The sequence below is a fragment of the Eggerthella sinensis genome (assembly GCF_003339815.1).
Taxonomy (GTDB): domain Bacteria; phylum Actinomycetota; class Coriobacteriia; order Coriobacteriales; family Eggerthellaceae; genus Eggerthella; species Eggerthella sinensis.
Genome location: NZ_PPTT01000008.1, coordinates 1 through 115343, shown reverse-complemented (window position 1 = coordinate 115343; position 115343 = coordinate 1). Strand labels below are relative to the sequence as shown.

General features: G+C 66.3%; 96 protein-coding genes and 2 riboswitches (1 of these 98 running past the window's edge). Of the genes, 68 read left to right on the top strand and 28 right to left on the bottom strand.

The features are described 5' to 3' along the window. Nucleotides 1-863: the 5' portion of a tRNA preQ1(34) S-adenosylmethionine ribosyltransferase-isomerase QueA gene (queA, locus tag C1876_RS06450; RefSeq protein WP_114545894.1), read on the bottom strand. The gene continues 223 nt to the left of window position 1, outside the view; the window shows 863 of its 1086 coding nt (coding positions 1-863); its start codon is at nt 861-863; its stop codon lies beyond the left edge, outside the window. Nucleotides 864-1023: 160 nt separating this feature from the next. Here queA and C1876_RS06445 point away from each other — a divergent pair, with 160 nt between their 5' ends. Genes C1876_RS06445 through C1876_RS06430 form a run of 4 tightly spaced genes read left to right on the top strand, consistent with a single transcriptional unit; the run spans nt 1024 to nt 6846 of the window. Further along, nucleotides 1024-2367: an MFS transporter gene (locus C1876_RS06445; RefSeq protein WP_114545893.1), complete on the top strand. Its 1344-nt coding sequence runs from the start codon at nt 1024-1026 to the stop codon at nt 2365-2367. A gap of 2 nt (nt 2368-2369) precedes the next feature. Further along, on the top strand, nt 2370-4274 hold the full coding sequence (locus C1876_RS06440; protein ID WP_114545892.1) for a glycoside hydrolase family 2 protein: 1905 nt from the start codon (nt 2370-2372) through the stop codon (nt 4272-4274). After that, the gene (locus C1876_RS06435) at nt 4271-5521 is read left to right on the top strand and encodes a galactokinase (protein ID WP_114545891.1); all 1251 of its coding nucleotides are present in this window, start codon (nt 4271-4273) and stop codon (nt 5519-5521) included. The genes C1876_RS06440 and C1876_RS06435 overlap by 4 nt, the downstream gene beginning before the upstream one ends. Continuing rightward, the gene (locus C1876_RS06430; RefSeq protein WP_114545890.1) at nt 5521-6846 is read left to right on the top strand and encodes a UDP-glucose--hexose-1-phosphate uridylyltransferase; all 1326 of its coding nucleotides are present in this window, start codon (nt 5521-5523) and stop codon (nt 6844-6846) included. The genes C1876_RS06435 and C1876_RS06430 overlap by 1 nt, the downstream gene beginning before the upstream one ends. 268 nt (nt 6847-7114) lie before the next feature. Here the strand turns inward: C1876_RS06430 and C1876_RS06425 are convergent, their stop codons facing one another. Then, nucleotides 7115-7837, bottom strand: coding sequence for an epoxyqueuosine reductase QueH (locus C1876_RS06425; RefSeq protein WP_114545889.1), 723 nt, complete (start codon nt 7835-7837; stop codon nt 7115-7117). 80 nt (nt 7838-7917) lie between these two features. On the opposite strand from C1876_RS06425, the gene C1876_RS06420 reads away from it, so the two are divergent. From C1876_RS06420 to secD, 3 genes are all read left to right on the top strand, one after another. Beyond that, nucleotides 7918-8724, top strand: a complete 807-nt coding sequence (locus tag C1876_RS06420; RefSeq protein WP_114545888.1) for an HAD family hydrolase — start codon at nt 7918-7920, stop codon at nt 8722-8724. 1 nt (nt 8725) lies between these two features. Continuing rightward, nucleotides 8726-9871: a tRNA guanosine(34) transglycosylase Tgt gene (gene tgt / locus C1876_RS06415; RefSeq protein WP_114545887.1), complete on the top strand. Its 1146-nt coding sequence runs from the start codon at nt 8726-8728 to the stop codon at nt 9869-9871. Nucleotides 9872-10049: 178 nt separating this feature from the next. Then, a complete protein-coding gene (gene secD / locus C1876_RS06410) occupies nt 10050-12764 on the top strand; it encodes a protein translocase subunit SecD (RefSeq protein WP_114545886.1) in 2715 nt (904 codons plus the stop codon). 180 nt (nt 12765-12944) lie between these two features. On the opposite strand, the gene C1876_RS06405 is transcribed toward secD, so the two are convergent. Together C1876_RS06405 and C1876_RS06400 are read right to left on the bottom strand one after the other, a co-directional pair. Then, nucleotides 12945-14066, bottom strand: a complete 1122-nt coding sequence (locus C1876_RS06405) for a putative endonuclease domain-containing protein (RefSeq protein ID WP_114545885.1) — start codon at nt 14064-14066, stop codon at nt 12945-12947. A gap of 279 nt (nt 14067-14345) precedes the next feature. Further along, complete coding sequence (locus C1876_RS06400; protein ID WP_114545884.1) at nt 14346-15956, bottom strand: FAD-binding protein; 1611 nt, start codon at nt 15954-15956, stop codon at nt 14346-14348. A gap of 237 nt (nt 15957-16193) precedes the next feature. On the opposite strand from C1876_RS06400, the gene C1876_RS06395 reads away from it, so the two are divergent. Next, a complete protein-coding gene (locus C1876_RS06395; protein ID WP_227113523.1) occupies nt 16194-17687 on the top strand; it encodes a helix-turn-helix transcriptional regulator in 1494 nt (497 codons plus the stop codon). A gap of 1 nt (nt 17688) precedes the next feature. On the opposite strand, the gene C1876_RS06390 is transcribed toward C1876_RS06395, so the two are convergent. Together C1876_RS06390 and C1876_RS06385 are read right to left on the bottom strand one after the other, a co-directional pair. Beyond that, the gene (locus C1876_RS06390; RefSeq protein ID WP_114545882.1) at nt 17689-19170 is read right to left on the bottom strand and encodes a YfcC family protein; all 1482 of its coding nucleotides are present in this window, start codon (nt 19168-19170) and stop codon (nt 17689-17691) included. Continuing rightward, nucleotides 19163-20380 (bottom strand): M20 metallopeptidase family protein, encoded by a 1218-nt coding sequence (locus tag C1876_RS06385; protein WP_114545881.1) that lies wholly within the window; start codon nt 20378-20380, stop codon nt 19163-19165. Before C1876_RS06385 ends, C1876_RS06390 begins: the two co-directional genes overlap by 8 nt. Before the next feature lie 172 nt (nt 20381-20552). Here C1876_RS06385 and C1876_RS06380 point away from each other — a divergent pair, with 172 nt between their 5' ends. Further along, nucleotides 20553-22097, top strand: coding sequence for a LuxR family transcriptional regulator (locus tag C1876_RS06380; protein ID WP_114545880.1), 1545 nt, complete (start codon nt 20553-20555; stop codon nt 22095-22097). A 92-nt stretch (nt 22098-22189) separates the two neighbouring features. Next, nucleotides 22190-22510 carry a DUF1292 domain-containing protein gene (locus C1876_RS06375; protein ID WP_114545879.1) on the top strand — a complete coding sequence of 107 codons (321 nt, stop codon included), beginning with the start codon at nt 22190-22192 and terminating at the stop codon, nt 22508-22510. 13 nt (nt 22511-22523) lie between these two features. Here the strand turns inward: C1876_RS06375 and C1876_RS06370 are convergent, their stop codons facing one another. Beyond that, the gene (locus tag C1876_RS06370; RefSeq protein WP_114545911.1) at nt 22524-22718 is read right to left on the bottom strand and encodes a hypothetical protein; all 195 of its coding nucleotides are present in this window, start codon (nt 22716-22718) and stop codon (nt 22524-22526) included. A 135-nt stretch (nt 22719-22853) separates the two neighbouring features. On the opposite strand from C1876_RS06370, the gene C1876_RS06365 reads away from it, so the two are divergent. After that, nucleotides 22854-23072, top strand: a complete 219-nt coding sequence (locus C1876_RS06365) for a helix-turn-helix domain-containing protein (RefSeq protein ID WP_114545878.1) — start codon at nt 22854-22856, stop codon at nt 23070-23072. A gap of 9 nt (nt 23073-23081) precedes the next feature. On the opposite strand, the gene C1876_RS06360 is transcribed toward C1876_RS06365, so the two are convergent. The 5 genes from C1876_RS06360 to C1876_RS06340 are packed head-to-tail and all read right to left on the bottom strand — an operon-like array spanning nt 23082 to nt 26868. Then, nucleotides 23082-23495 carry a pyridoxamine 5'-phosphate oxidase family protein gene (locus C1876_RS06360; protein ID WP_114545877.1) on the bottom strand — a complete coding sequence of 138 codons (414 nt, stop codon included), beginning with the start codon at nt 23493-23495 and terminating at the stop codon, nt 23082-23084. A 39-nt stretch (nt 23496-23534) separates the two neighbouring features. Beyond that, complete coding sequence (locus C1876_RS06355) at nt 23535-24329, bottom strand: energy-coupling factor transporter transmembrane component T family protein (RefSeq protein ID WP_114545876.1); 795 nt, start codon at nt 24327-24329, stop codon at nt 23535-23537. Further along, a complete protein-coding gene (locus C1876_RS06350; protein WP_244910063.1) occupies nt 24322-25461 on the bottom strand; it encodes an energy-coupling factor transporter ATPase in 1140 nt (379 codons plus the stop codon). The genes C1876_RS06355 and C1876_RS06350 overlap by 8 nt, the downstream gene beginning before the upstream one ends. Further along, entirely contained in the window at nt 25437-26258 is an 822-nt protein-coding gene (locus tag C1876_RS06345; protein ID WP_114545875.1) for an energy-coupling factor transporter ATPase, read from the bottom strand. The genes C1876_RS06350 and C1876_RS06345 overlap by 25 nt, the downstream gene beginning before the upstream one ends. Nucleotides 26259-26262: 4 nt before the next feature. Continuing rightward, nucleotides 26263-26868, bottom strand: a complete 606-nt coding sequence (locus C1876_RS06340; RefSeq protein ID WP_114545874.1) for an ECF transporter S component — start codon at nt 26866-26868, stop codon at nt 26263-26265. 136 nt (nt 26869-27004) lie between these two features. After that, a riboswitch (FMN riboswitch) is annotated at nt 27005-27176 on the bottom strand. Between the two features lie 120 nt (nt 27177-27296). On the opposite strand from C1876_RS06340, the gene C1876_RS06335 reads away from it, so the two are divergent. Continuing rightward, nucleotides 27297-27794: an L-2-amino-thiazoline-4-carboxylic acid hydrolase gene (locus C1876_RS06335; protein WP_114545873.1), complete on the top strand. Its 498-nt coding sequence runs from the start codon at nt 27297-27299 to the stop codon at nt 27792-27794. 26 nt (nt 27795-27820) lie between these two features. Here the strand turns inward: C1876_RS06335 and C1876_RS06330 are convergent, their stop codons facing one another. Together C1876_RS06330 and C1876_RS06325 are read right to left on the bottom strand one after the other, a co-directional pair. Then, nucleotides 27821-28141 (bottom strand): helix-turn-helix transcriptional regulator, encoded by a 321-nt coding sequence (locus tag C1876_RS06330; protein WP_158544634.1) that lies wholly within the window; start codon nt 28139-28141, stop codon nt 27821-27823. A 1-nt stretch (nt 28142) separates the two neighbouring features. After that, complete coding sequence (locus C1876_RS06325) at nt 28143-28586, bottom strand: hypothetical protein (protein WP_148044541.1); 444 nt, start codon at nt 28584-28586, stop codon at nt 28143-28145. 97 nt (nt 28587-28683) lie between these two features. Here C1876_RS06325 and C1876_RS06320 point away from each other — a divergent pair, with 97 nt between their 5' ends. Both C1876_RS06320 and C1876_RS06315 read left to right on the top strand, forming a co-directional pair. Next, entirely contained in the window at nt 28684-28971 is a 288-nt protein-coding gene (locus C1876_RS06320; RefSeq protein ID WP_114545870.1) for a helix-turn-helix domain-containing protein, read from the top strand. 70 nt (nt 28972-29041) lie between these two features. After that, nucleotides 29042-30490, top strand: a complete 1449-nt coding sequence (locus C1876_RS06315; RefSeq protein ID WP_114545869.1) for an alanine/glycine:cation symporter family protein — start codon at nt 29042-29044, stop codon at nt 30488-30490. Between the two features lie 47 nt (nt 30491-30537). Here C1876_RS06315 and C1876_RS06310 read toward each other — a convergent pair whose 3' ends face one another. From C1876_RS06310 to C1876_RS06295, 4 genes are all read right to left on the bottom strand, one after another. Beyond that, complete coding sequence (locus C1876_RS06310) at nt 30538-31230, bottom strand: hypothetical protein (RefSeq protein ID WP_114545868.1); 693 nt, start codon at nt 31228-31230, stop codon at nt 30538-30540. Between the two features lie 22 nt (nt 31231-31252). Beyond that, nucleotides 31253-31774: a cytochrome c3 family protein gene (locus C1876_RS06305; RefSeq protein WP_114545867.1), complete on the bottom strand. Its 522-nt coding sequence runs from the start codon at nt 31772-31774 to the stop codon at nt 31253-31255. 63 nt (nt 31775-31837) lie between these two features. After that, nucleotides 31838-34132, bottom strand: a complete 2295-nt coding sequence (locus C1876_RS06300) for a molybdopterin-containing oxidoreductase family protein (RefSeq protein WP_114545866.1) — start codon at nt 34130-34132, stop codon at nt 31838-31840. 15 nt (nt 34133-34147) lie between these two features. After that, entirely contained in the window at nt 34148-34942 is a 795-nt protein-coding gene (locus C1876_RS06295; protein ID WP_114545865.1) for a 4Fe-4S dicluster domain-containing protein, read from the bottom strand. Nucleotides 34943-35180: 238 nt separating this feature from the next. Here C1876_RS06295 and C1876_RS06290 point away from each other — a divergent pair, with 238 nt between their 5' ends. After that, the gene (locus tag C1876_RS06290; protein ID WP_114545864.1) at nt 35181-36662 is read left to right on the top strand and encodes a helix-turn-helix transcriptional regulator; all 1482 of its coding nucleotides are present in this window, start codon (nt 35181-35183) and stop codon (nt 36660-36662) included. On the opposite strand, the gene C1876_RS06285 is transcribed toward C1876_RS06290, so the two are convergent. After that, a complete protein-coding gene (locus C1876_RS06285; RefSeq protein ID WP_114545863.1) occupies nt 36663-37370 on the bottom strand; it encodes a response regulator transcription factor in 708 nt (235 codons plus the stop codon). It lies immediately after the preceding gene. Beyond that, nucleotides 37345-39039 (bottom strand): ATP-binding protein, encoded by a 1695-nt coding sequence (locus tag C1876_RS06280; protein WP_114545862.1) that lies wholly within the window; start codon nt 39037-39039, stop codon nt 37345-37347. Before C1876_RS06280 ends, C1876_RS06285 begins: the two co-directional genes overlap by 26 nt. Before the next feature lie 232 nt (nt 39040-39271). On the opposite strand from C1876_RS06280, the gene C1876_RS06275 reads away from it, so the two are divergent. From C1876_RS06275 to C1876_RS06240, 8 genes are all read left to right on the top strand, one after another. Continuing rightward, nucleotides 39272-41629: a molybdopterin-containing oxidoreductase family protein gene (locus C1876_RS06275; RefSeq protein WP_114545861.1), complete on the top strand. Its 2358-nt coding sequence runs from the start codon at nt 39272-39274 to the stop codon at nt 41627-41629. A 3-nt stretch (nt 41630-41632) separates the two neighbouring features. Beyond that, nucleotides 41633-42226 carry a 4Fe-4S dicluster domain-containing protein gene (locus C1876_RS06270; RefSeq protein ID WP_114545860.1) on the top strand — a complete coding sequence of 198 codons (594 nt, stop codon included), beginning with the start codon at nt 41633-41635 and terminating at the stop codon, nt 42224-42226. A 254-nt stretch (nt 42227-42480) separates the two neighbouring features. Further along, entirely contained in the window at nt 42481-44277 is a 1797-nt protein-coding gene (locus C1876_RS06265) for a molybdopterin-dependent oxidoreductase (RefSeq protein WP_114545859.1), read from the top strand. A gap of 3 nt (nt 44278-44280) precedes the next feature. Then, the gene (locus C1876_RS06260) at nt 44281-45360 is read left to right on the top strand and encodes a molybdopterin-dependent oxidoreductase (protein ID WP_114545858.1); all 1080 of its coding nucleotides are present in this window, start codon (nt 44281-44283) and stop codon (nt 45358-45360) included. A 132-nt stretch (nt 45361-45492) separates the two neighbouring features. Continuing rightward, on the top strand, nt 45493-46968 hold the full coding sequence (locus C1876_RS06255; protein WP_114545857.1) for a helix-turn-helix transcriptional regulator: 1476 nt from the start codon (nt 45493-45495) through the stop codon (nt 46966-46968). 195 nt (nt 46969-47163) lie between these two features. Continuing rightward, complete coding sequence (locus tag C1876_RS06250; RefSeq protein WP_114545856.1) at nt 47164-48579, top strand: alanine/glycine:cation symporter family protein; 1416 nt, start codon at nt 47164-47166, stop codon at nt 48577-48579. A 115-nt stretch (nt 48580-48694) separates the two neighbouring features. Next, nucleotides 48695-49999, top strand: a complete 1305-nt coding sequence (locus tag C1876_RS06245; protein WP_244910062.1) for an aminoacetone oxidase family FAD-binding enzyme — start codon at nt 48695-48697, stop codon at nt 49997-49999. Further along, on the top strand, nt 49992-51737 hold the full coding sequence (locus C1876_RS06240; RefSeq protein ID WP_114545854.1) for an NAD(P)/FAD-dependent oxidoreductase: 1746 nt from the start codon (nt 49992-49994) through the stop codon (nt 51735-51737). Before C1876_RS06245 ends, C1876_RS06240 begins: the two co-directional genes overlap by 8 nt. Here the strand turns inward: C1876_RS06240 and C1876_RS06235 are convergent. Both C1876_RS06235 and C1876_RS06230 read right to left on the bottom strand, forming a co-directional pair. Beyond that, a complete protein-coding gene (locus tag C1876_RS06235) occupies nt 51734-52252 on the bottom strand; it encodes a cob(I)yrinic acid a,c-diamide adenosyltransferase (RefSeq protein ID WP_114545853.1) in 519 nt (172 codons plus the stop codon). The two genes, C1876_RS06240 and C1876_RS06235, sit on opposite strands and share 4 nt — an antisense overlap. Before the next feature lie 2 nt (nt 52253-52254). Next, complete coding sequence (locus C1876_RS06230) at nt 52255-52653, bottom strand: MGMT family protein (RefSeq protein WP_114545910.1); 399 nt, start codon at nt 52651-52653, stop codon at nt 52255-52257. A 313-nt stretch (nt 52654-52966) separates the two neighbouring features. On the opposite strand from C1876_RS06230, the gene C1876_RS06225 reads away from it, so the two are divergent. The 14 genes from C1876_RS06225 to C1876_RS06165 all read left to right on the top strand — a co-directional run bounded on the left by C1876_RS06225 (nt 52967) and on the right by C1876_RS06165 (nt 69004). Then, nucleotides 52967-53236, top strand: a complete 270-nt coding sequence (locus C1876_RS06225) for a hypothetical protein (RefSeq protein ID WP_114545852.1) — start codon at nt 52967-52969, stop codon at nt 53234-53236. 2 nt (nt 53237-53238) lie between these two features. Continuing rightward, the gene (locus C1876_RS06220; protein ID WP_114545851.1) at nt 53239-53502 is read left to right on the top strand and encodes a ribbon-helix-helix domain-containing protein; all 264 of its coding nucleotides are present in this window, start codon (nt 53239-53241) and stop codon (nt 53500-53502) included. 96 nt (nt 53503-53598) lie between these two features. After that, nucleotides 53599-55089 carry an efflux RND transporter periplasmic adaptor subunit gene (locus tag C1876_RS06215; protein ID WP_114545850.1) on the top strand — a complete coding sequence of 497 codons (1491 nt, stop codon included), beginning with the start codon at nt 53599-53601 and terminating at the stop codon, nt 55087-55089. Nucleotides 55090-55093: 4 nt separating this feature from the next. Further along, nucleotides 55094-55798, top strand: a complete 705-nt coding sequence (locus C1876_RS06210; RefSeq protein ID WP_114545909.1) for an ABC transporter ATP-binding protein — start codon at nt 55094-55096, stop codon at nt 55796-55798. Beyond that, a complete protein-coding gene (locus C1876_RS06205) occupies nt 55795-56985 on the top strand; it encodes an ABC transporter permease (protein ID WP_114545849.1) in 1191 nt (396 codons plus the stop codon). The genes C1876_RS06210 and C1876_RS06205 overlap by 4 nt, the downstream gene beginning before the upstream one ends. Nucleotides 56986-57282: 297 nt before the next feature. Further along, the gene (locus C1876_RS06200) at nt 57283-62352 is read left to right on the top strand and encodes an InlB B-repeat-containing protein (protein ID WP_114545848.1); all 5070 of its coding nucleotides are present in this window, start codon (nt 57283-57285) and stop codon (nt 62350-62352) included. A gap of 2 nt (nt 62353-62354) precedes the next feature. Continuing rightward, on the top strand, nt 62355-63206 hold the full coding sequence (locus C1876_RS06195; RefSeq protein ID WP_114545847.1) for a DUF4430 domain-containing protein: 852 nt from the start codon (nt 62355-62357) through the stop codon (nt 63204-63206). Between the two features lie 33 nt (nt 63207-63239). Further along, nucleotides 63240-63368: a hypothetical protein gene (locus C1876_RS18115; protein WP_264465102.1), complete on the top strand. Its 129-nt coding sequence runs from the start codon at nt 63240-63242 to the stop codon at nt 63366-63368. A 13-nt stretch (nt 63369-63381) separates the two neighbouring features. Next, nucleotides 63382-64251 (top strand): energy-coupling factor transporter transmembrane component T family protein, encoded by an 870-nt coding sequence (locus C1876_RS06190; protein ID WP_114545846.1) that lies wholly within the window; start codon nt 63382-63384, stop codon nt 64249-64251. Beyond that, nucleotides 64239-65705, top strand: a complete 1467-nt coding sequence (locus tag C1876_RS06185) for an ABC transporter ATP-binding protein (RefSeq protein WP_114545845.1) — start codon at nt 64239-64241, stop codon at nt 65703-65705. The genes C1876_RS06190 and C1876_RS06185 overlap by 13 nt, the downstream gene beginning before the upstream one ends. Further along, nucleotides 65702-66433, top strand: a complete 732-nt coding sequence (locus C1876_RS06180; protein WP_244910061.1) for an ECF transporter S component — start codon at nt 65702-65704, stop codon at nt 66431-66433. The genes C1876_RS06185 and C1876_RS06180 overlap by 4 nt, the downstream gene beginning before the upstream one ends. Before the next feature lie 176 nt (nt 66434-66609). Then, complete coding sequence (locus C1876_RS06175; protein ID WP_211309515.1) at nt 66610-67152, top strand: FmdE family protein; 543 nt, start codon at nt 66610-66612, stop codon at nt 67150-67152. Next, the gene (locus C1876_RS06170) at nt 67152-68204 is read left to right on the top strand and encodes a FecCD family ABC transporter permease (RefSeq protein ID WP_244910060.1); all 1053 of its coding nucleotides are present in this window, start codon (nt 67152-67154) and stop codon (nt 68202-68204) included. The genes C1876_RS06175 and C1876_RS06170 overlap by 1 nt, the downstream gene beginning before the upstream one ends. Beyond that, complete coding sequence (locus tag C1876_RS06165) at nt 68201-69004, top strand: ABC transporter ATP-binding protein (protein WP_114545844.1); 804 nt, start codon at nt 68201-68203, stop codon at nt 69002-69004. Before C1876_RS06170 ends, C1876_RS06165 begins: the two co-directional genes overlap by 4 nt. 70 nt (nt 69005-69074) lie before the next feature. Here the strand turns inward: C1876_RS06165 and C1876_RS06160 are convergent, their stop codons facing one another. Further along, entirely contained in the window at nt 69075-70229 is a 1155-nt protein-coding gene (locus tag C1876_RS06160; protein WP_244910059.1) for an ABC transporter substrate-binding protein, read from the bottom strand. Nucleotides 70230-70466: 237 nt separating this feature from the next. Between C1876_RS06160 and C1876_RS06155 the strand changes: the two genes are divergently transcribed. The 4 genes from C1876_RS06155 (at nt 70467) to rpiB (ending at nt 74510) form a co-directional block, all read left to right on the top strand. Beyond that, nucleotides 70467-71072 carry an L-threonylcarbamoyladenylate synthase gene (locus C1876_RS06155; protein ID WP_114545843.1) on the top strand — a complete coding sequence of 202 codons (606 nt, stop codon included), beginning with the start codon at nt 70467-70469 and terminating at the stop codon, nt 71070-71072. Between the two features lie 452 nt (nt 71073-71524). After that, nucleotides 71525-72499 carry an alpha/beta hydrolase gene (locus tag C1876_RS06150; protein WP_114545842.1) on the top strand — a complete coding sequence of 325 codons (975 nt, stop codon included), beginning with the start codon at nt 71525-71527 and terminating at the stop codon, nt 72497-72499. Then, entirely contained in the window at nt 72481-73968 is a 1488-nt protein-coding gene (gene glpK, locus C1876_RS06145) for a glycerol kinase GlpK (protein ID WP_114545841.1), read from the top strand. The genes C1876_RS06150 and glpK overlap by 19 nt, the downstream gene beginning before the upstream one ends. 104 nt (nt 73969-74072) lie before the next feature. Then, complete coding sequence (rpiB, locus tag C1876_RS06140) at nt 74073-74510, top strand: ribose 5-phosphate isomerase B (RefSeq protein WP_114545840.1); 438 nt, start codon at nt 74073-74075, stop codon at nt 74508-74510. A gap of 61 nt (nt 74511-74571) precedes the next feature. Here the strand turns inward: rpiB and C1876_RS06135 are convergent, their stop codons facing one another. Beyond that, nucleotides 74572-76824 (bottom strand): oxidoreductase, encoded by a 2253-nt coding sequence (locus C1876_RS06135; RefSeq protein ID WP_114545839.1) that lies wholly within the window; start codon nt 76822-76824, stop codon nt 74572-74574. 180 nt (nt 76825-77004) lie between these two features. Between C1876_RS06135 and C1876_RS06130 the strand changes: the two genes are divergently transcribed. The 13 genes from C1876_RS06130 (at nt 77005) to atpC (ending at nt 87669) form a co-directional block, all read left to right on the top strand. Beyond that, nucleotides 77005-77886, top strand: coding sequence for a LysR family transcriptional regulator (locus tag C1876_RS06130; RefSeq protein WP_114545838.1), 882 nt, complete (start codon nt 77005-77007; stop codon nt 77884-77886). 123 nt (nt 77887-78009) lie between these two features. Beyond that, the gene (glyA, locus tag C1876_RS06125) at nt 78010-79266 is read left to right on the top strand and encodes a serine hydroxymethyltransferase (RefSeq protein WP_114545837.1); all 1257 of its coding nucleotides are present in this window, start codon (nt 78010-78012) and stop codon (nt 79264-79266) included. Between the two features lie 12 nt (nt 79267-79278). Then, nucleotides 79279-79920: a uracil phosphoribosyltransferase gene (gene upp / locus C1876_RS06120; protein ID WP_114545836.1), complete on the top strand. Its 642-nt coding sequence runs from the start codon at nt 79279-79281 to the stop codon at nt 79918-79920. A gap of 21 nt (nt 79921-79941) precedes the next feature. Further along, complete coding sequence (locus C1876_RS06115; RefSeq protein WP_211309514.1) at nt 79942-80412, top strand: deoxycytidylate deaminase; 471 nt, start codon at nt 79942-79944, stop codon at nt 80410-80412. A gap of 236 nt (nt 80413-80648) precedes the next feature. Beyond that, on the top strand, nt 80649-80930 hold the full coding sequence (locus tag C1876_RS06110) for a hypothetical protein (protein ID WP_114545834.1): 282 nt from the start codon (nt 80649-80651) through the stop codon (nt 80928-80930). A gap of 19 nt (nt 80931-80949) precedes the next feature. After that, nucleotides 80950-81735: a F0F1 ATP synthase subunit A gene (gene atpB, locus C1876_RS06105; RefSeq protein WP_114545833.1), complete on the top strand. Its 786-nt coding sequence runs from the start codon at nt 80950-80952 to the stop codon at nt 81733-81735. A gap of 121 nt (nt 81736-81856) precedes the next feature. Beyond that, nucleotides 81857-82075 carry an ATP synthase F0 subunit C gene (gene atpE / locus C1876_RS06100; protein ID WP_009304825.1) on the top strand — a complete coding sequence of 73 codons (219 nt, stop codon included), beginning with the start codon at nt 81857-81859 and terminating at the stop codon, nt 82073-82075. 54 nt (nt 82076-82129) lie between these two features. Further along, on the top strand, nt 82130-82750 hold the full coding sequence (atpF, locus tag C1876_RS06095; protein WP_114545832.1) for a F0F1 ATP synthase subunit B: 621 nt from the start codon (nt 82130-82132) through the stop codon (nt 82748-82750). Beyond that, complete coding sequence (atpH, locus tag C1876_RS06090; protein ID WP_114545831.1) at nt 82740-83318, top strand: ATP synthase F1 subunit delta; 579 nt, start codon at nt 82740-82742, stop codon at nt 83316-83318. Before atpF ends, atpH begins: the two co-directional genes overlap by 11 nt. Continuing rightward, nucleotides 83318-84886 (top strand): F0F1 ATP synthase subunit alpha, encoded by a 1569-nt coding sequence (gene atpA / locus C1876_RS06085; RefSeq protein WP_114545830.1) that lies wholly within the window; start codon nt 83318-83320, stop codon nt 84884-84886. Before atpH ends, atpA begins: the two co-directional genes overlap by 1 nt. Before the next feature lie 12 nt (nt 84887-84898). Next, nucleotides 84899-85807 (top strand): ATP synthase F1 subunit gamma, encoded by a 909-nt coding sequence (atpG, locus tag C1876_RS06080; RefSeq protein ID WP_114545829.1) that lies wholly within the window; start codon nt 84899-84901, stop codon nt 85805-85807. Further along, the gene (gene atpD, locus C1876_RS06075; protein ID WP_114545828.1) at nt 85808-87259 is read left to right on the top strand and encodes a F0F1 ATP synthase subunit beta; all 1452 of its coding nucleotides are present in this window, start codon (nt 85808-85810) and stop codon (nt 87257-87259) included. Continuing rightward, on the top strand, nt 87259-87669 hold the full coding sequence (gene atpC / locus C1876_RS06070; RefSeq protein ID WP_114545827.1) for an ATP synthase F1 subunit epsilon: 411 nt from the start codon (nt 87259-87261) through the stop codon (nt 87667-87669). Before atpD ends, atpC begins: the two co-directional genes overlap by 1 nt. A 158-nt stretch (nt 87670-87827) precedes the next feature. On the opposite strand, the gene C1876_RS06065 is transcribed toward atpC, so the two are convergent. Continuing rightward, entirely contained in the window at nt 87828-92984 is a 5157-nt protein-coding gene (locus C1876_RS06065) for a Cna B-type domain-containing protein (protein ID WP_114545826.1), read from the bottom strand. A gap of 143 nt (nt 92985-93127) precedes the next feature. Continuing rightward, a complete protein-coding gene (locus tag C1876_RS06060; protein WP_114545825.1) occupies nt 93128-94312 on the bottom strand; it encodes an aldo/keto reductase in 1185 nt (394 codons plus the stop codon). A gap of 103 nt (nt 94313-94415) precedes the next feature. Here C1876_RS06060 and C1876_RS06055 point away from each other — a divergent pair, with 103 nt between their 5' ends. After that, the gene (locus C1876_RS06055; RefSeq protein WP_114545824.1) at nt 94416-95123 is read left to right on the top strand and encodes a TetR family transcriptional regulator; all 708 of its coding nucleotides are present in this window, start codon (nt 94416-94418) and stop codon (nt 95121-95123) included. On the opposite strand, the gene C1876_RS06050 is transcribed toward C1876_RS06055, so the two are convergent. After that, the gene (locus tag C1876_RS06050; protein WP_114545823.1) at nt 95092-95352 is read right to left on the bottom strand and encodes a hypothetical protein; all 261 of its coding nucleotides are present in this window, start codon (nt 95350-95352) and stop codon (nt 95092-95094) included. The two genes, C1876_RS06055 and C1876_RS06050, sit on opposite strands and share 32 nt — an antisense overlap. Before the next feature lie 145 nt (nt 95353-95497). Between C1876_RS06050 and C1876_RS06045 the strand changes: the two genes are divergently transcribed. The 9 genes from C1876_RS06045 to C1876_RS06005 all read left to right on the top strand — a co-directional run bounded on the left by C1876_RS06045 (nt 95498) and on the right by C1876_RS06005 (nt 108099). Beyond that, nucleotides 95498-96004 (top strand): MarR family winged helix-turn-helix transcriptional regulator, encoded by a 507-nt coding sequence (locus C1876_RS06045; protein ID WP_114545822.1) that lies wholly within the window; start codon nt 95498-95500, stop codon nt 96002-96004. Then, complete coding sequence (locus tag C1876_RS06040; RefSeq protein WP_114545821.1) at nt 96001-96636, top strand: GNAT family N-acetyltransferase; 636 nt, start codon at nt 96001-96003, stop codon at nt 96634-96636. The genes C1876_RS06045 and C1876_RS06040 overlap by 4 nt, the downstream gene beginning before the upstream one ends. A gap of 270 nt (nt 96637-96906) precedes the next feature. Beyond that, a complete protein-coding gene (locus C1876_RS06035; RefSeq protein ID WP_211309513.1) occupies nt 96907-97755 on the top strand; it encodes a tyrosine-type recombinase/integrase in 849 nt (282 codons plus the stop codon). A gap of 266 nt (nt 97756-98021) precedes the next feature. Beyond that, a riboswitch (cyclic di-GMP riboswitch) is annotated at nt 98022-98115 on the top strand. A gap of 107 nt (nt 98116-98222) precedes the next feature. Beyond that, the gene (locus C1876_RS06030; RefSeq protein WP_114545819.1) at nt 98223-98903 is read left to right on the top strand and encodes a signal peptidase I; all 681 of its coding nucleotides are present in this window, start codon (nt 98223-98225) and stop codon (nt 98901-98903) included. Nucleotides 98904-99071: 168 nt separating this feature from the next. Then, nucleotides 99072-99632 carry a hypothetical protein gene (locus C1876_RS06025; RefSeq protein WP_114545818.1) on the top strand — a complete coding sequence of 187 codons (561 nt, stop codon included), beginning with the start codon at nt 99072-99074 and terminating at the stop codon, nt 99630-99632. A gap of 119 nt (nt 99633-99751) precedes the next feature. Continuing rightward, entirely contained in the window at nt 99752-101314 is a 1563-nt protein-coding gene (locus C1876_RS06020; RefSeq protein ID WP_148044521.1) for a hypothetical protein, read from the top strand. Between the two features lie 31 nt (nt 101315-101345). Further along, nucleotides 101346-101909: a hypothetical protein gene (locus C1876_RS06015; protein WP_114545816.1), complete on the top strand. Its 564-nt coding sequence runs from the start codon at nt 101346-101348 to the stop codon at nt 101907-101909. Between the two features lie 18 nt (nt 101910-101927). Then, nucleotides 101928-102680: a hypothetical protein gene (locus C1876_RS06010; RefSeq protein WP_148044522.1), complete on the top strand. Its 753-nt coding sequence runs from the start codon at nt 101928-101930 to the stop codon at nt 102678-102680. A gap of 10 nt (nt 102681-102690) precedes the next feature. Beyond that, the gene (locus C1876_RS06005) at nt 102691-108099 is read left to right on the top strand and encodes a beta strand repeat-containing protein (protein ID WP_148044523.1); all 5409 of its coding nucleotides are present in this window, start codon (nt 102691-102693) and stop codon (nt 108097-108099) included. Between the two features lie 24 nt (nt 108100-108123). Here the strand turns inward: C1876_RS06005 and C1876_RS06000 are convergent, their stop codons facing one another. Then, the gene (locus C1876_RS06000) at nt 108124-109110 is read right to left on the bottom strand and encodes an NAD(P)-dependent alcohol dehydrogenase (RefSeq protein ID WP_114545813.1); all 987 of its coding nucleotides are present in this window, start codon (nt 109108-109110) and stop codon (nt 108124-108126) included. Between the two features lie 121 nt (nt 109111-109231). On the opposite strand from C1876_RS06000, the gene C1876_RS05995 reads away from it, so the two are divergent. From C1876_RS05995 to C1876_RS05980, 4 genes are all read left to right on the top strand, one after another. Beyond that, nucleotides 109232-109786: a TetR/AcrR family transcriptional regulator gene (locus C1876_RS05995; protein WP_158544633.1), complete on the top strand. Its 555-nt coding sequence runs from the start codon at nt 109232-109234 to the stop codon at nt 109784-109786. A 134-nt stretch (nt 109787-109920) separates the two neighbouring features. Next, on the top strand, nt 109921-113382 hold the full coding sequence (gene dnaE, locus C1876_RS05990) for a DNA polymerase III subunit alpha (RefSeq protein ID WP_114545811.1): 3462 nt from the start codon (nt 109921-109923) through the stop codon (nt 113380-113382). A 323-nt stretch (nt 113383-113705) separates the two neighbouring features. After that, complete coding sequence (gene truA, locus C1876_RS05985) at nt 113706-114533, top strand: tRNA pseudouridine(38-40) synthase TruA (RefSeq protein WP_319638249.1); 828 nt, start codon at nt 113706-113708, stop codon at nt 114531-114533. A gap of 41 nt (nt 114534-114574) precedes the next feature. Then, nucleotides 114575-115343 (top strand): hypothetical protein (locus C1876_RS05980; protein WP_114545809.1); only part of this gene is annotated, 769 nt, incomplete at its 3' end.

Sequence of the window (115343 nt, the reverse complement as noted above, 5' to 3'; positions counted from 1 at the left end):
GCGCCCGCCTCGGCGTCCCAGGCGCTCTCGAGGCTGCGCACGCTCGTCGTGCCCACGGCGATGACGCGCCCGCCGCGCTCGCGCGTTTCGGCGATGGCGTCGACGGTGCGCTGCGGCACCGTGTAGTACTCGGTGTGGATGGTGTGCTGCTCGGGGTCGTCCTCGTCCACGATGCGGAACGTGTCGAGGCCCACTTCGAGCTCGACGGTTTCCCAGCGCACGCCCGCATCGAGCAGGCGCTCGATGAGCGTGGGCGTGAAGTGCAGCCCCGCGGTGGGCGCGGCGGCCGAGCTCTCGCGGCGTGAGTACACGGTTTGGTACAGCTCCTCGTCGCCGGCGTAGTTCTTGATGTAGGGCGGCAGCGGCGTGTGGCCCACGGCGTGGAGCGCCTCGTCGAGCGAGGGCAGCGACGTGGTGAGGCGCGCAAGGCGCTCGCCCTTCTGCGCGCCGTCTGCCCAGTCCACGATCTCGGCGGACAGCGCTACCGTGCCTTCGGCGTTCGTGAAGTCCACGACGGCGCCGGTGCCCGGCTTCAGGCGCTTGCCGGGGCGCACGAGCACCTCCCACAGCGCGCTCTGGTTCGTGCGCGGCTCGCGGTCGTGGATCTCGCGCAGCAGGAACACCTCGGCGGCTCCGCCCGTGCCGCGCTTCGCGCCGAGGAGGCGCGCCGGCATGACGCGGGTCTCGTTTGCGATGAGCAGGTCGTTCGGGCGCAGGTAGTCGGCGATGTCGCGGAAGATGCGGTCCTCGAGCGCGCCCGTGGCCCGATCCATGACGAGCAGGCGGCAGCCGTCGCGCTCGGCGGCGGGCTCCTGCGCGATGAGTTCGGGGGGCAGGTCGTAGTCGAAGTCGCTCGTCTTCATGGGTGTCCTTTGCTCGGGTGCGCGACGCGGGTGAATCGGAACCTCCCATTATAGGCATTCGCTCCCGGTCGCACCAGGGGGGATGGAGGGGGTGCGCGGCAGGGCGGAATCTAGTAGGATGGCACGAAGAGCGTTTTCCCTCGAGAGATCGGCGGTGCCCATGTCCGAACCTGCTGTTCATCGCGCTTCGTCTGAGTCGCGCCCGCCGCTCACGAAGAGGGCGTGGCTGCTCATCATCTTGCTGTCGTTCGTCGGACAGGTGGCCTGGGCGCTCGAGAACAACTTCTTCAACCTGTTCATCCAAGACGCGTTCAACGCGTCGCTGTCGGACGTGGCGCTCATGGTGTCGGCGTCGGCGCTCACCGCCGCGGCCACCACGCTGCTCGTGGGCGCGTGGTCGGACCGCGTGGGGCGGCGCAAGGTGTTCATCGGCGTGGGCACCATCCTGTGGGGCGCGTCCATCATCGTGTTCGCCTACCTGCAAACCATCTCGTTCGCGCTGGCCAGCTCGACGGCGGCGGCTATGGCGTTCGGCGTGACCCTCACCATCGTGTTCGACTGCGTCATGACGTTCTTCGGCAGCCTGGCGAACGACTCGTGCTTCAATGCGTGGGTGACCGACATCACCACCGACAAGAACCGCGGGAAGGTGGAGGGCGTCAACTCGGCCATGCCGCTTCTGGCCATGCTCGCGGTGTTCGGCGGCGCGATGTTCCTCATGATCGTGCGTCCCGACGGCACGGTGACGTACGACTATCCGCTGTTCTTCATCATCATCGGGTGCGCGGTGATCCTGCTGGGCGTGGTGGTGCTTGCGCTCATGAAGGACTCCGCGCCCGAACGCACCGAGACGGGCGGGTACCTGGCCAGCGTGTTCTACGGGTTCCGGCCGCGCGCCTGGGCCGAGAACCGTCTGCTGTACCTCGTGCTGCTGGCGTACCTCGTGTTCGCGACGGCGCTGCAGGTGTTCATGCCGTACTACGTGCTGTACCTGCGCCTGCCCTACATTCTGGGCGAGAGCTACGTGTTCGTCATGGCGCCGGGCATCATCATCGCGGCCGTCTTCACCATCCTGTACGGCAAGCGGGTCGACCGGCACGGCTTCCTGCGTTCCGTCATCGTGCCGCTCGTCCTGTTCATCGCCGGGTGCGTCACGCTCACGCTGCTCACCGACGTGGCCGGGGTGTTCGCGGGCTCGGTGCTCATGCTGTGCGGGTACCTGGGCGCGGTGGCGTGCTTCGGCGCGGAGGTGCGCAACAACACGCCGGCAGGGTACGTGGGCCTGTTCCAGGGCGTGCGCATTTTCATGGTGGTGCTCATTCCCATGCTCGTTGGGCCGTGGATCGGGTCGTCGTTGAGCGCGTCGTCGGGCATGATGGGCTTCGGTGTGGTGGGCGACGGGTTCACGCCGTCGTCGCTCGTGTTCCTGGGCGGAGCGGTGGTGGCGCTGCTGACGTTCGCCGTGCTGCTGGTTGTCCGCCGCGCCGAGCGGACGAGGAGGTAGCCGTGCTCGATATCAAACGCGTGCTGGCGAGCGCGCCGCGCAAGCCGGAGGACGTCGCGCTGCAACCGTTGTTCACCGTGTGGGGCGAGCGCCTGCTCGCGGGCGAGGAACCGGCGGCGGAGCACCCGCATCCGCAGTTCGCGCGCGCGGCATTCCAGCCGCTCGACGGGTGGTGGGACTACGCCATCGTGCCGCGTGCGTCGAGGGAGGAAGCTGCGAACGCGTGGCGCGCGGCGGCGATGCCGTCGGCGTTCGACGGACGCATCCGCGTGCCGTTCTCGCCGGAGGCGCCGCTGTCGGGGGTGGGGCGGCAGGTGCGGCCCAGCGAGCTGCTGTGGTATCGCCGGTTGTTTTCGGCGGGTGCGGCGACCGAAGCCGGGATCGGCTCGGGTGTTGTCGCGTGCGCCGACGACCGCTGCATCCTGCATTTCGAAGCGGTGGACTACGCGTGCGCCTGCTACGTGAACGGCACGCGCGTGGGCGAGCACGTGGGCGGCTACCTGCCGTTCTCGTTCGACGTGACCGAGGCGCTGCGCGCGGGCGAGAACGAGCTGGCCCTGTGCGTGTTCGACCCGAGCGACGAGGGGGTGCAGCTGCGCGGGAAGCAGAAGCTCGAGCGCGGCGGCATCTGGTACACGGCGCAGAGCGGCATCTGGCAGACGGTGTGGCTCGAGCGGGTGCCCGCGCGGTGCATCGCGTCGATGGAGATCGACGCGCAGGCGGATGCCGGGAGGCTCGTGCTTACGGTGGAGGTGACGGGCGACGTCGACGAGGGCGGATGCGCGGATGCGGCGGCGTTGCCGCTGGCGGTGCGCGTGCTCGACGGGGGCGTCGAAGTGGGGCGCGCCGCGGTTGACGCCGCCGCCGGGACGCATGCCCTGACGGTGGATGTGCCCCGGCCGCACCTGTGGAGCCCCGACGACCCGCATCTGTACGACCTCGAGCTGACGTACGGCCGCGATCGGGTGGAAAGCTACTGCGCGTTTCGCACGGTTTCGATGGAGCGGGACGAGCGCGGCGTGCCGCGGCTGTTTCTCAACCACGAGCCGTGCTTCCTGCGCGGCGTGCTCGATCAGGGGTATTGGCCCGACGGCCTCATGACGGCGCCGTCGGACGAGGCGCTCGTCTTCGACATCGAGACGTGCAAGAATCTCGGTTTCAACCTGCTGCGCAAGCACATCAAGGCGGAGTGCGATCGCTGGTACTACCACTGCGACCGCCTCGGCATGCTCGTGTGGCAGGACATGGTGAGCGGCGGGTCGCCGCTGAGCGCCTGGTATTCCAGCTACAAGCCCACGTTCTTCCGCTCGTCGTGGGGCGGCTACGCCGACGACACGCCGCGGCATTACGGTCATCTTTCGGCCGGGAGCGCGGCGTTTCGCGACGAGTGGACGGATGGGTGCGCCGGCACGGTGGGCTACCTGCGCAACCATCCGTCCATCATCGCGTGGGTGCTGTTCAACGAAGGGTGGGGGCAGTTCGAGGCGCGCACGGCCGTGGAACTCGTGCGCGGGCTTGACCCGACGCGCGCCATCGACGCGGTGAGCGGGTGGTACGATCAGCGCTGCGGCGACTTCCTCAGCGTGCACAACTACTTCCGGCCCCTCGAGGTGTACGACGATGTCGCGCGGCCGCCGCGCGCGTTCGTCATCTCGGAGTTCGGGGGTTTGAGCTACCACCTGCCTGCGCACAGCTCGCTGGCAACGTCGTACGGCTACGGGTCGTTCTCCGATCTTGCGGCGTTTCGGGCGGCGGTGGGCGAGACGCTTGCGCGCGTCGACGCGCTTGAGCGGGAGGGGCTTGCGGGGTTCGTGTACACGCAGCTCTCGGACGTGGAAGAGGAGACGAACGGCCTGGTGACGTACGATCGCCGCGTGTCGAAGCTCGCAGAGGGGAGCCGGCCATGAGGCGCGCGGAAGACGAGACGGTGCGGCGCTTGCGGGCGCTGCATGCGGCGCGGCTCGGGTCGGGGGCTTGCGGCGGCGCGGCTGACGGTGCGGAGCCGGTCGTGCTCGCGTCGGCGCCCGGGCGCGTGGAGCTGGCGGGCAACCATACCGACCATCAGGGCGGGCGCACCATCTCGGCGGCCATCGATCGGCGTGCCTGGGCGCTCGCCGTCCCGAACGGCACCGACGAGCTGCGCGTGGCTATGGAAGGATTCGGCGAAGCGGTCGTGCGCGTGGGGGAGTGGGAGCCGCGCGCGGACGAGCGCGGCACGTCGCAGGCGCTCGTCCGCGGCATGGCGGCGGCGTACGCGCGCTTGGGCGGGGACGTGCGCGGCTGCGACGTGGCGACGTGCTCCGAGGTGCCGGTGGGGTCGGGCCTGTCGTCCTCGGCCGCGTTCGAAGTGCTCATCGGCGCCGTGCTGCGCGGGCTGGACGGCGCGAAGGAAGGTGCGACGCTCGATCCGATGACGTTGGCAATCGACGCCGTGGAGGCCGAGCGCACCTACTTCGGCAAGCCCTGCGGTATGCAGGATCAGCTGGCGAGCGCGCACGGCGGCGCGGTGGCGCTCGATTTTGCGAGCGAGCCGCCGCGCGTGACGCCCGTCGCCTTCGATGCGGCGGCGAGCGGGTACGCGCTGTGCCTCGTCGACTGCCGCTGCGATCACTCCCGCTACGCCGATGAGTACGCAGCGGTGCCGGCGGACATGTTCGCCGTCGCGCGGCACTTCGGCCGCGACCGGCTCGAGGACGTTTCCCCGGACGCCTTCCTGGGGCAGCTCGCCGCCGTGCGCGCCCAGGTGGGCGACCGTGCTGCGCTGCGGGCGCTCCACTACTTCGACGAGACGCGCCGCGTGCGGGCGCAGCAGGCGGCGCTCGAGGCCGGCGACTTCGCGACGTTCCTCGAGGGCGTGCGACAATCGGGCGCATCCTCCGCGCAGGTGCTGCAGAACGTCTCGCCGCACGCCGACGGCACGGGCGCGGAGCAGCCTGCCATGGTGGTTCTCGCGCTGTGCGCGCACCTGCTCGACGCGGATGGGGCGGGGGCGTACCGTATCCACGGCGGGGGATTCGGCGGCAGCGTGCTGGCCATCGTGGCCGACGACGCGGCGCCGGCGTTCATGGCCTCGATGAACCGCCTGCTGGGCTACGATGCCTGCATGACGGTGGGCATCGACGCGCGGGGCGCGTTCGTGGAACGGTTGGCCTGATGGGCGCGCCCCTGCCGCCGCCCGACGAGGCGCGCGTCGCCTTCAGCCGCCTGTACGCGAACGATCCCGAACAGGCGACGAGCTACCTGTACGACCTGGGGCTGTCGAGCGGCTACCTCAAGACGGAGGACGTCGCCCGCACCGTCCGCTGGACGGGCGCGAGCCGCTTCGGCACGCTCGAGTGCACCATCAACCTGGCGAAGCCGGAGAAGGACCCGCGCGCGATTGCCGCTGCGGCGGCGCCCGCGCGGGCGGACGCTCCCACGGGTGTGCGCGTCCCGCAGTGCGACCTCTGTTGGGAGAACGAGGGCTTCCCCGGCACGCCCGAGCATCCCGCCAAGCCTGGCCTGCGCATCGCGGCCATCGAACTCGGCGGCGAGCGATGGGGGCTGCAGTTCTCGCCGTACGCGTACTTCGTCGAGCACTGCATCGCGCTGAGCGAAACGCACCGTCCCATGCGCATCGATGCGGCGTGCTTCGAGCGGCTGCTCGACTTCGCCGACGCGTTCCCTCACTACTTCATCGGATCGAACGCCGATCTGCCCATCGTGGGCGGCTCCATCCTGTCGCACGATCACTTTCAGGGCGGCCGTCACGTATTTCCCCTCATGAAAGCGCCGCTCGCACGGGAGTTCGCGCTGGGCGACGAGCCTGCCGTGCGCTGCGGCATCGTGGCGTGGCCCTCGTCGACGGTGCGGATCGCTTCGAGCGACCGCCGGGCGCTCATGCGAGCGGCGGTGCGTCTTCTCGACGTCTGGCGCGGCTTCGACGACGAGGCGTGCGGCATCGTGTCCGCGACGGAGGGCGTGCCGCACAACACGCTCAACCCCATCGTGCGCAAGGTGGACGGGGTGTTTATCATGGACCTCGTGCTGCGCAACAACCGCACGGACGCGCGCCATCCCTGGGGTATCTTCCATCCCGACGAGGAGCTGCACCATATCAAGAAGGAGAACATCGGCCTCATCGAGATCATGGGCCTCGCCATCCTGCCGCCGCGCCTCGCGGCCGAGCTGCCCGCCGTGCAGCGCGCGCTCGTCGACGCGGCCCACGCGGGTGGCAGCGCCCATCGTCTGGAGAAGCGCCTTCGCGCCGAACCGCTCACGGCACCCCATGCCGCCTGGGCGCTCGACGTGTTCGTCCGCCGCGCCCCAGAGCTCGCCGCGGCCCCGCCGCCACGCGAGACGTCCGCGCCCCTGCTCCACCCCGTCCTGCAAGACGAGGCGACCCGCATCTTCGCCGCCGTCCTCGAAGCAACCGCCGTCTTCAAGCCCACCCAAGCGGGCCGCGACGGGTGGGACAGGTTTGTGGCGATGCTGGGGTAGGGAGGAGAGGGTGTGGTGCCGGCGAGCCTCCCATTGCGCTGGCCCCCTATTGCGCTCGGCGAGCCCCCTATTGTGCCGGCCCTCTCCATTGTGCTTGGTGCCCTCCCCCTATTGCGCCCGATGGGGGACGGGCTGGTCGCAAGTCACTCGTCGGGCGCAAGGATGGGGGGTCCGGGGCCGAAGAGAGGCTCGCAGCACCCGCCCCCCCCATTGCGCCCGACGTGACGCTGTCCGGTTCGCAAGACTCCCATCGGGCGCAATAGGGGGGCTACTGCTCCCTGAGCGCTTTCAGCACGGCTCGCTTTTTTGCTTGCTTGGCGTCGTAGGCGGCCCGCTCGGCGCGGCGGGCGGCTTGCGCGGCTTCGGCGGCGGCGCGCTCTTCGGCGTGGGCGGCCCGCTCCGCTTCGCGGGCGGCGGCGCGCTCGGCCTTACGCTCGGCGCGCTCGGCGGCGGCCTCGGCGTCGGAGAAGCGGCAGCCGCAGTAGTTCTGTCGGTACATGCCCAAGCTCCGGCTGCGGTGAGTGGCCTCGTCGTAGAAGGGGCGATAATCCTCGAACAGCGGGCGCACGCCTGCGGCAGCGGCGGCGCGCTCGAGCTCCTCGCGGATGATGTCGGTGTATTGGTAGGGGCTCACCGACAGCGTGGTCCCCAGCGCGTCGAAGCCCTGCGCGGCCGCCAAGCGCGCGGCTTCTTCGAAGCGCAGACGATAGCAGGCGCGACACCGCGCCGCGTGACGCTCCGGGTCGTGCGCGGCTTCGCCCACGCGCCCCGCGCACGCCTCCCAGGCGGCGGGGTCGTAGGGGCCCTCGATCACGGGCAGCTGCTCGCCGGCGGCCCACGCGCGCAGCGTGGCCAGGCGATGCGCGTATTCGTCGGCAGGCGCGATGTTCGAGTTGAGGTAGGCGATGGTCAGGTCGTGCCCGGCGGCGCGCAGCAGGCGCACGGGCTCGAGCGAGCACGGTCCGCAGCAGGCATGAAGCAGTAATTTCATCGGGTTTTTCACGCTCCTTCGCAACGTGACGTATACTACCATGCTTGCAAGGACAATCATCCGATCAAAGGATCAACGCCATGGCACCTCGCTCGTATCGCGCAATCTTCTTCGACTTGGACGGCACGCTGCTGCCCATGGAGCTCGACGAGTTCCTGGGCTCGTACTTCGAGGCCATCGCGCGGTTCGTGGCGACCCACGGGCTTGACGCCGCCTCGTTCTCGGCCGGCCTCAAGGCGGGCATCGGCGCCATGGCCGCGCATGACGACGGGCGCACGAACTTCGACGCGTTCTGGGAGTCGTTCTTCACCCACGCCGACCGCGATGCGGCGAGGTGGGAGGAGCTGCTCGCCGGGTTCTACGAGCACGATTTCGGCGCCATCGGCGAGGGCTTCGAGCCCAATCCGGCCGCTGCGCGCGCCATCGAGACGCTGGCGTCGAAGGGCTACCCGCTCGTGCTGGCCACCATGCCCATGTTCCCGCGACGCGCCGTGGAATGGCGCCTGACGTGGGCTGGCGTCGATCCGTCCCGCTTCGAGCGCATCACGTCGTTCGAGAACTCCACGTCGGTGAAGCCGAAGCTGGCCTACTACGCCGAGAACGTGGCGGCGTGCGGCCTTGCCGGCGAAGACGTGCTCATGGTGGGCAACAACACGGTGGAAGACCTGGCCATCCAGGGACTGGGCGCCGACGCCTTCCTCGTGACCGACCATCTGCTCGACCCGACCGACGGCTTCGACCTCGATGCGGTGCAGCACGGCACCATGGAGGAATTCGCCGCCTGGGTCGAGACGCTGCCCGCCTGCGCCGATCCGGCGCACGGCATCGACCCCGACGTCATCGAAACCGCGCGCGCCGCCGCGCTGACGAACGGAAGGGAGGCGTAGCATGGCCCTGTTCGACTGCACGCACGAGGCGCAAAGCGGCCACGCCCGCGCGCTGGCCTACGAGACGGCGCACGGCACGTTCCGCACGCCCATGTTCATGCCCGTGGGCACGAGCGCCACGGTCAAGGGCGTTACCGTGGGCCAGCTCAACGACCTGGGCAGCCAGGTGGTGCTGGCGAACACGTACCATCTGTCGCTGCGCCCCGGTGCCGACGTGGTGGCCGAGGCCGGCGGCGTGCACCGCTTCATGAACTACGCCGGCCCCATGCTCACCGATTCGGGCGGCTTCCAGGTGTTCAGCCTGGCCGACACGTTGAAGCTCGATGCCGACGGCCTCACGTTCCGCTCCATCTACGACGGCTCGAAGATCCGTTGGACGCCCGAGAGCAACATGGCCATCCAGGAGCAGCTGGGCGCCGACATCGCCATGCAGCTGGACCAATGCACGCCGTACCCGGCCGAGAGGTCGTTCGTGGCGAACGCGGTGGACCTGTCGGCGAACTGGGCGCGCCGCTGCCTGGCGGCCCATCAGCGCCCCGATCAGACGCTGTTCGGCATCGTGCAGGGCGGCATGGAGCTCGACCTGCGCCTCGAGTCCATCCGTCGCCTGCGCGAGATCGAGGACGAAAGTGTGAGCAACGGCGGGCGTCGCTTCGGCGGCTTCGGCATCGGCGGCTACTCGGTGGGCGAGGATCACGAGGTGATGTTCGAGACGCTGGGTCCCGTGGCCCGCGCGGTGCCCGAGGACCGGCCGCGCTACCTCATGGGCGTGGGCAATCCCACCACGCTCGTGCGCGCGGTCCGCGAAGGCGTGGACATGTTCGACTGCGTGCTGCCCACGCGCACGGCCCGCATGGGCACGGCGTTCAGCTCGACGGGCCGCATGAACATGCGCAACGCCAAGTTCACGCGCGATTTCGGCCCGCTCGATCCCGCATGCACGTGCCCGACCTGCCAAAACCACAGCCGCGCCTACATTCGCCACCTCGTGAAGCAAAACGAGATGCTGGGCGGCATCCTCTTGTCCGTCCACAACCTGCACTACCTGATCGACCTCATGCGCCGCGCCCGCGAGGCCGTGCTGGCCGATGCGTACGAAGAATTCTACGAGGCTTGGATGAACAGCCCGGCGGCGAAGGACTACTAGGCTGCGCCGGTCGTTGATCTCCTGTGTCACCGAATCGTAGGGAATTGCCCTGATCTTTTCGCGTCCCATTCCTTCCCCGTTGTCCTCAGTTGTGGCACAATGGGAAAGTTAATGCGCGGTCGGCCCGTGGCCGGCGCAACGACGCGCACACGAGAAGCTCAACGAGGGAGAACGTCACATGGCGGCAACGCAGAAGCCGAAGAAGAAACCCGCCCGGTCCACCGACCGGCGCAACATCTGGCTGCTCATCATCACGACCTTGCTGATCCTCGGGTCGGTGTTCATGTTCTTGCCGCCGCAGGAGAAGATCAACCAGGGCCTCGACATCCAGGGCGGCCTGTCGGTGGTGCTCACCGCGAAGGGCGCCGACGGGGCTGCCGTGTCCAACGACGACATGGAGAAGAGCCGCGCCATCATCGAGAGCCGCGTGAACGCGCTCGGCGCCTCGGAGGCGGTCGTGCAGGTGCAGGGCACCGATCAAATCCTCGTGCAGATCCCCGGCCTCACGAACACCGAGGACGCGCTTAACACCATCGGCAAAACCGGCAAGCTCGAATTCGCCCGCCTCGACTCGTTCACCGACGAGGACGTGAAGACGAAGATCGAGAACGGCGAAGCGTCGGGCGAGGGCACCGTTACCGACGACCTGGGCGTAGCCACCCTGCCCACGGGCGAGACGCAGCACCTCAAGGTGGAGGAGGGCACGTACACGCCCATCATCACGGGCGCCAACATCACGAACGTATCCATCGGCAAGGCGAAGGAGACATCCGCCGACTACGCCGTGAACCTCGCGCTCGATTCCGACGGCGCTGCCGCATTCTCCGCAGCCTCCAAGGACCTGCTGCCCACGCACGGCAAGATCGTCATCATCCTCGACGGCGAAGTGCAGCAGGCTCCGGCCGTGCAGGACGAGATTTCCAGCAACGTGTCCATCACGGGCGGCTACACGCTCGACGAGGCGAAGGCGCTGCAGACCGTGCTCGAAAGCGGTTCGCTGCCCGTGAGCTTCGAGTACGCGCAGAGCCAGACCGTCGGCCCGACGCTCGGTCAGGACGCGCTCGCTTCCGGCGTGCTCGTGGCGCTCATCGGCCTTGCGGTGGTCATGCTGTACCTGCTGTTCTTCTACCGCGGCCTCGGCCTCATCACCGCGGCGGCCATGATCGTGTTCGCGGTGCTGTACCTGGGCATCCTGGCCACGCTGTCGTCGTTCGGCCTGTTCAGCCTATCGCTTGCCGGCATAGCCGGCATCGTGCTCACCATCGGCATGGCGGCCGACTCGTCCATCCTCACCATGGAGCGCTTCCGCGAGGAAATCCGCATGGGCCGCAGCGTGCGCGCCGCGTCCGTGACGGGCGTGAAGCACGCCATCGTGACGTCGGTGGACGCCGACCTCGTGACGCTCGTGTCGGCGCTGTCGCTGTTCTTCCTCGCAAGCGCTTCCGTCAAGGGCTTCGGCCTGACGCTGGCGCTGGGCATCCTGTGCGACATCGCCATGATGCTGCTGTTCAAGGCGCCGCTCATCCGCCTGCTGGCGCCGAAGGTCATCGCGAAGCACCCGGGCTGCTGGGGCATCAAGGACAGCGTGGCCGCTTCGAAGGACTACCAGGCGCTTGCCGCCGCCGAGGGCACGAGCGTGGCCGCGGCCGAAGCGGGCGAGGCCATCAACCCGGTCGAGTCCGAAGAGGCCGCCGAGCACGCGAGCGGCACCGCGGGCGAGCAGGCCGCAGCCGCTGCACGCAAGCCGCGCGGCAAGTTCATCAAGCACGACATCAACTTCCTCGGCTACCGCCGCGTGTTCTTGGGCGTGGCCGCCGTGCTCGTGTGCGTGTCGCTGGCCATCGTGGGCGTGAAGGGCCTGAACTTCGGTATCGAGTTCGTGGGCGGCACGTCGGTGGCGTTCCACAACACGGGCGACGTGAGCATCGATCAGATGCGCACCGCGTTCAACGACGCGGGCGAGCCGGACGCCGTCGTGCAGACCACCACCGCCGACGGCGACGAGGGCTTCCTCGTGCGCACTACCACGACGAGCGCCGAAGAGGCCACGCAGCGCGCCAACCAGGTGGCCGACGAGCTGGGGCTCAACACCGACAGCTTCGAGGTGACCACCATCGGGCCCGACTGGGGCGCGAGCGTCATCCAGTCGTCGCTCATCGCGTTCCTCGTGTCCATCGTGCTCATCATCATCTACATCGCCATCCGCTTCGAGTACAAGATGGGCGTCACGGCCATCGTGGCGCTGCTGCACGACCTCGTGCTGGTCATGGGCGTGTACGCCATCTTCGGCCGCGAGGTGAACCCGAACACCATCGCCGCGCTGCTCACCATCCTGGGCTACTCGCTGTACGACACGGTGGTCGTGTTCCACCGCATCAACGACAACATGCAGTCGTCCGACGACATCAAGTGCACGTTCATGACGATGGCGAACCACTCCATCAACCAGGTGCTCGTGCGCACCATCAACACGACGCTCACCTCGCTCATCCCCGTGCTCGCCATGCTGCTGTTCGGCGGCGAGACGCTGAAGGACTTCGCGTTCGCGATGGTGATCGGCCTCGTGTGCGGCTCGTACTCGTCCATCGCGGTGGCCTCGCCGCTGTACGCGATGTGGAAGACGCGCGAGCCGCGGTACCAGAAGCTCGTGAAGAAGTTCGGGCCCGAGGTGGGTCGCTTCGAGTTCGGCAACCCGAACGCGATGGCGACGGCCCTGTCCGGCAAGAAGGCCGTGAAGGCGACGGCGACGGCAACCGCCGGTGCGACGACGGCGAGCGCGACGGCGTCTGCGCCTGCGGCGGGCACGCACGAGCAGTCGCACGGCGCGAGCTCGTCGAAGGCGGCGCCGAAGCCCCCGAAGGGCAAGCGCAAGAAGCGTCCCGACAAGAAGTAACCCCCGAGGCCCCGACGATGTCGGGGCCTCGCTCGTTCATATCGCTCGATATATATGATGGAAATGGTCATGGACAAAAATGCACGGTTTCTCTAGTTTTCGGAGCAGATGAACGGTTGTCGGCGCTGCTGTTTCGAAGCTAATTCGGAAAACGCCTGGTCATGATAGTGCATCCCGCGATCATTCTGAGTTCGAAATAGAGAACCTACGCATTTTTGTCCAACTGGCCACCAGATCGCGCTGGGAAATCAGCGATCGAAGAAGCCTTTCGTGGTCCTTCGAGTTCCCCAGGCGTTCACTGCGCAGCCGTACGCCAAGCGCCTGACCGAGCTGCTTGGCGATGTGGTCGAGCCTTCGTCCGTCTACGACGTGCTGGCGCGTTGCGGTTATCGTTGTGATGCCCAGCGAGAGGAGATCGTTGCGTCTGAGGGCATCCTCTGTGATCCTTGCAGATCCGGTATGCTCCTGGTCGCTATCGTACTCGAGGCCGATGTTCGCCTCAGGCCAGTAGAGGTCAACCAGATAGTAGCTTTTTTCCGTCGAGGTTCTCGACGTGCGCGACGCGTCGATGCGGTAGTTCAGGTGAGGAAGCGGGAGGCCATAGCCTCCGAGGCGAGGAGGAAGGCAGAAGGCGATGATGAGCGCCGTTTCCATGGGCGAGCCCGACGCTACGGCGATGAAGCGCAGCGCTTTTCGCGCGGCTCGCGATCCTGGCAGGTAGGGGCCTCGATCGAGGAAGGCCTCTAAAGCGCGTACGGTGGTCGGCGACAGTGTTCTCGCGTAGTGCGCGGTGCCGTCGGGTTGCACCGTGTAGAGCGAGCAGAGCTCGAACCCGAGCTTCACGAGCATAGGGAATGCGAGGCTACGTGCTGCGTGCACGAACGTCAACTCGGGAGACGCAATGAGCATGCCGTTGCCCGCGCGCACGAACGATCCGCTTGGAAGAGGAGTCGTGCAGACATGGCAGACCGCGTTCTCTATAGCCTTGGACGATATCTTGGCCGGCGTGATGACATGAATGGGGCCGGTTGCGAATGCGAGGTCCGTTCCTCTCAACGAGCGGACGGCTGATGCGGTTGGCTTGCTTGCCGCGACTTCGCCAGAATGCGCCGCCCCGAAAGCGAGCGCCTCTCCGTACGTAAGGTTGAGCCGATCGAAGGCGAACATGCTGGCCGTGCGCTCGACCTCGATCGATCCCGCCGGTCGGCGGTGGGCAGGGATGGAGGGTCCGCCGAGCAGGGCGTCGAACCGGCCCGAGCGCCAGCATTCTGCTGCGGTGGTATGCGAGACGAACAAGGTCATGCGGGCATTGTAGCGAGACTGCCCTTTCGATACTGTCGCGAAAGGGCTCTGTTGGTCAGGCGTAATAGAGTGCTTGATTTGCGCTGGAACTGCGCTGGATCCGTGTTCGATCCTCGCGTCTGCCCCCCCCCATTGCGCGGCGAGAGAGCTTCCGTTAATGCGAAAGGCACTGCGCCGCGCAATGGGGGGCAAGAGCGTGACCGAAAGCGCGCCGGGAGGGGAGGGAAGGCGCGCTTTCGGCGGATGCGCCGCAACGGCGCAGGGTGGATGCAGGTGGCGCTACTTGGCGGCCACGGCGCGGCCGACGACGTAGCCTTGGGTGTGGCAGCGTCCGAGGGAGAGGCCGGGCACGGTCATGGGGTAGTCTGGACTGCCGAAGAAGTTCCCGGCGCAGTTGCCGATGGCGTACAGGCCCTCGATGGGCTGGCCGTCGGCGTCGAGAACCTGCATGTCGGCGTTCACGTTCACGCCATGGATGATGGTGGACAGGCCGATGCGGCGATGGATGCCGTAAAACGGCGGCTCGACGATGGGCTTGAGCCATTTCGCCGCTTTGCCCATGTCTTCATCGACGCCCTTTTCGACCAGCTCGTTGTAACGGGCGATCGTTTGCGCGAACGCCTTCACGTCGGATAAGCCCAGCTTCTCGCCCAGTTCTTCGACGGTGTCGGCAGCGTACGTGTTGATGAGGCTCTCGTACACGCCCGTTTTCTCGCCGTCTTCCTCGGGCATGTAGGATTTCATGCCCTCGGGCGGGATGAGCGCGCCCGGCCAGTCGGCGCAGTCGGTCATGTAGTTGCTGTCGAACACCTGCGTGTACCAGCCGGCGTCCTCCTCGCTCTTGAGGAAGTTGCCCATCGTGGCCATCTCCGAGCGCGCTTCGTTGCAGAAGCGCGTGCCGTCGTTTTTCACGCACAGGAACGGCATGTCGGCCATCGAACCGGGACCCGCATCGAAGTCGTGGAGCACTTTCGAGCCGCAGACGTCTTCCATGCGGCCTCCGGCCCACACCATCATCTTCTGGCCGTCGCCGGTCTTGTTCTGCTCCTTGCGATAGATGTTGGCCATCTCAGCCTCGTAGTAGGCCATCATCTCGTCGTCGTTCTCATAGTCGCCTGTGGCCACGATGACGCCCTTGGCGGCGTTGAACTGGATGTAGCCGCCCTCGCCCTCGGCGATGACGCCCGTCACCGCGCCATCGCCATCTTGCACGAGCTGCGCTGCCGGCGTGGAGTAGAAGATCTCGACGCCCTGTTGCTCGGCGTAAGCCGCGATGTCGCGCATGCCGTCGCCGGTGTTGTAGGGCTTCGGGCCGAAGTCGTAGGCGAAGTACGTGATATCGTAGCCGTCGATCTGTTTGATGGCGCTCGTCCATTTGGCGGTGGACTCGACCACCTGCGCGCCCGCCTTCTCGGCGATGTCCCACAGCCACTTCAGTGCCTCGCCGGAGTTGTAGGCCCACAGGCGCACTTGCTCGCGGTCGGAGCGATGGCAGCAGTCCTCGGTGATAAGCGAGACGACGGCCTCGACGCCGGCGGGATCGGTCTCGTCGAGGATGATGGAGTCGCACGTGTTGCCCTGCGAGATGGCCGTCGCCTCCTTCTGCAGCAGCGCCACCTTGGCGCCCGCTTCGAACGCGGCCAGCGCGGCGGGCACGCCTGCAGCTCCTGCGCCTACGATGACAACGTCGAAGTCCTTCGTCTCAGCGATGTCGGTGATGGGCTCGGGCTGTGCGAAGAAGGCGGGCAGCCCGCCCTGCGATCCCGCAGGTGTCGATGTCGTCTGGGCGGCGCCTTGAGGCTGGCAAGCGCTCAGCATGGATGCGCTGGCGGCTCCGAGGGCGGCAACGCCTCCGAATTTGAACAGGTCGCGACGTGAAATAGTGCTCATGATTCCCTCCTCGATCGTCGATTCTCGCACCGCTTTGGGCAGCGGGCTTCCTCACCATAGAAAACGGTCGGATCGCGTGCATCGACCACGGCGAAATTCGATGGTCTAAAAACCGTAACCCCCTCGCATAACCCTTTATTTTTTCTGGATCGGAGAGAAACCGTCTTGAAGGCATCCGTGCACAAAAAACGTTTCGTCTATAATCGCCCCATGGCAAGATGGGGCGAAGGAGAGTTTGTGGGTAGGTTTGACGGGCGAGGGGAAAGCCGGGAGAAGGGCGAGCGGAAGCGCCCGCGGCTGTTCTGCGGCGTGGTTGCGGTTCCGCTGGCGTTTCTGGGGCTGGGCGTGTACCGCGCGTGGATCGAGATCGTGTTCGTGGGCTCGTTTGTGGAATTTCCCGCCATGGCGTTCTCGGGGCGCGACGTGTTCGACCTCACCATGGTGGTGACGGCGGTGGCGTGCACGTTGCTCGCGCGCAGGATAGGCCCCTTCTTCAACAAGCCGCTCGTGTTCGCGGTGTGCGGCGTCGCGCTGACGGCTTCCACCGCGCTCATGTTCGCCTCATGCTGGCTGCCGGGGATCGCGCCTGCCGCGGGGCTTCCCGCCGGCGTGCTGGGAGGCTTCGGCATCGCGCTTCTCATCCTGTTCTGGAGCGAGCTGTACGGGTGCCTGAACCCGCTGCGGGTGGCGCTGTACTATTCCGCCTCCATCGTGGCGGGCGCGCTTCTGCTGTACGTGTACCGAGGGTTCATGCTGCCGTGGCTGTTCGTCATGACGGCGCTGCTGCCGGCGCTCTCGCTCGTGGGCCTGCGCCGCGGGTTCGCGGGCCTTCCCGCTGCGGAGCTGCCGTCCACCTCGTGGACGCGCTTCTCGGTGCCCTGGAAGGCCGTGCTGTTCATGGCCGCGTACGCGTTCGCCTACGGGCTCATGGAGGGCGACCTGTACGCCGGAGCGTTCGGCCCGCATTCCGCGCCCGGGGCGCTTGCGGTGGGTCTGCTCGTGTTTTTGGGCGTGGCCGTGCGCGGCGGGCGGTTCGACTTCGGCATCATCTACCGCGTGGCGCTGCCGCTCATGGTGGTGGCGCTGTTCCTCGTGCCGGCGCTCGGGCACATCCAGGGCACGGCGGCCAGCTTCTGCGTGTCGGCGGGCTACACCGCACAATCCATCCTCATCATGCTCATCATGGCGAACATTTGCTACCGCTACGGCGTGTCGGCCATCTGGCTGTTCGGCATCGAGCGCAGCGTGCGGCAGGTGTCGATGTGGCTCGGCCGCGTCGTGACGGACGGCGCCCAGCGAGCCGACGTGCTGGGCGGCAACGGGGAGATGCTCGTGTCGCTTCTCACGGTGGTCGCCATCGTGGTGGCCACCACGATCCTGTTCTCGGAGCGGGAGCTGTCGAGCCGCTGGGGCGCGAACTTCCTTGCGGGCGGCGTCGACTCGGCGGCGATGATCCGCAAGCAGGAGCTGGCCGATCGCTGCGCTGAGGTGGCGCGCGTGTATAAGCTGTCCACGCGCGAGGAGGAGGTCCTGCTGTTGCTGGCCCAGCGCAAGACGGTGGGCATCATCGAGCGGGAGCTGTTCATCGCGAACGGTACGGCGAAGGCCCATGTGCGGCACATCTACCAGAAGCTCGACATCCACACGCGTCAGGAGCTGTTCGACCTTCTGGGCGTCGAGGCGCGGGACGGCGTGAAAGCCGGGGCCGCCCCGCTCGACGACGCGTTGTAGCCTACAAAATCAGCATGGCGGCGGTCAGCACGATGACGCAGACGATGGCGGTGACCACGATCACCTTCATCACGGCTTTCAGCATGGTGGCGTACTGCACCTTCGCAAGGGCGAGGCCTGCCAGCACGGCGCCGTTCATGGGCGTGATGATGGCCACCAGGCCGTGCGCCGCCACGTAGATCATGACCATGACCTCGGGCGAGAAGCCCAGGCCGTCGGACAGCGGGCCCATGATGGGCATCGCGAGCGTGGCCATGCCCGAGCTCGACGGGATGGCGAACGACAGCACGAAGTAGAACAGGAACGTGGCGGGCGCGAAGATGAAGGCGGGCACGCCGGCCAGGGCGTTTGCGGCGTTCGTGAGGATGAACGTGTCGAGCGCGGTCTCGCTCATGATAACGGCCACGGAGCGGGCGAGCGCGATGACCAGCGCGACGCTCACCATCTCGGCGCAGCCGCCGAGGAACGTGCCCACGATGTCCTTGCCCGACAGGCGCGCGAACAGGCCGATGACGATGGCCATGAGCAAAAACCACGCGGTGGCCTCGTTGAAGTACCACATGCCCAGCGGGGCTCCCGTGAGAAACGCGCTCCATGCGCCGGACGGGTTGTCAACCGAGCCGCCGGCCATGAACAGGTCGATGCCGAAGTTCTGCCACGGCACGAAGCCGACGATCATGATGACGAACGTGAGCGCGAACAGCACGAGCACGATCTTCTGCTTGCCCGACAGCACGGCTGAGAACGACGGGTTCTCCGCGTCCTCCTCCATCTGGCCGTACTCCTTCTCGGCGTCCTCCTGCTCCTGCAGCGACATGAACGTGGAGCCCTTGTCGGCCTTGACCTTCTTGGCGTAGCGCATGACGAAGAAGATGGAGATGGCTTCGGCGATGATGAACAGCACGAGGCCGAAACCGATGATGAGGCCCTGGTCGATGGGGATGCCGAGGTCGGTGAGGGCGGCGGTGGCCACGCCCACGGAGAACGGGTTCACCGTCGAGCCGATGCAGCCCGCGCCGGCGCCCAGCAGTACCACGAGCGCGCCGGTGAGCGTGTCGAAGCCCGCGGCGAACATGGTGGCGGCCAGCAGGATGTAGAACGGCACCGTTTCTTCCATCATGCCGTAGGTGGAGCCGCAGATGCCGAACAGCAGCATGAGGATGGGGATGAGCACGAGCTCGTGGCCCTTGAGCGAGCGGACGAGCGTGGCCACGCCGGCATCGAGCGCGCCGGTCTTGTTGACCATGGCCAGAAAGCCGCCCAGCACGAGCACGAACACGCATACCTGCATGGCGCTCGCGAAGCCGAGCACGGGCGACATGAGCACGTCGGCGAACGTCGCGCCCGTCACCTCGCCGGTGAACATCGACACGATGACGGCCACGACGGCCACCACGATGAGGCACACCACGAGGATGATGAACGAATCGGGGGTGCGGCGCTTCTTCTTGGGTTTCGGTTCTGCCTGGACGGTCTCAGCCATCGATCTCTCCGTTCTCGTGCGCGCGGGCCTCGAGCCAGCGCATAGCTACCGTAGCGGTGAGGGCGGCACCCTCGGCGAACACGCTCTCGTCGAACGTGGTGCGGGCGTTGTGCACGGGGTAGTGCACGCCCTCGTCCTCGGTGCCGGTGCCGAGGAGGAAGTACGTGGTGGGCACGGCCTGGGAGATGGTGCTCATGTCGTCGGAACCGGACATCGGCTTGTCCATGATGCTCACGGGCGCGCCGGTCATGGCCTCGACGTAGTCGATGAGCTCGTCGGTGAGCGCGGGATCGTTGTACACGCTGGGAACGCCGCGCAGGAACTGGATCTCCGCCGAGCCGCCGAACGCCGCGGCGATGCCGTCGCACAGGGCCTCCATGCGCTCCTTCATGCGGGCGCGGGTGTGTTCGGAGATGGTGCGCAGGGTGCCCAGCATGTGGACGTCGCCGGGGATGACGTTGGCCGCCGCACCGCCGTTGATGGCGCCGAACGAGATGACGCACTGCTCGGTGGGGTCCTGTTCGCGGGCGATGAGGTTCTCGAAGGCCAAGTACAGATGACAGGCGATATTGAAGGGGTCGACGGTTTGGTGCGGCTGCGAGCCGTGGCCGCCCTTGCCGTGCACGACGATGTCGATGTCATCGATGGACGAGAACGCGGTGCCGAGCCGCGTGGCCACCTCGCCGCGCTTGAACGTGAGCGGCATGAGATGGATGGCCGCCGCCGCATCGATGCGCGGGTTCTCCAGCACGCCGGCGTTGATCATGGCTTCGTTGCCGCAGATCTCGTCAGGCGCGGTGCCCTCCTCGTCGGGCTGGAACATGAGCTTCACGCAGCCGGCCAGCTCGGCCTCGTGCGCCTTGAGGATGCGCGCCGCGCCCAGCAGCATGGCGGTGTGGCCGTCGTGGCCGCAGGCGTGCATGTAGTCGTTTGCCGAAGCGAAGGGAAGCCCCGTCTCCTCGGCGATGGGCAGGGCGTCCATGTCGGCGCGCAGCATGAAGCAGCGCTCCGACGACGGGTCGCCCACGGTGGCCACGAGGCCGCCCGGCACGATCTCTTCCGGCTCGAGGCCGATCTCCCGCAGACGCTCGGCGACGTACGCCGTCGTTTGCGGGAGATCGAAACCGATTTCGGGATGCTCGTGCAGCCAGCGGCGGTTGGCGATGATTTCGCCTTCCAGTGCTTGCGCCTCTTCCAGGATGGTGGTCATGCAGGATGCCTCCTTCGCTTCGTCGGTCGGAATTCTTCTGGCGAACGAAGAGAAGAATCCCGACCGGTGCGTCCGCGCCCACATCGAGGGCGCCTTACGAGCGGTACAATACGGAGGTGACACGGGTTTGATCGTCACCCTGCTGGCGTTACGGGAGGGTGAACGGTAGGTAATGGACGGTAAACGGTCGAAAATCGGGGGCGAAATGCAGAACGCCATACGAGCGACGAAGCGTGCGGAAACGGACGCGGAGGCGGAAACGGAAGCGGGCGCGCAGGGCGCGGGGCGTCGTCCTGCCGCGGCGCGCGGTCGGCTGATCGACGCGCGCAGCCTCGTGGCCGTGTGCGCGCTGTCGCTGTCGACGTTCGTGCAGAACGGCTACGTGCATCCGCCCTTCAGCGCTTCCAACCCCTGGGCGCTCGTGCTGAGCGGTCTGTTGTACGGTGCCGCGTTCGGGCTGTGGGCGCTCGTCGCGCATCGCGGAAGCGCGCCGCTGTCGGTGCGCGCAGCCACGGTGGGCGCGGTGGGCACGCTCGCGGCGGGGTGCGCGCTCTGGATGCTCGGCGCGTTCGACGGCTACAACCTTGCGGTCACGCTTGCCGGCGCGGCGCTGCTGTCGTGCGGCCGCGCATGGGCGGTCATCGTGGCGGGGCTGTCGCTCGCGCGCCTGCGCCCGCGCGGCGTGCTCGTCACCATGGCCGGCGGGGTGTGCCTGTCCTATGCGGTCTTCCTCGCGTTCGGCCCGCTGCTGGCCTTCGCGCCCGTCATCGCCTACGCGCTGCTGCCCGCCGTGGCGCTTGCGGCGGTTGCCGCCCCCGTCGCGCGGCTGCGCGACGGGCTGTCCGACCGCACGCCCCCGAGCGAGCTGGCCCTCACGAACCCGGGCTCGTTTCCCGGTCCGTTCAACCGACTGTTCGTGTGCATCTTCCTGTTCGAAGTGGCGTTCGGGCTGTCCATCACGTTCGGCACCGGTTCGGGCACGCGGTGGCAGAGCGTTGTGGGCGGCGTGGCTATGCTCGCGCTGGCGGGATGGTGCGCCTTCACGCAGCGGGGCTCGCGCGAGGATGCGCTGTTCCACGTGTCGGGACTGCTCGTGGTGTTCGGCTTCTTCGTCTCGTCGGCCCAGACCGTTGCGCTCGGGTGGGTGGCGTCGGGCGCGCTCACCGTGGGCGCTCAGATGTTCAGCGTGCTCACGTGGGCGACGCTCGCCATCATCGCCGCGCGCAACCCCTCGGGCGGCATCGCGGCGCTCGGACAGGGCTTCTGCGCGTCGAGCTGCGGCGCGACGCTGGGCGTGGCGCTGACGCAGCTGCCGGTGGCCGCCGACGCGACGGGCTCCGATGTGCGCCTGCTGCTCCTGGCGCTCGTGGCCGCCGCGTTCGTGGGGTACGTGTGGATCGTGCTCAAGGACTTCAGCTTCTCGGAAGCCATCCGGGGCGTGAAGCCGGTGGAGGAGGTGGAGGCGCCCGCGGTGCCCGAGGCCGCCATCGAGACGCGGTGCGCGCACCTGGCAGAGGTGCACGGCCTCACCGAGCGCGAGGGCGAGGTGTTCGTGCTGCTGGCGCGCGGGCGCAACGGCGCGTTCATCCAGGAGGAGTGCCGCGTGACGCGCAACACCGCAAAGACGCACATCCGCCATATCTACCAGAAGTTGAACGTGCACACGCAGCAGGAGCTCATCGATCTTGTGGAGAGCGGCCGCGACTATATCGTCTAACGCTTTTCTGTCGATGGCGGCATGCATGACCGCACGCCGCATCGCTGTGGTACGCTACGGCGATCGTTGAACGTATCGAGGAAGGAACCGCCATGCGCCAGGGAAGCGCTCCGAATTTCTGTCCGCCCACCGAGGAGGGCATCACCATCGTGCTCGAGGACGAGACGGGCGAGCAGACCGAGCTCGAGTTTCTCGGCCTCATCCTGCATCGCGATCGCAGCTACGGCTTTTTCTTCCCGATAACGGAAGACGAGCCCGCAGGCTCGTCTGGTGAAGTGGTGTTGCTTGAGGTGATGGAACTCGACGAAGACGGGCAGCCCGCGGCGTTCGAGATCGTCGAAGACGAAGCGGTGGCGGCCGAAGTGTACGACGATTTCCGCACCGCGACGAAGGATCTGTACGACTTCTCCTAGGTCGTACGTCACGTTATCGTCCGAGCGGGTCCCATCCCGTCGGGGGCTTGACCCGCTCGGACTGGGCGATAGCGGCCACGTACATGATCTCGTGGTTGATCGCCTGCTCGAGCCGGCAGACCTCTTCTTCGGTTTCCGCATATTCAAAAATGCGCGCCGCAGCGCGTCTTATAGTCTCCATCAGTTCTTCGTACTCGGTTCCGCTCATGTGCGACCTCCGGTGCCCTTTAGCTGAAGCAATGACTCTCTCGATAATCTCATAGTACAAACCTCTTGTTTTATTGACGGTCTGTAAACTATAGTTTACGTCTTTTCCTCGCGCCCGGGCTAGCCTTTAACCGGCATGCAGAACACTTCACTAAAAACTCAGCTCGGGACAACTATTGCGAGGCTGCGCTCGGAAGCGAACGTGTCGCAAACTTCCTTCGCGCTCATGGTGGGAGTCAGCCGCAAGTACCTCATCGATATCGAAGGCGGAAAGGCAAATCCGACGGTCGACATGCTTGAACGCATCGCGGGTGGCTTGGACACCACGGTCGGTCAATTATTCGAGGGTCTTTGAACGCTTCCGCTACAGCGCGACGGGGTTCCAGCTGCCGTCGATGTCGCACAACCAAGCTTCGGGCTTGCGCACGGTGAAGAACGTGAGCGTCTCATCCTCAGGTCCTTCGTAGCTTTCACCCAAACCGGTCATGTGCTCGTACCCCGCGCGACGCACGTTCTCGTTCGCCCGATCCTCAAGATCAACCTCTCCCCGCATGATAACCCAGCCGCTGCCCGGTTTCCAGGCAGTCAACTCAAACTTCGGATTGATCGTAAGCTCGCGGTATACATCCTTCGTCGTGGCCGTGCAGAACCAGATCTGATCGTCTTGGATGGCGGCGAAGCTGAAGGGGCGCACGTGCGGCTGATCGCCTTCGCACGTTGCCAGGTACCAGGCGGGCACGCTCGTGAGGTAGTCGACGATGGTTTCGTTTCCGTTCATGATGGTTCCTTTCGTAGGACGGTTGGGTGAAATGCGAGCTTAGAAGGGGATGAAGTTCGTGGCGACGGTGCAGGCCAGCATGAGCAGGATCACGAGGGCGCCGTTGCGGTCGAGGCGCGTGAACGCCGGGGGATGCAGGCGCGTGCGCCCGACGCCGCCGTGGTAGCAGCGCGCCTCCATGGCCGACGACAGCGTTTCCGCATGGCGAAACGCGCTGGTGAACAGCGGCACCATGAGGGACGTGAGCATGCGCACCCGGCCTTTCGAGAACGTGGCGCCGCGGCTGATTTGCGCGCGGTACACGGTTTGCAGTTCGAAGGTGAACTGCGGCAGGAAGCGCAGGGCGATGCCCATCATCATGGACAGCTCGTGGGCCGGCACGCCGATGCGGCGCAGCGGCTGCAGCAGGTACTCGAAGGCGTCGGTGATGTCGAGCGTGGGGGTGGTCAGGGTGAGCAGGCTCATGCCGAGCAGAAGCAGCAGCAGACGGCATGCGATGAAGGCCGCCTGCCATAGGCCCGCCTCGCTGATGCGGATGATCCACCACTCGAACAGCACGGTGCCGCCCTGCACGAAGAACACGTTGAGCAGGGCCGTGACCACCACGATGAACGCGAGCGGCGCGATGGACTTGAACGCCGAGCGCAGCGGGATGCCCGCCAGCTTGAAGAAGCCGAGCACGAACGCGGCGCACACCGCGAGCCCCCAGAAGGACTGCCCGACGAACACCACCACCATGAGCGCGAGCGCCAGCAGCAGCTTCGCCCGCGCGTCCATCCGATGCAGCGGGCTCGTGCCCGGCCAGTAGCGCCCGATAACCGCGATGTCAGGCATGGGGAGCCTCCGGGTTTTCCTGCGTCGGCGAGCAACCTGCCTTTCCCTCCTGCGTCGGCGGGCAACCTGCCTTTTCCTCTTGCGTCGGCTGATGACCTGCGGGAGCTTTGGACTGGCGCGACCGACGCGAGGCGTCGTCCCTCGGGTTGACCCCGCGCCCAGGGCGCTGGGAGCCGCCCTCGCTCCCTTCCCTCCACATCCTTGCCACATCCTGCGCGAGCGTCTCCGTATCGTACAGGTTCCGATCAAGCGCCACCCCTTCGGCGCGCAGCTCGGCGGCCAGCTTCTGAGGGGCGGGCACGTCGAGGCCGATGGCGCGCAGCTCGTCGCCGTGGGCGAAGACGTCGGCGGGGGCGCCGAAGGCGAACTGGCGACCCTCGTTGAGCACGAGCACGTGGTCGGACAGGCGGGCGAGGTCGTCCATGCTGTGCGACACCATGGCCACGGTGAGGCCGCCCGCGTGCAACTCGTCGATGAGGTCGAGGAACTCCTCGCGCGCCACGGGGTCGAGGCCGGCCACGGGCTCGTCGAGCACGAGGATGCGCGGCTCCATGGCCAGCACGCCGGCGAACGCCACGCGGCGCTGCTGCCCGCCCGACAGCTCGAAGGGGCTCTTGTCGCCCACCTCGTCGAGGTCGAGCCGCACGCTTTGCAGCGCCGCCGCCACGCGACGGTCCACCTCGTCGGCGGACAGCCCCAGGTTGCGCGGTCCGAACGCCACGTCCTCGCGCACGGTGGCGGCGAACAGCTGGTATTCGGGATACTGGAACACGAGGCCCACCTTGCCGCGGCATGCCTGCGCCACGCGCTTGTCGGCCAGGTCCTGCCCGTCGAGCAGCACGCGGCCGCGCGTGGGGTTCACCAGGCCGTTCATGTGCTGGATGAGCGTGCTCTTTCCGCTGCCCGTGTGGCCGGCGATCCCCAGGAACTCGCCGTCTTCCAGGGTGAAGTCGATGTCGCGCAGCGCCCACACGGCATCGGGGTCGACGCCCCAGGCCGCTTTGCCGTGCTTGAGCGAGGGGGCGTCCTCGATGACGCCGGCTTCGCGGCGCTTCTTGATGCGCGACTTCCGCTTCTCCTGGCGGTTCGGATCGGCGTAGGAATAGCTTACGCCTTGGAAAGCAATCGGCACAGCTCCTCCTTCAACGTGGTCGTCTCGATGTGCATGCTCACGGGCACGCCCCGCTTCTGCAGCTCGAGGGACAGCTCGGCGGCGAAGGGCAGGTCGAGGTTGAGGTGCTCGAGCAGGTCGGCCTGCACGAGCACCTCGTCCGGCGTGCCCTCCGCGGCCACGTGGCCGTCTTCGAGCACGATGACGCGGTCGGCCTGCGCGGCTTCTTCCATGAAGTGCGTGATCATGATGACGGTCATGCCGCGGTCGTGCAGTTCGTGGCATACGCGCATGAGGCCCTTGCGGCCGCGCGGGTCGAGCATGGCCGTGGCCTCGTCCAGGATGAGGATGGAGGGCTCCATGGCCAGCACGCCGGCGATGGCAACGCGCTGCTTCTGCCCGCCCGACAGCGCCGCGGTCTCGCGCTTGTCGAAGCCCTGCAGCCCCACATCGGCCAGGGCGTCGGACACGCGGCGGCGCAGCTCGTCGGTGGGTACGCCCAGGTTCTCGGGGCCGAAGGCCACGTCGTTCTCGATGAGGCTTGCCACCAGCTGGTCGTCGGGGTTCTGAAACACCATGCCGGCGTTGCTGCGGATGAAGTACGTGGATTTCTCGTCGCGCGTATCGTGGTCGAGCACGTGCACGCTGCCCGCGTCGGGCACGAGCAGCGCGTTGATGTGCTTGGCCATGGTCGACTTGCCCGAGCCGTTGCCGCCGAGGATGCACACGAATTCGCCGGGGGCGATGCGCGCATCCACGCCGTCCAGCACGAAGTGCTCGCCGTCGTAGGTGAATCCGGTGTCCTTGAACTCGATCATGCGGTTAGCGTCCCTTCACCTGCTTCTTCTTGGGCGTGATCAAATTGGAGATGCTCTTGTACACGATGAGCGTGAGCACGGCGTTGATGCCGGCTTTGATAAGGTTGAACGGGGTGAGGATGGGCAGGATCATGGCCACGACGGCATCGAAGGGCACGCCCAGCCACATCGGGGTGATGATGAGGTTGCCCACGATGGCCATGATGGTGGCCGCGACGGCGCTCAGCACGAGGCCGACGACGCCGCTCTTGAACGTGCGCTTGCGGCGGTACACGAGCGCTGCGGGCAGGATGAAGCCGGTGACCACGAGGATGTTCATGATGGCGCCCGAGAAGTCGGCCATGAGGATGCCGTGGATGATGGCGCCCACGATGCCCACGGCCAGGCCCGCGCCCGGCCCGAAGGCGAAACCGCACACCATGGCGGGCATGGCGGAGGCGTCGTACTTGAGCCAGGTGACGCCCGGCAGCAGCGGGAACTCCACGAACGACAGCAGCACGCCGATGGCGCACATGAGCGCCATGGTCACGAGCTGACGGGTGTCCCACTTGTTGGTGTTGGTGAAATCGTAGGTGTCGGGCGCGGATGCGCCGGGAGTGTTGCCGCTCATGGCAACCCCTTTCTCTTCGCAGGCCGTGACGTTCGGGTCACGTTTCCCGGCCTAAAGAGAAAACGAGCCCGTATGAATTCCTTCCATACAGGCTTCTTGGGGTCCGCCGACGCCTGCGCACAGCGCGTCGCGCGGATCTCTGCCTCTTCCATCCGGACTATACCGTTGGTTCCGGAATCACACCGGAATCAGCCTGCATCGCTGCGTTGCCGCCTCGCTGCAGGGTCGCGGACTCCCGGCTCTTCGGCGCACGCGCCGATGGCCGGATTACCGCCAGTGAGGAATTGCACCTCGCCCTGAAACAGAATCCATGGGTGGCATTGTAGCCGCAGCGGGGCCGTATGGCAACCGTTATGCGTTTGAAATGCGGACGAATCCGGACAATTGGCGGGGTATACTGGTGCCACCGACGAACGCAAGGGGGAGTCATGGCAAGCAAGGTCGTCAACGAACCGCGCATCAAGAACCCGCTCATCAAGGCCATCCGCGAGCTTTTGGAACATCGCGCGCTATGGTTGTACCTGCTCACCGACGAGGCGGCGAAGGCGGGTGCCGACCCGGCCACGTTCGCGCCGGCCGCGGTCAAGCGCTGCGGGCTGTTCCAAGGCGCGGAGCTCCGGGCCTTGGGCGGCGGGACGAACAGCCTGAAAAGCCTCAAGAAGGGCCTGTTCGGCAAGCCGGCGCAGATGGTGTTCGAAATGGACGTCAAGGATGTGCAGGACGACCGCTTCGAGCTCGAGTTCCACTACTGCCCGCTCGTGAAGGCATGGCAGAAGCAGGGCTGCACCGACGAGGAGATTTCCAACCTGTGCGACTGGGCCATGTGCGGCGACCGCGGCATCGGCGAAGCCTACGGCTGCGACCTCGACCTCCCCAAAACCATCGCCCGCGGCGACGACGTCTGCCACCTCATCTACCACCGCTAACGCGAACAGGGAGGCGAGCGGGTGCGCTATCCCTGAGCGGAGGCGGGCTTCTCGTCTGCGGCGGAGTCGCGCGCGTCTTTCGGCACGAAACGAAACTCGAGTTTGACGTCGAGGGCGAGCTCGAATCGCGCGATCGTTTCCAGCGTCATGTTCGGCTGCGTGTTCAGCAGGTTGGACAGATTCGACTTCGAAACGCCCATGCGGCGCGCGAGCTCGGTTTTGGACAATCCTTTCTCCTGCATGAGTTCCCAGATCATGACGCTGAGATCGAGCGCATGGTCGAACGCGCGGGTTCCGGGCGTCTCGAAGTCCCTCATGAAGTCGCGGTCATCCCTTGTTATCATCATGTCAATCATCCTCTTCCAACAGTTCGACGACGAGACGCTGCTGTCGAACGGCGCTTGCGATGGTGGCGGTCGGAATGGAGCCGGTCCCGCTGTGCCCCTGAAACGGCCGAAGCATCACGATTGCTTCCGTCACGCGAATGTGGGCCATCACGCGCGCCGCTCCGGAAAAGTTCTTGATCTCGTACAGGTCCGGCGAAATGCGGCGCACCCGTTTCGTTTCCGTCGCCCACTTCAGCCCGTTCGTGGTGATTTTCACCACTGTTGCGATGAGTCTCCTCGCTTTCTCTTTGGAGCGGGGGTCGTTCAGCCAGTCGTCCAGAAATGATCGCGTACCGCTTTCATCGGACAGCACGTAGTAGTACATGCCGTTGTCGAGTTTGCGCCGAATAAGCTGTTTTCCTGATCCGCCCGATTGCTTCCAAAGTTCATTTTTAACTGAACTCATGATAACACGCCCCTTTTTCCTCCGCAAGCATGAAGTTTGCACTATAATGCAAAACAGTATAGCGAGAATTGCACGATAGTGCAAAGAGAGGCCAAGCATGAAAGAGAACGGCGTGGTCGATTGGGCGAAGTACGGCGTGCTGTTGAAGGCCGCGCGGCTGGCGAACGGCTACACGCGCGGCAAGGCGCTGTGCGACGCGGTGGAGGAGCGCACGGGCATGCGCGTGTCCGAGCGCACCGTGTACGCTTTGGAGGACGGCAGCAGGGCACCGTCGGCCGATATCTTTCTGGCGCTGCAGCAGGTGCTGCCCGAGCTGCGGGAGCCGGAGTTTATGAAGCCGGTGTTCAGGAGGAACGGCATCGAGGTCATGCTGGTGAGCTTCTAGGTAACCAGTTGTGGACGGGTGACGTTGTTTCGGACGGGGGCGGCGTGGCTGGACTACAATGGATAACCCTATGATTGAAATCCTCAACACCATCGATTCTTTTGTGTGGGGCCCGGCAATGATCGCGTTGCTGTTGGGCTCGCACCTCTTCTTCACGTTCAAAACCGGGTTCATCCAGCGCAAGCTGCCGCAGGCCATCAAGCTGTCGCTGTCGAGCGACCCCGAGGGCAAGGGCGATATCAGCCACTTCGGCGCGCTTGCCACCGCGCTCGCGGCCACCATCGGCACCGGCTCCATCGTGGGCGTGGCCACGGCCATCCTCGCGGGCGGCCCGGGCGCCGTGTTCTGGATGTGGATCACCGGCGTGTTCGGCATCGCCACGAAGTACGCCGAGGTGTACGCGGCCGTGAAGTACCGCGTGCGCGACCATAACGGCGCCATGCTGGGCGGCGCCATGTACATTTGGGAGCGCGCGTTCCGCCGCAACGCCCAAGGCGAGCGCGACCCGCGTCCTGGCGGGCATACCCCCTGGTGGGCGAAGCTCGGCGCCGTGGCGTTCGCCGCATTCGCTGCCGTGGCGGCCATCGGCACCGGGTCGGCCGTGCAGGCCTCGGCCATGTCCGGCATCATCACCTCGAACATCGACGTGCCCGCCTGGGTGGTGGGCCTCGTCATCGTCGTGCTCGTGTCGGTGGTCATCTTCGGCGGCGTGCAGTCCATCTCGAAAGTGTGCGAGAAGCTCGTGCCCGTGATGGCGGTGGCCTACGCCGTGGGGTGCCTCATCATCCTCGCGTTCAACTGGGCGCTCGTCGGCGACGCGTTCGGCCTCATCCTGGAATGCGCCTTCACCTCGAAGGCGGCGTTCGGCGGCGCGGTGGGCTCCGGCATCATGATGGCCCTGCAGTTCGGCTGCGCGCGCGGCCTGTTCTCGAACGAGTCGGGCCTGGGCTCGGCGCCCATCGTGGCCGCCGCCGCTGCCACCCGCAATCCGGCGCAGCAGGCGCTCGTGGCCATGACCGGCACCTTCTGGTCGACGGTGGTCATCTGCGCGCTCACGGGCATCGTGCTCGTGTCCACCATGCTGGCGAACCCCGACATCGCCGCGTCCATCCTCGAGAACCCCACCATCTATTCGGGCGCCATGCTGGCAAGCGAGGCGTTCGCGAAGATCCCCTACATCGGCACGCCCATCCTCGTGCTGGGCATGGTGGCGTTCTCCTACACCACCATCCTCGGGTGGTCCTACTACGGCAACCGCTGCATCACGTACCTGTTCGGCCGCTACGCCATCCGCCCGTACCAGGTGGTGTACGTGGCCGTGGCCTTCCTCGGCGCCATCGGCGTGGGCGACATCGTGTGGACCATCTCGGACATCGGCAACGCGCTCATGGCCATTCCCAACATCATCGTCGTGCTGCTGCTGAGCGGCATGATCGCCCGCGAGACGCGCCACTACGTCTACGACGGCAACCTCGACGAGTTCGACGACACCCCCATCCCCCAGCTCGAGGGAAAGTAGCGCTCGGCCGCGTCGGCGCGGGCACCCGGCCCGCGCCGACGCGCTTGTCACGACGCCGCGCCCCGCTTCGCTTTGCCGCTGCGCATGTGGGTGGTCATGCGCAGCGCCGCGTACGCCGCCATGACGAGCGAGTACACGACGATGCTGAACGTGGCCCTCTGCCCGCTCGACGAGACGGTGGGCAGAAGCACGAGCATGAGGTGCACGTACGTGAGCGCGAAGAAGGCATAGGCCGTCTTCTGCAGCCGCTTCCACGCATCGGCGTCCATCCGCATTTTCACCGCGTTGAACGAGGTGACGGTGAGCGCGGCAAGCAACACGATGAGCAGGCTCGACACCACGAACGAGGCGATCATGCCCGCGGACATCCCCACGAAGCCGGACAGGATGTCGGCCAGATAGGCCCCCAGGTAGTTCGCCACGTGCCCGATGGTGAGGATGGCGGCGATGATGGACAGCTCGCCGCGGATGGGCATGAGGGCCCGCTGCGCCTTCGACCCCTCGGGCAGCGCCCCGATGAACATGACGACGGCGAACAGGGCGAATCCCAGCAAGCAGCGGGTGAGATAGGGGTAGACCGCCACCGCCACCTCGCGCGACACGCCGAACAGCACCTGCGACAGGAACAGCACGTCCATCGCGATGGCCACGATGTAGAACGACACCGCGTAGCGCTTGATCTGCTTCCTCAGCGCGAAGGCGAACAGCACGCTGAGGGCGAGGGCAATGAGCACTTCCATGGGACAACTTCCTCTCTCGCGGCTAGCGAACCGTCCATCCGGCGGGAACCTCGGCGTCGCTGTGGCACTGCGCGCACTGCATGACCGACGCCGTGTGCGACTTGTGGCAGGTGCCGCAGGCCAGCTCCTCGTGGTAGGCGCTGTGCGGGTTGTACGCCTGCTGCCCGGTGATCTGCGCCAGGCTGTCCTGCCCGATGGCGTGGCACGACCCGTTCATGCAAAACGCGTTGTCGAAGCTGCGCTGCTCGAGCGGCAGCGCGTAGCCGCCCGCCACCCACGACACGCCCTCGGCCAGCTGCTCGCTCAGCGTGGGCACGTGGCAGTCGAGACAGGTGACGTCGGCCACGCGGTGGGCGGTGGCAAGCAGCGTCGGGTCGTCGGCGTAGTAGTCCTCCACGTACGGGTCCATGGGCGTGTGGCAGATGGCGTTGCAGAAGCTGGGCTGCTCGTGCCATACCCAGAAGCCGGTGCCGGCCGCCACGAGAACCACCGCCGCAACGCCGAGCGCGATGAGCCCCTTGTTCCTCTTCTTCCGATCTTCCATGGTTCCTCCTCGCGCTCCCCGTCGGCGCGTCGCCGCGCCGACGGGGAGCAATCGTTCGCTGACTCAGCTCTTGTCCTGGCCGACGAGGCGTCCCTTGCCGGTGGGCTCGACCTCGCACAGGCCGCATCGGAAGGGCGGGAACCCGGTGATGGGGTCGAAGTCGCGCGTGGTGAGCAGGTTGACGTTGGCCTGATGCCAGCCGTGGAAGATGTCCACCATGCCCGCATGCACGAGGTTCGTCACCTCGGCCTTCATCTCGATCTCGTTCTGGTGGTTGAACACGCGCACCACGTCGCCGTTGCCGATGGAGCGGTCGCGGGCGTCCTGCGGGTGCAGGCGCACCACCGGTTCGGGCATGAACTGGTTGAGCCAGGGAATCTCGCGCAGCTTGGAATGCGTGTAGAAGGGCAGGCGCGACCCCGCGTTCAGCACGAGCGGGTACTGCTTGTCCTGCTCGCTCGGCGCGTAGGGGGTGTGGACGGGCTCCTCGTACACGGGCAGCCCTTCGTAGCCGAAGCCCTTGAGCATCTCGGAGTCGAATTCGAGCTTGCCGGAAGGCGTGTTGAAGCCCGGCTCCCCGTCCTTGCGCAGCTTGCCGCTGGCGTGCTTGCCCTCCTCGTTCTTGCTGCCCGGAATCTCAAGGCCTTCGGGGTTCGCGCGCAGGTCGTCGAGGGTGACGTCGAGCCCGGCCGTCTTCAGCACGTTGTCGAGGGCCGCCTCCACGCTGCCGCCGAAGCACTCCTCCTCGAAGCCCAGCTTGCAGCCCAATTCCAGCATGATCTGCCAGTCTTCGCGCGCCTGACCCGCCGGCGCTACGCACGGCTCGCGGAAGAAGATCGTGCGGCCGTAGGCGGCGAAGGGGGCCATGCGCTCGTGGCACATGGCGGCGGGCAGCAGGATGTCCACGTAGTCGTGGGTCCAGGGGCGCTCGTAGTAATCGACGGCGGCCACGAATTCCAGCTTGCCGAGGGCTTCCTGGTAGCGGTTCGACTCGGGCCAGATCATGACGTTGCTGGCCACGAGGATAGCCGCCTTGATCTTGCCCTCGTCGATGTACTCGGGCAGCCTGGCCGTTTGGAAGTGCTTGGTGAACGACACCCAGGCGGGGAAGTCGTCCTTGTCGACGCGCTTCTCTTCGAAGTGCTGCTCGGTGTAGAGGTCTTCGGCGCGGAACTTAGCCGACGAGCCGCTCACGTCGAGCGGCAGGCCGCCGGAGGCGAACATGACGCCGCCCTTCTTCTCGATCATGCCCATGAGGGCGGGGATCATGAACACGGCGCGCAGCGCGTGCCCCACGTTCGAGGAGTGGGCGAGCCCCGCCGAGCTGGTGACGAGCGTGCTGGGCGCGTTGTCGGCCAGCAGGTGCACGGCTTCCTCGAGTTTCGCGGCGGGCACCCAGGTGATGTCCTCCACCTTCTCGGGCGGGTACTGGGCGGCGAGGTCGGCGAGGCCCTCGTAGCCGTGCGTCCATTCGTCCACGAACTGCTTGTCCACGAGGCCGTCGCGGATGAGGATGTTGATGAACCCGAGCGCGAGCGCGCCGTCCGACCCGGGGCGCAGCTGCAGATGGATGTCGGCGAGCCCCATGACGGTGGGCGTGATGCGCGGGTCGACGATGACGAACTTGCAGCCGCGCTCCTTCTGGTCCATGAACTTCGCGTGGCGGTTCGGCTGCGACCAGGCCGCGTTGAGGCTCCAGATCATGCAGCTGCCGGTGTCGTCGGTGGGGTCGGAGCCCGACGAGCTCTGCCCGCGGCCGTACACGAGCTGCGAGGTGATGTTCGTGGCCGTGGAGCACAGCGAGCTCTCGAGGCCGTACGTGGAGCTGCCGAACAGGGTGGCCACGCGCTGGATGGGCGGGCGCGGCTCCTTCGGGTCGCCGCAGTAGAACATCACGGCGTCGGGGCCGTCGGCATCCTTGACGCGGTTGAACTCGCTCACGATGGTGTCGTAGGCTTCGTCCCAGGTGATGGGCTCCCACTGCGAGGCGCCCGTGCCCTTCGGGTTCGTGCGGCGCAGCGGCGTTTGCAGGCGCTTCGGGTCGTACAGCTCCTGGATGCTGGCCAGGCCCTTGGCGCACAGCGGCGTGGTGGGGTGGGGCGTGCGCGATTCGACGCGCACGATCTTGCCGTCCTGCACGTAGGCCGTCATGCCGCATTTGGGCACCTGGTTGCACATGTCGCAGTACGTGTAGCGCTTCTCGAGCGGGGCGTCGGGGTCGACCGTGCCCTCGGCGTGCGCGATGTCGAAGCCGAACGCGGTGCCGAGCGCCGTGCCGGCGGCGAGGGCGGCCCCTCCCTTCACGAACGAGCGGCGGCTGAAAGCGGCGGATGCCGCGGGTGCGATGGTGGTGGTCATGATGCGCGCCTCCCCTTAGTCGTTCTTCGTGTCGTCGGCTTTGGCCTGCGCCTTCGCCTTGGTCTTCGACTTCTTCACCCCGACGCCCACGCCCACGCCGACGGCCGCAACGGCCGCCACGCCCACGGTGGCAACCACGGGATCGATGCCGGGCGCCGCTTTCGAGCTCTCGGCGTACGCGCCGCCCGCGGCGGTGGGCAGCAGCTGCTCGTCCATGCCGTTCATGGGCACGTAGTAGAACGACGTCTCGTCGACGCGGAGGGCGTCGCCGCGCGCGATGCGCTTGCTCACGTCGCTTTCAGGGTCGTCGAGGTCCCCGAAGAAGCGCGCGTGCGCCGGGCAGTTGAGCACGCAGGCGACGGGCAGCCCCTCCTCGGCGCGCTCGCGGCAGAAGATGCACTTCTCCACCACGCGCGCACGCTGCGTGCCGTAGGCCTCGTAGGGCGCTTGCGCGTACTCCCCGAAGTAGTTGCCCTTGCCCTCGTTGAGCACGCGGGCGCCGTAGGGGCAGGCCGACATGCAGTACCCGCAGGCGATGCACGCGTCGTACTCGACCACCACCACGCCGTCGTCGAGCTTCTGGCTGGCGCCGGTGGGGCAGACGGCCACGCACTCGGGGTTGTCGCAGTGCATGCACGCGTGCGGCAGGTAGGCGCGCCCTGCCTCGCCGGCCTCCTCACCCCATTCCACGGCGTCGAGCTTCACCCAGGACACGCCCGGGCTCTGGTTGTTCTGCAACTGGCAGGCCACGACGCATGCCCCGCATCCCGCGCAGCGCTTGAGGTCGATGAGCATTCCCCATGTCGTCATGCTTGACTCCTCTCCTCGCATTCCCCGTGCCCCGCACTCCCGTTGCGGCGCGAGGCGTTGGGGATACTCTCGCAAACTGCGGGGCTTCGGGGTATCGGAAGCGGTGGGTGAGCGTGCGAAACCGCATCGGTTCCGTTATATGATCTTTCGTTTCCCCAGGTGGCGGTACGTTGTTCGCACGCATGCCCATGGGGTAGAATGGAGCGTGGAAGATCGTAGGGGATACGAGGGGGCTTCCATGGGGAATCGCGCTGCTTTGAAAGACGCTTGGTCGAACGCGGTCACGCGGGCCAACGTGACGCTTGCCGTGGGCTTCGGCTGCGCCGTGTCGATCTCGCCGACGCTGCTTGCGGCGGCCACGCCGGACAACGTGATGAGCGCGCTCGTGAGCAAGCCGCCGCACGGCGCCTGCATGCCGTCGCTCGTGGCGGCCGCGCTGGCGTGCTTCGTGCTGTTCCTGGGCGGCCGGCGCCTGTTCCCGCTGCTCGAGCGCACGGTGAAGCCGCTCGCGCTCGGCGTGGCCATGGCGCTCATGGGCGCGGTGCTCGTGCTGCCGCTCGTCACGCAGAACTCCGTGACGGTGACGGGCAACGTGGTCATCGCGGTGTCGGGCGCACTCACCGTGCTGCTCTACCTGTTCTGGATGCAGGTGTTCGGCCGGCTGTCGGTGCAGAGCATGTTCCTCACGCTGTTCCTGTCGCAAGTGCTGACCTGCGCCATCAACGCCATCGTCTCGATAGCGAACATCTACACGGTCATCGCGACGTCCATCGCGCTGCCGCTCGTGTCCACCATCTGCCTGCGCGTCGGGCAGCGCGAGCAGGCGGGGGAGCAGCCGCCGCGCACGGCGTCCGTTCCGCGGGAGGGCCGTGGCACGTCGGCGCGCATGCTCGTGAAGCTGGGGGTCATCGTGTTCGCCTGGGGCGTGATCGACCACCTGTTCCGCAGCGAGTTCGACGCGTTCATGCGCACCCAGCTCATCAGCTCGCCCTTCGCGGTGGCCTACCACGCGGCGGCGTTCGTGGTCGTGGTGGCGGCCGTCGCGTTTGTCTACGCGCTGCTGGCGTACCGCGAGCGCTTCCAGTTCGGGCACCTGTACCGCACGATCTTCCTCATGGGGCTTGCCAGCATCCTGCTGCTGCCCATCGTGCTGGCGGGCGAGGCCGCCATCGCGGGCTACACGTGCAGCGTGATCATGTACCAGCTCGTGTTCCTGCTCATCTGGGTGATTGCCGCGTCGGTGTTCCGCGACCGCTCGTCGTACGCCCCCGGCTTCTTCGGGTTCGTGTACGGTTCCTGGTCGCTCGGCTCGCTCGGCGGCGCGCTGTTCAGCTCGGTGTTCGTGCAGCACCTCACCATGGACAACGTGCACCTCATCGTGTTCGCGGCCGTGCTCGCGGTGGCGGTGGGCTACGCGGCGGTGTTCACCGAGGCCGATGCGAACGCGCTCGTGCAAATCGTGCCGTTCAAGCACAAGACGCCCTTCAAGGCGAAGTGCCAGGCGGTGGCGCGGGCCTACCAGCTCTCGCCACGCGAGACGGAAATCGCCATGCTCATCGCGCAGGGGCGCGATTCGGCGCACATCGAGAACAAGCTGTTCCTGTCGCGCAGCACCGTGCAGACGCACCGCATGCACCTCTACCAGAAGCTCGATATCCACAACCGCCAGGAGCTGCTCGACATCATCGAGCAGACCGACGGCGCGGAGGCGGCCGGGTAGCTACGCGTCCTCGCCGTCGGGCTCGAAGCGGTAGCCGATGCCCCAGACGGTTTGGATGATGCGGGGGTCGGACGCGTCGTCCTCCACCTTCTCGCGCAGCTTCTTGATGAACACGGTGATGCTGGACGTCTCGCCGACGAACTCCTTGCCCCAGGCGGCTTCCACGAGCTGCTCCTTCGACAGCACGAGGCCGGAGCTCGAGGCCAGGGCGAAGAATATCTTGAACTCCTTGGGCGTGAGTGCCAAGCGCTCGCCGTCCTTCGTGACGCGGAACTGTCCCTGGTCGAGCACGAAGCGCCCCGCGCGCAGGATGCCCTCGCGCGGCGCAGGCGGGGCGGCCGCCATCTGCGCGCGGCGCAGGTGCGCCTCGATGTGCATGAGCAGCTCACGCGGGTCGAACGGCTTCACCATGTAATCGTCGCCGCCGGCTTGGAAGCCCACGCCCTTGTCCACGATGTCGCCCTTCGCCGACAGGAAGATGATGGGGCAGGTGATGCCGCGCTCGCGCATGCGGCGGCAGGTGGTGAAGCCGTCCATCTTCGGCATCATCACGTCCATGATGATGAGGTCGGGCTGCTCGCGCTCGACGGCGGCCAGGCCCTCGTAGCCGTCCGCGGCGTGCGCGAACGCGTAGCCGGCGTCCTCCGCCATGCTCTGCACGAGCCGCGCGATGCTGCTCTCGTCATCGACCAGCAGGATCTTCTTCATCGTATTCCTCCGTATCGACGGGAACGTAGGGGATGCGCACGGTGAACGTGCTGCCGTGCTTGCGCGCCGACACCACCGATACGGTGCCCCCGTGCAGCTCGGTGAGCTCCTTGACCACGGCCAGCCCCAGGCCGGTGCCGCGGTAGCGGCGGTTGGGCGATTGCCCGGCCTGCTGGTAGCGCTCGAAGATGCCCTCCTGGTCGGCGGCCTCGATGCCGATGCCGTCGTCGGCCACGGCCAGGACGACGGCCGCGCCGTCGAACGTGACGCGCACGTCCACGGTGCCGCCGACATGGGTGTACTTGATGGCGTTGTCCACGAGGTTCTCCACGATGCGCCGCAGCTTCTCCCAGTCGGCCATGGACAGGGGCACGTCGGGGGCGGTCTTCGCCGTGAGGGCGATGCCCTTGTTCTTCGCCACGGGCTCGAGCGACTTCTTGATGAAGCCCACGAGATCGACGAAATCGACGGGCTCCACCACCAGCTCGTTCTTGTGCGCCTCGGCCTTCGAGATGGTGAGGATATTGTTCACCATGTTGAGCAGCAGCGTGGCGTTCGCCTCGATCTCCTCCACGGCGCTGCGCGTCTTGTCGTCGAGCGAGTCGGTGCCGCGCAGGATGCGCGCGAACGCCAGGATCGACGTGAGCGGCGTGCGCAGCTCGTGGCTCATGATGGCGAAGAACTCGTTTTTGTACGCCGTCTCCTCGCTCAGGCGGTCGAGCGCGCGCTTGAGCTCGGCTTTCTGGTAGAGCAGCAGGTCGTTGAGCGCCGAGAGCTTGTCGGTTTGGCTGCGCACCTCGCTTTCGAGATCGGTGTAGAGCCGCTCGAGCTGCCGCGCCATCTTGTCGAAGTCGTCGGCGAACTCGGTGATCTCGTCGGGGCCGCCCACGGCGTTCGTCTCGAGGCGATAGGAGAAGTCGCCTTCGCCCACCTGCTTGGCCGCGCGGCCGAGCGCGTCGAGCGGGTGCAGCACGAGCTTGCTCACGGCGAAGTAGATGCCGACGCAGGCCAGCACGAGCACGAGCAGCACCATGAACACCTGCTGCAGCACGCTCGTGCGCATGCCGTCCGCGTAGATGTCCATGGGCTCGGTGATGGACACGGCGCCGCCGATGTCGCCCACCTGCATGCCCTCCTTCTCGTAGCCGAACTGGTCGAGCTCGCCCGCCGGGTCGCCGTGGCACTCGAGGCACGTCTCGGTGACGTAGAGCGGCTCGGTGTAGCGGAACACGCGTCGGCCGTCGGCGTCGTATTCCACGTCGTAGTACGCTTCGAGCGCGGTATCGGCGGCGAAGGCGTCGAAGGCCCGCTGCTCGAACGCGTCGGGCGCGTTGGCAAGCTGGCGCGGGGTGGGGCTCGTGTAGTTGATCTTGTAGTCGGTGTTCATGGTGAACAGCGTGCTCACCGACTTGGCGGTGACCACGCACACGAGCGCCTTCGTGCGGAACGCGCCGTCGTCGGTGCGGTTGATGACGTTTTGGTTGATGTCGATGAAGTCCCACATGGCGTGCATCTCGTCAGCCAGCACTTCGGCCTTCTCGCGCGCCTCGTTCTCGGCCTGCTGCTGTTGCAGCTGCACGTTCCACAGCGCGTCGACCGCCATGAGCGCGACGATGAACGCGCCGATGAACACGGCGAACTTGAAACGTATCCCACGTTTGAACGTCATGGCGACTCCCCCTTGCACCCCTGAGCGTCGATTATCCGACAAACGGGCCGAGGTGGGAACGGGAAGCGCGGGATGATAATACTTTTTTAATATTTGTAGGACTTTCTTAATCGAAAGTTCCGCTTCAGAATATTGAACCGGGGGACGCTCGTGAGGAGAATACGGGGTGCGGCGGAACGGGGGATTCGGTGTTCCGGCCGCACGACGAGCACGACGAGGAGAGGAGAGCGTGATGAAACAATCCGCTGATCAGGGCATGCCTTCGCTATCCCGCAGGACGTTCGTGGCCGCGGCGGCCACGACGGGCGCCGCGGCGGCGCTGGGCCTGGCGGGCTGCAGCCCCAAGGCCGAGGAGGGAGCCGACGCCGGCGCATCGGGCGCGACGACGGACCCCTACGCCGACGCGCAGGTGTTCTATTCCACCTGCCCGCCCGAGTGCCAGCACCACAACCTGAAGGGCTACGTGGTGGACGGCAAGCTGGTGAAGGTGGAGTCGTCCGAGCTGAACGACTGCGCGGCCTGCGCGCGCGGCATCGCCCGCTCGCAGATGGTGAACGACCTCGATCGCCTGACCATGCCGCTTCTGCGCGACGGCGAGAAGGGCTCGGGCTCGTTCAAGGAGATCAGCTGGGATGAGGCGTACCAGCTCATCGAGGACAAGTTCAAGGACGCCATCGCAACAGACGGTAACAAGTCCATCTGCTACGTCACCGGCTCGGGCAACTTCGGCTCGATGCACGGCCCCGTGGCCAACGCGTTCTTCGCGAACATGGGCGGTGCGTCCACCACGGTGGGCTCGCTCTGCTGCGCGGGCACCACGGCGGCCATCGTGCCCATCTACGGCAAGCGCTTCCTCGATTGCCGCAACCAGATAGAGAACAGCACCTACGTGGTGGTGTGGGGCAACAACCCCGCCATCTCGAAGCAGGGCTACTTCCAGCGCTTCGAGCGCGTGGTGGCGGGCGGCGGCAAGCTCGTGGTGATCGACCCCATCTACACCGAGTCGGCCGCGAAGGCCACCGACTGGCTGCAGCCCTGGCCCGGCACCGACGCGGCCCTCGGCCTGGCCATGCTCAAGGTCATCGTGGACGAGCAGCTCTACGACGAGGAGTTCATGCGCGCCCACACCTGCGCGCCCTGCCTCGTGGACAAGGCCACGGGCGAGCCCGTGCTGAAGAACCCCGACGACCCGGCCTCCTTCGTGGTGTACGACGTCAAGAGCGGCGAGGTGGTGCCGCACGATCAGAGCGGCATCGAGGCGGCGTTCACGCTCGACGGCACCGACGCGGCCGACGCCTACAACACCGAGTTCGAGCTCATCTACGCCGAAGCGGAGCCCTGGACGCTCGCGGCCGCCGAGGAGGAGTGCGGCGTGCCGGCCGCCGACATCGAGCGCATCGCGAAGGAGTACGCAACCGCCGAGCACGCCCTCATCGTGCAGAACATGGGCGGCTTCATGCGCACCGAGAACGGCACGTACGCCACCGCCATCGGCGCGTACCTGGCGGCGTTCTGCGGGCAGGTGGGCCACATCGGTGACGGCGTGAGCGACGCGGGCGGCATGAACGAGGTGGCCACGGGCAACCCGCTCGAGGTGCCGAAGGCTGCCGAAGAGGTGGCCGCCATCCCGCGCTTCACGTTCGGCGAGCACGTGCTTGCGGAAGACCCCGTCAAGGTGAACGTGCTGTGGTCGATGACCGGCAACCCCATGACGCAGTGGCCGAACACGAACATGGTGAAGAAGGCCCTCGAGAAGATTCCCTTCGTGGTGACGGTGGACCAGTACCTCACGTCCACGGCGCTGTACTCGGACCTCGTGCTGCCGTGCACCGGCATCTTCGAGACCGAAGGCGTGCTTGCCAACGCGCGCAGCCACTGGATTCAGCTCATGGAGAAGGCGGTGGACGGCCCGGGCGAGTCGAAGAGCGACCTCGAGATATTCACCGATTTGGCCAAGCGTCTCGGGTTCGGCGACGCGTTCGACGTGCCCATGAAGGACCTCATCTCCAACGTGCTGGAACCCACGGGCGTCACCTACGACGAGCTTGTGGAGAAGAAGGCCGTCGACGTGGTGGGCAAGGACTACATCCCCTACAAGGACGGCGTGTTCTTCACGAAATCGAAGAAGGCCGAGTTCTGGGTGGAAAGCTGGAAGAAGGAAGGCTTCAACCCCCTCTGCACCTACGCCCGCGCCGCGGAGGACGCGCGCAACGCAGACGAGCTGGCGGCGAAGTACCCGCTGTTCAGCGTGCAGCGCAAGACGTATCGCAGCGTGCACTCCACGTTCAACAACCTCGAATGGATGGACGAGGTGTGCGACAAGCAGCCGGTTATCCTGCTGCACGAGGACGACGCAGCCGCGCGCGGCATCGCCGACGGAGACGCGGTGGTGGTGTTCAACGACCGCGGCGAGCATCGCGGCGTGGCCGAGGTGGGCACCCGCATCAAGCAGGGCGTCGTGGGGTTGCAGAACGGCTGGTGGGAGCAGCAAGGCGGCTCGAGCAGCTACGTGACCAACGACGTGTGGAAGACCCTGGGCGGAACGCACTGCTGCAATCAGACGCTCGTCGACGTGAAGAAGGAGGCGTAAACCATGGCGCTCGGATTCTGGATGAACAACAAGAACTGCTACGGGTGCAAGACGTGCTCCATCGCCTGCAAGAGCGAGAAACAGCTGGGAAGCGGGGTGCTGCTGCGCCGCGTGACCGAGATCAAGCAGGACGACCCGCGGGCGCTGTCGTTCCTGTCCATGTCGTGCAATCACTGCGAGGAGCCGGCCTGCGTGGCGATGTGCCCCGTGCAGGCGTACACGAAGCTCGACAACGGCATCGTGCAGCAGAACCACGACCTGTGCATCGGCTGCAAAACCTGCATCGAGGCGTGCCCGTACCATGCGCCGTGCTACGACGAGGCCGAGAGCAAGACGTACAAGTGCGATATGTGCGTCGATCGGCAGGAGCGCGGCGAGCTGCCGGCCTGCGTGGCGGCGTGCCCCGGCATGAACATCGCCGTGGGCGAGATGGACGAGCTGCAGGGCGCCCACGAGGCCGACATCGTGTCCGACGACGCGGTTGAGACGAAGCCGAACTTCGTGATCACCGTCGATCCGAACCTCACCGCCGAGCCCGACGACACCGCGGTGGAGCAGCGCGCCGCCGAGCAGGCGACGCCGAAGAAGAAGGCGTAGCGCTTCGACAGCCCTCCTTTGACAGGCGGGCCGTCTCCCTCCCTTGGCCCGGCTTCGGTGAACGGCCCCCGCACACGGGGGCCGTTTTGCCTGATGGAGCGGTATCCTCCGGTTCGACCGATGCCCGGTTTTCCCAAGATGGTTCGCTTCGACGATGGCGCGCGGAGCTCCTCGCCGCCTACGATGCCCCTGCGCGGCACGGCCGGCGAGGGCCGCCGCGCGCACATCGACGGGAAACGAAAGGGAGGAGACCGATGCACGCAAGACGTACCATCGCGCTCGCCGCGCTGTGCGCGGTAGTGGGGACGGCCGGCATTGCCGGCTGCGCGCCTCAGCAGAACGAGAACATGGCCTCGGCGGACGAGCCGTCCGCGCAGGCCGAGCAGCACGACTACACCGACGAGCAGAAATCCATCATCGCGGGGGAGGAGGGCACCGTCTACGACGGCATCTCGCTCGACGCCTACCCCGGCAAGGACTACCTCGACGGCATGCACGACATGTGGGATGCGAACGTCGATCAATGGGCGCCCGAGCTGCGCACGCTGCCGAGCGGGCAGATCGTGCAGCGCACGCCGAGCGAGCTGGCCGAGCGCGCCCGCCAGGGCAAGACGCCGTACAACATCTACCGTCTCAACAACGACAACCGCGGCTGCAACAGCTGCCACGCCGATTTGGACAAGACGCTCGAGCACCTCGCGCAGACCATGCACCCCTCGCCGAACAGCCCGGCGCTCGACGCCGAGATGACGGTCGACCAGTGCCTGTTCTGCCACACGTACTCGCCGGGCTACATCCCCACGCAGTACGAGTTCGGCACGCTCATCCACAACATCCACTACGGCGGGGTTGCCGACGGGTCGTTCGAGAGCGACTACCGGGGGAACTGCTACTCCTGCCACGACGCCACCAACGACGGCGCGGGCATGGCGCTATGGGACCAGACCAAGTTCGAGCGCCTGCGCGGCGTGACGAAGGTGGAGAACGTCGAGGGCGACTTCTCCATCGATCAGGACACCGTCATGGAGCAGGAGGACATGTTCAACATGGACGCCTGGAACCGCCTGTACGACCGCATGCGCTCGGGTGCCGAATACGCCGACACCCCCATGCCGGACAGCCTGTTCGACAGCTGGCCCATCACCGTGGACGGCGAGGTGAACAGCCCCTACACCGCGCTCTTGCCCGACCTCGTGAAGGAGGCCGAAGCGGCCGGCGTCACGGTGACGAAGGTGTCGAAGGAAGTGTGCAACTGGAACGGCACCGGCGCGGGCAGCGTGAGCAACGTGGAAATCACGGGCATCCCCGTGAGCTGGCTCATCGAGAAGGCGGGCGGCTACACGGACAACCCCGACATCAACGGCGTGCGCGTCATGCGCGCCGACGGCTCGTCCAAGCGCGCCATGCCGCTCGACAAGGTGGACGGCGGCGAGGCGTTCCTCGTGTACGAGATCAACGGCGAGCGTCTGACCGCGGCGAACGGCTTCCCGTGCACGAACTGGTGCGAAGGGGTCGACCCCGAGGTGAACTCCAAGCAGCTCAACGAGTACAAGATCGCCACCGACGCGCCCGACTTCAACGATCACGTCTACGAGTTCGAGCATCACGACGGCAACCCGAACGGCTGGATCGACGCCGAAGGGAACTGGACGAACAAGCCCAACGCCACCATTCTGGGCGTGCCCGAGGGCCTCGTCATCCAGAACGGCCAGCCCTACACGTTCCACGGCTACGTGGACGCCTACGACGAGAAGATCGTCAGCGTCGAGTTCTCCATGGACTTCGGCAAGACGTGGACGACGTTCGACACGTCCGACACCGACGTGAACAAGCTCGTGTGGTTCGACTTCACCTGGACGCCCGACGCCGAGAGCGCCTACTGCCTGCAGCTGCGCGCCACCACCAAAAGCGGCCTCGTGAGCCCGCAGATACAAACGGTCATGGTGAACGCCAAGGACGTCATGCCGACGGCCGAGGACACCGTGGTGCTCGAGAAGACGGCGCTCGTGGACCCGAAGGTGTCCGCCGACGCGACCGAGGGGAAGGAATAGATCGTGAACAAGCCATCTCAGAAGATCATGGCCAGCGTGGCGGGCGCCGTGCTGCTGGCGTCGGGCGCCGGGGCCGCCTTCGCCTCGCAGCAGCCGACGACGGCGACGACGACCGAGGGCGGCGCGCCCGCCGGGGCGACGCATACCGTGGCCGACCACGACATCCGGGCCCAGTGGCTGGGCGAGGAATCGGACTTCGTGCGCGTTGCCGACGTACAGGGGACGTTCGTCTTCGACCAGGAGGGCGTGACGCCCAACGACGAGCTGTTCAACGTGTTCGGCACGGCGGTGTTGTCGATGTGCTCGAAGCCCGCGCCCGAGCTGGCCGCCGAGCAGACCGGCGTGGCGAACTACTACGTCAACGTGGGCGGGCACGTGAAGCAGAGCTTCACGGTGGACCTGTCCGAGCTCGACGCCGACGAGCAGGAGACGCTCATGGGCTGCTCGTGCGCCACGGGGTCGCCCTTCGGGCAGGCGTCGGTCATCGGCGTGCCGCTGGCCTCGGTGGTGGGCATGGCCGAGCTTGAAGACGGCGTGAACACGCTGACGGCCTACGGCGCCGACGGCTACGGCGAGCCGCTGCCGCTGCAGTACGCGCTCGACAAGAACGCCCTGCTCGTGTACCGCGTCAACGGCGAAGACCTGCGCGCGTCGGAGGGCTCGAGCGCGCAGCTGTGGATGCCCGAAACGGTGGCGCGCTACTTCACGCGCAACATCGCCAGCATCGAGCTCACGCGCGAGGACGCGGTGCCCGATGTCGCGTCGGTCGATCCGATGTACCGCAACAAGATCGAGGTGAAGAACGTCTCGGACGGCTGCACGTTCAAGGCGGGCGACGAGATCACCTTCGAGGGCGTGGCCGACGACTGCGGCAGCCCCATCGCCGCGGTGGAGTTCAGCTTCGACGGCGGACGCACGTGGACGGCGTGCACGACGGAGGGGGCGACGGCCGACAAATGGGTGAACTGGCGGTTCACGGCCTCCTTCGAAGAGGCGGGCGCCTACGAGATGATCGCGCGCGCTCGCACGGCCGACGACGTGGTGTCGCCGCTTTCGGCAAGCCTCACGTTCGACGTGCGCTAACGCGACCGCCTGCGCGCCCGGCTCGCCGGGCGCCGCACGGCGCCTCCCGTCATGCGGGGCCGGAGCGATCCGGCCCCGCATGCGCTATACTGCATGCAGCAACGCGGGGGAGCGAAGGGGGATCGCTGCAGCATGGAGGCTCGTCGGGGGATCGTGAACGCATGCGGAGTCGCATCTGCGCTGGGGCTGTCGTTCAACCTGCTTTGGTGCACGCTCATGGGGCATACGCCCGGCTTTCTGCTGTCGTCGCTCGGCTTGGCCGCGTGGGTGAACGCCCGCACGTTCTGGCTCGTCGGCATCCTTGCGGTCACGGCGGTGCTCGTGGCCGCTCCCCGGTGGATCGCCGCGCACGACCGCAGCCTGGCCTTCGTGATGCCGGTGATTGCCGCGGCGGGCACGGGGTGCTTCGCGCTCTCGTTCCATCAGGACTTCTTTCCGCCGGCCGTGCTGGCCACGACGGGCCTCGTGCTGTCGGGGCTCGGCTACTTCTGGCTCGCATCGCGTTTCGTGCTGCTGCTGGCCCGCACGCAGGGGTTCGCCTCCGTGGTGTGGTGCCTCGTGGCGGCGTTTCCGCTGCGGCAGCTCATGAGCCTGGCGCTCGACCGCTTCATCGACCCGGCGCAGCAGGTGGTGGTGGCCATCGCGCTGCCGTTCTTGGCGGCGCTGTGCTTCGAGGCGGCCCGCGCGGCGGCGAAGCGGGCCGCGCTCGGCGATGCGGCGAAGGAGGCCGCCTCGGACGCCCGCCCCGCGCGCGGGGCGCAGGACATGGTGGCCGTGCTGGTCATCGTGGGCGTGCTGCTGGCCATGGTGCGCATCTTCGGCCCGTCGGGCGTGTGGGGCGACTCGAACACCACCTACTTCGACACGCTCGGGCGCATCCCCGCCATCGCGGTGCTCACCGTGTGCCTGGCGGCGTTCGCGCTTGTCACCCTGCTGCTCATGGCGAAGCAGCCGGCGTCGGTGCGCTTTCAGCCGCCCGTGCTCGTGGTGATCGCCGGCCTGTTCGTGGTGGTGGTGCGCGCGCAGCTGGGCGAGGAGCCCAACGCGCTGTTGGACAGCGTCGTGCAGGCGAACGACCCGTTCGCGCACCTGCTGTTCTGGTCGGCCGTGGCGGCCGCGCTCGTGCAGGTGCCGTGGCCCGAGAACCGCGTCGTGGGGCTGGCGGGGCTCGTGTACGCGGCGGCGTCCGTCGTGTGGGTGGTGTTCCTGCGCGGCAGCGCCGTGGTGGAGACGGTGGTCATCCTCGTGGTGGTTGCGCTCGTGATGAACCGCTCGTGGCTGGCCTCGCTCGTGCGCGGCAAGGGCGCGCCGGACGCCGCGGGGGCGGCGGGCGAGGCTCCCGAGGACGCGGCGCAGCGCTTGTCGCAGTCGATCGTGGCGCGCTGCGACGAGATTGCCGCGGCCTACGCGCTGTCGCCGCGCGAGACCGAGGTGTTCACGCTGCTGGCGCAGGGGCGCACCTGCTCGTTCGTGCAGGAGGAGCTCGTGTTGGCCGAGAGCACGGTGAAAACGCACATGTCGCACATCTACGGCAAGCTGGGCGTGAGCGGCCGGCAGGAGATGATGGACCTGCTGTTCGGCGAATCGAAGGAGAAAACCGGCGCATAAGGCCGCGCCTGCCGCCGCTCGCGGAGATTTTCCGGTCGGAAACGAACGACGAGCCGCCACGTCGGTATAATCCGAATACTTTAGCGTGCGAAAGTGCCCACACCGAAACGGCTTCGCTCTCCTTCGGAATCTGTTTCGGCGTCGACCCTTCTCCGCGCGTTCGTATTCGGCATGACGAGGAGAGAGGGGCGAGGGGTGGACATCATCCAATTGATCGGCGACATCGACGCGTTCGTGTGGGGACCGCCGATGATCGTGCTCTTGCTGGGCTCGCATCTGTACCTGACGTTCCGCACCAAGTTCATCCAGCGCAAGCTGCCCACGGCCATCAAGCTGTCGGTGACGAAGGACCCGGACGCGCCGGGCGACATCAGCCAGTTCGGCGCGCTCACCACGGCGCTGTCGGCCACCATCGGCACGGGCAACATCGTGGGCGTGGCAACCGCCATTTTGGCGGGCGGCCCGGGCGCGGTGCTGTGGATGTGGCTCACCGGCGTGTTCGGCATGGCCACGAAGTACTCCGAGACGTACGCGGCCGTGAAGTACCGCGTGAAGGACCACAAGGGCAACATGCTGGGCGGCGCCATGTACGCCTGGAAGCGCGGCTTCGAGAAGGACGGGAAAACGCCCTGGTGGGCGACGCTCGGCGCCGGTGCGTTCGCGCTGTTCGCGGCCATCGCGTCGTTCGGCATCGGCTCGGCCGTGCAGTCGAGCGCCATGACGGGGATCGTCATGTCGAACGCGCCGGGCATCCCGGCGTGGGGCATCGGCCTGGCCATCGCCATCATGGTGTCGGTGGTCATCTTCGGCGGCGTCAAGGTCATCTCGAAGGTGTGCGAGAAGCTCGTGCCGTTCATGGCCATCGCCTACGCGTGGGGCTGCATCGTGATCATCGGCATGAACTGGGAGTACGTGTGGCCGGCCCTGTGCCTCATCGTCGAGTGCGCCTTCACCCCGAAGGCGGCGTTCGGCGGCGCGGTGGGCTCCGGCATCATGATGGCCCTGCAGTTCGGCTGCGCGCGCGGTCTGTTCTCGAACGAGTCGGGCCTCGGCTCGGCGCCCATCGTGGCCTCGGCCGCCTCGACGCGCAACCCGGCGCGCCAGGCGCTCGTGTCCATGACCGGCACGTTCTGGGACACCGTGGTCATCTGCGCGCTCACGGGCATCGTGCTCGTGTCCACGCTCATCGCGAACCCCGGCATCCTCGACGGCGGCCAGATCAAGGCCGGTGCCGACCTGACGAGCGCCGCGTTCGGCTCCATTCCCTACATCGGCACGCCCATCCTGGTCATCGGCATGGTGCTGTTCGCGTACTCCACCATCCTCGGCTGGTCGTACTACGGCAACCGCTGCGTGGCCTACCTGTTCGGCAAGCACGGCGTGCGCCCCTACCAGGTGATCTACGTGATCGTGGCCTTCCTGGGCGCCATCGGCATCGGCGACTTCGTGTGGACCGTCTCCGACATCACGAACGCGCTCATGGCCGTGCCGAACATCATCGTGGTGCTGCTGATGAGCGGCATGATCGCGCGCGAGACGAAGCACTACGTGTGGGATCGCAACCTGGACGAGACCGACGAGACGCCCATCCCGGTGCTGGAGTCGAAGTAGGGCGAACGGGTGAGCGACGTTTTGTCGGCAGGCGTCGGTCGGTGAGGCAACGTACTTTTGTTGACGAGGTGCGCGCGGAGCTGATCCGCGCGCACCTCGTCGTATAATGGCCCGCATGAAGAAACTGATGATCATAGGCGGCGGCGCGGCCGGGCTTGCGGCGGCGATTGCCGCGGCCGACGCGCTGCGGGCGCGCGGCATGGCCGTGGGCGGCACGGGCGCGGGCGATGCGACGTGCGTGGACGTGGTGGTGTGCGAGGCCGACGAGCGCGTGGGGCGCTCCATCCTGGCAACGGGCAACGGGCGCTGCAACTTCTCGAACGCGTCGGTTGACGCGGCGGTGTACCGCAACGGCGCGTTCGTGGGCGCGACGCTGGACGCGCTGCGCGAGGGCGGGGACGGCGATGCCGCGGGCGATCTCGCGGCCGCGGGCGACCCGGTGCACGCGTTTTTCGCCGAGCTCGGGCTGCTGTGGCGCGAGGAGGGCGAGGGGCGACTGTACCCGCTTGCGAACAAGGCGACGAGCGTGCTCGAGGTGCTGCGCGCCGCCGCGGCCGACGCGGGCGTGCGCGAGCGGTGCGACAGCGAGGCCGTGCGCATCGACGCGCCCGCGCATCCGGGCGACCGCTTCCACGTGCGGTTCGCCGACGGCGCTGTGCAGCATGCTGAAGCCGTGATCGTGGCCGTGGGCGGCCGCGCGTCGCGCGGGCTCGTGCCCGCGTGCATCCCTGCGACGGAGCCGCGCCCCGTGCTGGGGCCGCTACGCACCGACACGCGCCTCGCGCGTGCGCTCAATAACATACGCGTGCGCTGCGCGGTGTCGCTGACGGGCCCCGATGGCGTGACGAAGGCGTGCGAGCGCGGCGAGGTGCTGTTCCGCGACTACGGCGTGTCGGGCATCGCCGTGTTCAACCTGTCGCGCTTCGCCGAGGAAGGCGACACGCTGGTCATCGACCTTTTGCCGCAGGTTGAAGCGAGCGAGGTGGAGGTGCTGCTGGCGCAACGGAGCGCGCGGTTGCGCGAGCGCGGCGGCACGAACACGGGCGACGACGTCGTGCGCGGCATGGTGCTGCCGGCGGTGGGCAGGGCCGTGCTGAAGGCGGCGGGCGTGCCGGCCGACCGGGCGCTTGCGGCGCGCGACGTGCCCGCGCTGGCGCGGGCACTCAAGGGCGTGACGCTTGCGGTGCGCGGGGTGGGCGAAGCGCGGCAGTGCCAGGTGCACCGCGGCGGCTGCGACGTGGCGGCGTTCGACCCGCGCACGTGCGAGGCGCGTGCGCTGCCGGGGCTGCACGTGGTGGGCGAGGCCCTCGACGTGGACGCGCCCTGCGGCGGCTTCAACCTGCATTGGGCGTGGGCGAGCGGGCTTGCGGCGGGACGCGCCGCTGCGGAGCGCGTGGCGGAAGGAGCGCGTCGTGCTTGAGGTGTCGAACGTGAAGCTGCCGCTCGATGCGGGGCTGCCCGACGGTGAAGCGCTCGTGCGCGCCGCAGCCGCCGCGGCGCTCGGCGTGGCGGCACGCGACGTCGCGGAGGTGCGCGTGCTCAAGCGCAGCGTGGACGCGCGCAAGAAGCGCGACGTGCACTTCGTCGCAACGCTCGGCGTGGAGCTGGTGGACGCCGCTGCGGAAGACCGCGCCGCCGCTGCCGCGAGCGCGCGCGACGGCGCGGGGGCGGTTGCGGGGACGCACGTGAAGCGCCACGAACCGTACGAGCCGCTCGACGTGCCGTCGTGCGCGGGCTCGTCGCGGGCTGCGGCGGAGCCGCGCCCCCTCGTGGTGGGCGCCGGGCCGGCCGGCCTGTTCTGCGCGCTCTACCTGGCGCGTGCGGGCCTGCGGCCCATCGTGCTCGAACGCGGCGGCGACGTGGACGAGCGCCTGGCCGCGGTGGCCGCGTTCGACGCGGGCGGAGCGCTCGACGCGCACACGAACATCCAGTTCGGTGAAGGCGGCGCGGGCACGTTCTCGGACGGCAAGCTCACCACGAACATCAAGAACCCCCTGGCGCGCCATGTGCTGCGCTGGTTCGTCGACGCGGGCGCGCCCGAGGAGATCCTCTGGCAGGCGAAGCCGCATATCGGCACCGACCTGCTCGTGGACGTCGTGCGCACGATGCGCGGGCAGATCGAGGCGGCGGGCGGCGAAGTGCGCTTCCACGCGCAGCTCACGGGCCTGCGCTTCGACGACGGCGCGCTGACGGGCGCCGAGGTGCGCGATACGCGCACGGGCGCGGTGGAGCAGATGGCGGCCCGGCGCGCGGTGCTCGCGTGCGGCCATTCGGCGCGCGACACGTTCGAGGCCGTGCACGAGGCGGGCGTGCTGATGGAGCAGAAGCCGTTCTCGGTGGGCGTGCGCATCGAGCACCCGCAGGAGGCCGTCGACCGCGCGCAGTACGGCGAGGCGGCCGCGCATCCGGCGCTCGGGGCGGCCGACTACAAGCTTTCGGTGCACCTTCCCGGCGGGCGCGGGGCGTACACGTTCTGCATGTGCCCCGGCGGAGAGGTGGTGTGCGCGGCGAGCGAGGAGGGCGGCGTCGTGGTGAACGGCATGAGCCGCTTCGCGCGCGACGGCGCGAATGCGAACGCGGCGCTGCTCGTGGGCGTGGGCCCCGAGGATTTCGACGGCGACCATCCGCTTGCGGGCGTCGAGCTGCAGCGTGCCATGGAGCAGGCGGCGTATCGTGCGGCGCGTGCCGCCGGGGGTGCGCCGTACCAGGCGCCGGCGCAGACGGTGGGGGACTTCCTGGCCGGACGCGCGGGCGGAGCCAGCCCGACGGTGCGTCCGACGTACGCGCGGGGCGTGGCCTGGTGCGACCTGCGCGCCTGCCTGCCCGGCTTCGTGGCCGAGGCGCTTGCCGAGGCGCTGCCGCTGCTCGACCGGCGGCTGCACGGGTTCGCGGATGCGGATGCGGTGATGACGGGGGTCGAGACGCGCAGCTCGAGCCCCGTGCGCATCGTGCGCGACGTGGGCATGCAGGCGCGCGTGGGCGCGGGGGATGCGGCGGCTGGCGCCGGCGCGGCGCCCGATGTGCCGAACGCCCCCTCCGACAGCGGTCTCTACCCCTGCGGCGAAGGCGCGGGCTACGCCGGCGGCATCATGAGCGCCGCCTGCGACGGCCTCCGCATAGCCCGCGCCGTAGCCGCCGCGTTCTCGGACGAGGGCTAGAACTCGATGCCGGGGCGGGCGATGACGCCTTCCTCGTAGTAGTGCTTCACCTCGCGCATCTCCGTCACGAGATCGGCGACGGCTTGCAGCGTGTCGCTCGCCCAGCGGCCCGTGATCACGAGCTCGACGCCCTCGGGGCGCTCGAGCGCGAGGTCGACGAGGGCGTTCGGCTCGAAATATCCCAGGTGATCGGCCACGTTCGCCTCGTCGAGCACCACCACGTCGTAGGCGCCGCTCAGCACCGCGGCCCGCACCGTCTCGAACCCGCGCTTCGCCGCGGCCGCGTCGGCTGCGGCGTCGGGCGCGCTCAGCTCGTCGCCCGTGCCGAACTGCTCGGCGGCGATGCGGTCGCCGAACGCGTGGAACGCGTCGAGCTCTCCCGTGGGGCCGTACTTCATGAACTGGCAGAAGTACACGCGCAGGCCCGCTGCGGCGGCGCGCACCGCCAACCCGACGGCCGCCGTGGTCTTGCCTTTGCCGTTGCCCGTGTACACCTGGACGTATCCCTGTTCCATGGCTAGTCTCCCAGTTCCCGTTCCCAGTCGAAATCCGCCGGCGGCGCGGTGGGCACGGTGCCGCCGTCCCCGTCCTCCGCGTGGCCGTCCCATTGGCAGGCGTCCATGTCCACGTGCTCGTCGTCGGCGAACGTGACGCCTTCGGCTTCCAGCATCTCGCGCTGCACGTCGGGCCCGCCGAACGCGAACCCCTTGCACAGCCCGCCGTCCTTGAACACCACGCGGTGGCACGGGATGTTGTTCACTTCCGCGCCCGGATCGGGGTTCGCGTGCAGCGCGTACCCCACGTAGCGTGCGGAACGAGGCGCGCCGATGAGGCGTCCCACCTGCCCGTACGATGCCACCTTGCCGTGCGGAATGCGCCGCACCACCTCGAATACCCTGTTGGAGAAATCGCCCATCATGCCGTCCTCTCGCATCTTGTTTCCACCCCAGTATACGGCAATCGCCGCGCTGCGGGCCCGCGCGCTGGGTGCGCGTCGGGCAGGCGAGCGCGCCGTGCTTGCATTCCGCTTGAAACGCGTTCGAAGCGCGCAAGATCCGCGTTCGATGCGCGCCCCCTCCGCGCTGGACGCATGCCATCCCCGCGTAAGACCAGGTCGTTACTATAGAAGGGAGGAAAACGCCCCGCTGCATCGCCTGCGTCGCGCAGCCTTCACCGCTCGACAATCAACCCGAGGCATGATACTATTGTAAGACGAAAGTAGGAAGCGCATGGCCGAGATCAAGGTGCACCCCCGCGTTCATCGGCGGCATCCGGAAATCGACGACGAAGACGTTCGGTCCGCATGGAGAAACGCCATCAGGTTCGTTTTGCGGCAGTTGAACGAAAAGGATCATTACCTGGTGATCGGCCAAGGTGCGAGCGGCAGGGTGATCGAGATCGTTGCAGCGAGGGAAGACAACGGGTCGGTGCTCGTCTTCCATGCGATGACTCCTCCCTCGAAAAAGACCTTGAAGGAACTCGGCTTCATAAGGAGGTAGCTATGGGTATGCATACGAAGGATGGAAGACCGGTGACCGACGAGATGCTCGACGAGTGGGCGGAGGCGTATGAGCGGGGGGAGTGGCCCGAGGGCAAGACCGTCGTCATGGGGCGGCCGCGGCTTGCGGACGAGGAGGTGCGCCCCGTCACCTTCAAGCTTCCCGTCTCGACCATTCGCGCGCTCGATCTGAAAGCGCTCGCGCAGGGTGGCACGAGGTCGCAGGCGTTGCGCCAGGCGGTCGACGATTATCTGGCTCAAGCATAAAGCAGGCCGTCAAAGGCTTCCCTTTTCGTCCCATCCCTCGTATGATTGAACCTCTGATTGAAACAACTGCTCGCTTCTTTCTCCGGGGGGTCTACGATGGGACCGATCGACAGCCGCAACGCCGGCCGCAGGGATGCCACCGAGCCCCTGCAAGCCGAACCGTTCAACTTCCAGCCGGTGGGCATGCCCGTGCGCCCCACCGACCTCGTGGACGCCGAGGCGCTCGCCGACATGCAGGCGTTCAACGACCTCAAGGCCCGCCGCAAGAAGCAGAAGCGCAAGAAGATCGTCATCGGCGTCGTGTCGGCCGTGGTGCTGCTGGCCGTAGCGGGCGGCGCTTTCGCGTGGTATGCCGCCGACCAGACGGCCAAGGCGCTCGAGAACATGGCGCCCCAAACCGCGTTCGTGGAGCAGGGCACCTTCACCGAGACGGTCTCGGCGTCGGGCAACCTCCAACCGGTGGCCTCGGTCAGCGCCACGCCCGAGGTGGACGGCATCGTGGGCGAGGTGTTCGTGGCCGTCGGCGACGCGGTGGAAGAAGGGCAGACGCTGTTCACCGTGGTCAACGACGACCTCGACAAGGCCGTGAACCAGGCGGCCCAGGGCATCGAGGAGGCCAAGAACGGCGTGGCCCAGGCGCAGAACGCCGTGAACGACGCCTACCACGCGAAGTCGGCCGGCCAGCAGGCCGCCGCGCAAGTGCAGGCCCAGGCGCAGGCGGCCGCCGCCGCAGCAGCCGAGGCGGGCGCGGCCGAATCGTTCGGCGAGCAGGCCTCCTTCGACGAGGCCAGCGCCGACTCCTCCATTCGCCAGGCCGAGCTGGCCCTGAGCAACGCGAACCTCGCGCTGCAAAACGCGCAGACCGCCTACGACGAAGCCGTCGCCCGCGCCGCCAAGCGCACGGTCACGGCGTCCATCGCCGGCAGCGTCGTGGCCGTCAACATCGAGCCCGGCAAGGCGCTCGGTGCGGCGGGCACCTCCACAACCTCGCCCGTGCAGATTGCCGACCTGTCCCAGATGACGGTGTCCATCAACGTGAGCGAGATCGACATCCTCAAGGTCAGCGCCGATCAAACGGCCGAAGTCTCCTTCACCGCCGCCCCTGACCTCACGCTGCCCGCCACGGTGGTCAGCATCGCCACCACGTCGACGGGTTCGTCCGACGGCTCGGGCGGCGCCATGTACGGCGGTCAGGGCGGTGCGGTCACCTACCCGGTGAAGCTGCTCATCGCCGAGCCCGATCCGCGGCTCAAGCCCGGCATGACCGCGAAGGCCACCATCACCACGACCACCATTGACAACGCGCTCATGGTGCCCATCTCCGCCGTGCAGTCCGACGGCACGGGCGGCAGCTTCGTCCTCGTGGTCACCGACCCCGAAACGCAGGAAACCGCGATGCGCGATGTCGAGATGGTCGCTTCCGACGGTTTGACCGCCGTGGTGAAGGGCCAGGTGAAGGCCGGCGACGAGATCGTCGTCAGCGCGGGCATGGGCATGGGTGTGGGCGCGGCCGACTCTGCGATGACGGGCGGCGACGGCATGTCCATGTCGGTGGCCGATGCCGGCGGCAGCGTCGTGGTGGGCTAGCGCCGTGGGATACGTCGTGGAGGCCGTCGACCTCCATCGCATCTACGAGAGCGCTTCGGGATACACGCACGCCCTGCGCGGCGTGTCGCTCAGCGTCGAGCAGGGCGAGTTCCTGGCCATCATGGGCCCCTCGGGTTCGGGCAAGTCCACGCTCATGAACCTGCTCGGCTGCCTCGACACGCCCACGCGCGGCCGCTACCTGCTCGAGGGCATCGACGTGGCCGACTACCGCGAAGACGAGCTCGCCGAGATCCGCGCCACGCGCCTCGGCTTCGTGTTCCAGTCGTTCAACCTCCTGCCGCGCGCCACCGTGCTGCGCAACGTGGTGCTGCCGCTCATCTACACGGCCTGCCCGCGCAAGGAACGCGAGCTGCGGGCGCACGCGGCGCTGCGCAGCGTGTCGCTCGACGAGCGGCTGTACGACCACCGCAGCAACGAGCTGTCGGGCGGCCAGATGCAGCGCGTGGCCATCGCGCGCGCCCTCGTGAACGACCCGGCCCTCATCCTGGCCGACGAGCCCACCGGCAACCTCGACACCGCCACGGGCGACATGGTGCTCGAAACGTTCAAGCGCCTGCGCGACCAGGGCAAAACCATCGTGCTCATCACCCACGAGCCCGATGTGGCCGCCCATGCCGACCGCGTCGTGCACATCCGCGACGGCCGCCTCTACGAGGGGCCGCACGGCGGGGAAGGGGCACGGCTATGAAGCTTTCCGACCTCTTCTACGAAACCTGGCACGCGCTGTCCGCGAACAAGGGCCGCTCGTTCCTCACTATCCTCGGCATCGTCATCGGCATCGCGGCGGTCATCGCCATGACCTCGCTCATCGGCGGCATCCAGACCATGCTCATGGGCGAGATGGGCTTCGAGCAGGCGCGCCAGGTGTCCATCAACGCCTACTCGTCGAGGGGCATCACGTTCGACGACCTCGACAAGCTCAAGACGGGCATGCCCGAATACGACACCATCACCGGCATCACGTACTCGTCGAGCGAGTTCACCGGCGCCGACGGGCAGACGAACTACATGGGCATCACCGGCGTGCGCCCCGCCTACTTCGCGGTGAGCGGCTCGAAGCTCAAGGAAGGCCGCTTCTTCACCGACAGCGAGGAGCAGAACGCCGCGCGCCTTGCGGTGATCGATTCCAACTCCATCATGCAGCTGTTCGGCAGCGCCGATGCGCAGGTGGTGGGGCAGACCATCCGCCTCGGCAACGACGACTACACCGTGGTGGGCGTGATCGACTCCACCTCGTTCATGTCGGGCGGCGCGCAGGCGTACGTGCCCTTCACCACGGTGGAGACGCGTCTCGGCGGCGCGAACGGCATTTCGCAGATCATCGGCTTCGCGAAGGAAGGCACCGACATGGACCGGCTCGTCGAGACGACCCAGTCGTACGTGGCGCAGTACTTCGGTTTGGATGCGGAAGAGGTGTACGTGTCGTCGCTCGACGCCATCATCAAGCAGATGGAGACGATGATGACGTCGTTCTCGCTGCTCATGGGCTCGGTGGCGTCCATCTCGCTGTTCGTGGGCGGCATCGGCATCATGAACATGATGCTGACGAACGTCACCGAGCGCATCCGCGAGATCGGCCTGCGCAAGTCGCTCGGCGCGCGCCGTCGCGACATCACGAAGCAGTTTTTGCTCGAGGCCATCATGCTGTGCGTGACGGGCGGCATCTTCGGCATCGTGTTCGGCTTTCTGGCTGCGTGGGGCTTGGGGCAGGTGATCGGCGCGGTGCAGGCCGGCATGACCATCACCCCCGTGCTCGCGCCCGGCGTGGTGTTCGGCGCGGTGGCCGTGTGCGTGCTCATCGGCGTCATCTTCGGCTACTACCCGGCCCGCCGCGCCGCCAAGCTCGACCCCGTGGAGTCCCTGCGCTACCAGTAACGGCAACGAGAGGGGATGCGGAGCGAACGAACGCACCTTCGCGGCGTTCATTGAGTCAAACGATGGTAGAATGCTCCGGTACAAGTTAAGTTGGCTACGATTGGCGCGCCGGGCGCGGCGCCGAGCCGTCGATGAGACGGTCCGAGGGGAATGCGGGTGGAAATCCCGCGCTATACCAGTAACCGTAAACGCCGATGAGCGGAACCAGACAGCGCGCGGCAGCGCTGCCCCGTCTCAGATGAAGCAAAGTCGGAATACCTGCCATCATACCTCGAAGCCCTGGAAAGAGAGGTTCCGATGACCATCGGTTCTTTGTCCGCGCGTGCCGATTCAGGCGCGAGCATCCCCCAGAAGCTCCTGTCGATCCTGCTGGCCTGCGTGCTTGCCGTATCGCTCGTCCCCAGCCCCGCCTGGGCAAGCGATGGGGAAGCCGACGCCACCTCTACGGCATCGGCTGAGGAGAAGGCGACCGTTCAACCGGTCGACGACCCAACGACAGATGATGCGGTCTCCCTCGATGCGCCTCTGGACGCGTCTCAGAACGATTCGCTCTCCTCGTCTCCCGATGGCGAGATCGTCGAATCGCCAGACGAGGAGCCTGCGATAGCGGATCCGGTCGGATCGGAACTCGATCGTCCAGTGGCGCTCTCTGCGGAGGAGCCTCCTGCTTCGGATGGTTCGGACGTTGCTGCCGAGGCTGCGACGGTAACCGCGCTTAACGACGAGTCCTACATCATCATCCAGGATTCGGCGGATGAGACGGACGAATACGAACGCACGAAGGATACGAAGATCAAGGTGGGTCAGACGATGTACGCGAATGCGTACGATGGCGCCTCCTATTCGGACAACCGCATTCCCGCCCAAAGCGGTTGGAGTTATCAGTGGCTTGCTGGCAACGAAAAAAGCGATCCCGACTCGGCGTACGTTCCGATTGCGGGGCAGACCGGACCGTCGTTGACCGTGACCGAAGACCTGCTCGACCAGGTTGTCGGAAAGTATATTCGCGTCAAGGTGACCGGTGATGGGCAGGTTCTGTACGGGCCGGGTTCGTGGCTCTCGACGCCCGCGTCTTCAGCGACCTACACGCCCGGCCCGGTGGTTGCGGATGGGGCGATCACCGTCAGCAATGTGGTCCTTGCCTACAACGGAGCCGACTTCGGCAGCGACTACGAAAGCGTCCCTGACGCTCACGTGGGCGATGTGATCAAGGCGGCCGCCTATGATAGCGAAGACCCTTCTACAATGTACTACGGCGACAAGGTGGATTTCTCCTGGCAGGTAGCCGAGAGCGCAGACGGGGAGTTCAGGGAAGTCTTTGTTGGCGACACGTATACCGTGGGCTCTTTCGCCGGCAAGTACCTCAAGGTGGTTGCCACGGCGAAAGACGGAGGCTCGTCGCATGCGACCGAGGCGGGACGTATCCTGGCCGAGGGCGTGTACACGCTGGTCAGCGCATCGGTGACGAAAACCTCTTCGACCACGCCCACCACGCTGACCGCAAGCGCTTTCACAGGTGACTATTACTCGCAGACCAAGGTGGACAACAAGTACGTCAGCTACACGTGGGAGGTGTGCAAGACCAACCCGATCTATGGGTCGGACAAAACGTGGACGGTGAAGAAGGTCGGCGCGAAGGGCGATGACAGGCTTGAGCTGACGGATGCCGACGGCGCGTGCTGGGTGCGCGTCAAGGCCGATGCGGGCGACAACACCACGGGCCCGTCGAGCTCGGTCGGGCCCATCAAGCCTGTCGGCGTGTACGATATCAAGCTCGCGCTGTTCTCGAACGTCACCGATGGGGATGTGGAGAGCAACTACTACAAGGTCGGCGACACGATCGGCCTGCACGTGTACGAGAGCACCGAGGCCAATATGAAAGGCGGTCTCATTCCCGTCGAGAGCCTCACCTGCACGTGGAAGGTGGCCGATGCTGCGAACGGCACGTTCGCCGAACTGACCGATGGCAATGCCCACAAAGCGTCGTTCGAGATCACCGAGGCTTACCAGGGCAAGTACCTCACCTGCGAGGTGTCAGCCGGTGTCGATACGTACGAACTGCACGTAACCAAGCAAATTGCAGCTGCAAGCGCCTTGAGCGTGAGCAAGGTCGAGCTGACCAATTCCGACGCGAACGGTCGTGTCATCCCCGGCAGCACGCTGAGCGCCCATGCCTACGATTCTGCTGGCAAAGACATCACGAGCGAGGTGCTGTCCGCAGGCCTGTCGTTCGCGTGGTATACGAGCGAGTATGCCAGCGGGTCCAGCCCGAGGCGCATCACGGGAGCTCAAGATGCCAGCTTCTCCGTGACGAACGAAAATGCGATGGCGCTCAAGGACAAGTATCTGGTGGCGACAATCGTTGACGAACGTGGGGCCGATGTCTCCGGCGTTACGGGCGTCAAGGTTTCCGTTCCGAATGCGGTTCGCCTGTACAGCGTCTCCGTCGACAACGCGGTTTCTGGGAAGCCGACGGTTGGCGTGCCGCTTATGGCGACGGTCAAAAAGGGAACGAGCGCAAGCAACGCGGTGGAACTAGGCTCCGACGACGCCGTGTCCTACCAGTGGCAATACACCTCAATTGCAAACACGACGTCGGACAGCCGCTTTTACGACATCGCCGGCGCGACGAGCAGCGTGTACGTGCCCACCGCCACCATGAAGAACAAGTATCTGCGCGTTGTGGTTACGAGTCAGAACGAGATTGCCTCGACGAAATTCACGCGCCCCTACGTGTACGCTATCGGCCCGGTGAGCGAGCCTTCCGTCACCTACGACCTCTCGTCGGTTGCATTGTCTTCCGATGCAGAGGGCTATCGGGTTGGCGCCACGCTCCTGCCTTCCCCGAAGTACCAAGAAGGCGAGTTCGAGAAGGCCGTTCCGTCGGATGCCTACGTCGGCTACACATGGTATTCATCTGACAACGCGGACGGAACGAACGCGAAGGAGCTGAGCGGCTTCGATGCAAAGACGGGCGCTCTGAAATTGGCTCGCGGTCTCGAAGGCTCATACGTTTTCGTCGAGGCGAATGCGCTGGGTTCGCCCGCGAAGAGTACTCCCGTCAAGGTAGTGGCGGGTGCTCTTTCGGCAACCGTCAAGGTGACGGGCATTTCCGAACGGGATAGCGATGGGCAGTATTCGCTCGAGGACTGGATCCCCCTGACTGAATACGAATGGCAAAGCGATAAGAACGTCTCCGCATGGGACGTGTTCAGCGAGCTTCTTCAGCGTGCGTACTATTCGTACAGTTTGCAGGACGGGTGGGTTCCCTATTCCATCACGCCGCCCGGCGGCGTTCCGCTCGCGGCGGAGCATCTTGGTGGATACAACTACAACTACTGGTCGTTCAAGGTCAACGGAACGTTCGCGAGCAGCTATCCGACAGGGTATAAGCTGCAGGACGGTGACACGATCGAACTCGTGTACCTTGTCAACGACGGCTCCGAGAAGCCGTCCGACATCGAGATCGTTCCCGATGCGCCTCGTCCCGATTACGATGACAGCGCTGCGTGGCCCGGGTACGCAGGCGGCAGCGCTTCCGGGCCTTCGACCGATGCGAAGACGCCGGTCGATACGACGGACCTGGCGTGGTCTTCCGCTCTGAAAGACAGTTCGGAGTACTCGAAGGGCGTGTCCGACCCCATCCTCGTCAACGGAGATGTTTACATTGCCGCCGGAAACACCCTCTACATCAAGGATGCCGCTACGGGCGAGACGAAGAAGCAGGCGACGCTCGCCGTGTCCATCAATACGACATCGCGTATCGTGTATGCCGACGGCCTCATCGTCGTGCCACTGTCGGGCGGTCGTCTGCAGGCTTTGACGGCCGACGACTTGGTTACCGTCTGGTTGACGGACGAACTTCCCGCACATATGACCGGTGGCTCTCAGCAATCGCTCACCACGCTCACCGTCCGTGATGGGTGCGTGTACTATGGAACGGCCGCTGCCGACTGGACGACGAGCTACGGCGGATACTATCTCTGCGTCGACTTGGCTACGGGTGAGACGAAGTGGATCAACAAGAACAGCGATGCCGGATACTATTGGTCCGGAGCGGCTTCGGCGGGTCCCTATCTCGTGGTCGCTGACGACAATGGTGTGGTACGCGCGCTCGATCCTGCGTCCGGCGACGTGGTGGCATCCCTCGATTTGGGAGTACGCGTTCGCTCAACTGTGATTGCAGACGCCGACGGCACGACGCTGTACGTGGTGTCGAACGACGGCGTGCTGCATAAGCTGTCCGTCGCTGCCGACGGAGCCTTGACACACGCCGGAAGCGTAAAATTCGGCAGCTCGAGCACATCGACTCCTTCGCTGACGAGCAACGGAAAGATCGTCGCGTGCGGCTCTTCTACCGAGGGTTACAACAACGACTGGGGCGGAATATCGTATTACGGAGTGATTGCCGTCATCGACGCGGCAACCATGACCTTGGAAAACCGGGTCGATAGGGTCGACGATGGGTCGTGGCTTCCCGCAGACGCGAAGTCGGCTCCGGTGATTGCCCAGGTAAACGGCGAAACCTATGCGTACTTCACGTGCAACTCCGTGCCGGGCGGCGTGTACCAGTATCGTTTGGGCGATACGAGCGCGGGCCTGATCTATCATCCGGAAGGGACGTTAGCGAACTACTGCATGGCTTCGGTTGCCGTCGGAGCCGATGGCACGTTGTACTACACCAACGATTCCGGCTACCTCATTGCGCTCAAGCACTCCAGCAAGATTCGCGTTACGTTCGACTCCAAAGGCGGGACGATCGTCGGGGTGTCCTTCGTCGCTCCGAACGAGAAAGTGTCCGCCCCCGCCGATCCTGTGCGGGAGGGGTATACGTTTGCCGGTTGGTTCGTCGATGAAGGATGCACGAAGGCTTGGGATTTCGATGCGCCGGTGACGGGCGCGATGACGCTGCATGCCAAGTGGGATAAGAAGCAGGACGGCAACGAAGGCGGAGACGACAACAAACATGATCCCGAACAGCCGGGTGGGGACGACCATGAGCAGGGCGGGTCGAGCAACGGCGGGGCAGACGACCCGCAGGATTCCCCTGCGCCGTATGCGAAGCCGCTGCCGGCGGGCGGCGCGCCTGCGGCGACGCATGCTCCCCTGACGCAGGAATCGGCCAAGACGGACGACGACAAGCAGGAGACCGAGAAGAAGGCGGAGCAGAAGGCCGACGCGTCAACGCGCTCGGAAGACCGCGCGAAGGCGACGTCGGCGGGCGTTGACGCCGACACGGGCGCCGGCGAGCAGCACGATGGCGTGAACCCGTGGGCGATGGGCGGTGTGGCGCTTGGCGTGATCGGGCTGATCGGCGCAACCGTGTACGTGGTGCGCACGCGCCGTCGCAACGGGGAGGCGTCGTAGCGGTGACCGACGAGACGAAACGGGAGACGCCGCTCGACGACGAGGCGCGCCGCGCAACGACGGCGGCGCGCGCGGAAGGCGACGCCGTGCCGCCCACCGAGTCTGAGGCATCGCCGCGGCGCGGGCTCAAGCCGCGGCAGCGTATCGCGGCGGCCGTGGTGGGCGCGCTATCCGTGGCCCTCATCGCCGTCTCGGCGGCGTTCCTGCTTCCGTCGGTCGAGCAGCCGGAAGCGTCAAGGGCCGCGGTGCCCGAGGTTTCCGCCTCGACCGGCGCACTCGCTTCGTCCGACAAGGGCGATGCGAACGAGAGCGAGGACAAGGGCGAAGGCGAAGGAGATGCGGCAGCATCGGACGAGGGGGACGCGTCGTCGGCCGATGCCGGCGCGTCGCCGTCCTCGGACGCGTCGTCGGCCGCTTCCTCCGAGGGAGGTGCGGATGCGGCGGGCTCGTCCGATGCGGGCGGCGCGTCGCCGTCCGGCTCAACGTCGGCACCGTCTCCCGACCCGGACCCGGCGCCTTCGGGCGGCGGATCGGGTTCGACCGCGCCTGCGACGGTCACCGTCTCGGTGGGCGTCAGCTCGTCGGCGGTGGGCAACCCGGTATCGGGCGGCGCGACGGCGACATTCTCGCCGGGCGCGACGGCCTACGACGCGCTCATGGCGTGCGGGCTGTCAGTGAATGCGGCATCGTCCCAGTTCGGCATTTACGTGAGCGCCATCGGTGGGTTGGCCGAGAAGGAGCACGGGGCGAAAAGCGGCTGGATGTACTCCGTCAACGGCACGACGCCGGGTATCGCCTGCAGCGGGTACGTGCTGCAGGACGGCGACAACGTACAGTGGTTCTACGTCACGTAGACTGCTAAGATGCTAGGGAAACGCCGTTGAGGCGTGTTCGAGTTCGACGAAAGGGTGAAGACGGTGTTCGGCAATCGTAGGGTGGCTATCGTCATGGCGGTGCTTGCGGTGATCTTCGCGGTGCTCGTGGTCATTTCGATCACGCAGACCGTGCACGCGTAAGGACGCGCTCGGCATGAAGCGCACGGCGTTCGATCTGTTCCATCCCGTCGTGGCGTTCTGCTACTTCGCCGCCTTCATCGTGCTGAGCATGACGGCGATGCAGCCGGTCTACCTGGCCATCTCGTTCGTCGGCGCGCTCGCGTACAGCATCGTGCTGCGCGGGTGGCGCGCGACGGGGCGCTCGTTCGCCTGGCAGCTGCCCCTCATCGTGATCGTCGCGCTGGCGAATCCGTTGTTCTCCTCGTCCGGCTCCACCGAGCTGTTCCGCATCGGGCTGCGGGCGTTCTACCTCGAGAGTTTCTTCTACGGCGGCTGCATGGGCCTCATGCTGGCATGCGTGCTCATGCTGTTCTCGAATGCCTCGACGGTGCTCACGTCCGACAAGGTCATGGCGCTGTTCGGCGGCGTCGCCCCCACGATCGGCCTCATGCTGTCGATGACGGCGCGCCTCGTGCCGCAGTTCGTGCGCCGCGGTTCCGACATCGGCGACGTGCAGCGCGCGTGCACGGCCTCGCGCGCGGCGACGCAGGGCAAGCGCGGCGCGGCGCGCGGCTACCTGCGCCTGACCTCGGTGCTCATGGGATGGAGCATGGAGGACTCGCTCGATACGGCGAGCGCCATGAAGGCGCGCGGGTGGGGAGCGAGCGCCCGCCGCACGACGTACGCGCGGTACCGGTTCCGGCGCTTCGACGCGGCGGCGCTTGCGTGCCTGGGCGCGCTCGCGCTTGCGGCTGCGGGCGCGGCGTGGACGGCCTGCACGTTGTTTCATTTCTATCCGACGATCGGCGGCTGGGCGCCCTGGTGGAGCTATCTGCCGTATGCGCTGTTCGCAGCCCTGCCGATTGCGATGACGACGAAGGAGCGCATGCGATGGCGGGCGTGATGGCCCTCGAGGCGAGCGGTTTCTCGTTCTCGTATCCGGACGCGTCGGCGGGCATCGGCCCGCTCGATTGGCGCGTGGAAGAAGGCGCGTTCCAGCTCATGGTGGGCGCGACCGGCAGCGGCAAGACCACGCTCTTGCGCTGCTGCACGCCGGCGATCGCGCCGGCGGGGGAGCGCGCGGGGTCGATTCGCGTGTTCGGACGCCCCGTCGACGAGCTGGATGCGGGCGAGGCCGCGTCGACGGTGGGCTACGTGGCGCAGAGCCCCGAAAATCAGATCGTGTGCGACACGGTGTGGCACGAGCTGGCCTTCGGGCTGGAGAACCTCGGCGTGGCGCAGGACGCGATGCGCCGCCGCGTGGCCGAGGTGGCGCACTTCTTCGGCATCGAGCCGTGGTTTCGCCGCGCCATCGACGAGCTGTCGGGCGGCCAGAAGCAGATGGTCACCCTGGCCGGCACGCTGGCCATGCAGCCGCGCCTCCTGTTGCTCGACGAGCCCACCTCCCAGCTCGACCCGGTGGCCGAGAAGAACTTCCTGCACGCGCTGTTCCGCGTGAACCGCGAGCTCGGCATCACCGTCGTGGTGGCAACCCATGCCCCCGAGGCGATGACCGACTACGCCACCGACGTGGTGGAGCTGCGGGACGGGCGGATGCATCCCCTCGCCCTTTGCTCCGAGCGCGCACCTTCGGGAGTCGCACGCCCCCTGCTCGGCGCAAAGGGGGAGGGGGCCGGCGCCCGCGACTCCTCGCGCCCTCCCTCCCTCTCGCTCAGCGACGCCTACGTGCGCTACGCGCGGGACGCGTCCTGGGTGCTTCGCGGCTGCGACCTCGACGTCGCGGCGGGCGACATCCATGCCGTCGTGGGCGGCAACGGCTGCGGGAAGTCGACGCTGCTGCGGGCGGCCGCGGGCGTGTTGAAGCCCGAGCGCGGCCGCGTGGTCAACGCGCTGTCTGCGCGCCAGGCGCTGCTTCCGCAAGATCCGAAGGCCTTGTTCGTGTGCGACACGGTGGCCGAAGAGCTGCGCGAATGGCAGACGAACTGCGGCTACGCCGACGAGGCCGTCGCCGCGCAGCTTGAGCGTTTCGGGCTGGACAAGCGAGCGACGAACCATCCCTACGACCTCTCGGGCGGCCAGCAGCAGCTGCTCGCCTTCGCGAAGCTGCTGCTCACCGACCCCGACCTGCTGCTGCTCGACGAGCCCACGAAGGGCCTCGACGCGCCGTCGAAGCTGCTCGTGGCCGACGCCTTGCGCGACCGCGCGCGGGCCGGCGCCACCGTCGTGCTCGCCACGCACGACCTCGCGTTCGCCGCGCTCGTGTCGGACCGCACCACCATGCTGTTCGACGGCGAGGCCGCCTGCACCGAGCCCACGGCGGCGTTCTTCGCGGGCAACCTGTTCTACCGCCCGGCCGACGACGCGTTCGCCCGGCTGTGGCGCGAGGAGCGCGCATGAGCCGTCCCGCTGCGCATCCGCCGATGACGGCGCGCATCCTGGCGGCCCTCGAGGTGCCGGCCCTCGTCGCCGTGCCGCTCGTCTTGGGCGCATGCGCCTACTTCGGGGTGGAGCAGGGCGCCCTGCTCACCGTGGTCGTGGCGTTTGCGGCAGTGGGCGTGTTCTTCGCCAGCTTCGAGGCGTCGCGGCCATCGTTGCGCCAGATCATGCCCACGGTGGTGCTCGGCGCGCTCGGCGCGGCGGGCCGCGTGCTGTTCGCGCCCATCCCCGACTTCAAGCCGGTTTCGGCCATCTGCATCCTCGCCGGCGCCGTGTTCGGCCGGCGCAGCGGCTTCCTCGTGGGAGCGCTCGCCGCGCTCGTGTCCAACTTCTTCTTCGGACAGGGCCCCTGGACGCCGTGGCAGATGTACGCCTGGGGCCTCGTGGGCTACCTCGCCGGCGTGCTGGCCGATCGCGGCTGGCTCGACAAGCCGCTCGTGCTCTACGCCTACGGCTTTTTGTCCGCCCTGCTGTACGGCCTGCTGCTCAACGGCTGGTACGCCATCGGCTTCGTGCATCCCTTCGCCTGGGAGGCCGTCGTTCTGTCCTTCGTCGCGGCCCTGCCGTTCGACGTCACGCACGGCATTGCCACGGTCGTGTTCCTCGCCGTGCTCTACGCTCCGTGGCGCAAGAAGCTCGACCGCATCAAGCGGAAGTACGCGCTCGTCCTCGACGACCCCGCGCGCTGAGTCCAGAGCGCTCGAGCCCACAGCGCCCGAGCCCACGGCGCGCTCGAGCCCGCGCCCCACGCCGCTGACCTTCCCGATCGTCCTCCCCATGGCCTCCTCCCATCCTCTCAGTGTTACGAATTCTAGAATTGTGTTACCATTTCCGCATCAGGAGGACTTACTCAAAGGAGAAGAACATGCTGGACGAATCGCTGTGGCTCAAGGTTGCCGACTTCCACGGACATCGGTGCCCGGGCCTCGCCATCGGGTTCAAGGCGTGCGAGGGGGCCCTTGCCGAACTGGGGCTCGATGCCTCGCGGCTGCCGGCGGTGGACGAGGAGATCGTGTGCGTCACCGAGAACGACGCATGCGGGGTCGATGCCGTGCAGGTGCTGTTGGGATGCACCTTCGGCAAGTCGAACCTCATCCCGCGGCTGCGCGGCAAGATGGCGTTCTCGTTCTTCGTGCGTGGAACCGATCGTCAGGTTCGCCTCGTCCTCGAGGCGAAGAACGAGCGCATGAGCCGTGCCGAATACCAGGACTACCTGCTGAGCACCCCCTACGACCAGCTGTTCAAGGTGGAGCAGCCGTCGTACGGCCTGCCTGAGCCGGCGCGTCTGTTCCCTTCGCAGGCGTGCGCGGTTTGCGGCGAGTCCACGGCTGAATTCGGCCTGCGGGTGCAGGGCGGCGCGCTTGTGTGCCTCGACTGTTACGACGCATACGAGCGGGAAGGGTTTTAGTGCCCTCGCGCGCCGTACGAATATCCGATAGGCAGCGCGGCATCGAGCGCCGCCATTGGCTCGTGGTGGCCGCATTGGCTGCCGCGTGCGTGTTCGTGGCGCTCGTGGCGCTTGCCAGCGGAGCCTCGAACATGGGCGTTGCGGAAAGCGCGCAGGCGCTGTTCGGCTTCGGCTCGGCTCAGGACGTCATGACGGTGCGCTCCATCCGCCTGCCGCGCGTGGTGTGCGCCATCGTGGCGGGCGCCGGCCTCGCGTTGGCCGGTGCCGTGCTGCAGAGCGTGCTCGAGAATCCGCTCGCTTCCGCATCGACCGTGGGCATCTCGCAGGGCGCCGCGTTCGGCGCCACGATAGCCATCCTGCTCATCATCCCCGCGTTCGCCGGATCGTCCACGAACGTCGGCATGGGCACCGTCGCCGTCTTCGCGTTCGCGGGCGCCATGGTTTCCAGCGTGATCGTGCTGGCGTTCTCGCGGTTGGGCTTTTCCAGTCCCGAGAGCATCATCCTCGTGGGCGTGGCGCTTTCCGCGCTGTGGGCCGGAGCTTCCACCATCATCCAGTACTTCTCCGACGATCTTGAGCTCACGAAGGTCATATTCTGGCAGTTCGGCGATCTCGGCCGCGCCACGTGGTCGCAGATAGGGTTCATGGCGTTGGTCGGCGTCGTGTGCGCCGGCTACTTCTTCGCGAACCGTTGGAACTACAACGCGCTGCAGAACGGCGGCCACGTGGCGGGCGGTCTCGGAGTGGACGTGAAGCGCACGCGCGTGGCGGGCGTGATCGCCGCGTCGCTCATGGCGGCGGTCATGGTGTCGTTCGTGGGGCTCATCAACTTCATCGGCCTCATCGCGCCGCACATCGCGCGACGGCTCGTGGGCGACGACTACCGCTTCCTGCTGCCGGCGTCGCTCGTGCTGGGGTCGATCATCATGCTGGCAAGCGATCTGGCGGCGCGCATGGTCATATCGCCCATCATCCTGCCCATCGGCGCCATCACGTCGTTTCTCGGCGCGCCGCTGTTCCTTTACCTGCTGTATCGGGGGTACAAACGATGAACGGAAGACAAGCGGGCGACGCGTCGGCGGCGCTTGCCGCGCGCGGGCTGTCGTACGCCTATCCCGCGAGCGTCGGCACCGTGTTCGACGGCGTTGACTTCGAGGCGAAGACGGGCTCGGTGCTCGGCATCCTCGGCAACAACGGCGCGGGCAAGTTGACGCTGCTCAACGTGCTGGCCGGCATCGTCAAGCCGACGTGCGGGACGGTGGACGTCGCGGGGCGCCCGCTCGCATCGCTCAACCGTCGCGAGATCGCCCGGCACATCGCCTACGTGGCTCAACAACAGCGCATTCCGCACCTGAGCGTGTACGACCAGGTGCTGCTCGGCCGCCGTCCCCACGTCGGCTGGGCGCTGTCCGACCGCGATCGCGCGGTGGTGGCCGAAACCATCGACCGGCTGGGGCTCGAGCCGTTCTCCGCGCGCTTTCTCGACGAGCTGTCGGGCGGTGAACGCCAGAAGGTGTACATCGCCCGCGCGCTTGCGCAGGAGCCCGAGGTGCTGCTGCTCGACGAGCCTACGAGCGCCCTCGACCCCAAGAACCAGCTCGAAGTGCTCGACATCGTGCGCTCCATCACGCGGCAGGGCGCGCTGGCCACGGTGCTCGTCATCCACGACATCAACCTCGCCCTGCGCTTCTGCGACCGCTTCCTTCTCGTGCGCGACGGCGCGGTCGTGGCGCGGGGCGGCCGCGACGTCGTCACGGGCGAGACGCTTTCGGCAACCTATGACGTGTCGTTCCGCATCGAAGAGGTGGCCGGCGTACCCGTGGCCGTCCCCGTCGACGCCGCGGTTGCATAGGAGGATACCCCCGCAGCATGACGAAAGGGCCCCTGAGGGCCCTTTCGCGCGTCTTGTGCGGTGCGGTGCGTTACGCGATGTTCGCGAGGTCGACCTGTTTGAACTCGTAGCCCTCCGCCGAAAGATCGCCGGACAGCTTCTTGCCGAGGAAGAACTCGGTGATCTCGTCGAGCTTCTGCGTGGGATCGACGTCCTTGAACTGCTCGGGGTAGGCGACGGCGCCCACCTGGTAGCAGTTCGCCAGCGCCAGCTCGATGTTCGTGGCGTAGAAGCGGTAGGAGATGAGCGTGTAGGTCTTCTTGTCCTGCACGGCGTCGAGCGCCGCGAAGTAGGCGGGGTTGGCGTCGTAATCCTCCTTGATGAGGGGGAGGTTGCCGCCCTCGACGAAGATGCAGTCCGGTTGTGCGGCAGCCACCTTTTCGAGGTCGATGTCGAAGGCTCCGTTCGCCCCCTCGACATCGGCGATGTTCTGCACGTTCGTTTCCTCGAAGGGCGGGAAGTGCGCTTCGGTGCCCGCGAACCCGTGGCCTCCGCGGAAGCTGATGCCCGCGGCGTATGCGGTGATGCGGTCGGCATCGGCGATGCCCGCCGTGCGCTTCTCGAGGTCGGCCTGCGTGTCCTGCATGTAGGCGACGATCTCCTCGGCGCGGTCCCGCTTGCCCACGATGTCGCCCATCAGGTTGACGTTGTCGTAGAACACCTGGTCGAACACGATGTCGCTCAGCGTGAGACACACCACGGGGATGCCCGTTTTCTCCTGCAGCGCATCGGCCGCGTCCTTGTCGATGGAGGCGAATATCACGTCGGGTGCCACCTGCATGATGGCCTCCTCGTTGGGAGTGGTGCCCTTCGAGCCGCCGTCGCCGATGACGGGCAGATCCTTGAACGTGTCGTGGTTCACGTGGCGGTAGCTGCAGGTCACGTTGTCCTCGAGCTCGGACTGTTCGACGCCTACCACCTTGTCGACGGCGTCCAAGTATGAGATGAGGCGCAGCGAGCTCGAGCCGATGCCGATGATCTTGTCGGCCTCGGCGGGCACTTCGACGCTGCGTCCCACCATGTCGGTGACGGTGCGCGTGGCGGCCTGCTCCTGCGCGGCCGCCCCGTTGTGCGCCTCGTCGGTCGGCGGCGCGCTGCACGCGGCGAGCGAAACCGCCAGCATGCCGGCGGCCATCAGCGCCGCCAGTTTGCCGACGATGCGCCCCCGTTCCTTGCGTTGATCCATGAGGAAATCCTTTCGATACGGCGATACTGATGCGTATGGTAACACGAAAATGAAATTCGTAACACTGCTGGGATGCGGGAGGCGGGGAGAAGGCGGTGGGCGCCGTTAGGAGGCGTCGGGCGGTGGGGGCGTGCCGTCGGACGGCGGCCGGTGCGAGCGCACCGCCTTCCGCAGCACGCCCCGCATCGCCGCGCGCGTGCTACAATGCCCTTCGACTCAACCAGGGAAGGACCGCTCATGCCAACGCCCCGCTCGCTCGACGAAGCCGCCTCCGCACTCAAACGCGGCGAGGCGGTCATTTTCCCCACCGAAACCGTGTACGGCCTGGGCGTGTCGGTGGAGGCCGTCGCCGGCCCCGACGTGCTGTACTCCCTGAAGGAGCGTGACCGCGGCAAGCCCATCTCCTGGCTCGTGGCAGGCTGCGACGACCTCGACCGCTACGGCGCGCACGTGCCCGACCTGGCTCGCAAGCTGGCGCGCGCCTACTGGCCCGGTGCCCTCACGCTCATCGTGGAGGCGAGCGACGCCGTGCCGCCCGCGTTTCGCTCGGCCGCCGGCTCCATCGGCCTGCGCATGCCCGACAGCGCAACGGCCCTCGCCCTCATCGAGGCTGTCGGCTGCCCGCTTGCCACCACCTCGGCGAACCCCTCGGGCGAGGCGGCCCCCGGCGCCATCGACGCCCTCGACCCCCAGCTCGCGGCCCGCGTCAACGTGGTCCTCGCCGACGAGGCCGACGACGACAAGAGCGGCGTCGCGTCCACCGTCATCGACTGCACCGGCGACGCGCCGCGCATCGTCCGCGAGGGCGCCGTCACGCCCGCCGCCATCGCGGCCCTTTCCTGACGCGCGGCGCTTGCCGGATGTGTGCAGTCCTTTGCCGAACTGCTTAGCATAAGGCCTCGTATCGCCTGGACAAAAACGCGCCGATTCTCTAGTTTTTCGGCGTTTGCCGAGCCATTTCACGGCTGTCAGAAGCATCGTGTTCCAAATCCCCTGGTCACGGCTTCGGCATTTTATCTATTTTCAAGTGAGGATAGAGAATCGACGCGTTTTTGTCCAAGGCCCCCAACATCAATGGCGGTTTGCCATCGAGGGGCCGGGTTCGACGTTGAACGCTGCTGGGGTCGAGGCGCGCGCCCTGGCGGTCGACGTGCGCCTCCTGCCGCTGCATCGGCGCGCGGTTCGGCGCCCCTTCGTAACGGTTTCGCTCCGGAGGCCCCCTCCTTCGTCCCCGTCGCCCGCCGCGGCGCACCGCTCCGCTATACTAGAGAAAACTCCTGGGGAGGGGATCACATATGGAAACAGCGGTTGCAGTGGCGCCCATCGGCTTTCTGTCCCACGACGGGACGTCCACCATCAAAGGGCTCGTATGGGAGCCGGCACGCGTGCGCGGCGGACGGCGCAAGCCCCCGCGCGGCGTCATCCAAATCGCCCACGGCATGGTGGAGCACGTGGGCCGCTACGACGAGTTCGCCCGCTTCCTCGTGGGGCACGGGTTCGTGGTGTGCGCCGCCGACCACATCGGCCACGGCAAGAGCGTGAGCAGCGCCGACGAGCTGGGCTGCCTGCCGCCGGACGGCAAGGAGATCCTCATCGAGGACGTTCACGAGCTGCGCAAAACCGTCACGGCGCGCTACTCCCGCCAAACGCCCTACATCCTGTTCGGGCACTCCATGGGCAGCTTCATCGTGCGCGCCTACCTCGCGCGCCACGGCGAGGACGTGGCCGCCGCGGTGATCTGCGGCACGGGCCAGCAGCCGCTCGTCCTGTCGAAGGCGGGCAACGCGCTGGCGCGCTTCCTCGCGAAGACGAAGGGGCCGGCCTACCGCAGCACCCTGCTCGACAACATGGGCGTGGGCGCGTTCGCCAAGCAAATCGAGAACCCGCGCACGTCGACGGATTGGATTTCCACCGACCCGGCCGTCGTGGACGCCTACATCGCCGACGAGCTGTGCGGCGCCATGTTCTCCGTCGGCGGCTACGCCACGCTCACCGACCTCACGGGCGAAGTGGTGTCGCCGTCGTGTGCGGCGAAGGTGCCGAAGGACCTGCCGGTGCTGTTCATCGCCGGTGCCGAGGACCCGGTGGGGGGCAACGGCAAGGGCGTGCAGGCGGCGGCCGAGCTGCTGCGCCGCGCCGGCGTGCAGGACGTGGAGGTGAAGCTGTACGACGGCATGCGCCACGAAATCCTCAACGAACCGGGACGGGCCCAGGTTTATACTGACGTGGTCACATGGATTGAGGAGCATGCATGCCAAAGTACGTCGTAGCGCTCGATCAGGGAACCACCTCGTCGCGCGCCATGCTCGTCGACGCGCTCGGTCACGTCGTCGATGCGGTGCAGAACCCGTTTCCGCAGATCTACCCCCAGCCCGGGTGGGTGGAACACGACCCGCGCGACATTCTGTCGTCCCAGCTCGGTGCGCTCACCGAGCTGCTCGTGGCGCACAACCTCGCCTCGGACGACATCGACAGCATCGGCATCACGAACCAACGCGAGACCACCGTGGTGTGGAATCGCGAAACGGGGGAGCCCGTGATGAACGCCATCGTGTGGCAGTGCCGCCGCACGGCGCCCATCATCGACGAGCTCGCCGCCGACCCCGAGGTCGCGCGCACCATCGCCGACAAGACGGGCCTCGTGCCCGACGCCTACTTCTCCGCCAGCAAGATCAAGTGGATCCTCGACAACGTTGAAGGCGCCCGCGCCGACGCCGAAGCCGGCAAGCTCGCCTTCGGCACCGTGGACACGTGGCTCATCTGGACGCTCACGCAAGGCCGCGTGCACGCCACCGACGTGACGAACGCCAGCCGCACCATGCTGTACAACATCCACGAGCTGCGGTGGGACCCGTGGCTGCTCGACCTGTTCGACATCCCGGCGTCGCTGCTTCCCGACGTGCGCCCCTCGTCGGGGGAGTTCGGCCGCACGGCCTCCACCGGCATCGTGCCGAACGTGCCCATCTGCGGCGTGGCGGGCGATCAGCAGGCGGCCCTGTTCGGGCAGTGCTGCTTCGAGCCCGGCCAGGCGAAGAACACGTACGGCACCGGCTGCTTCCTGCTCATGCACACGGGCGGCGAAGCGTGCCGTTCCACCCACAACCTCATCACCACCATCGCCGCGTCGGGCCCCGGCGCGGGTCCCGAGTACGCGCTCGAGGGCAGTGTGTTCATGGCCGGCGCGCTCATGCAGTGGCTGCGCGACGACCTGGGCATCATCGACGACGTGGCCGAAACATCGGCCATCGCCCGCAGCGTGGACGGGGCCGAGGGCGTGTACGTGGTGCCGGCCTTCACCGGCCTGGGCGCTCCCTACTGGGACGCCGAGGCGCGCGGGGCCATCTACGGCCTCACGCGCGGCACGGGGCGGGCGCACATCGTGCGCGCGTCGCTCGAATCGCTGGCCTACCAGGTGCGCGACCTCGTGGTGGCCATGGAGGCCGACGCCGGCGTGCCGCTCAGCGTGCTCAACGTGGACGGCGGCGCCTCCGCGAACGACTTCCTCATGCAGTTCCAAAGCGACATCCTGCGCACCCCGCTGCGGCGCCCGCAGAACGCCGAGACCACCGCGCTCGGCGCCGCGTTCCTCGCGGGCCTGGCCACCGGCTTCTGGAAGGACGCGGAAAGCCTGCGCGCGCTGCGCTCCTCCGACGCCGTGTACGAGCCGGGTATGGAAGACGAGCGCCACGCCGCGCTGCTGGAAGGCTGGGCCCGCGCCGTCGCCCGCACGATGTCCTAGTCCGCCCCTTTCACGTTGGAGATATCGCACAACCCGCTCTGCTGCGTTCCCTCAGCAGCGGTTTGCCGTATACTGGCCCCAAGACGAGAAGGGAAGGACATCCGATGAAGATCAGCATTGCCAGCGACCATGCGGGCTTCGAGCAGAAGCAGGCCCTCGCCGCGTACCTGGAAGGCCTCGGCCACGACGTGATCGACCGCGGCCCCGGCACCGACGACCGCGTGGACTACCCCGATTTTGCCGCCCTCGTCGCGCATGACGTGGTGGACGGCGCGGCCGAGCGGGGCGTGCTCGTGTGCGGCACGGGCATCGGCATGGCCGTGGCCGCCAACAAGATCGACGGCATCCGCGCCGCGAACGTGACGAGCCCCGTGTTCGCCGCGCTGGCCCGCGAGCACAACGACGCGAACATCGTGGCCGTGTCGGGCCGCTTCGTCGACGAAGCCACGAACCGCGAGATCCTCGACGCCTTCGTGTCCACCGAATTCGGCGGCGGCCGCCACGCGGACCGCGTCAAGAAGATCACCGCGCTCGAGGGGTAGCTCGCCCGAAACCGGCCGGTCTCGCGGAGCCGGGAAGGGTCGGCTCCGCGAGCTTCCCGCACTAGAGGGCGCGGGCCGCGAGGTTGCCCGCCGCGATGGCCTCCGCGATGTTGTAGGGGTCGGCGCAATCGCCCACCGCCACCGTCTCGACGCCCGTCAGCGCATCCGCCAGCGCAGTGTCCGGCAGCATGTCGCGCATGTCCACGAGCGCATCGCAGGGCGCGGTCACGTCCACGCCCGCCTCGCTCGTGAAGGAGACGGTGCCGTCGCCCACCGCCGACAGCGTTGCCGACGGCCATACGCGCGTTCCCTGAGCGTTGAGCGCCGTTTCGACGAAGCCGCGCACGTTCACCGAATGTCCCTTTTCGAACAGCTCCAACGGATCGGGCGTCACGATGGTCACGTCCTTGCCCTGCGCCACGAGGTACACGGCCACGTCCGCCGCTTGGGCGTTGCTGCCCAACACCACCACGCGTTGTCCCAGGTCGCTGCCTACAACATCGTCGAAGGCGAGCACGCTCGTAGCGCCGGTCGTCTCGAACAGGGGAGCGGGGCGCGTGCCGCCCGTGGCCACGATCACCGCATCCGGCTGCTCCTGCTCGACAAGCTGCGCATCGACCTCCGTCTTGGTGACCACCTTCACGCCGCACAGCTCTTGCTGCCGCGTGAGGTACGCGGCGAGGCGCTCGAGGTTCTCGTGCGGTCCCTTGATGGCCGCCGCCGACGTGAGCAGCCCGCCCAGGCTGCCGCTCTTCTCGTACAGCGTCACCTCGTGCCCGCGCTGCGCCGCCACGCGCGCCGCTTCCATGCCGGCGGGACCGCCGCCCGCAACGAGCACCTTCTTGGGTTGCTCCGCCGCCTGCGGCGTCCAGCCTTCCGGCATGCTCTCGCCGAACGCGCGCCAGTTCGCGGCGTTCACACGGCAGTGCTCCAGAAGCGTTCCCGCCTTGTCGGGGTCGTAGAAGCAGTGCAAGCAGCGCGTGCAGGGGGCTATCTCGTCGATTCGGTTCTCGCGCAGCTTCGTCACGTACTCGGGGTCGACGCACAGCGGCCGGTTCATCACGAGGAAGTCGAGCTTGCCGTCGGCGAGGGCCTCCTCGAAGTAATCGGGCGCCTGCGCCGGGTCCATGTACGTGGCCGCGCCGACGGGGATGGACACGGCGCTCTTGATCTCGGCGGCCACATCGATCATCATGCCGCAGCCCGAGTGGCTGGCCCGCAGCTTGCCCTGGAAATGCCGCGAGAAATCGAAGCGGCTGCCGAACCCGCTCGCGCCTTCCAGTCCGCGCGCCGAGAAGTACAGATCGTTCGCGAACTGGGCCACGTGCTGGCCGCAGGGCCCGAGGCGCACGTGCAGGCTGTCGGCCCCCGCCTGCTCGAGTATGCGGGCGATGGCCTGCACTTCCTCGACGGAGTTGTACGGCGAGTCCTGCCCGAGGGTCTGGTCGTTCGCCTCGATGCCGTTGATCAGCAGCTGCACGACGAAGTCGCCGCCGCAGGCCTCCTTGATGCCCTTGATGGTTTCCACGGCGAAACGCGTGCGGTTCTCGAGCGATTGCGGCCCGTACTCGTCGTCGCGGTTGTTGCGCGCCCGCGACAGGAACGATTGCCCCACGTTGTTCGCCGCGAAGTTGAGCTCGAAGGCGTCGAACCCGTCGTCGTGCAGCTTGACGGCGATGTCGACGATGGTCCGCTCCCACGATTTCACGTCGTCGGTGGAGTACGATCCGAGGAAGTTCTCGGTGAACACGAGCGGTCCGATGGCCGAGCCCATGGTGTCGAACTGGTAGCCGACGCGCGCGCCCGCGTCGTGCAGCGTGTCGAGCAGCCGCTTCACGTCGTACAGCGCGTAGTCCTGCTTGAGCGGGCTTGCGGTGAGCTCCCAGATGTTGGCGAAGTCCTCGACCCAGATCATCTCGACGCCGCCGCGCGCCATGCGCTCGTAGTACCCGACGTACTCGTCCGGATTGTTCTTCATGAACGCCAGCTGGAAGGCGGCCGATTTCACCATGCGGTGATGGAAGGTGAAGGGTCCCAGCTGCCAATCGGAGAACAGCGTCGACGAGCCGAAGTCGGTGATGGAATTCGCGGTATAGTCGTAGTCTTGCGGGTTGAGCTCGGTCGCGACGCTTGCGGGCTGCGCACCCGACGCCGTTGCGGCGCCCGTCTCCCGATGCGTCTCGGATGCGGCGGGAGCGCATCCCGCGAGGGAGAGCGCCCCCATGCCGAGCGCTCCCGTGCCGACGGTTCCCCAGGCGATGCCCTGCAGAAAGCTCCTGCGCGACATGCCCGCGTGCTTGACGTGCTTGTCCATATGCTCCTCCTTGTTCGTTGACGATGCCCCTTGCGCCATGAAACCGCGCGCCACCCGCCCCGACAAGGCAGCGATCGCCTGATACCCCGCAGCAGCTTGCTGCCGCAGGAGGCCCCGCGTCCCGCGCGGGCGGCGCTGCCGACGGGGCGCGCTTTGCTATACTGGCAACGAGGGGAGGGGATGGACATGGACATACACGGCTTGACGTGTTTCAGGCTCGCCTACGAGAGCGGCTCCATCGGGAAAGCCGCCAAACGGGCGTATCTGACGCGGCAGGGATTCAGCGGAGCTCTGAAAAGCGTCGAGGCCGAATGGGGGCATCCGCTGTTCGTCAGGGGCCCGCTCGGCCTCGAGCCTACCGCGTTGGCGCACGCGGTGTACCCGAAGGTGGTCGAGGCGCTCACCGCCTACGACGAGGTGCAACGGCTGTGCGCTGCCGATAGCCGTCCCGTCGAAACGGTAGGGCTCGGGGTTGCCTACGGCGCGTTGCTGTCGCTCTCGCTCGACGAGATGGTGGCGGCGTTCGCGGGCGAAGGGCACCGCATGAGCTTGGACATCGACATCGTCGAACCGGTGCTTGCGGCTCAGTGCGTGGCCGAAGGCGGCAAAGACCTCGTGCTCGTGGCGGGCAGCATCGACGCCCCGGGCACGCGCTGCGTGTCGCTGTGCCGCATCCCGCTGTGCGCGGCCGTGCACGAGTCGCTGCTTGCCGACGGGCGGCGCGATGTGGAAGGGCTGCGCGGCATCACCTGGTTCGGCTTGAGCGAGACGTTTCCCCTCGACGTGTCGCTCGGCGCGTTTTCCCGCGAGCGAGGCCTTCGCCTTGCCATGGATTATCGGTGGCACGACTACCATCTCATCCTCGATCAAATGCGGCAAAAGCGCGGCGCGTGCATCGTGCCGGCCCGCACGGCCGAGCGGTTCTGCCAGGACGGCATCGTTGCCATCGCGCTTGATGATCCGCGTTTGACCTGGGAAGTCAGTGCTATCGTTCCGAGCGCCCGACCGCTCTCCCGCGCGGCGGGCACCGTGCTTTCATGGCTCGAGCGCTACCTGGCCTAAGGCCTGCCGTTCGCATCCGGCTGTCGTTTCGCGCCTTGATCCCCGTTGAGGTTCCATGGCCTGCATCGATTGTGCTAGCATGAGTCGATTCTGAAAACATCCGGTTCCCGAAGGGGGCACTCCATGCCGCTCACCTACGTACCTCAGACCGATCCCGCCGTCGCCGACGCGATGCGCCAGGAGCTTGCGCGCGAACGCGACTCCGTCGAGCTCATCGCGTCGGAGAACTTCACGTCGCCCGCCGTCATGGAAGCCGTGGGCAGCGTGCTCACGAACAAGTACGCCGAAGGCTATCCGCGCAAGCGCTACTACGGTGGATGCGAGAAGGTCGACCTCGTGGAGGATCTCGCGCGCGAGCGCGCCTGCCAGCTGTTCGGCGCCGGCTTCGCGAACGTGCAGCCCCACTGCGGCGCGAACGCGAACCTGGGCGCGTACGAGGCGCTCATCGAGCTCGGCGACACCGTGCTGGGCATGAGCCTCGCCGAAGGCGGCCACCTCACGCACGGCTCGCCGGTGAACTTCTCGGGCCGCCACTACAACTTCGCCAGCTACGGCGTGGATTCCGAAACCGAGACCATCGACTACGACGACGTGGAGCGCATCGCCAAGGAGGTTCGCCCGAAGCTCATCGTGGGCGGCGCGAGCGCCTACCCCCGCATCATCGACTTCGAGCGCATGGCCGCCATCGCGCACGAGGTGGGCGCGTACTTCATGGTGGACATGGCCCACATCGCCGGCCTCGTGGCCACGGGCGCGCATCCGAGCCCCGTGCCGCACGCCGACGTCGTCACGTCCACGAGCCACAAGACGCTGCGCGGCCCGCGCGGCGGCTTCATCCTGTCCAACGACGAGGACATCGCCAAGAAAATCGACAAGGCCGTGTTCCCCGGCTCGCAGGGCGGCCCGCTCATGCACGTCATCGCCGGCAAGGCCATCGCGTTCGGCGAGGCGCTGCAGCCCGCCTACGCCGCATACATCGACCACGTGGTGGAGAACGCCCGCACGCTCGGGGCCGGCATGATGGACGGGGGCCTGCGCCTCGTGTCCGGCGGCACCGACAACCACCTGTGCCTCGTCGACCTCACGCCCGCCGACGTCACCGGCAAGGACGCCGAGAAGCTGCTCGAGAGCGTCGGCCTCACGGTGAACAAGAACTCCATCCCCAACGAGCCGCGCAGCCCGTTCGTCACGAGCGGCATCCGCGTGGGGTCGGCCGCCGCCACCACGCGCGGCTTCACCGCCGACGACTTCTACGAGGTGGGCCAGCTCATCGCCGCCACGGTGTTCAACGCCGACAACGAGACGAAGCTCGCCGACGTGCGCACCAAGGTGGACGCCCTCTTGGCCGCCCACCCGCTCTACCCGGAACTCGACTACTAGGAGCCTCAGCCCATGACGAATGCATACGACCGCGTCACCGTCATCGACCATCCGATGGTCCAGCACAAGCTGTCCAAGCTGCGCAACAAGAACACGTCCTCGAAGGACTTCCGCGCCCTCGTGCGCGAGCTGTCCATCTTCGAAGGCTACGAGGCCACGCGCGACCTCGAGCTGGAAGACGTCGAGGTTGAAACGCCCATCTGCACCACCACGTGCAAGCAGGTGGCCGGCAAGAAAATGGTCATCGTGCCCATCCTGCGCGCGGGCCTCGGCATGGTGGAGGGCCTGCAGGAACTCATGCCGTCCACGTTCGTGGGGCACCTCGGCATGTACCGCGACCCCGAAACCCACGAGCCGCACGAGTACTACGCGAAGCTGCCCGACAGCATCGCGCAGCGCGACGTGCTCGTGGTGGACCCGATGCTCGCCACCGGCGGCTCGGCCACCGCGGCCATCTCGTACCTGCGCAAGCTCGGCGTGAAGAACGTCAAGCTCGTCGTGCTCGTGGCGGCGCCCGTCGGCATCGAGGCCGTCCTGGCCGCCGACCCCGACGTGCAGATCTACACCTGCGCCATCGACGAGTGCCTCAACGACCACGCCTACATCGTGCCCGGCCTGGGCGACGCCGGCGACCGCATCTTCGGTACGAAGTAGGACGGAAAGACGGGACCCCTCATGGAAACTGCAGTGCCTCATCTTGACAAGCGCCCCAGCTGGGACGAGTACTTCATGACCCTGGCGAACGAGGTGGCCACGCGCACGACGTGCATGCGCCGTGCGGTGGGGGCCGTCATCGTGAAGGACCGCCGTATCCTGGCCACGGGCTACAACGGCGTGCCCACCGGCATGCGCCACTGCGCCGAGACGGGGTGCTTGCGCCAGCAGCTCGGCGTGCCCAGCGGGCAGCGCCACGAGATCTGCCGCGGCCTGCACGCCGAGCAGAACGCCATCATCCAGGCGGCGCGCTACGGCATCAACATCACGGGGGCGTCCATCTACATCAACACGCAGCCCTGCGTCGTGTGCGCCAAGATGCTCATCAACGCCGGCATCGACGAGATCGTTTACCAGAACCCGTATCCCGACGACTTGTCCATGTCCATGCTCGAGGAAGCCGGCATGAAGCTGCGCGTCTTCGAAGGGTAGGGGAGCGCGGGGCCGGGCGAACGCGCCGCGGCCCCGTCCGCTCAAGGAATATACGGTTTCGCTGACCGTTCCTTCGCGCTTTATGCAGTTTTTTGACCGGTTTATTCCTCCACTCACCCTATTTTTGTAACTTTTTGTAACCCCGACGTTGGACAAACGTGAAGTTCCGTTATCATACGTCGTGGCTTGGTATGGATGCGCGCGTGTGCGCTCGACGGTCAAGAAGAAAGTGGGACATGGCAATAGCTATCGTATTGGGGGCGCTTGCAGGCATCGCGGGGTTCGCTCCGCTGTTCGTCGGTTTGCGCATGACGAGACGAGTGACCGATACCAGCAACCTGGGGCACGCCGGTGCCCTTCTTCTGGGTGTGCTGCTTTCCGTCGCTGTGCTTTTCGTTTCCGCCATCGCCTGCGCGTTGCTCGCGCGCGAGCTCATCCTGCCCTTTGTTCTTGCCGAAGTCGTGGCTCTTTCCGTCGCGGCTATCGGGTTCGGCGTCAGCAATCTCGTGCGGAAGTAAGATGGAAAGGTAAAGACACGTGAATCCTCTTGAATCCCTTGCGGAACAGGTACCCCACCTGCAGCATTCTTTCGATCCCACCTTTGTGTTCGGGTCGGGGTCGTTCGGCATGACGCAATACGTGCTGTGGATGCTCATCTGCTTCCTCATCACGCTCGTCGTCGTGCTCGCCGCCAGCAAGCGCCTCACGATCATCCCCACGAACAAGTTCACCAACATGGTGGAGTACGGCTACGAGTTCGTGAAGAAGGATATGGGCGAGAGCGCCATCGGCCACGGCTACAAGAAGCACCTGCCGTTCCTGGCCACGCTGTTCTTCTTCATCCTCATCAGCAACTTCGTGGGCCTCATCCCGGGCTGCAAGACCCCCACCGGGTCCATCAGCATCACCTGGGCGCTGTCGGCCATCTCGTTCGTGTACTTCATCTTCTGGGGCATCAAGGCGAAGGGCCTCGGCGGCTACCTCAAGTCGTTCGCGCCGGCCGGCCTGCCCATCGTGATGGTTCCCATCGTGTGGTTCCTCGAACTGTTCTCCACCGTGCTGCGCGTGCTCACGCTGGCCGTTCGACTCTACGGCAACATGTTCGCCGGCCACATGGTCCTCGGCATCTTCGCACTGCTCACCAGCGTGTTCATCGGTTCCGCTATCCAGGGTGCGGGCGTTGCCGTCGGCGGCGTCTCCATCGCGTGGATGCTGTTCCTGTTCGCCATGTACGCGCTCGAGGTGCTGGTCGCATTCCTGCAGGCATACGTGTTCACCATCCTCAGCGCGGTGTACATCGGCCTGGCCACGTCCGACCACTAGGTCGTCCGCGCGTCACGCGCGATCCATGTTTGGTGTTTGACCGGCTATTCCACGGCTGGTTGGCATAGATAGGTGTCCATAGTTCTCGGGAAAAGCCCGAGAACGGTAAAAGGAGGAAACTGTGGAAATTACACTCGCTCTCGCGGCCTTGAAACTCGTAGGCTACGGCCTGTCGACCATCGGCCCCGGCCTGGGCATCGGCATCGCCTGCTACGGCTGCTGCGTTGCGACCGCTCGTCAGCCCGAACTGCAGGGCCGTCTGTTCACGAACTTCATCATCGGTGCCGCTCTCGCCGAGGCTCTGGGCCTCATCGGCTTCGTGCTTACCTTCATCGTGTAACTAAGCCTGTATTCGGATACCGTGCCGTATAAGGCTTACAAGGAGGTAACGTACGTGAAAGCTAAAGCGAAAGAAACATCGGCCCGTATCGGGCTCGCCGCGCTTGCCGGCGCCGGCATGACGTTTGCTTTCCCTGCGCTCGCGTTCGCGGCTGAAGAAGAGTCATCGGGCGGCCTGAGTGCCATCCTGCCCGACATGGCGGAATTCATCCCCATGCTCGTGATCTTCATCCTGCTGTGGGTCGTCTTGGCCAAGTTCGGTTGGCCGAAGTTCGAGGCCATGCTGGAGAAGCGCGAGATGACCATCAAGGATTCTCTTGAGAAGTCCGAGCAGGCTCGCGTCGAAAGCGAGCGCGTGCTTGAGGAATACAAGCGCCAGCTGGAGGATGCCAAGTCCCAGGCTGCCCAGATCGTCGCCGACGCGAAGAAGACGGGCGAGGCCGTGAAGGCTGACATCACCGACAAGGCGCAGTCCGAGGCCACCATGATGATCGAGAAGGCGCACAACGCCATCGAAGCGGAGAAGAAGGCTGCCATCTCCGAGCTCCAGGGCTCGGTTGCCGACCTGTCCGTCGCCGTCGCGTCCCGCCTCATCGGCGAGGACCTGAACGACGCCGAGCACCGCAAGATCATCGAGCGCTACGTGAACGAGGCGGGCAGTTTCAATGCCAACTAACCGCCAAATTCTCAAAGAGAAGGTCGCGACGTATGCGTCCGTCTTGTTGGACGGCGCATACGAAGCAGGCGGTCAGGACGCCGTGCTCGAGGTCCGCGACCAGGCCGAGCGCATCATGCGCATCGCACGTTCGAACATGGATCTCTCCGACGCCTTGGAGGACAGCTCCTATACGCCCGAGCAGAGGGGCCAGCTCGTGCGGAATCTTTTCGCCGAGTGCAACCCCGTCCTCGTCGACGTTCTGGCCGTCATGGCCGAACGCGGGGACTTCGCGTTGCTGTCGCGCGTATGGGCCAGCTATGGAGAACAGCTCGAACGCAAGCTGAACGTCACCGTCGTCGACGTCACGACCGTCGTCGAACTGGACGATCACCTGCGCGAGGTCATTATTACGAAAGCTGAAGCCGACTTGGGAACGAACGTCGTGTTGCGCGAGCACATCGACAAGTCCCTGCTCGGCGGCATATTGATGAGTGCCAACGGCAAGCGCATCGACGCCAGCGTCCTGTCGCAGTTGGAAAGTGCTCGCAACGTGCTCAAACTCACATCAGATGGAGGTGAATGCTAGTGACTGAAATCACCGCACAGTCTATTGACGAAGCACTGCGCAAGCAGCTTGATGCGCTCAATACGAGCGTCGAGTCTCGCGAAGTCGGAACCGTCATCCAGATCGGCGACGGCATCGCGCGCGTCGACGGCCTCAAAGACGCCATGGCGGGCGAGCTCCTCGAGTTCGTGGGTTCCAACGGCCAGACCGTCTACGGTATGGCTCAGAACCTCGAAGAGGACGAAGTCGGCGCCGTGTTGCTTGGTGACGTCACCGCAATCAAGGAAAACGACCAGGTCAAGACGACCGGTCGTATCGTGGAGATCCCCTCGGGCAAGGAAATGCTCGGCCGCGTGGTGAACCCGCTCGGCATGCCCATCGACGGCAAGGGTCCCATCAAGGCAGACGGCATGCGCCCGGTGGAGTTCAAAGCCCCCGGCGTCATCCAGCGCCAGCCCGTCGAGGAGCCGATGCAGACCGGTATCCTGGCTATCGACTCGATGATTCCCATCGGCCGCGGCCAGCGCGAGCTGATCATCGGCGACCGCCAGACCGGCAAGACGTCCATCGCGGTTGATGCCATCATCAACCAAAAGGGCAAGAACATGATCTGCATCTACGTCGCCATCGGCCAGAAGGCTTCCACGGTTGCCGGCCTGGTGGAGACGCTTGAGAAGCACGGCGCGATGGAGTACACGATCATCGTGAACGCCTCCGCGTCCGACTCCGCTCCGCTGCAGTACATCGCCCCGATGGCGGGTGCCGCAATCGGCGAGTACTTCATGTACAACGGCGAAGACGGCCAGCCGGCCACGGCCGAGAACCCGGGCCGCCACGTGCTGTGCATCTACGACGACCTGTCCAAGCAGGCTGTGGCGTACCGACAGATGTCGCTGACGCTGCGTCGCCCGCCGGGACGCGAAGCCTACCCGGGCGACATCTTCTACCTGCACTCCCGCTTGCTGGAGCGCGCGGTCAAGATGTCCGACGAGTACGGCGCGGGCTCGCTCACGGCGCTGCCCATGATCGAGACGCAGGCAGGCGACGTGTCCGCCTACATCCCGACCAACGTCATCTCCATCACGGACGGCCAGATCTTCCTGTCCACCGACCTGTTCTTCCAGGGCCAGCGCCCCGCGGTCAACGTCGGCATCTCGGTGTCGCGCGTTGGCGGTTCTGCGCAGGTCAAGGCTATGAAGCAGGTTGCCGGCACGCTGCGCCTCGACCTCGCGTCCTATCGCGAGCTGCAGGCGTTCACGCAGTTCGGCAGCGACCTCGACAAGTCGACGCAGGATCAGCTGAACCGCGGCGCCCATATGACCGAGCTGTTGAAGCAGGGTCGTTACGTGCCGATGCCCGTCATGGATCAGGCTATGTCCATCTACGCAGGTGCGCATGGCTACCTTGACGACATCCCCGTGTCCGACGTCGTCCGCTTCCGCGGCGAGTTCCTCGACTTCATCCACGCTTCCAAGCCGGAGATCGTCGAGGCCCTCGAGAAGGCGCAGAAGTTTACCGATACCATCGAAACCGACCTGAACGCTGCGATTGAAGCTTTCAAGCTGCAGTTCTCGCCCTCGGCTTCCTAAGGCAGGTAGACTATGCCCAACCTTCACGACATAGAAAGGCGTATCAGCTCCGTCACTTCGACGAAGCAGATCACGCGTACCATGCAGATGGTAGCGGCTGCCAAGGTCCGTCGCGCAGGAGAGCGCGTGGCGGCTGCGACGCCGTATGCCGACTCCATGGTCGAAATGTTGGCCAACGTTGCCAAGCGTGTAGGTGGCTCCGAAAACGCGCTGTTGCGCACGCACGACGAAGTGAAGAACGTGCTGTTCGTCGTCGTTGTGTCGGACCGCGGCCTCGCCGGCGGTTTCAACAGCAACGTGCTGCGGCACGTCGAGCGTCTCATGAAGGAAAAGCAGGCCGCAGGCGCGTCCACCGAGGTCGTCGCCTGCGGTAAGAAGGCCGTCGGGTACTTCACCTACCGCAAGGTAGAGCCGGCGCTCGGCTTCATTGACCTTTCTGCCGATCCGACGATGGAGGAAGCCGCGTCCGTTGCGGCGTACGCCATCGACGGGTACGAGAACGGCACGATCGACGAGGTCGTGGTCGTGTACAACCACTCGAAGAACGCGGCCGAGCAGGTGCTTCGTACGGAGCTCGTGCTGCCCGTGGACACGGCTGCGCTCGAGGCCGAGCTTGCCACCGACGGCGTGCAGCTGTCGGAGGGCGACGCTAAGCTCGAGGGCGACGTGATCTTCGAGCCGAGTGCCGAGGCTGTTCTCGACCGCCTGCTGCCGGCGTATGTGCGCACGACGCTGTACCACGCGCTCATCGACTCGGCAGCCGCCGAGCAGGGCGCACGTCGCAACGCCATGATGTCGGCAACGGACAACGCTACCGAAGTGCTCGAAACGTTGACTAGACTGTATAACCGCGTACGCCAGGGCGCTATCACGACGGAGATTTCCGAGATCGTCGGTGGCGCAGCGGCTTTGGAGGATTAAATGGCTGAACAATTACTTACGAAGGAGGAGATCGAGGCCAGCAAGGGCGCTACCGGTCGCATTGTGCGTATCGTCGGTCCTGTTGTTGACGTCGAGTTCCCCCCTGATCAGCTGCCGGCGATTTACAACGCGCTGACGGTTGATGCGAAAACCCTGGCGGGCGATCTGCACCTCGTGCTCGAGGTTGAGACGCACCTGCCGGGCAACCTGGTCCGCTCGGTTTCCATGAGCTCGACGGACGGTCTCGTCCGCGGCCTCGAGGTTGTCGACACGGGTCACCCGATCATGATGCCCGTGGGTCCCGAGACCCTGGGCCGCATCTGGAACGTCATCGGCGAGCCCGTCGACGAGAAGCCGATGCCCGAGGTGAAGGGCTACATGCCCATCCACCGTCCGGCTCCGGACTACGACGAGCTGTCCACGACCACCGAGATCTTCGAGACCGGCATCAAGGCCATCGACCTCGTCGAGCCCTTCGTCAAGGGCGGCAAGACGGGCCTGTTCGGCGGCGCCGGCGTGGGCAAGACCGTTATCATCCAGGAGCTCATCAACAACCTGGCCCAGGAACACGGCGGCACGTCGGTGTTCACGGGCGTGGGCGAGCGTACCCGCGAGGGTACCGACCTCTACCTCGAGATGAGCGACTCGGGCGTTATCAACAAGACCTGCCTCGTGTACGGTCAGATGAACGAACCGCCGGGAGCGCGTCTGCGCGTCGGTCTGGCGGGCCTCACCGAGGCGGAGTACTTCCGCGATCAGGGCCAGGACGTGCTCTTGTTCGTGGACAACATCTTCCGCTTCACGCAGGCCGGCTCCGAGGTGTCCGCTCTGCTCGGCCGCATGCCGTCTGCCGTGGGTTACCAGCCGACGCTGGCCACCGAGATGGGCGACCTGCAGGAGCGCATCACGTCGACGACCACCGGCTCCATCACGTCCGTGCAGGCCGTGTACGTGCCCGCTGACGACCTGACCGACCCCGCGCCGGCCACGACGTTCACGCACCTCGACGCGAAGACGGTTCTGTCCCGTTCGATCTCCGAGCTGGGCATCTACCCGGCCGTCGACCCGCTGGAGTCCACCTCCCGCGCGCTCGACCCGCAGATCGTCGGCGAAGAGCACTATCGCGTCGCCGTGGGCATCCAGGAGCTGCTGCAGAACTACAAGGACCTGCAGGACATCATCGCCATCCTGGGTATGGACGAGCTGTCCGAGGACCAGAAGAAGATCGTGAACCGTGCCCGTAAGGCGCAGCAGTTCTTCGGTCAGTGCTTCCACGTGGCCGAGCAGTTCACGGGCCTGCCGGGCAAGTACGTCAAGCTTGAGGACACCATCCGTTCCTTCGCCGCCATCCTGGACGGCGAGTGCGACGAGATCCCTGAGCAGTGCTTCCGCATGAAGGGTTCCATCGAGGACGTCTACGCTGCGTATGAAGAGATGAAGAAGGCTTCATAATGGCTGGGTTCATGTGCGACATCGTGACGCCGGTGGCGAAGCTGGTCTCGCAAGAGGTCGAGCTCGTCGTCGTGCCCGGCGTCGAAGGCGAGATGGGCTTTTTGAAAGGCCATGCACCGCTCGTGTCCGTGCTTGCCGATGGCGAGGCGCGCGTGAAGGCACCTGACGCCAGCGAGGTGGCGCATTACGCCCTGCAAGGCGGGTACGTCGAGGTGACGGACGACAAGGTCATCATCCTGGCCGATCGTGCGTTGCCGGTGGCTGACATCAACGTCGACCAGGTGCGCGAGCAGCTGGCCGGCATCGAGGAGCAGCTGTCCGGGCTGTCCGAAGAGGAAGCTCGCAAGACGACGCTCGCGGCCGACAAGGCGTGGTGCACCGTTCAGCTGAAAGCCGCCCACGCGGCGTAAGCGAACACGCGCTCTGCGACACGCGGCCTCGGTCGCTTGGCAACGCGAGAGTCCGATGTGCTGCGGTTGACGAGTAACGCAAAAGAAGAGCCCCCGAAAGGGGGCTCTTCTCGTTGAGAGGGGAGTGCGGTCGGCAGGGAAGCGCGTCCGAGCAGCGGCTACGGGCGCATCCTGCGCTGACGGCGGCGTACCGCCGTCGCGATGAGGGCGATGCCCGCCGCGGCCGCAAGGCCGGCCAGCGCGACGGCTGCAGGTCCGATGCCGTCACCGGTGGACACGAGCGGCGCCGGCGTGCCGGGGTCGTTCGCGGGGGCGGTCGGCGTACCCGGAGTGCCCGGCGTGGGCGGCTCGGGCGTCGGGGGCTCGGGAGTGGGCGGCACGTCGGCGGTATTCACGAGCGTGAACGTGAGCGTGGTGCCGTCGTCGGACAGCGCGGAGTCGAGCGCCGTCTGGGTGAAGCCGTCGGGCACCGTTTCGGTCACGCTGAACGTCAGGCTGCCCTTGCCGGAGGGGATGGCGAGCTCGGTCTGCCAGTTGTTCTCGGCGCTGAGCGTTACCGTACCCGCGTCGTAGCGCTGCTGACCCTCGGCATCGACGCCGGTCACGTTCACGTCGAGGCTGACGGGCGGCTCTCCGCCCTCCCAGGTTTTCTTCACCACGAGGTTCTTGATGCCCGAGGTGTACGTGTTCACGATGGTGCACGTGGCGCCGTCGACCGTGGTTTCGGACTCGTAGCCGTCGGGCACGTTCACCTCCTGCACCGTGTAGGTCATGTCCGTCTCGGGCAGGTTCGTCCATGTGTGGCGCCATCCGCCTTCCTCGGTGAGCGTCACCGGGTTGCCGTGCGGCTGGCCGTTCTGGTACAGCTGCACGTCCACGCTGGCGGGTAGGGGATCGCCCGCATAGTTCACCCACTGCTTCACCACGCTGAACGTGGTTACGGGTTCAAGCGCGTTCGTGACGGTTGCCTGGCCGCCTTCGAAGTCGATGGCCTCGTCGGCGGAGGGGGCGCTGGAATGGTAGCCCGGCACGTCGGTCACTTCGTGCACGCGGTACACGCTGCCGTCGTCGACGAGCCCGCTCCACGTGTGCGACCAGGAGGTGTCGGGGCTCACGATGACCGCCTCGCCGAAGGGCTGGCCGTCCTTGAGCAGCTGCATGCGCACGTTGTAGGGGCGGATGCCGCGGCTGTCGGCGCCGTCGTCCCATGCCTTCGTCACGGTGAGGTCGGTCACCTTCTGGTTGGTGAGCGTGAAGGTGAGCGCGGTGCCGTCGTCGGACAGCACGGCGTTCGTGCCCGTCTGCACGTACCCGTCGGGCAGGACCTCGGTCACGTCGAACGAGAGGTTGCGCTCGCCCACCTCGATGGGCAGGAGGGCCGTCCAGTTGTTCTCGGCGGTGAGCGTCACCACGCCGGAGTCGTACTTCTGCTCGCCCGCGGCGTTCGCGCCGGTCACGCGCACGTCAAGGCTCGCGGGGGGCTGGCCGGCGCCTGTCCATTCCTTCTGCACGGTGATGTGCGCCACGCCGCCGGTGTACGTGTTCGTGATGGTGCACACGTTGCCCTCGGTGATGGAGGTGGACGTGTAGTTGGGCGGCATGGCCACTTCCTGCGCCGTGTAGGTCATGCCCTGGGCGGGCAGGTTCGACCACGTGGCCGTCCAGCCGCCGGCTTCGGTGAGGCGCACCGGGTTGCCGTAGGGCTGGTCGTTCTGGTACAGCTGCACGTCGATGCCGTCGGGCAGGGGCTCGGTGGAATCGTTTACCCACTGCTTGACCACGGTGAACGACGTGGTGGGGATGATGGTGTTCGTGATGGTGGCGTGGCCGTTCACGAAGCTGACGGCGCTTTCGACGGAGGGCGCGTCCGAGGTGTAGCCGGGAAGGCCGTCCATCTCGTACACGGTGTACACGCTGCCGTCGTCCACGAGGTCGGTCCAGGCGTGCGCCCAGTTCGTGCTCGCGTCCACTGCGACAGGCTCGCCGAGGGGCTGGCCGTCTTTGAGCAGCTGCAGGCGCACGCTGCCGGGGCGCATGCCCTTGGCGTTATCGTCGTCGTCCCACACCTTCTCGGCGGACAGGCTGGTGAGCTTCTGGTTCGTCAAGGTGAACGTCAGCGTTTTGCCGTCGCTCGACAGCGCGCTGTCGGAGCCGATTTGGCGGTAGCCGTCGGGCACCACTTCGGATACCTCGAAGGAGAGGTTGCGCTGTCCCACGGCGATGGGCAGGGTGGCCTTCCAGCTATCGGCTGCGGTGAGCGTGATGGTGCCGGAGTCGTACTTCTGCTCGCCGCCGGCGTTCTTGCCGGTCACGCGCACGTCGAGGGACGCGGGCGGCTCGGCGCCCTGCCAATCCTTCAGCACGTTGATCTCGGCCACCCCGCCCGTGTAGGTGTTCGTGATGGTGGAGATGTTGCCGGTGCTCGCGATGTCGGCCTCGTAGTCGGGCGGCACGGCCGTTTCCAGCGCATAGTACGTCATGTTGTCGGCGGGCAGGTTGAACCAGGTGTGCTGCCATCCGCCGGCCTCGTTGAGGGTGACGGGGTCGCCGTAGGGCTGGCCGTTCTGGTACAGCTGCGCGTCCACGCTGGCAGGCAGATCGGACGTGGAATCGTTCACCCAGTTCTTCGTCACGGTGAACTGGGTGGTGTTCTCCAGCTTGTTCGTGATCACCGTGGTGCCGTTGTTGTCGAAACGCGCGGCGGCATCCTTCGACCCGGCGCTCGATTCGTAGTTCACGGCGGGGTCCACCTCGTACACGGCGAAGGCTTCGTAGTGCGCGCCGTCGTCCTTGAGGTTGTGCCACGTGTACGTCCACGCGTCGGCCTCGTTCACGGTGACGGGGTCGCCGAAGGGCTGACCGTCCTTGAGCAGCTGCAGCTGCACGTTCTGGGGGCGATAGCCCTTGCTGTTGTTATCGTCGTCCCACGCCTTCGTCACGGAGAGGTCGACGAACTTCTCGTTCACGAGCGAGAACGTGAGGGTGCGCACGCTGCCGTCGCCGGGAATCACTTCGTTCGTATCGCTGAGGGGGCGGTAGCCGTCGGGAAGCTTCTCCTCGAGCAGGAACCACAGCTTGCGCTGGTCGGCCGTGAGGTCCTCGATGGAGGCGGACCAGCCGTTGGCCGCGTTCAGCGTGAGGGTGGTGCGGTACTGCTCCTGGTCGTTGGCGTCGATGCCCACGATGTCAACCTTGAGCTCGTCGGGAGGGGGCGTGCCGTTCCAGTCCTTCTGCACCACGATGCGCGTGGCGTCGCCGATGTAGGTGTTCGTGAGCTCGATGGACCAGCCTTCCTCGTTGTCGCCGACGATGGCCTCGGAGGGCTGATAGCTTTCCGGCACGCCGGTTTCGCGCACCGTCCACGTTTTGGTCGGGTCGAGCTTCTCCCAGGTGTAGGAGCCGCCGTCCGTGTCGGCGTCGGGACTTACCGTGAGGGTTTGCGTGGCGTCGGGGCGGGTGCTGAGCTGGCCGTTCTCCAGCAGCTCCACCGTAACTTCCGTGGGCCTCGTGCCGTGGTTCGCGCCGTGGTCCCAGGTCTTGTGCACGGTGAGCTTCGTGGGCACGTCGATGAGCTTGAACTGGAAGTTTTGCAGCACGAGCGGCGTGTCGTGGTAGGTCCAGATGTCGAGGGCGGTCTGATCGCCCGCGCGGTTCTTGTACGCCATGGCACCTTGCGTGGAGGTGTCAACGCCGGTCACGCTGTGGTCCTGCTGATCGGCCACCACCCAGTTCGTCATGTTCCATGGGGCGGTGGTGTCTCCGGCGTTCGAGGCGCTGTTGTTGTAGTACACCGTGGAATCCTCCACGTTGCCGCTCGCGTCGAGGCGGTGGATCTTGACGCCGTCGTAGTTGTTCTCCACGTCGAGCAGGGGGAAGTGCACCTCGCCGCCCTTGAGCTTGATGGACACGTTGTTGAGGTCGTACGTGCCGGCGGGCACGGGCACGCCGTTCGCGTCGAGGCCGTCCCAATCGATGGTGTTCGTGCCTTTCACCAGCGTGTTGGACAGGGTGACGGCGTTGTTGTCGCCGAAGGTGAGAACGATCTCGTAGGAGGTGGCGGCCACGTCGTCGCCCACGTCGAACGAGAACTTGCCGCCCTTGTTGACGAAGCCCTCGTTGGCGCCGAGGTCGGGTGCGGCCGGGTTCGGGCTCGGGTTGCCGGTGAACGCGAAGTTGCTGATGGTGTTCTCGCCGGTTTGCGAGGCGATGCCGAGCGCGGCGAGCACCTCGGGATCGGTGGGGTTGTTGAAGAACAGCTTGTAGGTGCGGTCGAGGTCGGTGGTGGGCGCGTTGTTCAGGATGACGCCGTGATCGGCGAGGTCGCTCAGCGCGTTGTTCTGCGAGCGCACCGAATGGTACAGCGAGTGCGTGGCGTCGTCGCCCGTTCGCTCGAGCATGCCGCGGTTGTTGGCGAAGAACACGAAGCCGAACGGGTCCATGCCGTTGAAGTCGATCTCGTAGTGGTAGTTGTCGTCGGTGACGGCGAACATGTGCGACTTGAGGATGCCCGCCTTGTCGAAGTTGTTGCCCATGTTGAGGAACAGCTTGTTCGTGAACACGCGGCCGGTTTGCGCGCCGCTGTCGTTCGACACGGTGACGTCCCATGCGGCCACGGTGCCGCCGGCCTGGGCCGCGGAGGTGAACGCCGCGTCGTTGTCGTACAGGTAGGGCTGCGGGTTGCGGCTCGACAGCGACTGGGAGTAGAACTTGAACAGGTACACGCCGCTCTTCTGCGCCGTGAACGTGAGGGGCGCGTAGCCGTCGCCGTCCGGGCCGGTGGGGCCGCCGGACTCGCGGGCGTAGCTGCCGATGTAGCCGGCATCGCCGCTGTTGGCGGTGGCGCTGGCGTTCACGTCGTAGGTGGTCACGCGGTTATCGCGGGTGCCGCCGAAGTAGGGGTAGGCGTGGGAGTTGCCCGAACCGGGGTTGTCCTTCTGCTCCTGCACCCAGTCGGGGTCGCAGACGACGATGTCGGTGTTGTTGAGGGCGGCCAGTTCGTCGGGCGAGAGGTTCGTGCCCATCTTCTCGTTCGTGAAGCGCGCGACGGCGTCCTTCACGCTCGTGCCGAACGAGACGGTTTCGCCCTCTTTCGCGTAGACGTAGATTTCGGTCAGGCGGCTTTCACCTGCCGTGGAAGCGTTGTAGCGTTCCGTGTAGGGTCGGTAGCCGCCATGCGCGACGAGTTCCTTGGAACCCTCGGCATGGGCGGGAGGCGCGGCGATCAAGATGAGCGCCGCTGCCGCAAGCGCAATGCACAGCGCAGCGACGGCGCGCCGCAGGCGCGCGCGGGGGTGGGGAGCGGTAAGCGTATCCAATGTGGGGTCCTTGCATACTCGGGGCTAGGTGATGCCGCGCAGTATAACCGGGACCGTCATCGGGTCGCGCGAATGCTATCCCCGCGTTGTCGGTGCGTTGCCAACGCGGGGAAACGGGTTCCGTACGGTTACGAGCCCGTGATCTAGCGCAGGAACCGCGAACCCACCTTGAGCGCCGGCGGCAGGATGGCCGGCTGCAGACGCTTGCGCACCCGCTTGAGCTCCTCGGGGATGGCGATGCCTTGCGGGCAGTGCTTCGCGCAGGCGCCGCACTCGATGCAGTCGCTCGCCCAGCGCGTGTCGCCGCCCATGCCGCCCGAGCACAGCACATACTGCTTCACGCCGTCGTACCAGCCGAGGGCGTACGAGGCGTTGTAGGCGGAGAAGCACCCGGGGATGTTGAGGCCCTTCGGGCACGGCATGCAGTAGTTGCAGCCCGTGCAGGGCACCTTGTTGATGTCGTTGAAGATGCGCACCACCTCGTCGACGACGGCGAGCTCGTCCGCCGTCATGGCGCCGGGGAGCGCGCGTTCGGCCGCGGCCACGTTCTGCGCGATCTGCGAAGCCTCGTTCATGCCGGAGAGCACCATGGTGACCTCGGGGTGGTTCCACACCCAGCGCAGGCCCCATTCGGCCGCCGTTCGCTGCGCATCGGCGCGCTTCAGCGCGGCGGCGGCTTGCGGCGGCAGCCCGCCGGTCAGCTTGCCGCCCAGCAGCGGCTCCATCACGAACACGGGCAGGCCCTTCTCGGCCGCGCGTTTGAGTCCGGCTCGTCCCGCCTGGTAGTTCACGTTGACGTAGTTGTACTGAATCTGGCAGAAGTCCCAGTCGTAGGCGTCGAGCACGCGCCCGAAATCGCCCTGCGACCCGTGGTAGGAAAATCCGATGCGCAGGATTTCGCCCGTGCGCTTCTTCTCGGCGATCCACCGCTCGATGCCGAGCGCGACGAGCCGCTCCCACTGCTCGCAGCTCATGATGTTGTGTATAAGGTAGTAGTCGATGCGGTCGGTGCGCAGGCGCTCCTTCTGCTCGTCGAAGTACCGGTCGAAGTCCTTGTACGCCGTGCAGTTCGCATGGGGCAGCTTGGTGGCCAGGAAGATGCGGTCGCGCAGGTTGTGCTCTTCGAGGATGGCGCCCACCGCCTCTTCGTTGCCGCGGTAGAGGTAGGCGGTGTCGAAGTAGTTGACGCCCTGCTCGACGGCATCGAGCACGAGCGCCTCGGCCGCTTTCATGTCGATGCGCCCGAGCGCGGAGGAGGGGAAGCGCATGCAGCCGAAGCCGAGGGCTGACAGCGTGTTTCCGCTTCGAGGGTCGGTGCGGTATTGCATGGCTTCTCCATTCCCTGGTAAAATAAGTTGCAGCGTGCAATTACTATAAGTTGCGTGCTGCAACTTGTCAAGGCCGCATGCGGCGAGAAAGGCGGGACAGTCCATGGGATTCAAGCGAGCGCGCACCGACGAGCAGAAGCGCGAGCGTCTGGCGGGCGCGGTGGATGCGGCCGACCGTCTGCTCGACCGCTTTCCGTACCGCGAGATCACCATGACGTCCATCGCCGACGAGCTGGGGTTCTCCCGCGCGAACCTCGGGCACTACGTCAGGACGAAGGAGGAGCTGTTCCTGCTGCTGTACCTGCGCGACCTCACCGCCCTGCACGACGAGCTGGGTGCGTTGGCGGGGGAGGACGATGGGGGCGCCGCCGGGGACGGCGATGGCGATGGCGGCGAGGGTGCCGGGGACTTCGATGGGGGCATCGAGGCGTTCGCCGTGCGGTTCGCCGCCGCCTGCGGGCGCCATCGCAACGTCGGGCGCGTGGGGGCGCTGCTCACCGCCATCGTCGAGACGAACGTGGACGTGGAGCGCCTGGCGGCGTGCAAGCGCGAGATGATGCAGCTGTCGCTGGACAGCGCGCGCCTGTTCGCGCGGCGCTTTCCGTTCCTGTCCGACGAGGACGCCATGAACCTGGTGATGGACCTCGTCCATTACGTGGCCGGCCTGTACCCGGCGGCGTACCCGCTCGAGGTGCAGCGCGAAGCCATGCGCCGCGCCGGCTTCGAGCAAGCCGAGCGCTCGTTCGAGCAGACGCTCGCTCGCTTCACGGCGGTGCAGCTCAACGGCTACCGCGCCCTTGCGACGGGGTAGGGGAGCGGCTCAGGCGCGGCGTGTCGGGGTCGGTGAACATGAGCGCGACGGCCACGCTTGCCAGGAAAATGCCCAGGAAGCCCCGCTGAAACGCGTTCGATGCGGCCTTCGTCCGATCCTTCACGAAGCGCTCGTCCCATACGCTGAACACGGAATCCACCGGTCCGAGCATCTTGTACCACCAGAAATACGGGAACCCCGCGAAGAACCCGAAGTTGAGCGGATTCATATGGCCAAACGGTGTCAACGGGGAGATACAACCGGTACCTTCGGAAAAGTTCTTGACTTTCTAACGGTACCGGTTTATCTTTCTAACGGTACCGGTTGAACCGGTACCGGTCAAACATGAAACGCGACATGAAAGGAGGCACGCTATGGATAGAGGATTTGAATTGCTCGAGAAGCTCACCGTGGTGCAGTGGCTGCTGCAGCGGACGCGCCATCGCGCTCGCGCCGAGTCGGGCCCCGTGGTGGACCCGACGTGCGGACAGGGCAGGATTCTCGCGCTGCTCAAGCTGAAGGACGACGTGAGCACGAAGGACCTGTCGATGGTGCTCGGCATCCGCGTCTCGTCGCTCAACGAGATGCTGGCCAAGCTCGAGAAGAACGGCTACGTGGAACGCCATCCGTCCGAGGACGACAAGCGCGTCATGCTGGTCACGCTCACGGAGAAAGGGCGCGACGCCAACCAGGAGGAAGACGGCCCCGCGTCGCTGTTCTCCTGCCTGTCCACCGAGGAGCAGGAGCAGCTGGGCGACTACCTCGACCGCATCATCGCGGCCCTCGAGGACGCGATGGGCGAGGACGGTCGGGCCACGCTCGAATTCGCGCGCCGTCGCCGCGACGACCTGTTCGCGCACCTGCACGGCGGTCGGATATGACCCGCGCGTCCGAGCCGCGCGCCGTGCGGCACGTCGAGCTCATGTGCGAGGCGGACAGCCATCAGATGCAGGCCGCGCGGTTGATCAACCCGGCCTTCCGCATCGCCGACCGCAACGACATCGACACGCTGTGCGCCCTGCGCTGCGCCCAGTCGCTCGAATATTGGGGCATGGATTCCTCGTTCGACTCCCACGCGTTCCGCACGGCCACCGAGGCGTACCTCGAGGAGAACCTGGGAACCCGCATCCTGTTCGGCATGATCGAGCAGGGCTCCGAGGTCGTGTCCATCTCCGGCCTCGAGATGAACGACCGGCTGCCGGCCATCGGCGGGCAGGGAGGCGGCGGCTTCTACGCCGAGCGCGGCGCCACCATCGTGAGCTGCTACACGCCGAAGGAGCATCGGGGACACGGCTACATGGGCCAGATGCTCGATATCTGGATGTCGCTGGCCACGCTGTTCAACGTGGACGCGCTCTACCTGGAAAGCCACAACCCCTCGATGCAGCGCATGGCCGAAAGCGGCGGGTATCACCAGGTGTCAAGCAAGTACAAGCTCTCGCTGGAAGGCGGTATCTCCTATGCGCAAACACTCGGAACCTCGGAGCGAATCGAACTCGACGCCCGATCCTAAGCTGCTCGTGCGCATCGCCTCGGGCGAGGTGGACGTGCACGAGCTGGGCGGCTCGCCACGCGACCGCAAGAAGACGGGCGGCGCACGCGGATGGCTCGAACGACATCTCTGCCGCTAGCATCGCCGCGAAAAGGACGTCTGCTTCCCGCCGTGGGGTGGGAACCTGCACGCGTTCTCCTGATCAGAAGGCCCCCTGCGCGTTGAAAACGCTGTGGTATAAGTAAACGAGGAACGATCCATACAACGATACGTTGAATCCTGATAAGGAGCATGATGGGGACCTCGGCTTTGGGTGAGCGGCAGCTCGATAGATTCAGGCTGCATCTGATTGAGGAGGAGCGGTCGGCGAACACGATCGAGAAGTACCTGAGGGATGTGCGGGCTCTCTTCGCCCAGTATCCTGGGGAAACGAGATTCTCGAAGGAGATGATCCTCGACTACAAGGGAAGGCTGATCGGGAAGTACAAGTCCACGAGCGTGAACAGCATGCTGGTGGCGCTCAACCAGTTCTTCCGGTTCTGCCAGCGAGAAGACCTGCGCGTCAAGCTCGTGAAAATCCAGCGGTCCGCGTTCAGGGAGCACTGGAAGGAATTGACGCCAAGCGAGTACAAGAAGCTGGTGCGCGCCGCCCAGACGAAGCAGAAGGAGCGCCTCGGGTTGCTGCTGCAAACGATTTGCAGCACGGGCATCCGGGTGAGCGAGCATCGCTTCATGACGGTGGAGGCCCTGCAGGCGGGCATGGCGCGCATCGCGAGCAAGGGCAAAGAGCGCACGGTGTTTCTGCCCGATAAGCTTCGCAAACGTCTGTTGAAGTATTGCAGGAAGAAGAAGATCGCCTCGGGACCCATTTTCGTGACGCGGAATGGCAATCCGATGAACCGCTGCAATATCTGGGCGGAAATGAAAGCGCTCTGCGAAAGTGCCGGCGTGGACGCGCGGAAGTGCTTTCCGCACAATCTGCGGCACCTGTTCGCGTTGGCGTACTACCGGCTCGAGAAGGACGTGGTGCGCCTGGCCGACATCTTGGGCCACGCGAGCATCGAGACCACGCGCATATACACCTCCACCACCGACGCGGAGTGTATTCGCTCTCTGACCAGGCTAAACTTGCTCATATAAAAAAGAACATCACATAATGAGCATTATGTGATGGAAAGGAAGGAGCCCATCTGGGCCGATGCGAAACTGAGGGAGGCGGCTGCCTTTTCTTGCGCAGCCTGAAGTGTGCCGGTGGCGTCGTGCGCCGCTCGACAAGTTGATCAACAGGGCTTTCAGATCATTGCGTCGATCTGCCTTGCAAAAGCATACCCCCCGGTGCATAATGAACCGGTAAGCAGAATACATACAAATAGAGCTTCATCACATAATGCTCATTATGCAGTGAAGCGCTCATGGGGCACACCTGCCGTAAGGCAGCGTCGCAAAGCTAGAGGGGCTTACCCGCGCGGGACGGCATCGGGAAGCTAGCCAGTTGCACACCTTGACACCAGCTTTGCAGAGAGAGGGCTGGCTTGCCGCGCGAAACGCCCTCCGATCGAACCGCATGCAGGGCAGGGCGTCGCGAAGGCGCAGAGGGGAGCAAAACGATGAAGGGGAGCGCCAGCCAGGTTCGCCGCGTTTCGAACCGGGGCTCGAGCCGGGGACGCGCCCGCGGGATTTCCGCGTCGAGCATCGTGGGCCTCGTGCTCTGCATTGTCTTCGTTCCCGTGATCCTGGTGAACGCGGCCCTGATTGCGGGCAGCTTCCTGCATCCTGACGAGTTGCCCGGCGTGTTCGGCGTCAAGCCCGCCGTGGTGCTTTCGGGCTCGATGGAGCCCACCATTCAGACGGGGGACCTGATAGCGGTCACCGACTGTGATCCGACGGCGCTGCACGAGGGCGACGTGGTGTGCTACCTCTCGTCCGGCAAGGCCATCACCCATCGCATTGCGAGCGTGACCGCGGGCGAGGACGGACAGCTGCGCTACGTGACGCAAGGCGACGCCAACAACGCGGCGGACCGGCTGCCTGTGACCGTCGATCAGGTGCAGGGCGTGTGGAACGGCATGCGTCTGCCGGGGGTGGGCAACGCCATCCTGTTCATGCAGACGCCTGCGGGCATGGTGCTGTTCATCGTGTGCCCGTTGGCGCTGTTCTTCGCATGGGACGTGTGGCGTCGACGCCGCTTGGACAAGGCCGAAGAAGCGCGCACCGCCCAATTGGAACGGGAGCTGGCCGCTCTTCGGGAGGAGCGGGCCTTCGGGCGAAGGGGCGTCGACGAGCCCTGATGGGGTATGCATAGGTTCGCCTTTCTGCGGGCACAGCGCAGGAGGGCGAACCTTGTAGAACCGGGTGCGAGGCGCGCCTGGGATAGACATGCTGCAGGTGCACGGGAGCCGTGCCTGGGCCGACAACCGACGATATGGTTCCCGTGACAGAGAAAGCGAGGGTGTGCAATGACGACGAAGAAGAAATCTTACGCATCGCGCCTCGGCATCTTGGCGTTGGTGCTTGCGCTCACCAGCACCTGCCTGCTCGGCGGCACCATGGCGAAGTACGCCACCGAGGTGACCGGCACCGGTAGCGCAACGGTTGCCAAGTGGAGTTTCGAGGTGAACGGGGAGACGGCGACGATGGCTACGGTCGATCTTGCCAATACGAATTACTCCAACGTGAAATCGAAGACAATCGCGCCGGGCACCAAGGGTAGTTTTGACATCGAACTTGATGCGAGCGGGAGCGAAGTGGCAGTGGATTACACAATCGCATTCAAGAACCTGAGCAATAAGCCCGCCGGCTTGAAGTTCTATTCAGATGCCGCGCGAAAGACCGAAATTAGTTTGACGACAGGCCTGACGGGTACGATCGCATTGAGCGACGTGAACACCAAGCTCACGAAGACCATCTACTGGGAATGGCCGTATGACGCCGACAATACGGATATTGCGCAAACGGGCTCGACGATGAAATTCGACATTGCTGTCACGGGCGCGCAGCAGACGCCCGCTACTTCCTAGCAACAGCAGCCTCCGTCCCCTGTGCCGGGGCGGGGGCTCAGCCTTTGGCGAAGCGCGCGGCGTACTGGCCGCGCTTTTCGCCAAAGGCTGAGGCGCGTTTCCCGAGAGGAGGGACCAGCGTGGGACAAGCGAACGAACCTTCATTGCAGGAGGACGGACGGGGAAGACGGCGCCGGCTGTTGCTGGCGCTGCTGCTTCTTGTCGCCTTGACCACCACGAGCATGGTGAGCTACCTCCTGGGTCGCAGCGCCTCGGGGCCCCTCGGCCAGGCGACCGATACCATTCAGCTTGCTCCCGAGGAGGCTTCGACGCGCACGGCGACGCACCTCACCGGGCAGGTGGCGTACGAGGACGGTTCGCCCGCTGCCGGATTGAAGCTCGAGCTTCACAGCGACCCCATCGTGACGGAGGCTGACGACGAAGGCGTCTTCCTGTTCCCCAACGTGCCCTTCGGAACGCATCGGATCATCGTGTACGGCCCCGACGGCTCCGTCGCGGCCGAGCGGCCCGTGTCCATCGTCCAAAGCAGCGATGAACAGGGAGTTTCCATCACCAAAGAGGGCGACGGAGGCTGCGCCATCACCGTCGCCGTCGACGTGAGGATACTGGAAATCGCCATCCGGTTGCAGGATGACGGGTTGGATATCCTCGCGACGGGCTGCACCTACGCCAACGGCGAAGGGCGGGTGACTACGCCCGCGGGTTCCGTCTCGGTGGAGAGCGGGGTCGTGGTCACGCCGAACGGGCACGTGCATCTGCCTGACGGCACCATCGTCATTCCGCGCAGCGGCCGCAACGCCGCCGCCATCATCTTGCCGGACGATACCGTCATCTATCCGGATGAGCAGGTGGACGGATCGGGCTACACCGTTGCCACGGACGGCACGGTGGCACTTGCTGACGGAACCGAGATACGGCCGGGCGGACAGGTGGTCACGTCGGACGGTGCGACGCACGGTCCGGGCGAGGGCGGCATCGTGGTTTCGGGCGGCAGCGTGGTGACGCCCATCGGGGGCTCCTCGTCGGGCGGTGGGAACGCGCCGTCCGGCCCGCCGTCGGATAGCGACTCTCCCGGCTCCGTCGCGGGCCCCGTTCGCGATCTCCCCTCGGCAGGAAGCGGCTCCTCAGGCGGCGAGGCTCCCTCAACCGGTGATTCCCCGGGCGGCACCACGGGCGACGACCCTTCGACAAGCGACGATCCTCCTTCGGGCGACAACCCGTCGAGCGGTTCCCTTTTCGTGTACGGGGAGAACCGCGGCGGTTACGCCTCGTGGACGCAGAACAGCGTGATCGACCTGTTCTACAACCGGACGAGCGGCGCGCAGGAGCCGATGGCGCCCGGTTCCTCGGGTTCCTACCGGTTCCTTCTGCAAAACTCGCGCGCTTCGCGGCTGAACGTCACCATCTCGCTGAGCGAGGCCGGCCTCCATGTGCCGCTTGCGTTCACGTTGACCCCGCTCGACGCCGACGGGCGGCGCCTCGCCGACCGAGCCGTTGCCGGATCGCTGTCGGCGCGCGGCGGGCTCGCGCTGCCCGCCGCCGTCGCCGGACACGCGATTGCCGGCTACCGGTTGGATTGGGTGTGGCCGGCCGAGGGCAACGACGCGGTGGATACCGCCATCGGAAGCGGCGAAAACCTCGTCTACCTGCTGTCCATGACGATCCATGCGGAGGAATCATGAACGATTCGCGCGGAAAGGAAGGGTGCGTCGGATGAAGAAGCATGAGACTGCCGGGCGCATCGTCCGATCGCTGCTGTGCCTCAGCCTTGTCGCTGCCGCGGTGCTGGGTATCGCGTACGCCCGGTACCTGCAGGAGGTGCAGGGGAGGGCTTCGGCGTCGGTTGCCGCGGTGGCGTTGGACATGGCGGGTTCGTCCGGCACGCTCGACGTGACCGCGCAGCTGAGCGGCATGCGTCCGGGCGATGCGCGCACGGTGGAGTTCGCCGTGACGAACGCGAAGGACGGCGTCGTGAGCGAAGTGGACCTGACCTACGCCGTATCCCTTGCCACATCCGGCAATCTGCCGCTGACGTACGCGCTCGATCCGAAAAGCGGCAGCGGCGATACGGCGAACTACGCACGGGCCGCTGCGGGCGCGGATCTCGTTTGGACCGGAGGGCTGCTTCCCTTCGGCCCCTCCGGCGTCGGCGTCACGCACACCTACGTGCTGAGCGTGATGTGGCCTGCCGGTCAGGCAGCCGAGCGCTTCGCCGACGAGATCGATCAGGTGACGCTGACAGTGGACGCGCAGCAAGCAGAACCGCAGACAACGTAGATGAACAGGAACCGAACCATGCCACGACCAAGCCTGCATACGCCGAAAAAACGCCGTCTGCTTCCTGCCGCGGTGCTGCTCGCGGCTGCGGCCTTGCTGGTGTTCTCCGGCATGGCGGTTGCCCGCTACGTGCTGCAGCAACAGGAAGACGGCGTCGCGACGGCCGCCGACTTCTACCTCACGAGCGACTACCTGAAGGAGAGCAGCGAGGGCGCATCGTACTTCATCGACCCGCAAGCCGCCAGCGTTTCAATCGCATTGAGCAACTCCGCCGATGCGCAACGGTTCACCACGGGGGACATCGCCTATGACGTCGAAGCGAGCGGCGCTACGGTGACGGACGGCGGAAGCGGCACGCTGCCGGGCGGCATGCGGAGCGATGCAACGCTCGCCGTCGCGCCGACGGAAGGCTTGTGCACGCTCACGGTGACGTCCCGCGCGCCCTACGCGAAGGTGCTCACCGCCACCTTCGTGCGGGCGCAGGGCAACCGCTTTCGCGTGGAGGACGCTGCGGGAAACGCCGGCGCCGTGCTCGCCATCACCTGCACCGACAGCGGGGGCCCGGTGTCCCTCGTGCTTCCTGCCGGCGTGGTGCCCGATGCCACCGATCAACGGGTGACCTCGGCGAACGGTGCGTGCTCGTTTGCCCCCGACGGGCCGGGCGTGTATTCGGTCGTGCTGCTCAAATCGGATAAGACCATCGTGTTGGCGCAGGACGAAACGTCTTTTGCCAATAGCATCGAGGTAGGCGGTTCGCATGCAACGCTGTAAAGGGAGCACCGTGAGGATGCGCGCCGGTTTTCCGCAGCGCGTCGTAGCCGCGCTGATGGCGCTCTGCCTTGTGTTGGGCCAGTTGAACGGCGGGTCCATCGTCGCCTACGCGATGGACGACGGCCCGGTGAGCGTGCGCGTCGGCACCGGCGTGACCGCCGAGGTGGCGGACGGCGTGCTGACCCTTTCCGGCACAGGCGATACGGACGACTTCACGGCTGAAAGCGCGCCGCTCGCGGCCTACGCAGCCGACATACGCGCGCTCGAAATCGAGGAAGGCGTCACGTATCTGGGCTCGTATCTGCTGTACGGGCTCGGCGAGCTGGGCGGCACGCTGACCTTGCCGAGCAGCATCGTCGGATTCGGCGAGGGCGTCTTCTCCGGAGAGAGTCCGGAGGAGTCGCCGCACTTCGCCGCCATCGACAATCGCTTCGCGTCGGGCGAAGTAGTGCGGCAGGAGCAGGGCTACGCGGTCGAGCGGGTGGAGCAGCAGGATGTCGCGCACTCGGAAACGCTCTTTTGCGAGGGGCAGATGGGCACGGTGACCTGCTCAGACGAGAACACGTCCTTCCTGGAGGCCGCGCTGTCCGCCGGCTATCAGAGGGTCGGCGACGAGGAAGCGGGCGCGTCGGAGGGCGAGATGGCGGACGGGGCGAACGATGGGGCCGACGACGAGGTGGCGGACGCCCCGCTCGACGAGGCGCCTGTTCCGTACTCCGAAGCGGTCGACGTTCAAACCGCGGCAACCACCGTCTACGTGGATCAAACGAACGGCAACGACGCGAACGACGGAGCCACCGAGGCCGCCGCCGTGCGAACCCTCGATGCGGCAGCGCAGCTGCTGATCACAACTGCCGAAGGCGGAACAGTGGAAACCAACCGCATCGTCATCGTGGGTACGTATAATCGCTCGGATGCGGAAGTGAATCTGCCGGCTGTTCCCTTCACGCTCTCGGGCGCAACGGGGGCGGTGTTCGGCGCTTCCCAGCCAATCTCCGGCGACTACCCCCTGTACGTGCACGCTGACTTCTGCTTGGAAAACATCGAGATCAAGCTGATCAACCATATATACGCAAACGGGTACGACCTCATCGTCGGAGAAGGAATATCGGGTACCAGCCTGTACCTTTACGGCTTCGGCAACAATGCTATCGAAGCGAACGGCAGGACGGCGGCGCATATTACGGTGAAGAGCGGCAGGTTCGAGCGCATCATCGGATACGTGAGAAGCAAAACGCCCTCGTTGGATTGCACCGGTTACACCTCCAGCATTTCGGTGGAGGGCACTGCGAAGGTGACCAGGATCGTCGCCGGTAGCGCGAGCGGAGAGATCCTGAACGCAAACGTGAGCATCGAGGTGCATGGTGGAACGGTGGGCGAATTGATCGGGGGAAACCAGGGGTATCAACAAAATCCCGCTTCGTTTACCGGAACGACGACGATCAACGTCGACGGAGGCGATGTCGCCAGTCTCTACGGCGCAGGGTCCGGCCGCAATCAATCCATCCCCACCTATCTGGGCCAGCTTCGCATCGGCGTGACCGGCGGAACCGTGCAGAACCTATACGGCGCCGGCTCTGCAGCGTATGTCGTCAGCAACGATGCCGCAACTTCTCAGGTGTCCATTTCTGTGTCTGGAGGGAAGGTGGGCAACCTGTTCGCGGCCGGCAAAGGGTGGGAGTCGACGCTCAATGGGACCATTACCTCGGATCAGGGGATGGATCTTGCTGGCAGCCTCACCGGGAACGCCTCGATCGTCGTCGACGGTGCGGCTTCCGTCGGAAACATCTACGCGAGCGGCGAGGGGTACCTGCTTGCCAGCAGCGACCGAACCAAACACAACGCCTACTTGAGCGGCACCGCGCTCATCGACGTGCGCGGCGGAACCGTGACCGGCAGCATATACGGCGGCGGCAAGGGCATCGCCGAAGCCGGCTACGAAGAATGCGCTCGCGTGACATCGGGTTCCGACGTGCAGGTGAAGGTGAGCGGCGGCACCGTGCAGGGCAACGTGTACGGCGGCGGGCAGCAGGGCTTGGTTGAGGGTGCTACCTGCGTGAACATCGAGGGCGGCACCGTTAACGGCTCGGTGTACGGCGGCGCCCTGGGGACCTCCGGCGCCGTGCTGGTTTTGGGCGGCTCCACGGTCAACATGACGGGCGGTTGGGTGCGCGGCAACGTGTACGGCGGCAGCGAGCTGAGCGACGACGGGGCGGCCCTTGCGGAGGGTGCATCCATGCCGGACTTGATCGTGGCCAACCTGGTGGGCGGAACGGTGAGCGGCAACGTGTTCGGCGGCGGGTACCTGGGCAAGGTCAACGGCTCCACCCATATGCACATCGGTATGGGGGCGATGGGCGCCTGCGCGTATTACGCTGCCCATCCTGACGAGATCCCCTCGCTTACGGCATCGGCTCTTTCCATCGGCGGCTCGGTGTACGCGGGCGGCGATTTCGGCGGCGACGGAACGGACTACAACACCATCACCGTGGAAGGCACCTCTCACGTCTACGTCGATGGCACCGGCTACGACACCGGAGCCGGTGCCGGGGACGTCGGCATGACCGTCAGCGGCGGCGTGTTCGGCAGCGGCGCTTCCTGCGACGCGGGCAACACGCGCCTCGTCACCTTGAGAAACTACGGTGCGGTGGTTGCCGGCGACGACGGCACAGCGACGGGAACCACGCGCACGCTGGCGGCCATCCAACGCGCCGACCGCGTGCTGCTGCTCAACTCGCACGTGCGGCTGACGGGCCAGTCGGATGCGGCCAACACCGATCAGACCACGCTCTATTCCCTCAACCGCATCGGCGACCACGGCGTCGTCGACGGGTTGGGCGCGCTGGGCAACGGCCTGGTACTGCAAGGCGGCAGCACGCTGGTTCTGGAGTCGCCCGCCATGGAGCTGGCCGCTTTCCGCAGCTTGGACGCGGCGGGAGACGAAGTGGGATTGGCCGCCATTGCGGGGTGCGCCAACACGCTGCTGCTCGACACCGGCACGCTGCTGCGCGTGTCGTGCACCGACGAGGGTGGAAGCCGGCTGTACGGCCCGGTGCGGGGCTTTGCGCGCCTGCTGGCGGGGGAGTCTGCGGAAGGCTACGTGTACGCCCGGATCGCGCCGGACGGTGCGGACGGCGGATTCGTGGACAAGGCGGATGCGGAGATTTCGTTCACGGAGGTGAGCAGCGCTTCTCTGCCCTATCGCTATTGGGAGGTGCGCGGAGCGGGCGATGCCAACGTGACGCGTCAGACGGTGCTGACCGCCCGCACGCTGAGCAGCGGCGACGTCGGGTACGGCGCCGACGGATACGCCGTGGCGAAGGGCGTGATCGAGCTGCCTCCCGCCGATCAGAATTCGACGTACACGGTGAAAAGCGTCACGGTTGCCAACACCGCGTTGACGCTGGTGGAGGCTGCGAGGGCGGGGCAGGGGTCCGATGCTGCGTGGAGGACGTCGGCGGACAACGCCGCCGATGGAAGCGGCTCGCCGGTGGATGTGAGCGCGCAGCGGACGGCCATGGCGAGCAGCCCGCTGACCGCGTTCGGTCTCTTCATGAAGACGGGCGACGGGTTCAGCGCCGCGTCCACCGACAAGGGCAAGATCGTGTCCGCGCTGTCGCTCGCGTCGGGCTCGAATACGGTGATCGGCGCGCAAACGGCCGGCGGCGTGACCGGCGACCATGTCGTTCCTCAAATCGAGTTCTACCTGACCTACTTCAACAGCGGGATCACCGCGAGCCGCGATCTAGGCACCGTGACCATCGAATTCGAGCGCTCGGTGAACGGGTCGGTGCAGGAAACCACCACGGCGAACGTGCAGATTGTCACGAGGACCACCAACCTCTCCTCGCTCGAAGTGGACCTGTACGCGACGCAGGCGGGAACGTATACCGGCAAGCTCTACATTCCCGCGGGCGCCAGCCGGAAGCTGACGCTGACGGGCGTCGCAGCAAGTCAGGGCGCCTCCCTCGTTGCGGGCGGCGCGAGCTTGAACGGCAATGAATTCGCGGTTTCCCTGCGGGCGACGCGAAACCAGGGCTGGCAGTCGGCGGGGCTCATGGAAAGCTCCTGCGATTTGGGAGGGTTCCAGGCAGCCGCTCCGGTGGCCATCGGCACCACGGACAGCCGTTACGAAGCCCCCATCGAGTTCGTGCTGACGAACGCCGGCGGGTTTCCGGCGAAAACGCAGGACGTCGTCAGGCTTGCGCTGAAAGACGAAAGCGGCGATGGTGCGGAAGTTGCCGTGACCGTGCGGGTTCATTGGGAGGAATCTGCCGTGAGCTCGGTTGCGGTAGGAGCAGGACGGCAGTACAACGGCCTGTCGTCGTCGGCGAGCTCGACGATTTCGCAACGCAGCGCGCTGACGGCCGCGTTCGCGTTATCGAAAACCCTTTCCGTGAGCGCGTGTTGGATCGAGTTGCAGGACGCGAGCGGCGCGGCCGCCGCGCTGCCGCCGGGCGCGGAGCTCACGCTGCTGAGCGGGACCGGGTACTACCGCTACCGGGCTACCGGCGCTGAGACGGGCGCGCAGGTCAAGTTGGGCAGCTTCGTGTCGATGAGCACCGGTGCGAGTCTGGTGGGAAGCGTGAGCGAGTCCGTTGCGGTGATCGTGGATTTCGGTCCCTCGACGGAAAGCCTTGCGGTGGGGGACTACAGCCTGCGCCTGCGCAACGAGGGCACGGCCGACAGCCTCGGTGCCGACTGCACCGTGAACAACGCGCATGCGACGCTGTCGCTCGCTGGGGGCGACGGGCCGTCACGGGGAGCCCATGCGTTCGACCTGGCTCTTTCGGCGAACAGCGACACGCGGTTTTCCGATGGGGCCGCCGTGGTGCTCTCGCTTGGCGGGGACGGAAGCTTCCCGGAGGGAACGGCGTTCGTTCTCGACGGCACCACGTATTATGCGAGCGGCGGCAAGGCGTACCTGCCCTTGTCCGGCTCCGGACCCTGCACGGTCACGGTGGACACCGCCGACACGGCCGGGCTGCCAGCGGGTTCGTACGCGCTTGTCGCGCAGGTTTTCCCGACGGGGGCGAGCGCGGGAAACGCGAGCGCGCTGTCGGCGCAGGCGAGCTTCGACGTCGAGCAGAACCCGTCGTACGGGCTCACCGTGTCGCTCGACCCGGGAGCGAGCCGCGTCGTTTCAGCGGGCGATGGGCTGACCTTCACGGTGGGCTATTCGGTGCAGCATGCCGGCGTTGCGTCGCCCGCCGTGGCGGTGAGCGTCCAGAAAAAGACGGACGGCGGCTACGAGGATGGCGCCGCCTGGACGGTTTCGGGCAACGATGCCCTCGGCGCAGGCTCGGGCACGCAGGCTCTCGTCGTCACCGTGCCCGATACGCTCGACCCCGGCACCTACCGCCTCCTCTTCACCCTCGGCGACCAAACAGCCCCCTACAACCTCATCGTGTCCGGATGAGGTTGTAGGGACGAGGTCGGAGAGCTAGGGGCGCGAGAAGTCGTTGACGAGGACGGTTTTGCCTTGGGCGTGGTGACGTGCGACGTGGGCGACGGCATCGGCGGCGGCGCTCAGGGGATAGACGGCTTCGACGAAGGGCGTGACGGCGCCGGCGGCGGCGAGCGCCGTGACCTCGGCCAGAAGCGAAGCCTGGGGCGCGAAGGGGAAGGCGAACCAGGTGAGCCGCTTCGAGCTGCCGAGCGAGCGCACGGGGCCGGCGAGGCCCGCCATGCCCTGCTTCGCGTCGCCGACGGCCACGTACGTGCCGCCCGCGGCGAGCAGCCGCCGGTAGACGCCGAGGGGGTTGCAGCCGTTCGCGCCGATGATGACGTTGTAGCGGCCTTCCGCCTGTGCGAAGTCCTCCTTCGTGTAATCGATGACGCGTTCGGCACCGGCCATGCGGGCGGCTTCGAGGTTGCGCGTGCTGCACACGCCGGTCACGTGCGCGCCGGCCGCCTTCGCGCACTGCACGGCGAAGAGACCCACGCCGCCCGACGAGCCGTACACGAGCACGCGCTGACCCGCTTCGACCCCCGCCTTACGCACGGCTCCCAACGCGGTGATGCCGCCCACGGGCAGGGCGGCCGCCTGCTCGAACGACAGGCGCGCGGGCTTGCGGCATGCCAAACGCGCGTCCACCGCGACGCATTCGGCCCAGGCGCCCGAGGTGCCCGTGCAGGCGAGCACCTCGTCGCCCGGGTGCAGGTGCGCAACATCCGCGCCCACCGCCTCCACGATGCCCGCCAGTTCGCCGCCTGGCACCGTTCCGCGGCCTATCAGGCCGGCGAACCGCGCCGCGAGCGGTGCTCTCCCGCGCTCGTCGCGCGCGAATCCCGCGGTATCGCCCGCGCTGAGCGCCGCCGCTTTCACCCGCACGAGCACCTCGTTCGCTCGGAGCGTCGGCACGGCGCGCTCCACCGCCTGCAACGCTTCGGCGGGGGACGCCCCCGCGGTATGCACGATCGCCTTCATGCTGCCTGCCTCTCAACGTGTCACACTTGTAACCCTTTACGGTTCGGACTATAGTGAGACCCGGAGAACGGGTCAACGACCTGGGAAGAAGTGCTACAACCGACGGGGGAGTGTGACGCGCATGCCGAAGGAAAACCCACAAAAGGAGGTTTCGCGCGGCCGGATCGTCGCCGCGTTGCTGGACCTGATGGGCGACGGCACGGCGTATCGGGACGTCAGCGTGACGTTGCTCGCCGGGCGGGCGGGGCTGTCGCGCCGCACATTCTACCGGCACTTCGCGTCGGTGGATGCGGTGCTCGACGCGCGGCTGCGCGATCTGGGGGCCTCGTTCGCGGCGCGCGCGACGACGGCGCTCGGTGCGGAGAGGCGGTTGGGCGACCTCGCGTTCGCGTACTTCTCGTTTTGGGAGCAGCACGAACCGCTGCTCGTGCTGCTGCGCGACAACGAGCTGCTGCACCTGACGGGTTCGAGGTTCGGGGAAGGTACGCGCGACGCGCTGTTCGCCGGCGGGGAAGCGGCGGGCGATTCGTCGCTCGCGTACCTGTACCGGTTCATGGCGGGCGGCATGTCGAGCATGCTCGATCAGTGGGTGCGCGACGGCTTCGAGCGCACGCCGCGCGAGCTCGCCGCCCTCGCCGACCGGCTCGCCGAGCATCTGAGCGTCGCCCCCGTGTGATCGCAGGGGTCGTGCCGCCGCGCGCGTGACGATCTTGCAAAAACCATCGTTTGTTCGATCATCGAAACCGTCGATGCTGGTATCATGTCATCGACACAATCGAGCGCATTTCCATCTGATAAGAGGCACAAGATATGGCATTCGTCCATCTGCACAACCACACCGAGTATTCCCTGCTCGACGGCCATACGCACATCTACGACATGGTGAAGCGCGCCGCCGATCTCGACATGCCCGCCGTTGCCATTTCGGACCATGGCGTGATGTCCGGCGTGCCGCAGCTGTGCGAGATGTGCGACAAGGTGGAGGAGGAGACGGGCAAGCGCGTCAAGCCCATCTACGGCTGCGAAGTGTACTTCACCATCGACGAAGAGCTGCGCAAGGACACGAAGCCCAAGCTCTACCACCTGCTGCTGCTCGCCAAGACGAACGAGGGCTACCACAACCTCGTGCGCCTCGTGAGCGAGTCGCACGTCGACAACTTCTACTACAAGCCGCGCACCACGTTCAGCATGCTGCAGAAGTACGGCAAGGGCATCATCGGCTCGTCGGCGTGCATCGCCGGCATCATCCCGAAGCTGCTCGACAACCGCCAGGTCGACGAGGCGGTGGAGTGGGCCAAGAAGTTCGCCAGCTGCTTCGAGCCGGGCGACTTCTACATCGAGCTGCAGAACCAGGGCATCCGCACCGACGCCGGGTTCACGCAGACCGAGCTCAACCACATGCTCACCGACGTGGCGAAGGCCGCCGGCCTCAAAACCATCGCCACGAACGACTTCCACTACCTCACGCGCGAAGACGCGCGCGCTCAGGACTACATGCTGTGCATCGGCACGGGCGCCGCCTTCAACGACGCCAACCGCATGCGCTTCGAGAACGACCAGTTCTACATGAAAACCGAAGAGGAGATGCGCGAGGCGCTCAAAGACTTCCCCGAGGCGTGCGACAACACGGTCGAGGTCGCCGAAAAGGTGAACGTCGTGCTCGAGCGCGACTCCATCCTGCCGCGCTTCCCCTTGCCCGAGGGCGAGACCGAGGAGAGCTACTTCCGCAAGCGCGTGCAGGAAGGCCTGGTCAAGCACTATGGCGATCCCGTTCCGCAGGAGGCGCAGGAACGCGCCGACTACGAGATGGGCATCATCATCCAGCAGGGCTTCCCGGCGTACTTCCTCATCGTGCAGGAGTACATCGAATGGGCGCGCAGCCAGGGCATCGGCGTCGGGCCGGGCCGTGGTTCGGCCGCAGGCGCCATCGTGGCGTACGCCATGGACATCACCGCCCTCGACCCGCTGTCGAACGGCCTGCTGTTCGAGCGATTCCTCTCGCCCGAACGCGTGGAGATGCCCGATATCGACGTCGACTTCGAGCAGGGCCGCCGAGAAGAAGTGATCAACCACATCAAGGACGTGTACGGCGAAGACCACGTGTCCCAGGTTATCACGTTCGGCACCCTGCAGGCCAAGAACGCCGTGCGCGACGCCGCGCGCGTGCTGGACTACCCCTACAGCACGGGCGACAAGATCACGAAGATGATCGGCGACGAGCTGGGCATCACCATCGACAAGGCGCTGGCCACGAACCCCGATCTCAAGAAGGCCTACGACACCGAAGAGGACGTCAAGGCCGTCATCGATGCCGCGCTGTCCATCGAAGGACACGTGCGCGGCGAGGGCGTGCACGCGTGCGCCACCATCATCTGCCGCGACCCGATGAGCGACCACGTTCCTATGAAGCGCGACACCAAGGGCGGCGGCATCATCACCCAGTACGACGGCCACTACACGCCTGAGCTGGGCTTGCTGAAAATGGACTTCCTCGGCCTGCGCACGCTCGACGTGCTCACCATCGCGTGCCGCAACATCGAGCAGCGCTTCGGCACGAAGGTGGTTCCCGAAGAGATCCCCATCGACGACGAGGCCGCCTTCAAGCTCATGCAGTCCGGCAACATGGACGGCCTGTTCCAGGTTGAGGGCGCGCTGTACGTGAGCCTGTTCGCACGGCTCCCACCCACGCGCTTCTCCGACATCGTCGCTTCGATCGCCCTCAACCGTCCGGGCCCGTTGGAGTCCGGCATGGTCGACGACTACGTGAAGGTGGCCAGCGGCAAAACCTCCATCCACTATTACGACGAACGCCTCCGCCCCATTCTGGAGGAGACGTACGGCACCATGGTCTACCAAGAGCAGATCATGCAGATCTCCATGGCCATGAGCGGCTTCTCGGCAGGCAAGGCCGACAAGCTGCGTAAGGCCATGGGCAAGAAGAAGCTCGACATCATGCGCCTGCTCCAGGCCGACTGGAACACGGGCGCGGTGGAGAACGGCTACTCGCTTGAGATCGCGAAGCAGATCTGGGAAGACGCTGAGAAGTTCGCGAAGTACGCGTTCAACAAATCGCACTCGGCCGCATACGCCATCCTGGTTATGCGCACAGCGTATTTGAAGGCGCACTATCCGAACGACTTCATGGCCGCCGTGCTGTCGTCGTACATGGGCAACACCGACCGCCTCATCCGCTACATCGCCAGCTGCAACCACAACGGCACGCCCGTGCTGCAGCCCGACATCAACTCGTCGAACGAGGAGTTCACGCCGGTTGAAGAGGGTATCCGCTTCGGCCTGGTCGGCGTGCGCGGCGTGGGCAGGAACGTGGCCGAGGCCATCATCGCCGAGCGCGAGGCGAACGGCCCGTTCACGTCGCTGCACGACTTCGTGAACCGCCTCGATACGAAGTGCTACAACCGCAAGACGCTCGAAGCGCTCATCAAGGGCGGGGCGTTCGACTCGACGGGCTACACGCGCAAGCAGCTCATGTACTTCATCGACGAGACGCCGCTGCTTGAAAGCGCGTCGAAGCGTCAGAAGGACCGCGAGCGCGGCCAGGTGTCGATGTTCGACCTGTTCGGCGACGACCCCGATTCGGGCTTCGAGGAAGAGATCCCCGAGCCGGACGGCGTCGAATGGCCCAAGCGCCAGCTGTTGTCGTTCGAGAAGGAGATCATGAAGATCTACGTCTCGGACCACCCGCTGCGCCCGTACGAGGGCACCATCGCGCGCATGACGAAGTTCTCCATCGGGGACTTGGCCGAGCGCACGAAGGAGATCAAGTCCGCCGTGTTCGTGGGCATGATCTCGAACGTGGTGACGAAGCTGACGAAGCGCGGCACGAAGATGGCCACGTTCACCCTCGAGGACACGACAGGTCACGTGGAGTGCATCTGCTTCAAGTACGAAGAGAACGCCGAGGCCATCCAGGAAGACGCTATCGTGAAGGTGAAGGGCAAGTTCGAGGCGAACGACCGCGGCAACCAGATCATGGCGTTCGAGGTGGAGGTCATCGAACTCAACGAGGCCGACGCCCGCCCGTCGCATCTGGAGCTGCGCGTGGCCATGGCCGACTTCGACCAGTCGAAGTCGCTGCGCCTGAACCGCATCTTGAAGTCGTATCCGGGACGCGACGGCGTGGTGCTGTTCGTGCAGCAGAACGACGGCCACAAGTTCCGCGCCGAGCTGCCCGTGTCGGTGGATTCCCGCAGCCAGATCCTCCGCTCGGAGATCCAAGAACTGTTCGGCCCAAGAGTGTGGAGAGCGTCGTAGAGCATAGGGCGCGGGAATGCCTCTTCCTTATATGGCGCGGGAATACCGTAAGGGACCGGGGCGTCGCTTCCCGCGCCGATCGCACGCCGCGCCCGTAACGAATCGGCGCGGCACGCGCCCGTCGGCCCGCAGGTCGAACCCCGCGCCAGGGAGGGGGAACGGGAACAAGCCCCGCGCCAGGGAAGGAGAGCGGTGCCGACCCCGCGCCGAAGAAGGAGAGCGGTGGCGACCCCGCGCTATTCAACAATTTGGCAAGCGCATTCCGGCTCCGCTTCGCAGCGGGGCCGGGTTCGTTTATGATACCGCCTATGAATACGGAAACCATGACATCACCCATCGCGCGAGAGCGCCACGCGGCAGCGCCCGACGTTGCCGAACGAGCCGTGCGTGACCACACGCTGGCCCTCACCCTGTCGTACAACGGATCGCCCTTCAGCGGCTTCGCCCGCCAACCGGGGCAGACCACCGTGCAAGGCGACCTCGAAGACGCGCTGCGCCTGCTGTTCAGGCGCGACGTGGAGACAACTTGCGCCGGCCGCACCGATGCGGGCGTGCATGCGCTCGGTCAGGTGGTGAGCTTCGACGTGAACGACCTCGACATCGCGGGTCGATCGCTGCCCAGCTTGCGCCGCTCGCTCAACGCGCTCACCCACGACGCTATCACCGTGCGCGAGGTGGAGCCGAAGAAGCTGGGCTTCTCGGCGCGCTTCGACGCGCAGGCGCGCGAGTACCACTACCATCTGTGCGTGGACTCCACGAGCCCCATCTTCATGAAGGACTTCTCGTGGTTCGTGCCCGGCGGCCTCGACCTCACGGCCATGGAAGCGGGCGCGCAGCATCTGCTGGGCGAGCACGACTTCAAGAGCTTCTGCATGGCGGCCTCGGCCGAGGGCAAGCCGACGCACCGCAACGTGCGCGAGATATCGTTCCATCCCGAGACGGTCATGGGCGAGAACCTCATGTCCATCAAGGTGGTGGGCAACGCGTTTCTGCATTCCATGGTACGTACCATCGTGGGCACGCTCGTGATGGTGGGCAAAGGACAGCGCGACGCCGACTGGGTGGGCGAGGTGCTGGCCGCGTGCGATCGCCGCGCTGCGGGCGAAAACGCCCCAGCTCAGGGGCTCGTATTCTGGCGAGTCATCTACTGACGTGCTACAATAGGCGCTCGGTTACCTGAAGGCGGCAAATCATGTTTGGCAAATCAACGGAAAAGCGCGTCATGCGCGAGGCGGACAAGATCATTTCCCTCAAAGAGGATATGGATGCCATCTCGTGGACGCGCGTGCTCGAAATAGGCAAGCTCCTCCAAGAAGGCGTCGAAGAGGCCGACCGCGTTGCGCTCGCGCGCGAGCTCGTGTCCATCGCCCAATCCAACCGCACGCTCAATGCCCGCTTGGGCATCGAGGCCGCGCCCTCCTCGGGACACGTCATGGCGTCGGGCATCGAGGTGATGGAGGGCGGCCTTGCCGAAGCCGCCATTGAGGAACAGGTTGAGAGCAAGGCGCTCCCGGCTGCGGACGAGCAGCCTGCAACGACGCCCGAGCTCGTCGAACCGGCTGAGCCGGTTGAGCCGCGCGTGAGCGTGCCCGTGGTGGAGGCGCATCACGCGTACGAACCGAGCGAGATCGACTTCCAAGCTGCGGAAGTGCGAATGGAATGCGAGCTCGTGGCGAAGAACGATCCCGACGAGGACGATTTCATCGAGGCGGCGCAAGCCGTGATGAGCGAAGACGCGGAGCCCGAACCCGAACCCGAGCCCGAGCCCGAGCCGACGGCACCGTCGGAGCCGGTGACGCTCGAGCAGCTGCTTGCCGCCACGGCGGAGCTTGAGGAAGCCGTGGACGAGCTGACGGCGGCGGCCGCAACGCTCGACGAGCCGCAAGTAGCGGACGACCCCACCGAGCCCATGAAACCGATCGCTGCGGAATCCGCTTCCGAGCCTGAACCTGCCCCTGAGC

Bases quoted from the DNA above. Each gene is read 5' to 3' on its own strand.
- C1876_RS06445 (WP_114545893.1), top strand. From the start codon at position 1,024: ATGTCCGAACCTGCTGTTCATCGCGCTTCGTCTGAGTCGCGCCCGCCG.
- C1876_RS06435 (WP_114545891.1), top strand. From the start codon at position 4,271: ATGAGGCGCGCGGAAGACGAGACGGTGCGGCGCTTGCGGGCGCTGCAT.
- C1876_RS06430 (WP_114545890.1), top strand. From the start codon at position 5,521: ATGGGCGCGCCCCTGCCGCCGCCCGACGAGGCGCGCGTCGCCTTCAGC.
- C1876_RS06425 (WP_114545889.1), bottom strand. From the start codon at position 7,837: ATGAAATTACTGCTTCATGCCTGCTGCGGACCGTGCTCGCTCGAGCCC.
- C1876_RS06420 (WP_114545888.1), top strand. From the start codon at position 7,918: ATGGCACCTCGCTCGTATCGCGCAATCTTCTTCGACTTGGACGGCACG.
- tgt (WP_114545887.1), top strand. From the start codon at position 8,726: ATGGCCCTGTTCGACTGCACGCACGAGGCGCAAAGCGGCCACGCCCGC.
- secD (WP_114545886.1), top strand. From the start codon at position 10,050: ATGGCGGCAACGCAGAAGCCGAAGAAGAAACCCGCCCGGTCCACCGAC.
- C1876_RS06405 (WP_114545885.1), bottom strand. From the start codon at position 14,066: ATGACCTTGTTCGTCTCGCATACCACCGCAGCAGAATGCTGGCGCTCG.
- C1876_RS06400 (WP_114545884.1), bottom strand. From the start codon at position 15,956: ATGAGCACTATTTCACGTCGCGACCTGTTCAAATTCGGAGGCGTTGCC.
- C1876_RS06390 (WP_114545882.1), bottom strand. From the start codon at position 19,170: ATGGCTGAGACCGTCCAGGCAGAACCGAAACCCAAGAAGAAGCGCCGC.
- C1876_RS06385 (WP_114545881.1), bottom strand. From the start codon at position 20,380: ATGACCACCATCCTGGAAGAGGCGCAAGCACTGGAAGGCGAAATCATC.
- C1876_RS06380 (WP_114545880.1), top strand. From the start codon at position 20,553: ATGGACGGTAAACGGTCGAAAATCGGGGGCGAAATGCAGAACGCCATA.
- C1876_RS06375 (WP_114545879.1), top strand. From the start codon at position 22,190: ATGCGCCAGGGAAGCGCTCCGAATTTCTGTCCGCCCACCGAGGAGGGC.
- C1876_RS06370 (WP_114545911.1), bottom strand. From the start codon at position 22,718: ATGAGCGGAACCGAGTACGAAGAACTGATGGAGACTATAAGACGCGCT.
- C1876_RS06365 (WP_114545878.1), top strand. From the start codon at position 22,854: ATGCAGAACACTTCACTAAAAACTCAGCTCGGGACAACTATTGCGAGG.
- C1876_RS06360 (WP_114545877.1), bottom strand. From the start codon at position 23,495: ATGAACGGAAACGAAACCATCGTCGACTACCTCACGAGCGTGCCCGCC.
- C1876_RS06355 (WP_114545876.1), bottom strand. From the start codon at position 24,329: ATGCCTGACATCGCGGTTATCGGGCGCTACTGGCCGGGCACGAGCCCG.
- C1876_RS06345 (WP_114545875.1), bottom strand. From the start codon at position 26,258: ATGATCGAGTTCAAGGACACCGGATTCACCTACGACGGCGAGCACTTC.
- C1876_RS06340 (WP_114545874.1), bottom strand. From the start codon at position 26,868: ATGAGCGGCAACACTCCCGGCGCATCCGCGCCCGACACCTACGATTTC.
- C1876_RS06335 (WP_114545873.1), top strand. From the start codon at position 27,297: ATGGCAAGCAAGGTCGTCAACGAACCGCGCATCAAGAACCCGCTCATC.
- C1876_RS06330 (WP_158544634.1), bottom strand. From the start codon at position 28,141: ATGATGATAACAAGGGATGACCGCGACTTCATGAGGGACTTCGAGACG.
- C1876_RS06325 (WP_148044541.1), bottom strand. From the start codon at position 28,586: ATGAGTTCAGTTAAAAATGAACTTTGGAAGCAATCGGGCGGATCAGGA.
- C1876_RS06320 (WP_114545870.1), top strand. From the start codon at position 28,684: ATGAAAGAGAACGGCGTGGTCGATTGGGCGAAGTACGGCGTGCTGTTG.
- C1876_RS06315 (WP_114545869.1), top strand. From the start codon at position 29,042: ATGATTGAAATCCTCAACACCATCGATTCTTTTGTGTGGGGCCCGGCA.
- C1876_RS06310 (WP_114545868.1), bottom strand. From the start codon at position 31,230: ATGGAAGTGCTCATTGCCCTCGCCCTCAGCGTGCTGTTCGCCTTCGCG.
- C1876_RS06305 (WP_114545867.1), bottom strand. From the start codon at position 31,774: ATGGAAGATCGGAAGAAGAGGAACAAGGGGCTCATCGCGCTCGGCGTT.
- C1876_RS06300 (WP_114545866.1), bottom strand. From the start codon at position 34,132: ATGACCACCACCATCGCACCCGCGGCATCCGCCGCTTTCAGCCGCCGC.
- C1876_RS06295 (WP_114545865.1), bottom strand. From the start codon at position 34,942: ATGACGACATGGGGAATGCTCATCGACCTCAAGCGCTGCGCGGGATGC.
- C1876_RS06290 (WP_114545864.1), top strand. From the start codon at position 35,181: ATGGGGAATCGCGCTGCTTTGAAAGACGCTTGGTCGAACGCGGTCACG.
- C1876_RS06285 (WP_114545863.1), bottom strand. From the start codon at position 37,370: ATGAAGAAGATCCTGCTGGTCGATGACGAGAGCAGCATCGCGCGGCTC.
- C1876_RS06280 (WP_114545862.1), bottom strand. From the start codon at position 39,039: ATGACGTTCAAACGTGGGATACGTTTCAAGTTCGCCGTGTTCATCGGC.
- C1876_RS06275 (WP_114545861.1), top strand. From the start codon at position 39,272: ATGAAACAATCCGCTGATCAGGGCATGCCTTCGCTATCCCGCAGGACG.
- C1876_RS06270 (WP_114545860.1), top strand. From the start codon at position 41,633: ATGGCGCTCGGATTCTGGATGAACAACAAGAACTGCTACGGGTGCAAG.
- C1876_RS06265 (WP_114545859.1), top strand. From the start codon at position 42,481: ATGCACGCAAGACGTACCATCGCGCTCGCCGCGCTGTGCGCGGTAGTG.
- C1876_RS06255 (WP_114545857.1), top strand. From the start codon at position 45,493: ATGGAGGCTCGTCGGGGGATCGTGAACGCATGCGGAGTCGCATCTGCG.
- C1876_RS06245 (WP_244910062.1), top strand. From the start codon at position 48,695: ATGAAGAAACTGATGATCATAGGCGGCGGCGCGGCCGGGCTTGCGGCG.
- C1876_RS06235 (WP_114545853.1), bottom strand. From the start codon at position 52,252: ATGGAACAGGGATACGTCCAGGTGTACACGGGCAACGGCAAAGGCAAG.
- C1876_RS06230 (WP_114545910.1), bottom strand. From the start codon at position 52,653: ATGGGCGATTTCTCCAACAGGGTATTCGAGGTGGTGCGGCGCATTCCG.
- C1876_RS06225 (WP_114545852.1), top strand. From the start codon at position 52,967: ATGGCCGAGATCAAGGTGCACCCCCGCGTTCATCGGCGGCATCCGGAA.
- C1876_RS06220 (WP_114545851.1), top strand. From the start codon at position 53,239: ATGGGTATGCATACGAAGGATGGAAGACCGGTGACCGACGAGATGCTC.
- C1876_RS06215 (WP_114545850.1), top strand. From the start codon at position 53,599: ATGGGACCGATCGACAGCCGCAACGCCGGCCGCAGGGATGCCACCGAG.
- C1876_RS06205 (WP_114545849.1), top strand. From the start codon at position 55,795: ATGAAGCTTTCCGACCTCTTCTACGAAACCTGGCACGCGCTGTCCGCG.
- C1876_RS06200 (WP_114545848.1), top strand. From the start codon at position 57,283: ATGACCATCGGTTCTTTGTCCGCGCGTGCCGATTCAGGCGCGAGCATC.
- C1876_RS06190 (WP_114545846.1), top strand. From the start codon at position 63,382: ATGAAGCGCACGGCGTTCGATCTGTTCCATCCCGTCGTGGCGTTCTGC.
- C1876_RS06185 (WP_114545845.1), top strand. From the start codon at position 64,239: ATGGCGGGCGTGATGGCCCTCGAGGCGAGCGGTTTCTCGTTCTCGTAT.
- C1876_RS06180 (WP_244910061.1), top strand. From the start codon at position 65,702: ATGAGCCGTCCCGCTGCGCATCCGCCGATGACGGCGCGCATCCTGGCG.
- C1876_RS06175 (WP_211309515.1), top strand. From the start codon at position 66,610: ATGCTGGACGAATCGCTGTGGCTCAAGGTTGCCGACTTCCACGGACAT.
- C1876_RS06165 (WP_114545844.1), top strand. From the start codon at position 68,201: ATGAACGGAAGACAAGCGGGCGACGCGTCGGCGGCGCTTGCCGCGCGC.
- C1876_RS06160 (WP_244910059.1), bottom strand. From the start codon at position 70,229: ATGGATCAACGCAAGGAACGGGGGCGCATCGTCGGCAAACTGGCGGCG.
- C1876_RS06155 (WP_114545843.1), top strand. From the start codon at position 70,467: ATGCCAACGCCCCGCTCGCTCGACGAAGCCGCCTCCGCACTCAAACGC.
- C1876_RS06150 (WP_114545842.1), top strand. From the start codon at position 71,525: ATGGAAACAGCGGTTGCAGTGGCGCCCATCGGCTTTCTGTCCCACGAC.
- glpK (WP_114545841.1), top strand. From the start codon at position 72,481: ATGCCAAAGTACGTCGTAGCGCTCGATCAGGGAACCACCTCGTCGCGC.
- rpiB (WP_114545840.1), top strand. From the start codon at position 74,073: ATGAAGATCAGCATTGCCAGCGACCATGCGGGCTTCGAGCAGAAGCAG.
- C1876_RS06135 (WP_114545839.1), bottom strand. From the start codon at position 76,824: ATGGACAAGCACGTCAAGCACGCGGGCATGTCGCGCAGGAGCTTTCTG.
- C1876_RS06130 (WP_114545838.1), top strand. From the start codon at position 77,005: ATGGACATGGACATACACGGCTTGACGTGTTTCAGGCTCGCCTACGAG.
- glyA (WP_114545837.1), top strand. From the start codon at position 78,010: ATGCCGCTCACCTACGTACCTCAGACCGATCCCGCCGTCGCCGACGCG.
- upp (WP_114545836.1), top strand. From the start codon at position 79,279: ATGACGAATGCATACGACCGCGTCACCGTCATCGACCATCCGATGGTC.
- C1876_RS06115 (WP_211309514.1), top strand. From the start codon at position 79,942: ATGGAAACTGCAGTGCCTCATCTTGACAAGCGCCCCAGCTGGGACGAG.
- C1876_RS06110 (WP_114545834.1), top strand. From the start codon at position 80,649: ATGGCAATAGCTATCGTATTGGGGGCGCTTGCAGGCATCGCGGGGTTC.
- atpH (WP_114545831.1), top strand. From the start codon at position 82,740: ATGCCAACTAACCGCCAAATTCTCAAAGAGAAGGTCGCGACGTATGCG.
- atpG (WP_114545829.1), top strand. From the start codon at position 84,899: ATGCCCAACCTTCACGACATAGAAAGGCGTATCAGCTCCGTCACTTCG.
- atpD (WP_114545828.1), top strand. From the start codon at position 85,808: ATGGCTGAACAATTACTTACGAAGGAGGAGATCGAGGCCAGCAAGGGC.
- atpC (WP_114545827.1), top strand. From the start codon at position 87,259: ATGGCTGGGTTCATGTGCGACATCGTGACGCCGGTGGCGAAGCTGGTC.
- C1876_RS06060 (WP_114545825.1), bottom strand. From the start codon at position 94,312: ATGCAATACCGCACCGACCCTCGAAGCGGAAACACGCTGTCAGCCCTC.
- C1876_RS06055 (WP_114545824.1), top strand. From the start codon at position 94,416: ATGGGATTCAAGCGAGCGCGCACCGACGAGCAGAAGCGCGAGCGTCTG.
- C1876_RS06050 (WP_114545823.1), bottom strand. From the start codon at position 95,352: ATGAATCCGCTCAACTTCGGGTTCTTCGCGGGGTTCCCGTATTTCTGG.
- C1876_RS06045 (WP_114545822.1), top strand. From the start codon at position 95,498: ATGGATAGAGGATTTGAATTGCTCGAGAAGCTCACCGTGGTGCAGTGG.
- C1876_RS06040 (WP_114545821.1), top strand. From the start codon at position 96,001: ATGACCCGCGCGTCCGAGCCGCGCGCCGTGCGGCACGTCGAGCTCATG.
- C1876_RS06035 (WP_211309513.1), top strand. From the start codon at position 96,907: ATGATGGGGACCTCGGCTTTGGGTGAGCGGCAGCTCGATAGATTCAGG.
- C1876_RS06030 (WP_114545819.1), top strand. From the start codon at position 98,223: ATGAAGGGGAGCGCCAGCCAGGTTCGCCGCGTTTCGAACCGGGGCTCG.
- C1876_RS06025 (WP_114545818.1), top strand. From the start codon at position 99,072: ATGACGACGAAGAAGAAATCTTACGCATCGCGCCTCGGCATCTTGGCG.
- C1876_RS06015 (WP_114545816.1), top strand. From the start codon at position 101,346: ATGAAGAAGCATGAGACTGCCGGGCGCATCGTCCGATCGCTGCTGTGC.
- C1876_RS06010 (WP_148044522.1), top strand. From the start codon at position 101,928: ATGCCACGACCAAGCCTGCATACGCCGAAAAAACGCCGTCTGCTTCCT.
- C1876_RS06000 (WP_114545813.1), bottom strand. From the start codon at position 109,110: ATGAAGGCGATCGTGCATACCGCGGGGGCGTCCCCCGCCGAAGCGTTG.
- C1876_RS05995 (WP_158544633.1), top strand. From the start codon at position 109,232: ATGCCGAAGGAAAACCCACAAAAGGAGGTTTCGCGCGGCCGGATCGTC.
- dnaE (WP_114545811.1), top strand. From the start codon at position 109,921: ATGGCATTCGTCCATCTGCACAACCACACCGAGTATTCCCTGCTCGAC.
- truA (WP_319638249.1), top strand. From the start codon at position 113,706: ATGACATCACCCATCGCGCGAGAGCGCCACGCGGCAGCGCCCGACGTT.